The sequence below is a fragment of the Paenibacillus sp. FSL R5-0810 genome (assembly GCF_038002285.1).
GTDB lineage: Bacteria > Bacillota > Bacilli > Paenibacillales > Paenibacillaceae > Paenibacillus_AQ > Paenibacillus_AQ lactis.
The window spans coordinates 5,077,226-5,192,568 of sequence record NZ_JBBOCF010000001.1 but is presented as its reverse complement, the minus strand read 5'-3'; the positions used below and the strand labels follow the sequence as shown (position 1 = coordinate 5,192,568).

The window sequence follows — 115,343 nt, the reverse complement described above, 5'->3', positions numbered from 1 at the left end:
GGCCGTACAGGGTACGGTAGCCGTTGCCGTGGTCCACAATGACCACATTGCCGTACCCGCTCTGCTGGCCGGAGAAGACAACCCGACCGGAGGCCGCGGCCATAATGGTGCTGCCGCCGACAACGTCGATGCCCTCATGGCTCCGTCCCCAGCGATGTCCGAAGGAGCTCGTGATGCGAGCTCCGCTCACCGGCCAGGCGAACTGCTTGCTGCTCGACGTTTTTTTGCTCACCTTCGGTGCAGCCGCTTTGCGTTCCACCTTCGTGCCTTTATAAACAACCTCCGGCAGCGCCTCCTGAACCACCTCTTGCCCGGTCCACAGCTTGGAGACCACCCTGCCGTTCTCCTTCGTGACCACGTAACTCACGGTTTTGACACCGTCTCGCCCAGGGCGGACAACCTTACGCTTCCCGAGAGGAAGCTGGTCGCTCTTGCGAACGATCGTCTCCGGCTTGCTCGGCTGCTTCTCGGTAACCGTCTCGACCGTCCGCACCGTGAGCAGCGCTTCCGGCTGGGTAAGCTGCAGCTCGGCTCCAATCTGCATGTATTTTTCCTCAAGCCCCGGATTCAAGGCCATAACCTCCGACGATTTCATCCCGTACTGCTTGGCAATCGAGGAAATCGTATCCCCTTCTTTCACCGTGTAGGTCACCGGCTTGTCCTTCGCTCCGGTCAGCACCTTCACGGCGTCCTCCACATCCAAGACCTTGTTCGGATCGGCTTTCGTGCCGGCCACGGTAATCTCTTCCTTGATCTGGACGGACTCCAGCTCTGCGTCTTCTTTATTCTTGGTAGAAGCTTGAGCAGAGACCTTCTTAAAAGCAACCTGCTGCGTCTTGGTCTTCCCCGCATCCGCGTCCGGCGCAAATTTCAGCTTGGCAGCCTCAATCGCAGCCCTTGCCGTCTCCTGGTCCTTGACGATCGCAACAGTCTTGCCGTCCACCTTCAGCTCGACGCCCCGAGCGTATGCCTTCAGCATGCCGTCCAGCTTGTTCAGCGTTTCCTCGCTGTTAATTTCCGGCTTAAAGGAGCGATCCGCTTTCGTCGTAATCCCATCGGTATGCAAAACCATCAGCACATCCGGGTATTTCTTCTGAAATTCCTGTCGCTTCTCTTCAAACAGCCGGTCCAGCTCGGCGTCATCGGCAATCGCGCCGATCGCTTGACCGTTTACATATACATGATAGAACGGAATGGTATTGGCGTTCACATAAGCCTTGCTGCCGGTATATATCGATCCTGCTAGGAGTAGAGCCCCTGCCGACATCCAAATCCACTTGCGCGGAACGGCCCGTCCAGTAGATTCCGGATGAGAAGGCAGCTCGGACTCGTCTGTTGAATTGTTGTGTAGGGCGGAGCGATCCGCTTGCTGTCGACGAAGCAAACCTTCGACCCACCGTATCCCCTTGAAACCCTTCATGTCCCTCTCCTTCTAGCCTTGTTCATATGTAATCACTGCATATCATCTGAACATGTTGACTGCTCGTTTGAAAAATGTCATCACCTGTCAAAAGGTATCAAAATTTTAACCTTTTTGATCTTTGTATACTTTAACATAGCCGTTAAGCTCATTTCAAGTTTGCCAAAACATCAAAAAACCCGCATCACATGCGGGTTTTCACACGTCTTCCAATATTAAACGGCTTGCAATTTGTGACAAAATAGTGACCAGGCGCATCTCAGCTCTTGGCCTTGCTCTATTCCTGGAGCAGCGAGATTAGTTTGTCGTACTCAGCTTCACTCAAGTATTGGGTGATGCCCTCCTCGATCTCCGCGAGTTCGGCCTCCGTCAAGCCATCCTCCATAGCTTCCGATATTTTCTGCATTTCCGATTGGGGAAGCTTATTCATCAGCAATGTAAAGATTTCCTCCTTGTCCTCAAGCGGCAGACTGCCTTTGCGGTCTACAATATCGCCAGGAGTCATGACAATCTGGTCGTCCTCTGGCGCCGTTTCCGAATCGGCCGCGGAGCTGCCCATCACCGGCAGCGATCCATCCGGAGCCCCCTGCTCGGAGGACGTCCCTTCCGTTTCCCCCGTGCCTGCATCCGTTTCTTCAGCCTCCTGCGTCCCGTTAGTCTCCGCATCTGCCTCGTCTGCACCAGGCTCCTTGTCATCGCTTCGCACGGAGTCTGGTGAAGTTTGATTGGCATTCGTCACATTCACAGTTTCCGAAGTGGCTGGCGTCGTACCAGTTCCGGTGTCGGCACCCGCGCCAAAGCCAAGCATCGTCTTCATGATGCCTCCGACTCCTAGAGGCTGAGCCTCAAGCTGAATATTAAGGCTGGACAGGATCGACTGAATATAAGCGTTCACAACGATTCCCGTGGTCACAATCGTCAATGTGCTGACAAGGATTGCCGTCAGGCTGACCTTCAGCAGCCATTTCATCAGATTCATCCGCCTCTCCTCCTTCCTTCCGCATGCCATAAGACGGCGTAATGATGGCTGTCTTCTTTTTCCAGTATTGACGCTTATCGTTCCCTTCAACCTCAAAGCTTTCATATTTTCTATTGAGAATTGCTATATTGCAGGGATATCCACCCCGTGCATTCGCATAATTACGGCATGTTGATATGATCACCTATGCCCCCTATGCCGGACCTGCATACGATAAAGTACCAGTTGCATGAGATGCTAGAGCCGAACGATGTCCGTCTGCCAGTAAGCCGGAATGAGAGTGGTGCATTGTCATCTCAAAGTGAGAGGAGGCACATTAGACGCATGTTTATACATTCTCAAGAGAGCGAGCCGCTGGTATCCGTGGTTATCGCATGTTATAACTATGGGGTTTATCTCGAGGAAGCGATTGACTCATGCCTCGCCTCCACGATTCAAAATATCGAGATTATTGTTGTCGATGACGGTTCCACAGACCCTTATACCGTAGAGTTGTTCCGAACCATGAAGAAGCCAAAGACGAAAGTCATTCGACAAGAGAATAAAGGAATCCCGGCAGCGTTAAATCGGGGGATACGGGAGGCAAGGGGGAAGTATATTTTTCGCCTTGATGCCGATGACCGAATCCACCATACGCTGCTGGAGAAGGGGGCGCTCGTATTGGATACCCGCCCTCATGTCGGTTTCGTTACTTGTTATCTTCAGGCATTTGATCAGGAGAATTGGACTTGGATCCTCCCCCCCTTCTCCTTGGCCCAGCTGCTCAGAGATAATATAGTCGTGGGGAATTCAATGTTTCGGCGTGCCGCATGGGAGGGATCGGGCGGATTTGACGAACAAGGCAAAGGCTACGAGGATTGGGACTTCTGGATCCAGCTGACCAGTCTCGGTTGGGGAGGATTCTGTATTCCTGAATTGCTGTTCTTCTACCGCAGACATGGCGAAACCGAATCCGTCAGACAGTTTCCCCGCCAGAATGAGCTTCGCGAACATCTTCGGAGAAAACACCACCGGGCCTACAGCATGCTCGATGCCGGACAGCTAGAGTACAGCATGAGGCAATCGTCTGCGATATCGGCAAATTGGAACATTCAGTCAGATAACTATATGGTGACCAAACCGGCTGACGACAAAATTAAAATTATGATCATCATGCCTTGGCTCATTATCGGCGGGGCGGAGACCTTCTTTCTGGATCTGTTGGAGGCCATGCCCAGAGATCAGTATCACATTACACTGGTCACGACCATACGGGAGGAAAGCCCGCTTTACCAGAGATATGACCAATGTACCGATGAAATCTTTCTGCTCCCTTCGATTTGCGAGCTGCCGGAGCAAATGGAGGCCATCATCCATTACCTGATCGAAACTAGGGGCATACAGATTCTCCATAACAACAACAGCGAAGTCGGCTACAATATACTGCCTGGCTTGAAAGCGAGATTTCCTCATCTTAAAACCATTGCCCTGCTTCACGCCTATGTTCCTGAATTGCCCTGGGATCATGTAAGGCATTCCGTTCAGTTCGATCCTTGGATTGATTGCTATAACGTGTGCAGACAGTCAATGAAGGACACCTTGACGAGCCTGTTCCATATCAATCCCGAGAAAATCTGCCTGCTGCCAAACGGGATCAATACGAATTTATATCGCCCCGGTACTGCCGAGGAATATGCCATATTAAAACAAGGCTTTAACATCCCGCTGGATAAGAAGGTCGTCTCCTACATCGCCAGACTAAATATCGACAAGGACCCGTTAAAATTCATTTCCATCGCCAAACAAATGATCGCTGCCGATTCCGCGGATCGCTACCGGTTTCTAATCGTTGGGGAAGGTCCGTTGAAGCAGCAGGTAATCGAAGCCATCGGGTCCCTGTCGTCCAAAATCATTGTCCTTGGTGCGCGCGGAGACGTGCATCAGATTCTGAAGTTTACGGATGTCATGGCGTCCACCTCACCAAGTGAAGGACTTCCGATTAGCGGCTTGGAAGCGATGGCAGCCGGGGTGCCCGTCATAGCCTTCGCTGTCCGGGGATGGATGGATTTGATTCACCAGCACCATGACGGCATTCTCATCGGGCGTTCCGAAGCAGAGGAGCTGGATTACGCCCAGCAGCTTATGTACCTCCTGGACCATTCTGAATGGAGAGAGCGAATGAGCGCTGCCGCCCGTCAGAAAATAGAGACTTATTACGGACGCGAAGCGTTCCTTAATCGGTATCAGGCACTCTACCGTTTATTGGTATCAGGCATCATTCCTCATTGAGGTTAACTTTCGTTCCCCGATCTATATAATCTATGGAAGGGATTCAGCAATGGCTGCCATAATAGGGTACGCACGTTAAAAGACCGGAATCATCCGCATGTAACGCTTTCGGATGATTCCGGTCTTTATGCTGCCAGGAATAGCATTCCCGGCTCTCCCATAAGGCCGTACGCCTTGTTAAGAAGCGTATGGCTTCTTCCCCTCTGTGATCATAGCTATCCTGCCGTGCGGTTCGCTGTCTTAGCCCCAATTCCAAACCCAGCGTCATGCTCTTTATTTCTAACTCCATTATAGGGTTGAAATCTTTGCGGTCGAGGGATAATTTTTTCGGACGGAGGGGAATAATCTTATACTTCTTCCCCATCGCCCCCAAAATAAAAAGCCTGCCGGGTTCTCACACCCCGGAGCAGGCTTCACAGGTCTAACGGATGACGTTTTCCGTCTCTATATTTTGGAACAATTCCATCCTCTACAGCATTATTCGTAGATCGGCAGCACTTGATTCGTCTGCTCCCGGTTGCGGCCTACCGAGAAAATCGCAATCGGAATGCCGGTCAGCTCCGATACCCGCTCCACATAACGACGGGTATTCTCCGGAAGGTCCTCCAGCGTCTTCGCACCGGTGATATCCTCGCTCCAGCCTGGCAGCTCCTCATAGATCGCTTCACATTCGGCCAGCATTTTAAGGCTGGACGGATAGTGCTTGATCTCCTCGCCACGGTATTTGTAGGCTGTGCAGATCTTAACGGTCTCGAGTCCGCTCAGCACATCAAGCGAGTTCAGCGACAGGCCGGTGATTCCGCTGACGCGGCGGGCATGGCGGACCACGACGCTGTCGAACCAGCCGACGCGGCGGGCACGGCCCGTAACAGTACCGTATTCATGGCCTTTTTCCCGGATATAGTCGCCGATCTCATTGTTCAGCTCGGTTGGGAATGGTCCATCGCCGACACGGGTCGTGTACGATTTCGCTACTCCGATAACCTGCTGGATCTTGGATGGGCCTACACCCGAGCCGATGCATACGCCGCCGGCCGAAGGGTTGGACGAAGTAACGAACGGATAGGTGCCTTGGTCGATATCCAGCATAACGCCCTGTGCGCCTTCGAACAGCACCTTCTTATTTTCATCAATCGCATCATTCAGCACGACCGACGTATCGCGGACGTATGGACGAATGAATTCGGCATACTCCAGGTACTTCGTCAAAATCTCCTCGACATCAAGCTCCTCGCCGCCGTACACTTGCGTGATCACCTGATTCTTCTCCTTCACCATATGGCGAAGCTTCAGCTCGAACTCCTCGGGATCCATCAGATCCGAGATCCGGATTCCGTTGCGCGCTGCTTTATCCATGTAGCAAGGACCGATCCCTTTGCGGGTTGTACCGATCTTGTTCGGGCCCTTCCGGTCCTCTTCCAGAGCATCCAGCACCATATGGTACGGCATGATGACATGCGCCCGGTCGCTGATGACCAAATTGTCCGTGCTGAATCCATTATCGTGAATATAGTTAATCTCTTCAATCAGTGCAGCCGGATTTACGACCATGCCGTTTCCGATTACACAGGTTTTATCTTTATAAAATACTCCGGATGGAATCAAGCTGAGCTTGAACTTTTTACCGTCAATCAGAATGGTGTGACCGGCATTGTTGCCGCCTTGGTAACGGGCCACCACGTCGGCGCTTTCCGCCAAATAATCCGTGATTTTCCCTTTCCCTTCATCTCCCCATTGTGTTCCCACAACGACTACCGTTGACATATTCATTCCTCCGCCCGGGCATTAGCACCCTTATTATTTCGTCAAACCCTTTATGAAATACATCGTCTTGAAGCATGTTTCATATCCTCAACTGCACAAAAGGCAGCAATACCAGTGTAACAGTCCTTATTTTTAAAGTCAAATAAAAAACGAACAATCGTACACTATGCAGTACGATTGTTCGGAATTAGGACGAGAACTACAGATGATTCCCGAATATATTCGTATATAATTGGCTATCCCGCGGCAAAAGCATCGGCATGCGTACGCTCGTAATTGACGAATTTGTTGAAGTTCTTCAAGAACACCAGCTCGACCGTGCCGACCGGGCCGTTACGCTGCTTGGCAATAATGATCTCGATGATGTTCTTCTTCTCCGTCTCCTGATTGTAATAATCATCCCGGTACAAGAACGCAACGATATCGGCATCCTGCTCGATCGAACCGGATTCCCGAAGGTCACTCATCATCGGACGCTTGTCCTGACGCTGCTCGACGCCCCGGCTCAGCTGGGACAACGCGATTACCGGCACTTCCAGCTCCCGCGCAATCTGCTTGAGCGTACGGGAAATCTCGGATACTTCCTGCTGCCGGTTCTCGCCCGGCTTACCGCGCCCGTGAATGAGCTGCAGGTAGTCAATCAGAATCATCCCGAGCCCCTTCTCTTTCTTCAGGCGCCGGCACTTCGCCCGGATATCGGCAACCGTAACCCCAGGCGTATCATCGATATAAATTTCCGCTTCCGACAGCGCGGCGATCCCCATCGTCAGCTTGGACCAGTCCTCATCGCCTTTAAAATCACCGGTCCGCATGACGCCTGCGTCGAGGTTCGCCTCGGCGCAGATCATACGCTGAACCAGCTGCGGCGCGGACATCTCGAGACTAAAGATCGCGACCGTCTCCTTCGCCCGAATCGCTACATTCTGCGCGATATTCAGGGCGAACGCCGTTTTACCTACGGATGGGCGCGCCGCTACGATAATAAGGTCACTGCGCTGAAAGCCGCTCGTCATTTTATCGAGATCAACGAAGCCGGACGGTATTCCCGTCGTGCTCCCCCGGTTCTGATGTAGAACCTCCACCTTCTCGAACACTTCCATCAGCACATCCCGGATCGCAATGAACCCGCTGCCCGTGCGCCGGTTGGAAATTTCGAGAATGCGGCGCTCCGCCTCGCTCAGCATGCCGGCTACATCTTCCCCGCCGGTATAGCCTTCGCTCACGATCTGCGTCGCTGTTCGGATCAACCGCCGAAGCATCGATTTCTCTTCGATGATCTGCGCGTAGTAATCCACGTTCGCCGCCGTCGGAACCGCATGCGCCAGCTTCGCTAAATAACTGACGCCGCCGATTTCCTCCAGCTGTCCTTTATCCTGAAGACGGGAGGTGAGGGTCACCAGATCGATCGGCTGATTCTCTTCTCCGAGCTGCACCATCACTTCGTAGATCATCTGGTGCGTTTTGTCGTAGAAGTCCTCGGTCTGCACCCGCTCCATCGCCGTAATCAGCGCTTCGCTCTGCAGCAGAATGGCCCCCAGCACCGCCTGTTCGGCTTCGAGGTTCTGCGGGGGGACCCGATCGAAATAGAGTTCTCCTCCCATGTTATTCCTCCGTAATTTGAACCTTAAGCGTTACCTTCACATCCGGGTGCAGCTTCACCGGTACCTGCGTCACGCCCAGAGTTCGAATCGGTTCACCCAGCTCGATTTTTCGCTTGTCGATCTTAATCTTCTGTCCAGCCAGCGCTTCGGCAATCTGCTTGCTCGTAATCGCGCCGAAGAGGCGGCCGCCTTCGCCTGCCTTCGCTTTCAGCACAACCGTCATCTCTTCCAGCTTCTTGCCGAGCACTTGAGCCTCTTCCTTCTCTTGAGCCTTACGCTTCTGTTCGGAAGCCTGCTGCTGCTCCAGCGTCTTCATATTGCCCTCCGTTGCCGGACGAGCAACCCCGCGCGGGAACAAGAAGTTTGTTGCATAACCTTCCGATACTTCCTTCACTTCGCCTTTCTTGCCTTGGCCTTTCATATCCTTTATAAAAATTACTTTCATTCGAATAACCCCTCTTTCGCTTCAATGTCCTCCAACACTTCCATCAGCTGCTCCTCGGCTTCTTCCAGCGTCGAGTCCAGCTGTACGGCGGCGTTGGTTAAGTGTCCGCCTCCCCCGAGACGTTCCATAATCATTTGAACATTCATCTTGCCCATCGATCGGGCGCTGATGCCGATCTTGCCGTCTGTGCGCTCGCTGATGACAAACGATGCTTGCACATCGTTCATATTCAGCAGCATATCGGCAACCTGCGCGATCAGCATTTGCGGCATCGGCTCCCCGCTCTCCGCGACCGCAATGGCGATGTGATCATATACCATTCTAGCATGTTTTACGACTTCTGCCTTAGCGATAAATTCTGTCAGATCTTCCTTGAGCAGCCGTTGGATCAGCATCGTGTCCGCACCATGCCGCCGCAGGAAGCCTGCCGCCTCAAACGTCCTGGATCCGGTATGAAGGGCGAAGTGCTTCGTATCGACCGTTATACCCGCTAACAGCGCTGTCGCCTCCACAGGGGTAAGCGATACCCGGTCATGAATATACTGCAGCACCTCCGTAACGAGCTCGCAGGTGGAGGATGCATATGGCTCCAAGTAGATCAGCACCGCGTCGTTGATGAATTCCTCGCCCCGGCGATGGTGATCCATCACGACCACCCGGCTTGCCCGCTGCACGAGCCGCGGCTCCATCGTCATGGACGCTTTATGCGTATCCACGACAACGAGCAGGGTATGCTCGGTCATCATCTGCATCGCATGCTCCGTCGATATGAAGCGGCTGATCAAGGCCTCATCCTTGCGAACCTCATCCATAATCCGCTCAATCGACGGGTTGAGCCCCTCCAACACGATATATGCGTCCACTTTATACATCTGAGCGGCTTTTAGAATACCGACCGATGCCCCGATCACGTCCATGTCGGGCAGCTTGTGCCCCATCACGATGACGCGGTCGCTCTCCTGCATCAGATCGCGCAGCGCATGGGAAATGACGCGAGCGCGGACCCGTGTCCGCTTCTCCACGGCATTGGATTTGCCGCCGTAGAAGGACAGGCGCTGCCCCGCTTTCACCGCTGCCTGATCGCCGCCCCTTCCCAGAGCCATATCAAGGCTGGACTGGGCCAGCTGACCGAGCTCGGTAATATCATCGGAGCCGAAGGCAAGACCGATGCTGAGCGTAAGCGGCACCTTCAGATCGGCAGTCATCTCCCGCACTTCATCGAGGATGACGAACCGACTGTTCTCCAAGAGATCAAGTGATCGGTGATTCAGCATCATCAAATAACGATCCGACGATAGCCGCCGCAGATAGACGTTGAATTCCCGGGCCCAGTCGGTAATTTCGCTGGTCACCTTCGCGATGAGCGCCGTCCGCTGCTGGTCATCCATGCCCTGGGACGCCTCGTCGATGTTGTCCATCATAATGATGCCTAGCGCCAGACGCTCATCCTCATACCGCTGACGCAGAACGACCAGCTCGGTAATCTCATCAAGATAGATCAGCCGTTCTTCGGGAATGACGGTCGCCCCATAAAACTTGTCCTCATGTGATATTTCGAGCCGAATCTCCTTAGGCTGGTTCTCCTCCTTCTTCTCCCGCGTCTCCTTGATCGCCTTCACCAGCTGAGGAAGCAGATCCTCCAAGGATACGCCGACCAACGTCTGGTGAGGAAACATATTCACAACGAATTGATTATGCCACTCCACCGTCTTATCCTCGCTGTATAGTACGATTCCGAACGGCAATACGCTGACGGCCTCTCCCTCTACACGTCGAATGCGAAACGATAGATCGCCAATATACTCGACGAGCTCCCGCCGGAATTTCATCTCCGCTTTTAGCATCGCGTATCCGCCGATCACAGCCAGCAGCAGCCCGACCAGACCTAGAATCGTATTATAGAATGACAGGAATATGACAAGCAGAAGCACCAGCGCAAACGCCCAGACGGTGTGATAGCCGTGCCAGCGTTTCTGCAGAAATTTAGGCATGACTCATCACCCTATCTTTTGTTTTTACTAAACGCTTGACGAAGCGGGAACGCCAGATCCAGAATACCGATGATGATAGCCGGCGGGAACAGCACGATCGGAATGGCCGTGAGCAGCGGAAGAATCGGATGCCATTTCCGGATGTGGGCCAGGTAGTAGAAGAAGCCCAGCGCCTGAATCATAAAGCATATTTGCAGCAGCGGCGTCGCATTCGCCACGATCGTCTTCATGAACGCATTATCCGAGTTCACCGTTGCGATATTGATAAAGAAAATGATCAGGTAGTACCAAATCAGCGAACGCGGCAGCATCCACTCTCTGGCAGGCTTCAATTTCGGCACGGACAGTCCCATGCTGTTAAGCGTCGGACGAGCCAGCGAGTGCGTGATCACCGTCATCAGGAACGAGCTGATGATCATGGCGAACGGAACAAGCTGCAGCGTTCTGTCCTTGATCAGCTGCGTATCAAGTTCCGGTCCGACGAGTTGTCCGCCAAAATTGCCTTGAACCCCCATCTCGGTCAGCGGAGCAGTTGTCATCTTCACGATTTCATCCACATACGCCGATAGGTCCATCTGGAAGAAGGCCGTACTGATCATAAGCAGCAGCAGCAATTCCACCAGCATCGTGGCCACGCCGAATTTTAATACTTGCATGGCAGCCTTTCTTTTCCGGTATAGATATCCCATCACAACCCCCGGAATCGCAAAGTAAACCGCGAACAAGAGAAAAATCGGATGAATCAACAGCGCGATCAACCATACAGGCGCAATATGAAGAATAAACGATTGTGTATTTAATGCCGTAAACAGGACCGCAACCGGCAGAACCAGAAGGAATGCCGTCACAATGGAAAAGGGGGTTTGTAGAGAGAGCAGCAGAAGCAAATAAATGATGCTCCAGGCCGCTGTTGTCCAGCGTAATTTCAATATGTTCACCTCTTACGCAAATGTTCTTCGAGTGCGGATATATCCTGGTACCAATCCTCAAGCTGATGTCCTTCCTGCTTGTGCTTCCTCAATTTCTCAAGCAGGAGATCGTCCAAATCGCGATAGGTCATACCCAGCCTTCGGCCTAATATGTAGGAGCTCATCATCAGGCTTACCAAACTATCTCCAACTTTAGTAGTGCTGCCTTCCCATAGGGCTTTGAATAACCGAGATACATTGTCAATGACTTCGGTTTTCAGCCATTCAATCACTTTGGCGCGTTTAGCTACATCCAAGTCCTTTGGCATATTTGGCATATCCATCTCTCCCCGAAAACAGCTTTATTCTCCATTATAGCATAAATAAAATTCACCCACATAAAGTCCCCCGGCCCTTGGCTTGCCGGGATTCCGGCAGCTGCTTGTCATCTGCTCCCTTCTCTGTGTCTCCAATTATCCTTCTAATATTCCCGTGTATGAAAAATAGGGCGTGATACCTACGTATTCACCGCGGTTACACGCCCTGCCACTTATCCTAAATTATACCGAGGTTCGAGCCCCTTGGGACTCCAACGTCTCCTTTGAAACAAACCGCTCACAGTATTCGATAATAAGACTCCTGCGCACGATTCCGATAAAACGGTTCATGTCATCCACAACCGGCACAAAGTTCTGCACCTTTGCCAAATTGATTAAGTCTTCCATCCTGGCATCGATGGATACCGGCTTAATGTCCATTCGGAACGGTACGTCCTTCAGCAGAAATTTTGAAGCGTTCTCAAATGTGATTTTGCCATCGGAATTCTTCATGTGCCAGAGCAGATCGCCTTCCGTCACCGTGCCTGCGTACTGGCCGTTCTTATCCAGCACCGGTACCGCCGTATAACGGTGGTATTCCATGCGCTCCAGCGTTTGCCTTAGCGTGGAATCCAGGGTGAGGCAGACCACTTCCTGTTTCGGTAATAGAAAAAACGCGATATTCATAATGCCTTATCCTCCTTATGACCTTTCCCATCCCTCAGAATTAAGGCCATTTAAGTAACCTTGCCCATGTTGGTTGGACAAGCAGGTTACTCCTCTCTCCTATCCACTATCATACATACGCAGCCCACCCGTGTCCCGATTCATAAGCATCAGGACACAAAATCAGCAGCCAGACAATCCGGACTGCTGATTATGGTGAGAAACGCGTGTTAGGAACGTTCCGGACGATGCCGGTCTATAGTTTACTGCAATTTTTGCTTCTCAGCATCCTTCGGCTTCAGCAGCTGGTCGGATGGAGTATCCGGGTTCATCCAGTTGTCAATCATGTCTCTAGCTTCTTCAACATCCTCCATGTCAGGATCGTTGTAATAGACCCCTCCAATTCGCATGCCTTCTCCCATGATCGTAAAGCTGGTCATATCGACTTTAGGCCCGGTCAGCATTTGCTTCGCCAAATCAATAATGAACTTGGGCTGCATATCCGTCTGGAAGTTGTCACCCATGATCGCGATCAGTTCAGGTACCTTGCCAATCTGATCAGGCTGCTTCAGCCGCTTGGCGGCCATATCCAGAAATACCTGCTGGCGTTTAGCCCGGTTGAAGTCGCTGTCCTCCCGGTAACGGACGTAGTTCAGCGCTTCCTCACCGCTGTAAATCGGCTTGTTCGCCTTGACCGTAAACTTCTCGTGGTCCTTGCCCTTATTGACGATATCTTTGCCGATCGGCAGCTCCACGCCGCCCATGGCGTCCACGACATCCTTCAACCCTTGGAAGTTAATCGACGCATAGTAGTCGATATCTTCATCAAGAAATGCCTCCATCGTATCTTTGGCCATCTGGTGGCCGCCGAATGCAAAAGCATGGGTGATCTTGTCTTTCTTGCCCTTGCCGATAATATCGACATAGGTATCCCGCGGAATCGATACAAGGAGTACCTTGGATTCTTTCGGACGGACCACGGCGTAGATCATCGTGTCCGAACGCGCGGGTTCGTCCTCTCGCTGGTCACTGCCCAGCAGCATGACCGAGAAAGGCTTGCTTTGGAGCACGACAGGCTCCGGTTTTTTGTCGCCTTGCAGCGGCTTATATGACTTTTGCAGCGAGTCCTCAACGTCCTTCGCCATAAACAGATCGAAAGCAGCTACGATAAGCTGGGTACGGAATAAGTAGGCTGACGATCCGAGGAGGATGAGAACTGCCAGTGTGATATATATTGATTTCCTCTTCATGAGATTAGATTCCTTCTTTATTATAAAATAAATTGATGAATGAGTCAGTTCCAATCAGGGGCAGTATGCTCCCAAAGCAGCTAGGCTCACCCTCCCTTCCTTATATAAACGGGATTGAATCCCGTTGACGCATGGCAACATCATGCGTGTTCAGAATTGGCACACCATCTATTGTAAACCACATCCCTGTCGGATGTGAACCCTCTCACTCACTTTTACAAACTTGCCAATTGATGTGAATCCTTAGAATTGCCCGGTGTATACAAAAGAGCAGCCGTTGTTCCCGCATTGAGAAACCAATCATCCAGCCGCTCTTTCCATGTTAATGTTTTTTTGAATCCATAGTCAAACAGCTTGCGCGTCGCCTCGAACCGGGCTTCCTTCGAATCAGTTCCCATGACGACTGCAATAAGCCGGCTGCCCTGCTTTTCGGCCGTTCCGGTGAAGCAATAGCCCGCCTTAGGCGTATATCCGGCCTTTAGTCCGTCGGTTCCCTCATACGAGTAGGGTCCGCCGATTGAAGGCAGCATCCAGTTCGTATTGCTTAAATATAATCCTCGTCCACTGAGCTTCATCTGCGCCTTGCTTGAGGTGGTCAAAATGTCCGGATGATGCTCAATCAGATGGGCGGCAAGCTTCGCGGTGTCCACGGCGGTCATCATGGTCTCATCGTCTGGTGACAGCGCTTGTGAGAGATTCGAACCGCTCTCCGCACCGGAAGCATTGGCAAATCTCGTTTCGCTCGACAATCCGATCTCTTTCGCCTTGGTGTTCATTCGATCAACGAAGGCCTTCTCCGAGCCGGCCACATGCTCCGCAAGCGCAACGGCCGCGTCATCAGCGGAATAAACGGCCATGCTCTGAAAAAGCTCGCGCACCGTCAGGGTCTCACCAGGCTTCAAATCGATATTGATGCCCTGGACATTACCCGCATTGTCGCTGATCACGACTTCATCGTCCCACGCTCTTCTTCCGGATTTGATTTCATCCAGAATGACCAGCTCGGTCATCAGCTTGGACATGCTTGCAGGGGGCAGCGGCATATCCCCGTTTTTGCTCAGCAAAATATGGCCTGTCGTGATATCCATCAAGACGACCGCTCTGGCGTCAACTCTCGGTTTAAACGCTACCCGTTCTATATTTAATATAAATACGGCCACGAGGGGCACAATTATCAGCAACACGAACCCAATCCAAAGCCACCGTTTATTCATCGATTTCGCCCTCCATAATAATAGACGGTTCAAACGGTGTTTTGGTCTGCGTTTTTTTCAAAAAAATTTAAGGGAATTTATGTATATTCCGTGAACTTCCGTACTTCTCTCTATCCCAGTCTCTATTCTTCTAACCCTCTCCCAATTCTCCCTAACTCGGCGAAAGAGCTTAACCTAGGTAGCAAATCCTAGGAAATATGAGCTTGGTTTGTTATAACAGCATGGAACGTTTACCTTGCAGGCAGCATATAACGGAGGCAACTAAATCAGTAGTTGCATGCATGGATCCTACTAAAAAAGGACTTCCTGTCAGTCTTTAGACTGAAGAAGTCCTTTTTGGATTCTGATACCGTAATAAAACAAGAGGATTTTGTCAGAATCGGGTTAAAGCGCAAGTCTTATATAATGAGAACCTGTTAAGCCGATTTTCGTTTGCACCTTATGCGTAGTGGCAAGCCACAAAGTGATCATTGCCGACATTACGGTATTCCGGCACCTGCTGCTTGCACAGATCGGAAGCAAGCGGACAGCGGGTGTGGAACTTGCAGCCGGACGGCGGATTTGCCGGGCTCGGAATGTCACCCGTCAGCACGATGCGTTCACGCTTCAGCGTCGGATCCGGAATCGGAACGGCGGAGAGCAGTGCCTTCGTGTATGGATGCAGCGGGTTGCGGAACAGCTCTTCCTTGCTGGCCATCTCAACCATCGATCCGAGATACATAACCCCGATCCGGTTGCACAAATGCTCGACAACGCTAAGATCATGGGAAATGAACAGATACGTGAGCTGCTTCTCGCGCTGCAGGTCGCTGAGCAGGTTAATAATCTGCGCCTGGATGGACACATCCAGCGCGGAGACCGGCTCGTCTGCAACGATAAAGTCCGGATTCAGAATGAGCGCGCGGGCAATCCCGATCCGCTGCCGTTGTCCACCGGAGAATTCATGCGGATAACGCTCATAGTGATACGCGGCAAGCCCGCATATTTCCAGTGTCTCAATGACCTTATCCTTGAGCTGTCTGCGGTTTACAAGACCATGGTCGATGAGCGCTTCGCCAATGGCTTCCCCTACCTTGATTCTCGGGTTCAGCGAGCTGAACGGATCCTGGAATACGATCTGCATCTTCGGCCGCATCGCGCGCATTTTTTCCTTGGGCAATGCATGGATGTCCTCTCCGTTGAACAACACTTTGCCGTCCGTCTTCTCGAGCAAGCGGAGAATCGTACGTCCGATCGTGCTCTTGCCGCAGCCGGACTCGCCTACAAGTCCGAAGGATTCACCCTTATTAATGGTGAAGCTGACGCCGTCGACGGCTCTAACATCACCGATTCGGCGCTGGAGTATGCCGCCGGTAATGGGAAAGTATTTTTTTAGGTTATCAACTTCAAGTAGTGCCTGACTCATTATGCTTTCCCCTCCTCTTCATACAACCAGCAAGCGACCTTATGGCCGTTCGGATCGGTACCGAGCGGAGGCTGTTTCTCTTTGCAGATCTGCATGCAGAATTCGCAGCGATCATGGAAATGGCAGTTGTCGCCTAGATCAACCGGGTTCGGTACTTGACCCGGAATCGAATAAAGACGCTCCTGGGTCTGATTGATGACCGGCTTCGCCTTCAGCAGGCCCTTCGTGTACGGATGCTTCGGTTGCTTGAAGAGCTCGATAACCGGAGCCTCTTCAATCACTTTGCCGGCATACATTACAACGACATAGTCGGCCATTTCGGCTACAACGCCGAGATCATGCGTGATGAGCATGATGGACGTCTTGAATTTATCCTTAATGTCACGCATCAAGTCCAGAATCTGGGCTTGAATCGTCACATCGAGCGCCGTCGTCGGCTCGTCTGCGATGAGCAGCTTCGGATTACAGCTCAGCGCAATTGCGATCATAATCCGTTGACGCATGCCGCCGCTAAGCTCATGCGGATAAGACTCAAAGATTTTCTCTGCACGCGGAATGCCGACCAGGTTAATCAGCTCGATCGCACGCTTCTTCGCTTCTTTACGGTCCACAAGCTGATGAAGCAAAATCGGCTCAACGATCTGCTCGCCAATCGTCAGTACAGGGTTCAAGGAAGTCATTGGCTCCTGAAAGATCATTGCGATATCATTACCGCGGATCAGACTCATTTCCCGTTTGCTCATCTTGAGCAGGTCCTTGCCTTCATATAAAATCTCCCCGCCGACCGGGGGAACATCGATCAAACGCATCAGTGACATTGCCGTCACGCTCTTGCCGCAGCCCGACTCGCCGACGACGCACAGGGTTTCGCCTTCCCGGATTTTGAAGCTGACATCGTCGACGGCTTTCACGGTACCTGCGGAGGTTTGAAAATGCGTTTTTAAATTGCGGAATTCAACTAATTCTTTTGCCATATTCGCATCTCCTACTTCTTCATTTTCGGGTCAAGTGCGTCGCGAAGTCCATCACCGATCAGGTTGATTGCAACTACGGTAACCAGAATACACATACCTGGCGGTATCCACAGCCACGGCCGCTTTCGGAAATCGATCATATTGTTGGCGGCGGAGAGCATATTCCCCCACGACGGCGTTGGTGGAACAACACCAATTCCGAGGTAGCTCAGTGCAGATTCGTAAAGAATCGCTCCTGCTACACCCAGTGTTGCGGATACAATAATGATTGGAATCGTATTAGGAAGCAGATGGCGGAAGATTTTCCGGCGATCTTTCAGTCCCAAAGCTTCGGTAGCTTGCATAAACTCCTGCTCGCGAAGTCCTAAGATTTGACCGCGAACGAGACGGGATACACTACTCCATCCCAATACACCGATAATCAGCATCAAGAAATAAATACGATCCGAAGGCTCCACCTTCAGGTCCGACAAGATCGTACCCAAGATAATCAGGATCGGCAGTGTAGGTATTGCCATAAAGATATCAGCTATACGCATGGTCAGCGTGTCTACCCATTTACGATAAAAACCCGCTATAGCTCCCAAGGTTGCTCCGATAATTACCGAAATGCCTGTCGCAACAAGCCCAACCAAAAGAGATATTCGTCCAGCAAGCATCATGCGTAGCAGAATATCGCGCCCCAGTTTATCGGTGCCCAGCCAATATTTCGAGCTTGGAGGTAAGTTCTTATCAAGCTTATTGTAATCGTACAGGTCATAAGGTGAAAAAAATGGGCCAATAAAACAGAGCAAAAACATAAATACAACTATAAAAAGTCCGATGACAGCAAGACGGTTTCTGGCAAAACGGCGAATAGCAATTTGCCATGGGGAATCCGGCCGCTTCTTCGGAACTGGTAGATTCGTTTTTAATGGTGCAGTCTCTGCGGACAAGTGAATCTCCTCCTACTTTAAGCGAATTCTTGGATCTGCAGCTCCATATAGAACGTCAGACAATAGGTTGCCCACAAGTGTCAAAACGGATATGAATACTGTAAAACCAAGCATGAACGGATAATCCCGCATATTGATCGATTCCAGATAAACTTGACCGACCCCTGGCCAGATGAAAATCTTCTCCAGGATGATGGCTCCACCAAACAAGGATGGGAGCTCGAAACCAATGAGAGTAATGGCAGGTAGCATCGCATTACGCAGCGCATGCTTGAAAATAACCGTACGTTCCTTCAATCCCTTTGCACGGGCTGTACGGATATAATCCTGACGAATAACCTCCAGCATACTTGTACGGAAATACCGCGTCAAACTACCTGTGCTAAGCATCGTAAGTACCATAACCGGCAAGAACATATGCCATGCAATATCGATCAGTTGATCCCATGTGCTTCCGTTCAGTCCCGAAGTCTTCATTCCGCCTACAGGAAACCATCCTAAATCCAAGGCAAAAAACTTGATAAGCAGGAGTCCGATAAAGAAAGACGGCAGTGACATGCACAAGAAAATTAGTAATGTGACGATTTTATCAAACAATGAGTACTGAAACTTTGCTGAGAACACGCCAGCAAAAGTAGCTATAATCCAACTGAAAATTAAACTAAAAATTGCTACAAAAAAGGAATTCCATACGTAGTTATTCATTACGGTTGTAACTGGTTGCTTGTGCACAAGGGAATCTCCGAGATTACCCTTTATCATATTGCCGACCCATGTAAGATAACGTTCTACAGGCGGCTTATCCAAACCATAAATTTCCCGAAGCTGAGCTGCTTTTTCAGCAGTCATCGTCGGGTTGTTCACTGCAGTGATATAATCACCTGGTACCAAAGATGATATTGCAAATATGATAATCGAGATCCCGATCAATGTCGGGATAATCTGCAGCAGCCTCCGGATAATGTACTGCTTCATAATATTCCTCCCGGCTTATAAGTGCATATGCCCAGCTCTTGCGAGCTGAGCATATGTTTCTTGATGCTATTGTTCAATTTCTGCTTTGTACAGATCAATTGCAAAGTTTTTGTAAGGCGTGATGTCAATGCCTTTCAATCTAGAGTTAATTGCCCACATATCACGTCTTTGGTAGATCGGAAGATCTGGAACGTCTTGGTTCAGAATCCGATATGCTTCCGCATAAGCCGCTTTACGCTCTTCCAGGTCAAAGGCGTTCAGACCTTTCTTCATAGCTGCATCATATTCAGGATTAGAATATCCGAGGTCATTTTGCTGTCCATCTGTGATATAAACCGTGGAGTCTGGATCCGGAGTCAAGCCCCAAGCAGCAAAGAACATTTCGAACTCGCCTTTATCCTTCTTATCCATGATTGCGTTAAAGTCCAAAGTTTCAGCTGTTAATTTTATGCCCAGATCTTGGTAGTTCTTTGTCATAATCGGAATCAGTGCATCAATTACCGGGTTGTCAGCCGTTGCAGAGAAATGAATCTCGAATTTCTTGCCGTCTTTCTCGCGGATACCGTCAGCACCTGGAACCCAGCCTGCTTCATCAAGAAGCTGCTTTGCTTTCTCCATGTCAAACTCGTACGGCTCAATGCCTTCATTCGTGTAAGCCCATGATTCGCTCGATTGTGGAATATTGATTACATTCGCATATGGACCATAGATGATTTCAACAATTTCAGCACGATTCAAACCGTAGAGCAAAGCCTGACGAACTTTTTGATCTTGAAACTTAGGATCTTTATGGTTCAGCGCTACATAGCCGTAACCATTGTATGGGAACATATTATAATCCAAGAAGCCCATTAGCTTCACAGCTTCTACGTTATCCTCGCTAACGGATACCATATCCATATCGATTTCACCGGATTGGAACATAGCCAATTTGGTTTCATCAGTTGTAGTTTTGTAAATGACATTCTTGATTTTTGGTGCGCCCAAGAAATAGTTAGGATTAGCTTCTAAAACTACCTCTTGTCCAGGAGAGTAGCTTTTCAGTACATATTGACCACTGCCGATTGGTTTGGAATGCAGGTCTTTCATGTACTCCAGGTTGCCGTGCTTGTAATCTTTGCCGTAGTAGGATTCCGGAACAAAAAACACAGTACCCAGATTATCCTTAGTCATTGCATTTGCTTCTGTAACTTCGATTTCAACGGTATGGTCATCAATGACTTTAATACCGGAAATCTCGTCAGTTTTACCATCGTAATACTCTTTTCCACCTTTAACGTTAACGGAGAGAATATCGGATTGACCGTCGTAACTCTTGTCATGTAAAACTTTCATGGCGAAAGCATAGTCTTTTACAGTAACCGGTTCGCCATTAGAGTATGTCACACCCTGCTTCAATTTGAACGTGTATTTCAATTTGTCTTCGGATACTTCAACGCTCTCAGCCAGGCGATTATTGTAAGTGCCATCCCCGTTCAGAGAGAAGAAGCTGTCAAAAATGGCGTCTACAACGTAACGGTCATACGCAGTCTGCCAGTAGAATGGGTTGAACACCCCTTTAGGGGCTGTCATACCAACGATCAGCGTATCTTTGCGAGCCAGAGCATTTGCCGGGTTCGCGGAAGGATCCTCAGCCTCGAAATAACCTTGGCTCTCGTCCTGTCCTTCAGCTGGCGGTTCTGTTTCTTTGCCTTCGCCTTCGGCAGGTGGAGTCTGCTCAGTTTGCGTGTCCCCTTGGTTTGGTTGTTCTGCTGTCTGACCGCCGCCGCACGCTGCAAGAACCAAAATGGCCATGAGCATGATGGCAAGCAGTAACGACATTCTCTTCTTCATGCTAATCCTCCTCTTAAAATATAATGATGCTATAAATTATCAGGACGAATATTGAAATCATCCTTAAATAATTTCGGCCTCGGATCGGACTCGTGGATGTCAAAGCATGATGTGAAATCCGCTGAAAGATTTACAGAAAATATACCAATGGTCAATTAGTGCCAAAGTCTCTAGCAAAATCTTCTTGCCTATAAAATTAATGTTATGATACGTGTAAAATTAGGTAACGTCAATTACTTTTTTTCAAATTTCTCAAAAAACATGTTTTTAAGGTCATTTTCGGGGTTAATAAATACTTTTAATCGCTTACTTTACCCTTCGTTTACTGAAAATGTATGTAATTTCAAGTCCATTTTACATTTTATAGATAATGTTATATATACGCTTTCGACATTTGTGTCAACTTATATTACACAGGTATATAAAATTACCCAATATCCGATTCAACACCCTGTAACCATCTTCTTTTCTGTCAAAAATAAGTCAGAAAACATTCCATCATGATGCAATAATCCGTGATAATATAGTTGGACCTATTTCCGATGTTAAATATTGTTCTCCACTAACCAAGCAGGGCTAGGAACATAGGCCATCCGAAGTTGTTCCAGATCGCCCGCCTCAACAAAAAACAACCCGGGATCGGTTCCCGGATTGTTTCGATTGCTGCAGTTCATAGCGTCTGATCAAGTACATGAAAGACTTCATACTTACGAACTAAACGCTTTTCACCCATGCCCGCTTCAAATCCATCTCCTCGATGCACTGCTGGTGGTCATGAGAATCATCGGCGATCAACGGCGTGACCGGATATATCCGCATCGAACCCCGGTATGTTCCAAGCAGTGGTTGCAGTGCACGCACTCCCTTTAGCTCTGGATCCAACCACTTCTCCATGCTTTCCTCCGACAAAATCGCCGGCATACGCGCGTCGAACTCCCGGATCGCCTCGTTCGCTTCCGTCATAATCACCGTGCAGGTTCTCATTTCAACACCTCTTGCATCCCGCCATGTTTCATACAATCCGGCCATGCCAAAAATCTCGTTGTTTCCAACCACAGTCCGAACCGCGTAGCTTCGCTTCCCTACGGTTCTCCAGTAATACAAACCATTGCAGGGAATGATACACCGACGTGTATCAACGGCTCTGCGGTAAGTAGGATTCTGATCCACCGTGATCAGATCCGCATTCACCGCGTCCTTTCCCCAGTAAGGGACCAGTCCCCAACGATACTCGTCAAGTGCCCTTTCTCCTCCCTCCTGGACTACTACAGGCACAGACTGCATCGGGCTAATATTGTAGCGGCTCTTATAGTAATACATCACGCGGCTGATTCCAAAATAGCTGTTCACTTCTTCAAGACCGGCGGAAATGGAATACCTTCTGCACATAGACATACCTCCTTTTCCCTTTAGCATCTGGATAAATGAGGTTGAATATGCATCATTCGACGGTCGCTCCGTTTCTTCCATTTGATGTCCGATTGTATTCTAGGAGTGGACAGGTAATTTGAAGTCACCATTTGTAAATTTTATGGTAATTCTCATTTTACTTTCTTTTGAATAGAAGAATAACCAAAGGTACTTTTCATGTATACTCACAATAGACACCCTTATTCTTAAAACAGCCTTTGCAGGTTTGTGCTTCTTGTGCCTTCGATATAAGTTTCTCTAAATGAGGTGCCATTGTAATTGGCCATTTGGTTTTTCCATGCTCTATATTAGTACATATATAATAGAAGGAATTTTTTTAAAGACACAAAATAATCTCTGCATCTCACTACAAATCTTCAGCCATACGAAACCACCATTTGGGGAGGATGTATTTCACTCAATAGACACTGTCCTCTATCAATAGACACTATTTCATACTTTAAAACTGGAAAGCTTTAGTATACCCTCGCGTCACAAAAGCAATTCATGAAAATTATGTCTTCTCAGAGAAGACAAGATTCCTCCGAAAAGACATGCTGAACTTGTTCGGTATTCCTAATGCAGAATAAAATTATTTCATGATTGCGACGAATATTCCGGAAAAATGTCTAACTACTCAGAAGCATGATCGTGTTACAAGACGAACGAGTATCCGCAACGTCACTTGAATAGATGCAGGCCGTGATCGATCGGAGTCGAACATAACAAATACAAATACAAATAATAATACAGATAATACAAGTCTCTGTACGGTCATCCCTTCGTTCCAAGAATGCTGGCCCATTAAGCCTCGGCTTATCCCTGAGGACAAGGAGCCCAACTTAATCAACACAGAGGCATTATTTTGGGGGAGGTTCCGAGACAACAGCCGAATGGGTACCCGAACAAAAAAAGCGGCCCAGCCTATCAAGGCTGAACCGCTTCTGTAACCGAATTACTCGGTTGTGTATGGAAGCAATGCGATTTGACGGGAGCGTTTGATCGCAATCGTCAGAGCACGCTGATACTTCGCGCTGGTACCTGTTACACGACGAGGCAGAATTTTTCCGCGCTCGCTGATGAATTTCTTGAGCAGATCGGTATCTTTATAATCAATGTGAGTGATCTTGTTCACAGTGAAGAAACATACTTTACGACGCTTGTTGCGGCCGCCGCGGCGTGCCGGTCTTTTGTCGTTGTCTCCGCCTTCTCTTTGTTTAAAAGCCATGCGTTGTCAGTCCTTTCCGTATTAAAATGGCAAATCATCATCCGAAATATCGATCGGTTTTCCTTCATCGGAAAAAGGATCCTGATTGTTGCGCGAGAAGTTGTTGCCCCCGCGGTTTCCGCTGCCGCTTCCTCCGCCGAACGATGACTCCTCACGGTTTCCGCCGCCTCCGCCTTCACGGTTAGACTCCAAGAAACGAACATTATCGGCAATGACTTCGGTGACGTATACACGCTTACCTTCGTTATTCTCGTAATTCCGCACTTGAATGCGCCCTTCTACGGCCGTCAACCGGCCTTTACGCAGATAGTTGGCACAAGTCTCCGCAAGCTGTCTCCAGGTCACGATCGGAATGAAATCCGCCTCGCGCTCCCCGCCTTGTCCGGTAAACGGACGATCTACAGCAAGTGTAAATTGTGTGACAGCGACTCCTGAAGGCGTATATCTAAGCTCCGGGTCCCGAGTCAGTCGGCCAATCAAAATGACACGGTTCAACAATCCAATCCCCTCCTTTAGAACGAAATCAATTACAAAGACTTCTCGTATTAAGCAACGTCGTTCGTGATGAGATAACGAATAACTTCGTCAGAAATCTTCATGAGACGCTCAAGTTCTGCTACAACATCTGGTGTTGCGTTGAAGTTAACCAGAACGTAGACGCCATCACGGAATTTCTTGATCTCATACGCAAGGCGGCGCTTACCCATTACTTCGTGCTTCGTAATTTCTCCGCCGTTGGAGATGATGCCTTGGAATTTTTCGACTGCAGCTTGAACAGCTTCTTGTTCAATGTCAGGACGAATAATGTACATCACTTCATATTTGCGCATATATTTCCACCTCCTTATGGACTTCGGCCCCCAATCTAAGTTGAGAGCAAGGAGCGAGCCTAACTCGCACCATAATACTATACCAGAACGGATGATCGGATGCAAGTTTCTTTTCCCTTATCGCAGGCTGCTCCCTTTTCGGTTTTCTTGAGGTCTCTTCCCTATTTTTCCGTGCTTATCTCACTTTACCTGCCATGCATTCCGGCCTTCCGGCACATGCTAACAAATGCAGTCCATCCAATACGTTAAGGGAGGGTTCCATGATGGGAGAACAGACTGAATTCCGCGGAGGAGATAAGGCTCCGAACAACGGCATCTATATGGAAGTCGGTGTAAGAGACCACATAATGGGGATCGAGAATCCGCGTCAGATTAAAATGGAAAAAGGCGACACATTCCCGGAAACGCAAAATGATGACCGAGTATGGCTGAATAAGCGCCGGGTTCAACCTAAGTAAACAAGTACATCCTGCCCCAAGCCCGCAAACGACTAATTCCACCGCTTGCGGGCTTTGCCAGCTTTGTTGACGAAATTATGGTGCAGCAGCTTAGTACAACAGCCAACTGCATTGCGCGCCTAGCCAAGCATGGAATAGGATCCGCTCAAATGTTGTTGATCCACTTTTTTTGGTATATTTTCCCATCCATGCAGATTTGCATAGGAATCCGTCTTCATGCACATATTATCATCAGGCGGTGCATGAGAGAGGTGTGGTTCCGTTGGACGTTGCAGCTGAACGACGCAGAATGGTTTCTGATATTCACACGTATTGCAAGCGGAGGACATAAGCGAACTGGCTTGACCTGATGGACAAGTTTTAGCTGTTGTCGATGGTTTTGCAGCATGTGTTGATGAGATGAGGATTCCAAAATCACAAGCACCGCCTACCCAGAAGGAAGGACCCGTATGGGTCCTTCTTTTTTAATGCTGTTTGTGCCCATCCTGTCATGCTAAACATGGTTATAACCGTCCCTTCGTTCTGCCTGGTCTCTAAGCAAGGAACCTGAATCCGGAGTTATGGATCTCCAACTGGATTGGAATTAAACTCGGCATTGTACTCGGATCGCGGCATTCGGAATTCGGTCTATCATAGGAATGGCAAATGGGCGTGATTCAGGAAATGTCATAGCGTGCCCTTTATCAAAAAAACACCCTCATCACGATCGGGAGACAATCCCTGTTCATGGTGAAGGTGTTCTGTTATGCAGTGATTCTTAGATCGCCTGCCTTATGTACCACTAATTCCTCTATATTCATAACAGCGGAGCTTGAATATAGTTGGTGGCGGAAAGGGTGGGATTCGAACCCACGCACGCCTTGCGACGCCTAGCTGATTTCGAGTCAGCCCCCTTGGGCCTCTTGGGTACCTTTCCACAGCAGAATTGATTATATCATGAAAATAAGGCTTGGTCAATACCTGTTCTTATTCGATCCTGAAACACCGATCCAATAGCCATTTAACCTAAAGAGGCTGAAGGCGCGAAATGGTTACGCCTCCTCTGCCCCTTCCTGCTCCTGAGCTGACCTCAGCACCTTCTTCATATTTTTCTCGAATTTGGCTCTCGGTATCAGCACACTATGCTGGCACTTCGTACACTTGATCCGGATATCCATCCCCATGCGGATTATTTCCATCTCATTATTCCCGCAAGGATGCGGCTTCTTCATCTGTACGATATCCCCTAGTTGAAATACCTTACGCTCCATCGCTACCGCTCCTCCGTAATCAATCACATCTTATCTATTATATATCATCGGATGCCGACATGATCAAGCCTGGGCCCGTTCCTGACCTTTATCCCGCGCTTCAATGGCTTGCTTAATATCGGTTAAAATCCGCCGTTCGACCGTTTCCCGCGCGTTCGGATTACATTCGGCAGCAATGCGCACCACATACTCGGAGGTGCTCAGCGATTGGATTCCCAAAACATCCGGCGTTCCCTTAACATCCGGACACCGGTCCATAATATTGCTGAGCGCAGCCTGAATGAGTGTGATTGTGTCTTGTAGCTGCTGTTCGTTCTTGACCGGCAGATCGACCACGGCAAGGGAATTGGAGAGGGAAAAGTTCGTAACGCTCGTGATTAATCCGTTTGGAATAATATAAATTTCTCCGTTGAAGCCTCTTACGCGTGTCGTGCGCAAGCCAATAACCTCTACCGTCCCCCGGTATTCTCCGCTCTTAATGACGTCCCCTACGGCAAACTGATCCTCGAAAATAATGAAGAACCCGGTAATAACGTCCTTCACCAAGCTCTGAGCACCAAAACCGATTGCAAGGCCCAACACACCGGCACCGGCCAATAGCGGACCAAGCTTGAATTGGAACTCCGCCAGAATAATCAGGATCATGACAAAGTTACATACAAACGAGGTTACATTTTTCAGCAGCTCCCCTACCGTTACAAACCGCCTTGCATTGACTTGGATCCGGCTTTTTTCCTGTCTTAGCAGAAACCGATCGATCATTTTATAAACAATACGTATGACGATCCGAGTTAGGATGAAGATGATGATGACCCGGATAGCGGACGAAAGAATGTGCATCCACATCACTTCATTCGTTAACCATGCCCAAATCTGATCTTTCAACTGCAATGCCTCCTCTCCCATTTGCTCAAAATTTTCTGGATCAGCTGGATTCTCTGTCAGATAGCCCATTGCCTTCATTCGTTATTTCCTCCCTAATCTTCGATGTTCACATAAATCTGGTTGTCATTGAGAGCAAATATTCCTCTGATCTCCACTTGCTCCCGCCTGATGATATCTTGAACCTCATTTAACGCATCAGGCGGAAATTGAATCGACAATGCGCATCCTGCGGTAATTTCCTTCGGAGTCGGAAACAAATCAATTTCGATATCCGCATACTCCAGCAGCATCTCGGCACGCAGCGCCTGCTGGGTGGAATCAAAAGCAATCAGCATGGCTTCCTCCACGGCTTTATCCCTCCCTCCATCTATCAGGCCTTGTATTCAATCACCCAGCCGCTAATTCACTTCCTTACCTTTCTTCCTTCGCTTTCCACTCTATTACGTAAGCCTCTGCCCTCTATTATTGTATTGCCACTATCTAAGAGATTTATATACGATATTCACCTTTAACATGAAGCCAAGCATTGAGCCGTTGAACGGCCGAGCCTTTCCCCGTTCAGCCTGGTTTTGGGATTTTGAAAAGGACCCGTTCTTAATATTTCATGGCATCGCAAAGTATAAAAACAGTCTTTCATCCATATACTGATACTACCAAATGCAGACGAAAGGAAGATTCTATGAACAGGCTATCTAAAATAACGTCTCGTTCTGATACCCCGAGCTTGAAAATATCCCATACCGATCCTGATATTCACTCTGCCATTATTCATCGCTTGCTCTTCCATCTGTCGGATGTCCGCGTCCAACAAAGGCCGCTTGTCATTGTCTGCATCGGCACCGACCGTTCAACCGGCGATTGCCTTGGACCGCTAGTCGGCACCTCTCTGGCACGTTATAATAGTCCGTTGTTCCATCTATACGGTACATTGGACGAGCCTGTCCACGCCATGAATTTGAAGGAAACACTGACTGCAATCTATGAGAAATTCGACAACCCCTTCGTCATCGGCATCGATGCCTGCCTTGGCCAATCCTCCAGCGTCGGATCGATTCAGGTATCGGATGGACCGCTCAAACCTGGTGCCGGCGTGCATAAAGAATTGCCGCCGGTTGGCGATATCCATGTAACTGGCATCGTCAATGTCGGCGGCTTTATGGAGTACTTCGTATTGCAGAACACGCGTTTAAGCTTAGTCATGCGGCTGTCTGATATCATTGCAACCTGTCTATTTGCCGGGATCAAGGAATGGCATCGTTCTACCCTTCTTGCAGCGCAAGAGTAAGTGCCTCTTTCTCCTCCGGAGACAATGGATATTTGGATTGTCCATCTTTGAGCGGCTTGGCATACACATACGAGCTCTCCCGGTTATGAAGACCGGTCAGAACAATCCCTTCCTCTTGATCGCTAACAATAGCCAGGGAGAAGCTCATTTCGTTTCCACGTTCTCCGAATGCATTATAGCGAACAATGCCAACCCGTGATTTCATTCCTTTCAGCTTTCGGTTAATCGAATCGAGCATTTTCTGGTGATCGGCATGACCCTCTTCAATTTCATCCATTTGTACCTTCAATTGAACCAGCAAGCTTTCCAGATCCTCAACTCCGCTCCCTGCCATCATAGCATCATAACGGCGACGCATCCCCCGAAGCTTTGCCCCTTGAACGATGACCGTAATCCATAAGATCAAGATGATCATGATCATTAAGACGACAAACCAATGCAGCTGTTCCATGATCAATTCATTTAATTCAGTCATGCTTTCTTCCTTCCTCTTCTCCATCTTGATCTCTATACTCAGCCATGAATGTCTGCCATAGCCTGAAGCATAAGGCTAATTTCCTCCGGACGGGTCGTTATACCGACACTCGTCCTAACTGCACCCATCCGATCCGTGCCTGCTGCCATATGCGCAAGCGGTGTACAATGGTAGCCGGAACGAACGGCTATCCGGTATTCCCGATCTAATCGAAAAGCTATTTCCGAAGCGCTGTATGTATCCGATACGAATGCCACAATTCCGGTTCGCGCTTCCCCCTGCCCCGGTCCAAGTATCCGAATCGATGGCAGTGCAAGCAGCCCCTCCATCAACACCTGTGTAAGCTCCCATTCATGCTGGTATATCTGCTTTGGCGTCAGCTCCTGTACCTTATGCACTCCAGCCTGAAGGCCTGCGAAGCCGACGGTATTCGGAGTCCCCGCTTCGTACCGATCCGGACGAATCGTCGGATGTTCCAGCGCCTCCGATTGACTGCCCGTCCCTCCATGCAGAAGCGGCTCCAGATCAATATCAGGTGACAGATACAGTCCTCCTGTCCCCTGCGGACCGAGCAGCCCCTTATGTCCGGGGAAAGCGAGCATACCGATATTCATGTCCTCCACATGGATATCCAGCACACCTGCACTTTGAGCTGCATCTACGAGAAGGACAGCGCCTTTCTTCTTCGCGAGCGCCCCTAACTCTTCCAACGGAACAATAGAACCGAGCAGGTTGGAGCTGTGACTGCAGACGATAAGCTTCGTATTTGAGCGAAAAGCCGACTCCACCTCCTGCAGCCTCAACTCTCCTTTTTCATTAACCGCCACGTAGTCTACCTGCACTCCCCGCGTTCGCTTCAAATATTCCAGCGGGCGACGCACGGAATTATGTTCGATCATCGTTGCAATCACGTGATCTCCTTCTCGCAAGTATCCTTTAATCGCTAAATTCAGCGCCTCTGTCGTATTGGATGTGAGCACGATATCATTAGGATTTTTAACTCCGAACAAAGCTGCCAATGCCCTTCTAGTCCCATATAACACACGAGAAGCCTTCACCGCCATGGCATGACTCCCCCGTCCGGGATTGGCTGCAGCCTCCTCCATCGACACTCTCATTGCTTCCAACACTTCGGGAGGTTTCGGCCATGATGTTGCTGCATGATCCAGATAAACGATTGAGTCCACGTTCGCCGCTCCTTCTCAACCCGAAGTTACGTTTCTTTGAAACCCTTGTTCTCCCTCAAATCAAACACATTAGCCTTGACCATTCAACCACAATGTTCATAACTATACTCGTCACACTTTCCCATACGAGCCCAGCGATTCACCTAAGACCTTGTCCCACGAACAAATTCTCGCCTTTTCTTTTACCACAGAAAGACAATTCATATCATTTCATTCGTTCTAATAGGGTTAAACAAAGACATATCTATTTCCCGCTCCGGGAACATCGACATGTCTTTGGTTTTAAGCACGACAACGCAACGATTCTGTTGCACGTCCTCTCGATCTTACGGGCGCTCACCTATTATACAGGATCCTGCACCTGAATTATTTGCAATTTTGATAACTATTACCGAATTATTGGAGCATCTCCAGCAAGCGTTCCAAGTCCTGTTTGCTGTAATAATTCAGCTCGATTTTCCCCTTATCTTTGTTATGCTTGATTTTCACCGTCGTCTTGAACCTTTCTCTCAAGCTTTCCTCAAGATGGTCAATATACGGATCTTTCTTCTTCGTTTTAACCTTACTCTTGTCAACTGGTTTACGATCCAGGTTCTTAACGGCCTCCTCCAATTCGCGGACACTCCACTCCTGTTCCACGCATTGCTTAGCCAGCTGCTTCACAAGCACCGGATCTTTAATTCCGACGATCGCTCTTGCGTGTCCCATAGACAATGTTCCACGTGAAACATTTTCCTTCACTTCCTCCGGAAGAGACAGCAACCGAAGAAAGTTAGCGATATGCGAACGGGATTTCCCGACCTTTAGCGACAGCTCCTCTTGCGTTAAGGAAAATTGTTCCATCAACCCTTGATAAGCCACTGCGATTTCCATCGCGTTCAGATTCTCCCGCTGCAGGTTCTCGATCAATGCTATTTCCATTACCTGCTGATCACTGAATGAACGGACTACGGCAGGAATGGTCGCTTTGCCGCAATATTGAGATGCCCGGAACCGACGCTCTCCGGCGATGATTTCGTATCCCTTTAAAACACTGCGTACAATAATCGGCTGAATGACACCATGCTGCCGGATGGACTCTGCCAATTCCTGAATAGCTTCATCGTTGAACGTCTTGCGCGGCTGGTACGGATTCGCTCGCAACTGAGTCAGCGGAATTTCCACAACCTTGTCATCCTCATGAATAGACAAAGAAGGAATAAGCGCATCCAGCCCTTTTCCTAAACGTTTACTCATACGAGATCACTTCCTTTGCCAGCTCCAAGTATACTTCCGCTCCCTTTGAACGAGGATCATAGGTCATGATCGATTGTCCGTGGGATGGCGCTTCACTCAAACGAACATTTCTTGGAATAATCGTACTGTACACTTTCTCTTGAAAATACTTCTTCACTTCTTCAATAACCTGAATGCCGAGATTGGTCCGGGCATCCAGCATCGTCAACAGCACACCTTCGATCTTCAGCGATGTATTCAGGTGTTTCTGAACGAGACGAACCGTATTCAGCAGCTGGCTAAGCCCTTCCAATGCGTAATACTCACACTGAATCGGAATAATGACCGAATCGGCTGCCGTCAACGAATTAATCGTCAAAATCCCGAGCGATGGTGGGCAATCAATGAGAATATAATCGTATTGGGGTTTGATCAGCTGCAGCGATTTCTTAAGACGCACTTCACGGGAGATCGTGGGAACCAGCTCAATCTCCGCGCCAGCCAATTGAATGGTTGCCGGTATGATGTCGAGCCCCTCTACGTTCGTCCCACATATAGCGTCCTTCGGGTGTACTTCATTGATGATAATATCATAAATGCAATTTGCAACATCGGCTTTATTAATACCAACCCCGCTTGTCGTGTTGCCCTGGGGGTCTATATCCACCAAAAGCACCCGTTTGCCTAGCGTAGCCAATCCAGCTCCCAGATTGACGGAAGTCGTCGTTTTGCCGACACCGCCCTTTTGATTTGCTATGGCAATAATTTTAGACACTCATTTCACCTCAATGTAGGAAGACTCTTCTAAGTAGTCGCAATAGATGATACACAGCCCGAGAGCCGGATATAGATCATATGAACACCCCCAAATCAATAAGCAGATCCGGGTCATTCATCGATGAAAAAAAAGCAATACAGTTATACAAGCTTTTCATCTTTAAACGAAAGCTGTATTTCTGGCTGTGGATGATACCGGTCAATAACGACAAGATTCAGCCCTCCTGAATCGGAAGGTTGAATATTGCCGGCATCATTTTTTTATATTGGATATAACGCTGATAATTTCGAGAATTCATAAACGACCAATATGAGGGTGCCAGCGAAACGTAAAGGGCTTACTTTCGAACTTGAAGCGAAATCATCCCGGAATGCCCCAATTCCATTAACGCTTAAGTCAATGAAACAGGGAGCAACAAGCCTCGGATTCAAACACCTCGTTTATGCTCAATAGAAAAAGCGGCACGATGCATACCGCCTTTACACCCGATTAACGTTTAGGTATTTTGATCACGATTTCATAATGATCTTCATGATCGTTCTCTGTTGTCTTGATGGCCATGCCTGAGCCTGAAACCATATCAATCGATTGACGGATCGTATTCAGTGCTAGACGAACGTCCTTGCTATAGGAGATCCGTTTGGCCTTCTTCATCGTTGTTACCTCTTTATAGAAGGCAATGCGCGCCTCCGTCTGTTTCACATTCAGTTCCTTGGTGATGATCTCATCCAACACCTTCAGTTGGGTCTCCTCATTGTCCAAAGAAAGCAGTGCACGCGCATGGCGTTCCGTGACTTTACGTTCCATTAATGCTGCTTTGACCGGTTCCGGCAGCTGCAGCAGACGGATTTTGTTAGCAATCGTCGACTGGCTCTTGCCAAGTCTCTGCGCCAAGCTTTCCTGTGTTAATTGATGAAGGTCGATCAGCTTCTGATAAGCAACGGCCTCTTCAATTGAAGTAAGCCCTTCGCGCTGCAAATTCTCGATCAGGGCAATCGATGCTGCCTGAGAATCGTTGAACTCCCGAACAATAGCCGGAATCGTATCCAGACCCAGCTTCTTAACCGCACGCCAGCGGCGTTCCCCGGCAATGATTTCATACACGCCGTTACGGACCCGGACAACGATCGGTTGAATCACTCCATGGGTTCTAATCGTCTGGAGCAACTCATCAATTTTCTCATCATCAAATATCGTCCGCGGCTGGTATGGGCTGCTGACAACCTCGTTGACCGGGATTTGTTTCACTTCATCCCCTTGGTTACGCTCTGCCGCCAAGCCAAACAACTTCGAAAATTGTTCTTTCATTCCGTATATTACCACCTAATTTCATGATAGCATGGATGAGCCCCCGACAATCATCAGAGCCGGCAAATACCGGCAGGCAAACTACCGCCCTGCAGTTTACACTGCTAGCCTCGGCACCCCATATCCCCTATATGTGGAAGCCGCTTATGTAGTAATAGAGCCAGGCATTTCCCTGCAAAAACATACTTCATGCAAATTGAGAACCAACGCCATCATCATCTTCGCTGGGCGCACTTCTCTGAAAAGCCGCATTCAACACGACTAATTCTTGAAAGATACAACAGGAGGTAATATCATGATGTCATTACATTGAATATCTAACAAGAATAGATCTATACCTCTACTCGTGCAGCAAACCATCGTGAATAGGACCGCCTTCAACAAATGGACATCGCTGTCTCAACAGCTATTCTCCGTCGCTGTGTGGTAGCCGTTCGTCTGCACGAAGCAAGGATGGGCGAATCACCTTGATCGAACCTTTCGGTGCCCATCAAAGAACGGGCTAAGTCAGCCCGCCTGCTTGTATAATGCTACGATTCTATTCTACCACTTTTTGTTCTATAACTCTATTCTCCAAAATCACCTTTTTTCCTGCATTTCTCGTTTTGATTAGCACTCATTTATGTGAAATCTCACAAAACAATAACACTCATACCTTCCTATTTGAATAAAGGCATAGTCGGTTTTTATCCTAAGTGATTGGTAAGGTAGATTCATAGTTTTTGTGAATTCCTTCATAAGTAGAAGTTTCGTTCCTCTACAATGGGTTTTCCCAAAAATGTTCCATGCCGACTGCGTAATGCCCGCCATGCCATTTAAGGCTGGAAATGGGCGTCAACCATCACGCATGCAAATAGGTTTTGCTTTGGTAAAGCAATATGCTATCAGGCTTCAAATTTTATGCTTTATACTCCTATCCTTCATACTTCATTCTTCATACTTCATTCTTCATACTTCATTCTTCATACTTCCTGCACCATGTTAGTCACCTTATTTTTGCCTATGATCAACTCCACTCCCCCCCTATCAAATGTTTCACGTGAAACATTTGCATAATTTCTACCAACTAGCGGATCGTAGTCACTTTTATAAGCTCTTGGAGAGCACGCTAGTGCATGCAAACCAACAAAGTCTAGAATTTAAAAACAGAGTCTGCCCATGGCCTTTTATAACCGCAAATTCCATGAAAGCAATTAATGTATAGGGTTTAACTTGAACAGATTCTCGAGCTGATGGCCCAGCATGGCCGCTTCTCATTGAATGCGTTGGTTCCGGCCGTTCAACCGGCGATTGTCTTGGGCCGTTAGTCGGAACGTCTCAGGCACGTTAGAATAACTCGTTGTTTCATGGATTATGGATCTCTAACGAACTGATCTGTAACTGACTACTTTAATGATGATTTATAGCTGGTCTTATAATTGATCTTGCAGCTAAGCTAGCAACTGATTTTGCACTAGCTGTTCTTACAATTGAGGATACGGGGTGTGAAAATATGCTGTGTGAAATCGGTATATATAAAATAATGACTCTTGGTATGTGGCGGCACACCAGATTATAAAACGCCAAAAAATACATCCTTGGATCCTTAAATCCTTGATTTGTTCTAAATCATACCATAGCACAAAAAAGAAGGACCCGCCTTGGGTCCTTCTTTACATTTACCTTCACGGATGCCGTCTGAACGATGCTGCAAATTTCACGCCATCAATAATGTGACTATGCCCCTGCAACTTGACCAACCATCCAATCCAATAAGCAAACATCTCTGATCATCGCTTTGCGCATCCCCAGCATGCCACAAGACCTCTTAGAGCGGAGATTTGGCCGCTGTCCCCGCTTTGCGCGGGTATTTGGCCGGGGTAGCGCCCTTCTTGTCGATAATGACGATGTGGCGGTCCGATTCCTCAATCGGAAGCGAGAATGAGTAAACTTGGTTCAGGGAGCCTCTTAGCTCTTTCAGGCTGCGAGCGGCTTCCTGGATTTCCTCCGAGGGGTCGCTGCCTTTCATTGCCGCGAACCTCCCTCCCACCTTCGTAAACGGTAGACAGAATTCATTTAGTACCGCCATTCGGGCTACCGCTCGGGCAGTAACCAGGTCGAATCCGTCCCGGTATCCCTGCTTGCGGGCTACCTCTTCCGCCCGGCCGTGGATCAGTTCAACCTGCTCCAAGCCCAACGTCTCCACCACATGCTTCAAAAAGGTGATGCGCTTATTAAGTGAATCTACAATAGTCAGATTCAAATGGGGGAACGCGATTTTGAGCGGAATCCCCGGGAAGCCTGCACCGGACCCGATGTCGGCCATATTTCCGATGTCGGGCATCTTTACGTAGAACGCAAGCGTAAGCGAGTCGTAAAAATGCTTGGTATATACTTGATCCCGCTCAGTGATCCCGGTCAGGTTCATCTTCTCGTTCCATTCCACTAGCAGCTCATAATATTGCTCAAACTGATGAAGCTGCCGATCATCTATCGCGATGCCTTGCTGCTGCAGCCGTTCAACAAATGACTTCTGGATATCGTCCATACCTTATCCTTTCGCTGCGGTTACCCGGTTATAGTGCTCAAGATACACAAGCAGTATCGAAATATCCGCCGGTGTGACGCCACTGATCCGGGATGCTTGCCCAATGGAGATCGGGCGGATTTTGTTCAGCTTCTGACGAGCTTCGATGGCCAAACCGTGAATATCATCGTAGACGATGTCTTCCGGAATCCGTTTCTTCTCCATCTTCTGCAGGCGCTCCACATGACCCAGCTGCTTCTCGATATAACCGGCATATTTGACTTGAATTTCAACCTGCTCCTTCATTTCCTCATCCAATTCATAAGGAGACGGTGAAATCGACTCGATCATCGCAAACGTCACTTCCGGACGGCGAAGGATGGTGAGCAGATTGCTTCCGTCCTGGATAGAAGCCGAACCGGCTGCTTCCAGCATCGGATTTACCTCAACCGGCTTCACCTTTGCTTGACGGAGCCGCTCAATTTCCTGCTCGACCAGTTCTTTTTTGCGCAGGAAATTTGCATACCGCTCTTCCGAGATCAGGCCGATGTCATGACCGATTTCGGTCAAGCGCAGATCCGCATTGTCATGGCGGAGCAGCAAACGGTATTCGGCACGGGAAGTCAGCAAGCGATAAGGCTCATTGGTTCCCTTCGTCACCAAATCATCGATCATTACGCCGATGTAGCCTTGCGAACGGTCCAGAATGACCGGTTCTTTCCCTTGCACTTTGCGGGCGGCATTGATGCCGGCCATAATCCCTTGCCCTGCCGCCTCTTCGTAGCCGGATGTTCCGTTAATTTGACCTGCCGTAAACAGCCCCGGAAGCTTCTTCGTCTCCAGCGTTGGCCACAACTGGGTCGGAACGATCGCGTCATACTCAATAGCATAACCATTGCGCATCAATTCCACTTTCTCCATCCCTGGAATGGAACGGAGCATGGCCAGCTGTACATCTTCCGGCATGCTGGTGGATAGCCCTTGCACATAATATTCCTTCGTGTTTTTGCCTTCCGGCTCCAGGAAAATCTGATGCTTCGATTTGTCGGCAAACCGAACAACTTTATCCTCAATCGAAGGACAGTAGCGTGGTCCGGTGCCTTCGATAAGACCCGAATACATCGGCGCACGGTGCAGATTATCATTAATAATTTGGTGCGTATCCACCGACGTGTACGTCAGCCAGCATGGAAGCTGCTCGTTATCCGACGATTTCGTTTCGTACGAGAAAAACTTAGGATTTTCATCGCCCGGTTGAATTTCCGTTTTGGAAAAATCAATCGTGTCCTTGTGAACCCGCGGAGGAGTTCCTGTTTTAAAGCGGACGAGGTCAAAGCCGAGCTCGCGAAGGTTCTCCGCCAGCTTCACCGATGGCTGTTGATTATTCGGTCCGCTCTCGTACGTCAGCTCGCCCATAATCACTTTGCCGCGCAGGTACGTGCCTGTCGTCACGACGACAGCTTTGGCGCGGTATTCCGTACCGGTTTGTGTCACAACGCCGACACAGACGCCGTCTTCAACGATGAGGCGGTCTACCATGCCTTGACGAAGCGTGAGCTTCTCTTCCTTCTCGAGCGTTTCTTTCATCGTGTGCTGATAGGAGAATTTATCGGCTTGCGCACGCAATGCATGCACCGCCGGTCCTTTTCCTGTATTCAGCATCCGCATTTGAATAAAGGTTTTGTCAATATTGCGTCCCATTTCCCCGCCAAGCGCGTCAATCTCGCGAACGACATGTCCTTTGGCCGGACCGCCAATCGACGGGTTGCAGGGCATAAAAGCAACCATATCCAGGTTGATCGTGATCATCAACGTTTCGACACCCATTCGGGCAGACGCAAGCGCCGCTTCACAGCCGGCGTGTCCTGCACCGACGACAATAACGTCATACGTGCCTCCCATAAAACTCATGGCTAACCCTCCTATTCGAATATTGTTTTCATATATTAAAGCCTCCACCATGTCTGTGGATCAGCTTAGAACTTCTAAAAAAAACTACAACCTGCAGCTTATCGCTTATTATAGAAGAAAAACGATGGTAATGGAGACCAAGAATTCCGGAGGAATATCCGGTCACCCAAATCACCCCACAACCTCCGGCTCCGCATTTTCCTTCCATTTCAACAAATCATCCTCCAGCGATTACTTGCCCAGACAGAACTGCGAGAAAATCTGGTCAATCAGCGAATCGCCAACGGCTTCGCCCAGGATTTCGCCGAGCTGCTCCCAAGCGAGCCGCACATCGATCTGGATCATATCGATCGGGATGAGCTGATCGGCCGCTTCATAAGCATCCTGAAGCGACTGCTTCGCTTTTTTCAACAGGGCAATATGCCGCACATTGCTGACATACGTCAGATCCCCGCCTTCGATTCGGCCGCTGAAGAACAAATTCGAGATGGCCTCCTCCAGCCGATCGATGCCCTCCTGTGCCTTCACGGACATCGGAACGATCAATTCATCCGGAACATACCGGTTCAGCACATCCTTATCGAGCTGAGACGGTAAGTCCATTTTATTCATAATGACGATACATTGTCTACCGCGTATTTGTTCCATCAATTCCAGTTCATCCTGATGCAGCGGCTCGCTGGCATTCAGGACGAGCAAAATCAAATCGGCCTCGTTCACCGCATGCCGGGAACGCTCGACGCCGATCTGCTCGACCACGTCCATCGTTTCGCGGATTCCGGCCGTATCCAGCAGCTTCAGCGGAATATTGTTGATCGTCACATATTCCTCAATCACATCACGCGTCGTGCCCGGAATATCCGTCACAATCGCCTTATTGTCTTGCGCCAGCGTATTGAGCAGCGAGGATTTCCCTACGTTCGGACGCCCGACAATCGCTGTCGTGATGCCTTCGCGCAAAATTTTCCCTTCCTGGGCCGTTTTCAGCAGCTTGTCGATCTCGCCCATCACCTGACTGCTCTTCTCTTTAATGAACTCTGCCGTCAAAGATTCCACGTCATGCTCGGGATAATCGATGTTCACCTCGATGTGGGCCAAGGTTTCCACCAGCGTATGACGAAGCTCCTTGATTTTCCGGGACAAGGTCCCCTCCACCTGCTTCAACGCCACCGAGAAAGCACGATCCGATTTCGAACGGATCAGGTCAATGACTGCCTCTGCCTGGGACAAATCGATACGGCCATTCAGGAAGGCCCGCTTCGTAAATTCCCCCGGCTCGGCAAGACGGATGTTCAGCTGCAGCAGCAGATCCATTACCCTTTTTACCGAGATGACCCCGCCGTGGGCGCTGATCTCAACCACATCCTCGGTCGTGAACGACCGGGGCGCCCGCATGACCGTAACAAGCACCTCTTCAAGATTCTCCCTGGTCTGCGGATCTACAATATGGCCGTAGTGGACCGTATGGGATTCCACCTGGCTCAGCTTACGCTTAGTCTTAAATATACGCTCCACTTCCGTCACGGCGTCCGGTCCGCTGACGCGAATAATCGCGATCCCGCCTTCACCGACGGCCGTAGAAATGGCTGCAATTGTATCGCTATACATGCTGTATTCACCTCTTTCTATTTAGAACGGGTGCAGATTCATACCCTATGCATTCTGCAACTCGCTGTATCTCCTCTTAGATAACGCCCTCCTCGGGCGTATAACGGCTGCACCAAGCTGTAGCTCGAACAATCGCCCGGCTGATGCGCCCCAAAACTGTATCTTGGTAAAAAACAATGACTCCCTTTAACAAGCTTAAGGAGTCATTGATCAACATATACTCTTCTAATTAAGGCTTACGACGATTTCGGAGTGATGACCACTCTGCGATTCGGCTCTTCGCCTTTGCTGTACGTCTTCACGCCGCCGTGGGATTGCAGTCTGGCATGGATGACCTTCCGCTCTGCGGCCGGCATCGGCTCCAACACAATCTCCTTGCGGCTCTTCAGAACCCGTCCGGCAAGCCGGTCGGCCAGATCCTCCAGCGTCTTCTTGCGGCGTTCCCTGAAGTTCTCCGCATCCAGAACGATGCGAAGGTAACTGTCCGAATAACGATTCGCCACGATGTTCGCCAGATACTGAAGGGCGTCCAGCGTCTGGCCTCTGCGGCCGATCATCAGCCCGAGGCCCGCGCCGGAAATATGAAGCGTCGTGAAATCTTTCCCCTTTTCCTGCTCGACCGAGATATCCAGCCCCATGGCCTGTCCCGTCTCGCGAAGGAAGCTGATGGCTTCCTCATAAGGGTCCTTCTTCGCCTCAGCGGCTTCCGTGCGGCTCTCTTCCATCGTTGCCACGGCGGATGGTGCCGGCACGCTCGAGGCTTGGGATACCTTCACCTCTGCGGCAGGTGCCGACTGCTGGGACGAAGGAGTCATCGGATGGTGTGATTCGCCGCCGGCGCGTTCAGGCAGGAGCGTTAGTTCAACTTTCGCTTCCTTGACCCCGAACAGGCCCAGGAATCCTCTTGATGGCTGACTCAATATTTGAACCGATACACGATCCTGACTTACACCCAAGCGGGCCAGCCCTTGTGCGACAGCTTCTTCAATGGTTTTTCCTGTTGCGACGATTTTACTCATCTCGACTTTTTGGCTCCTTTCGAACCCTTTTTCCCGCCTTTATGACCGCTCTTGTTCCCGGATTTATTGCTCTTTTGACCTTGGGTCGCGCTGGCAACGCTTGCCGTTACAGCTGCCTTGTCATTGTTGCGGTACAAGAAGTAGTTCTGCACGATCGTGTACAGGTTACTGTAGAACCAGTACAGCGGAAGCGCAGCAGGAAACTGAAAGGACATGACAAAGATCAAAATCGGATACACGAACAGCATAAACTGCATCATCCCCATCTGTGGAGACGGGTTCATCTTCATCATCATCTTCGTTTGCAGATACGTCGTGGCTGCTGCCAATACCGGCAGGATGAACAGCTTGTCCGGCTCACCGAGCTGCATCCACAAGAACTCGTGCTCACGAAGAAGTCCATTATAGTAGATCGAATGATAGAGTGCGATAAAAATCGGCATTTGAACGAGCAGCGGCAAGCAGCCCGCCATCGGATTGACCTTGTTCTCCTGGAAAAGCTTCATCGTTTCCATCTGCATTTTCTCAGGATTGTCTTTATATTTCTCACGGATCTTCTGAACCTCAGGCTGGATCGCCTGCATGGCCTTAGAGCTTCTGACCTGCTTCAAGGTCAGCGGCAGGATCAATGTACGGACGATAAGCACCATTACAAGGACAGATAATCCGTATTCACCGTTAAACCATGTAGCAAACGTATCAAGTGCCAAGGTAAAGTAGTAAACAACGTTGCTCTGCCAAAAGCCGCCATTTTTCAAGTCTTCGATGGAACGCGTTTGGTCAGCTCCAGGCGCACAACCTGATATAACCGCCACTGCGAGTATTACAGCGGCGAGGAGGAACCATTTTCCTCGTCTTGTCTTCATGAACGACACTTCAAAACCCCTCTCTTCGCCATTGCCATTCCACGGTAAATCATAACATATTTATATGGACAAATAAACACAAGCGTTCAGCCCTTTTTCGGTTTCAAAAGCGAGGATTTCCGCAGAACATGCAGCACGCTTTTTTCAAGCTCCTGATACGACTTGCCCAGCGCTCCCTTTCGGACAATGAAGATCAAGTCGATATGCTCCACGATCTCATGCTGATGGTGCCGGACAATCTCCTTCACCACACGTCTCATCCGGTTGCGTACGACGGCATTTCCGATCTTCTTGCTGCACGATACGCCGACGCGAAACTGCTCTACCTCTTTTTTACGCGACCAATATAAGACAAACTGATGATTGGCAAAGGACTTTCCGTGCCGATATACCCGGCTGAAGTCCGCGCGGTTCCGTAAACGAAGTTTTCTATGCACAAGTCTCTCCCTGCCTGACCGATAATCAAATTCATTAAACGACATTCTCCGCCTCCGGGCATCGCTTCCTATATATATAGTATAGTCATGCCGGTACGACGGTAAACGCAAACAACATCACATACACGAAGGGCCTCCTAAGTGATCTAATACAGGTCGGCATTTACCCCACCCTTCATCAAACAGGAGATATTACGAAAAAAAGACCACCTCGGTGGTCTTCGGCACAGTATTAAGCGCTAAGTACTTTTCTTCCTTTTTGACGGCGGCTAGCCAATACTTTGCGTCCGTTCTTCGTGCTCATTCTTTTGCGGAAGCCGTGCACCTTCTTGCGCTTGCTCACATTCGGTTTGAATGTTGGTCTCATGATCTAATGCACCCCCTTACAGGAATCTCTCATACGTATTTTAAGATTAAACGTCTACCGACGCACTTTCACGGAAGACAGACCGCCAAGTCGTCGTCCATCGACGCATCTCTTGATAACAGACCGCAGTGATTGCGGATGATGTCCTTTATCTTCACAGAAAATGCCTTTTTACATTTAATCACGATCAGGACTAAAAGTCAAATCAAACTTTGCCTTTTTAGGAAGCTTAAGTTTTCCACATGTAGCGTTTATTGCTAGTTTTGATTTATCCACATGGGGATAACCTATTGAAACCGTCTGTGAATAGAACTATTGGCGTTTTTCGGACCTTGATCGGGCGACGCCTCGCCGGTTTACACCGGCGCCATAAAGGAGTAGTATAAATAATTGAATTTAAGTTGTATACAAGTATACATCTAAGAAGGAGCTGCATCATATTATGAAAATAGGCATGATCGGCCTTGGGAAAATGGGTCTCAATCTGGTCCAGAACCTGATTCATCATCAGCATGAGGTCGTCGCGTACGATTTGAATGCCGATCTGGTGAGCAAGGCTGCCGGTTATGGGGCCGAAGGCACCGCTTCGACTGAAGAACTGGTGGCGAAGCTGGATTCGCCCCGTATCATATGGATGATGGTTCCTGCCGGTAAGATTGTGGATTCGGTCATTGATTCGCTATCCCCTCTTCTTGCCCAGGGCGATATTCTGATTGACGGCGGCAACTCTCATTATAAGGATTCCATTGCCCGGGCAACCCGTTTGTCGGAGCAAGGAATTTATTATTTCGATGCCGGCACGTCCGGCGGCATGGAAGGTGCCCATAACGGAGGCTGCTTTATGATCGGCGGCAACCGCGAGGTATTCAGCCGCATCGAACCCCTGTTCAAGGACATGGCTGTCGAGAACGGCTATCTATACGCCGGCGAAAGCGGCAGCGGGCATTTCCTCAAGATGGTCCATAACGGGATCGAATACGGGATGATGCAGTCCATTGCCGAAGGTTTTGAAGTGTTGGAAAAGAGCGCTTTTGACTACAATTACGAGGATGTTGCCCGGGTATGGTCGAACGGTTCCGTCATCCGCAGCTGGCTCATGGAGCTCACGCAGAACGCTTTCTCCAAAGATCCGAAGCTGGAAGGCATCAAAGGTGTCATGCATTCCTCCGGCGAAGGCAAATGGACCGTCGAAACGGCGCTGGAAGTTCAGGCAAGCGCACCGGTAATCGCCCTCTCCCTGTTTATGCGTTACCGCTCGCTGGATCAAGATACGTTTCATGGAAAAGTCGTGGCAGCGCTTCGCAATGAATTCGGCGGCCATGCGGTCGAGAAGTCGGAATAATCCGCTTCTCCATCCGCGTTTTAGCAAGCGTCTTCATAGCCTGGATAACATCCGGGGAAAAACGGCATCATGAATGGAATCCGGAACTTTTCCTGTGGTATGATTACCACGAAAGAGGATGATTACTAGTTAACCGGATTGGAGAATCAGTCTATGAAATACCCATCGGCCTGGCTGCAGGGAGCTTCGCTTGGCGAGGCCATTGCGAGCGAGTTAAGGCTGCAGATCATTAGCGGCACGATCAAGCGCGGGGAAGTCATTTCAGAGAACCGGATCGCAGGCGAGTTCGGCACCAGCCGATCCCCTGTTCGCGAAGCGATGAAAACGCTGTCCAGCGAGGGCTTGATTCAGTTGGAGCGCATGGGCGCTGTTGTCATGGGCCTATCCCTTAAAGACGTCGAAGAGCTGTACGATGTGCGGTATCTTATTGAAAGCTTCGTGCAAGGAGAGGTTTTTGCGCGGCAGCAGCCGGAATTGATCCGCCAGCTTCGGCAAATTGTCGACAGGATGGAGCTTGCTGCCAAGCATGTGGATCCGATCGAGTATTCCTATCAGGATCTGAGCTTCCACGAGCGCATCATAACCGAGGCGAATCATAAGCGGATCATGCATTTATGGAAGAGCATCCGTCCGATTGTGATGACGGTCATGCTGATCACAACCCGGCAGGTGTTCAGCGGAGGTGCCTCCAAGCTCCGATACGTAACGGACAAGCATATCCGGCTTATTCAAGAGATGGAATCCTTGGATCCGGACCGGATTCAAACGGCGGTTCAGCAATATTTCGATGATTCCCGCCGGACGCTGCATCTGAGTTTCCCGGAGGATTAACTTATCGTAGTCCTCCCTTCCTCCGTTTCTTATTGCACGCTCTAAGTTGTCGACAAGTATACAATAGAAATTCATTCTGTTTTGGGCATACTACCGCAGAAAACCGCTCAGTTTACCAATAACCACCCGGACATAATGGGTAATCTATAGGAGGAAGACAGCTATGAACACACTTTTTGGTCTCAGCCATAACGCTACTTTAATGTTCTGGACCTTGCTGACGATCGTTTTTCTGATCGTGCTGATATCCAAATATAAGTGGAATCCCTTCGTTACACTACTGATCGCTGCGCTGCTGCTGGGGCTGTTGACCGGCATGCAGCCGATGGACGTGATCACATCCATAACCGGCGGTCTCGGCGGAACGCTCGGAACGATAGCCATCGTTATCGCGCTTGGCACCATGCTGGGCAAAATGATGGCCGAGTCCGGAGGCGCCGAGCAAATCGCAACGACGCTGGTCAATCGCTTCGGGGAGAAGCGGGTACACTGGGCCATGATGATTGTCGGCTTTATTGTCGGTATTCCCGTGTTTTTTGAGGTCGGTGTTATTTTGCTGATTCCGATCGTCTTTACCGTAGCCCGTAAAACGAAAATGTCGCTGCTGCAGATCGGCATTCCGATTCTGGCCGGCTTATCCACGGTTCACGGTCTGGTTCCGCCCCATCCCGCTCCGATGATCGCGATTGATGCGTACGGCGCGGACCTGGGCATTACCATTCTGTACTCGTTTGTCATCGGGATTCCTGCCGCCATTCTTGCAGGTCCCGTATTCGGCAAATATATCGGCAAGCGGATCACAACCGAGCCGCCTGAAGAGCTGGCCGAGCAGTTCTCCAGCAAAGCGGATCGCGGACTGCCCGGCTTCGGCATCACGATCTTCACCATCTTGCTTCCCGTCATTCTGATGCTGATCGGCTCGGCAGCTGAGATCATCGATCCTAACAACACGAGCGCCATATCTGTCATCTGCAAATTCGTGGGACACGAAGTCATCGCCCTTCTGATTGCGGCGGTGTTCTCGTTCTTCTCGCTCGGCTTTGCACGCGGCTTCAACAAGCATGAGCTGTCGAAGTTCACCAGCGAGTGTCTAGCGCCGATCGCCTCCATCATTCTGATTATCGGTGCAGGCGGCGCCTTCAAGCAGGTACTGATTAACAGCGGCGTCGGCAATGCGATTGCCGAGATTGCCACCGGCGCCAACATCAATATCATCCTGTTCGCATGGCTGGTCGCAGCCCTGATCCGGGTTGCAACCGGCTCGGCCACCGTAGCCATGACGACGGCTGCCGGCATTGTTGCACCTGTGCTCGCCATGACGCCGGACGCCAATGTCGCGCTTGTCGTCCTTGCTACCGGCGCCGGATCCATCGTCTTGTCCCACGTCAATGACGCTGGATTTTGGATGGTTAAGGAATTCTTCAATATGACCGTAGCCCAGACGCTGAAGACCTGGACCGTGCTGGAGACGATTCTCTCTGTAACCGGTCTTGTATTGGCCCTTGTCCTAAATCTAATTGTATAATTGAACATAAGCTCATGAGGTCCCCGGTGAAGATACGCGCATCAACGCAAGACTTCGCTTGGGGACCTCAAATAGAAAGAAGGTATGTCTCTTGAGTACACAGAACTACATGATCGGTGTCGATATCGGAACGACAAGCACCAAAGCGGTGCTGTTTAAGGAGAATGGAGAAGTCGTCGCCAAGGCCGGCGGTGAATACCCCCTTCACACCCCTACGCCTTCGACGGCCGAGCAGGATCCGGAACAGATTTTTCAAACGGTGCTCTCCTCGGTCCAAGGCGTGATGGCCGATACCGGAATTTCTCCGAAGCAGGTATTGTTCGTGTCCTTCAGTGCCGCAATGCACAGCGTCATTGCCGTGGATAAGGAAGGAGTCCCGTTAACCCGCTGCATTACGTGGGCGGATAACCGGAGTGCCGCCTGGTCCGCGAAACTCAAGAAGGAGCTTGGCGGCATGGAGCTGTATTTGAGAACCGGCACGCCGATTCACCCGATGTCGCCGGTGACAAAGCTGATGTGGCTCCGTCATGATCAGCCGTCCGTGTTCAAGCAAACCGCCAAATTCATTTCGATTAAGGAATATGTATACTATAAGCTGTTCGGCAAGTATGTGGTGGACCATTCCATCGCCTCCAGCACCGGCATGATGAATCTGGAAGCCCTCGCTTGGGATCAGGAAGCGCTGAAGCTGGCCGGGATTACCGAGGATCAATTGTCCACACTCGTGCCAACCACACATATCATGACAGGCCTGAAGGAAGAATACGCTGCTCGTATGGGTCTCCTTCCTTCCACTCCGTTCGTGCTTGGGGCTGCGGACGGCGTTCTGTCCAACCTTGGCGTCAACGCGATTCAGCCGGGCGTCGTTGCGGCGACCATCGGTACGAGCGGCGCCATCCGAACGGTCGTAGACCGGCCGATGACCGATCCGAAAGGACGGATCTTCTGCTATGCCCTGACCGAGAAGCACTGGGTCATCGGCGGTGCCGTCAATAACGGCGGCATGATTTTCCGCTGGGTACGGGACGAATTCGCGGCATCGGAGATTGAAACGGCCAAGCGGCTCGGGATCAATCCGTACGATGTGCTGACCAAAATTGCAGACCGCATTCCTCCGGGCTCGAACGGCCTTTTGTTCCATCCGTATTTAACGGGAGAACGTGCCCCGCTGTGGGATCCGAATGCGCGCGGCTCGTTCTTTGGCCTTACGCTGAACCATCAGAAGGAGCATATGATCCGTTCCGTATTGGAAGGTGTCATTTTCAATATGTATACCGTTCTGCTCGCCATGGAGGAGCAGATGGGCCATCCGGCGAAGATTCACGCCACCGGCGGGTTTGCCCGCTCACCGATCTGGCGGCAGATGATGGCCGATATCTTCGACCAGCAGGTGATCGTGCCGGAGAGCTATGAGAGCTCCTGTCTCGGCGCCGTCGTCCTGGGCTTATATGCTACGGGAAGAGTGGATTCGCTAGATATCGTCTCAACGATGGTCGGCGGCACGCATGAGCACCAGCCGGTGAAGGAGAACGCCGATGTGTATAAAGCGCTCCTTCCGATCTATATCCGGATCTCGCGCAAGCTGGAGGAAGACTATGAAGCCATATCGGAGTTCCAGCGCAGATTTGAGCAGAAATAACATGAGTGACCTAGTAAAATAAAGACAGCCTGTCTTTGGCGGAGGAATATCCCTCGCAAAGACAGGCTTTTTTTATGATGCAGGATGCATGCTCCCCGGCGCACCAACAATCTGGATGATCATGCAATCACCGAGGGCGGATTAAGAGCCTGGGGCGAATCGCCAACAGTCTCGATTAACGGGCCTAATGCCTTTTTAACAAAGCCGACAGCGTAAGCCTCCCCCTCCGCTCTCCTAGTCACAACGCATAAGAAAAAAATATCCCCAGCGAGACTATCATCCCGAAGACGCCGCCGACCTTGCACATGAAGAAATAAAAATCGCTCGGCTCCGGGTCACTCACCATCAGATTGGAAGGAGATATATGAAACATAAAGCGCTGAAAGGCTTCATAACGAAAACTGCACCAGTTGAAAATAAACAATGCGACCGCCAAAAGGAAGAACCCTACGCTGCCGTTAGGCTGATGGAACGCTTCGTCCGACGCAGCGGCAAGATCCGCTGGAAAATAACGAGGGCTATCCGGATCCCTTATTTTGTTTCCCAACCCAACCTGTATGACTGCCGGGGGAAGCACCCACTCTCCAGCCTGATCGAACACCTGGAATCCGTCTTGGCCAAACGGCTCCACCCGGAATTCGGTACCATCCGGATAAACGACCGCATACGGCTCCCATTCCCCGCTCATCCCTTCTTTTCCGTGAATCTGGTACCTTTCTTCCTCGGCTTCAATCACCCGATCTGACTCATACTTGTGAACATACACCGGACTTCCCCGGCCGAATAAAGCGCGATATTCGACCGTACCGCTGCCCGAATCCTCATACTTGAAGTATTTGACGTCGTCCAGATAAAAAAATGTCTTCGAATAATAGCTTTGCGCCCAGCCTGCGACCGCAGCAACGATCAAGACCAGCACGAGCAACCCTAGCCATCTCCTCCACTGAGCCCTAGGCTGCGTTTCTCCCATCCCGTTTCCTCCGTTCGAAGTTTCCTTATAGTACGGCGATGAATGACCACAGGTTGCGCTGCTCTCAACCCTCCTGAGCAGACAAAAATCCCCCATTCGACATGCCGTGCACGCCCTAGTGAGGGATATCCACAACCGTTTGTACCTTTGGTTGATTATAAAGGCCGCTAGAACATTCAACCAGAAGTTATGAACAGATGGAGATGGAAGCAAAAATTGTTTGCGATTTGGACAACCTGTGCATAATTTTTTTCGCATGAAGGCTAATGATGTCGAAAGCTGAACAATTTATAAACAATATCTAGTGGTGTGAATAAGAATTATGCACAACGTATTGAATTTGTGGATAAATTAGCGACATACATTGAAAATAAGGCCTTCTTTTGCTATGATGATATTACTTTTGGATGTGAATATGTGAATGAACACATGATATTATCAACAGGCTGTGGATAAAGTTGTGAACAATTTCAATTTATCCATATTTTTTTGTTTCCACAGGGGGTTAGCTTTGGGGATAATTTGACATCGTTCATTTTGGTTCGACATTTCCACTCATGGCTCTAGCCACATTTGGAAGATTTAAAGGAGTGACAGTTTTGGAAAGCCATACTTCCGAATTATGGCAGGAAATATTATCGATAATACAGACCAAGCTCAGCAAACCGAGCTTTGACACTTGGTTTAAAGCGACCAAGGCATTGACCATTAACGATCACTCCGTCGTCATTTCCGCGCCGACAACGTTTGCCGTGGAATGGCTGGAGAGCCGATATACGAAGCTGGTAAGCTCAACGGTCTATGAGGTGATCGGCAAACAGGTCGATGTGAGGTTTGTGATTGAAGAGGCAAAGTCACAGGAGCCGGCTCCTCAGCAGCCGTCCCCCCCGTTAGAAGTTAGCGGAGACGAAATTCAATCCCATATGCTGAACCCGAAATACACCTTTGACACGTTCGTCATCGGCTCGGGCAACCGGTTTGCGCATGCCGCCTCGCTCGCCGTCGCCGAAGCGCCGGCCAAAGCGTACAACCCGTTGTTCCTCTACGGAGGGGTAGGACTTGGCAAGACACACTTGATGCACGCCATCGGCCATTATATTTTGGAGCATAATCCGAGCAGCAAGGTCGTGTACATTTCCTCAGAGAAGTTCACCAACGAGTTTATCAACTCCATCCGTGACAACCGCGCCGAAAGCTTCCGCAACAAGTACCGCAACGTCGATATTCTGCTCATTGACGATATTCAGTTTTTGGCCGGGAAGGAATCGACGCAGGAGGAATTTTTCCATACGTTTAACGCGCTGCATGAGGAACGGAAGCAGATCATCATATCAAGTGACCGGCCGCCCAAGGAAATTCCGACGCTGGAGGAAAGACTCCGTTCACGGTTCGAATGGGGACTGATCACCGATATTCAGCCGCCGGACCTTGAGACCCGGATCGCGATCTTGCGCAAGAAGGCGAAGGCCGAGAATTTGGACATTCCGAACGAAGCGATGATGTATATTGCCAACCAGATCGATACCAACATCCGGGAGCTTGAAGGCGCCCTTATCCGTGTTGTTGCTTATTCCTCTCTGACGAACCAGGATGTGACCACGCATCTTGCAGCGGAAGCGCTGAAGGATATCATCCCGTCCAGCCGGCCGAGAATGATTACGATCCAGGATATTCAGCAGAAGGTGGGCGAGTACTACAATCTGCGGCTGGAGGACTTCAAAGCCCGCAAACGGACCAAAGCCGTCGCCTTTCCGCGGCAGATCGCCATGTACTTGTCCCGTGAATTGACCGATTATTCCCTTCCGAAGATCGGAGAAGCTTTCGGAGGACGGGACCATACCACCGTCATTCATGCGCATGAGAAGATCACCCAATCGCTGAAGACCGACCAGGAGCTCTTCAAAGTGGTTAACAATATTACGGAGAAAATCAAAAATCCAACCTGAACAAGTTCAAAGCCTATGCACAATCTATACACATGTGGATAGGCTTAATTTTATGCCTTTTCACGGGCTTATCCACATATTCAGTGCGCCTACTACTTGTACTATAAATAATTAATAAAATAATTATCCATAAAGAGGGGAATCATCGGCCTTCCGCCGAATGAAACAATACCCCTCTCATTTTTCCGCAAGGAGTGAAATTGATGAAAATCAGCATATTGAAAAATGTATTGAACGAATCCATCCAACACGTGTCCAAAGCGATCTCCAGCCGGACCACCATTCCGATCCTGAGCGGCATTAAACTTGATGTCACTTATTCCGGCGTGACGCTGACAGCCAGCGATACGGATATTTCCATCCAATCGTTTATTCCTTCGGAAGATGAAAAGCACACGATTGTTCAGGTTGAAAGACCGGGTAGTGTCGTGCTTCCGGCTAAATTTTTCGTTGAAATCATCAAGAAGCTGCCCTCCCAGGAAATCCATATGGAGGTTAAAGATCAATTCCAGACCTTTATTTCCGCAGGCGCAACCGAAATCCAAATGGTCGGCCTTGATCCGGATGAATTCCCGGTATTGCCGAACATCGAAGGCAGTCAGACGATCTCGCTTCCGGGAGATCTGCTGAAAAACATGATCAAGCAGACGGTATTCTCCATCTCGACGCACGAGACGACGCCGATTCTGACAGGGGTTCTGTGGAGCCTGAACAACAATGAGCTGAAATTTACCGCAACCGACCGTCATCGTCTGGCGACTCGGTCCGCGAATATTGAAGGTGTGGATGATATTTCGTTCAACAACGTAGTCATTGCCGGCAAAACCTTGAACGAGCTGAGCAAGATCATTCCGGATCAAAATACGCTGGTCGATATCGTTGTGGCCGATAATCAGGTATTATTTAAAATTGACCGTGTGCTGTTCTATTCGCGTATATTAGACGGCATTTATCCCGATACTTCTAGAATTATTCCGACGACGCATAAAACAGAACTCGTTTTGGATACAAAAAAATTAAGCGAGTCGATCGACCGTGCGTACCTGCTGTCGAGAGAGGAAAAAACGAATATCGTGCTGCTGCAAACGATGGAGAACGGGGGCATTGAAATCTCCTCGAGTTCCTCCGAGCTCGGTAAAGTGCGTGAAGAATTGGATCTGATTGAATTCAAGGGGGATCCGCTGCGCATTTCCTTCAACTCGAAATATATGCTGGACGTGCTGAAGGTCGTCGAGAGCGAGCAGCTGATGATTGCCTTCATGGGAGTCATGAGCCCGATCATTCTGAAGCCGCTCGATGACAGCAAGAGTCAGTATATTATTCTGCCGTACCGTACGGCGAACTAAAGAGGATGTTCAAAAAGTCGTCTATTGGTCACGGATCCGACTTATTTGAACCCGCTATAAAAGTTATCCCCATGTTGATAAGGAGGAAAGGACAGGCAAATGAAGCAAATCTTTATCCACAGCGAGTATATTAAGCTGGACCAATTTCTGAAGCTGGCGGATTGCGTATCCACAGGCGGCATGGCGAAGGAGCTGCTGGCGGAGGGGGCCGTGCTGGTCAACGATGAGAAGGAAGAGCGGCGCGGACGCAAGCTGGTTCCCGGCGACATCGTCAAGGTGGAGGACTGCGGAACCTTTCAGGTGGCGGCGCAATAGACAGCCTCCCGTTAGGCGCTAGGCGCGGATGACGAGGGAGAGGATCAACTTGTTTGTTAACAATATCAGTCTTCAGCATTACCGGAACTATGATCAGCTGCAGCTGAATGCGTTCGGTGATGTCAATCTGATTATCGGGCGCAACGCCCAGGGGAAGACCAACTTGATGGAGGCGCTCTTCGTGCTCGCTTTGACGAAGAGCCACCGCACCTCCAAGGATCGTGAGCTGATCGCCTTCGAGCAGCCGAGTGCGCATATTGCAGCTGAGGTTGAGAAGAAGTACGGGATGCTGAAGCTTGAGCTGAGCGTGTCCCAGCAGGGGAAGAAGGCGAAGGTCAACGGTTTGGAGCAGCGGAAGCTGAGTGATTTTATCGGCTCCCTGAACGTGGTTATGTTCGCACCCGAGGATTTGGAAATCGTCAAAGGCACGCCGGGGGTTCGCCGCCGGTTTCTTGACATGGAAATCGGGCAGGTCGCGCCGAGCTATCTCTACCATCTGCAGCAGTACCAGAAGGTGCTCGTTCAGCGGAACAATCTGCTCAAGCAGCTGTGGGGGAAGGAAGCGTCCCAGCAGGCGATGCTGGACATTTGGAACAGCCAGTTGGCAGAACATGGTGTTAAAATCGTCAAGAAGAGGAAACAATTTATAAAAAAGCTTCAAAAGTGGGCTGAGGGCATTCATCAGGGCATCACAAACGGCCTGGAAGAGCTGTCCCTGCACTATGTTCCGTCCTTTGCTGACGCGGAGGAAGAAGATGAAGCTGTCTTATTTGAGCGTTTTATGATAAAATTATCACAAATGAAAGAGCAAGAAATAAGGCGTGGTATGACATTGGCAGGTCCTCATCGAGATGATCTGGCTTTTTATATTAACGGTAAGGAAGTCCAAACGTACGGATCTCAAGGTCAGCAGCGAACGACGGCGCTCTCTTTGAAGCTGGCCGAAATCGAGCTGATTCAGGAAGAAATCGGTGAATATCCGGTATTGCTTCTGGATGATGTGCTTTCCGAACTGGATCCATACCGGCAGACGCAACTGATAGAGACATTCCAGAGCAAAGTGCAGACATTCATCACGGCGACGGGCATCGAGACATTGAATACCGACAAATTGAAGGGTGCCAGCATTTTTCATGTCCATGACGGACAGGTGGGCTCTTAAGGAGTGATTCCATTGTATATTCATTTAGGCGGAGAAAAGATTATCCGTTCGTCCGAGCTGGTTGGCATCTTCGATATCTCGATCGAGAAATCGTCAAAGATCTCCAAGCAGTTCGTCACGCATGCCCAGCAGCATAAGGTCGTGGAATTAATCGGTGAAGAGGATCCGAAATCCATCGTGGTGACGAAGTCCATCGTCTACTATTCCCCGATTTCCTCCGCAACGCTGAAGAAGCGGGCAAATCATTTTGTAGCTCAGGCATAACAGAATCTGTAGAAGTAGGTGAAGGCATGTCTATGAATCAACCGACATATGATGAGAATCAGATTCAGGTACTGGAAGGGCTCGAGGCTGTCCGCAAACGTCCAGGGATGTACATCGGCTCGACCAGCGTCAAGGGTCTGCATCATTTGGTATGGGAGGTAGTGGACAACAGTATTGACGAAGCGATGGCGGGAATATGCGACCATATCGAGATTATTGTCCATGAGGATAACAGCGTTACGGTTATCGATAACGGACGCGGAATTCCGGTCGGCGAGAACGCCAAGCTGAAGAAATCCACCCTCGAAGTCGTTATGACCGTCCTGCATGCCGGCGGTAAGTTCGGCGGCGGGGGATATAAGGTATCCGGCGGCCTGCACGGCGTGGGCGTATCGGTCGTTAACGCATTGTCCACCAAGGTTGTCGTCCAAGTGAAGCGGGATGGGCATATTTATCAGCAGGAATACCGGCGCGGCGTGCCTCAGTATGACATCAAAGTCATCGGGGATACCGAAGAGACCGGTACGACGGTTACCTTCCTGCCGGATCCGGAAATTTTCACGGAGACAACGGAGTTTGACTATAATACGCTCCTGACGCGGGTTCGCGAGCTGGCCTTCTTGAACAAAGGCATCGCGCTCACACTGACGGATGAGCGTACGGGAGCTTCCGATTATTTCAAATACGAAGGCGGTATTATCGAGTACGTTAAATTCTTGAATGAGAAGAAGGAGGCGCTCCACGAAGAACCGATCTACGTGGAAGGCTCCCGGGACAACATTCAAGTGGAGATCTCGCTCCAGTACAACGACAGCTATACCGAGAATATTTACTCGTTTGCGAACAATATCAATACGCATGAGGGCGGAACACATGAATCCGGCTTTAAAAGCGCATTGACGCGCATCATTAACGATTATGCCCGTAAAACCGGCATGATCAAGGACAACAGCAATAACTTGTCCGGAGACGACGTGCGGGAAGGCTTGACGGCGATCATTTCGGTCAAAGTGCCGGAGCCGCAGTTTGAAGGGCAGACGAAGACGAAGCTCGGCAACAGTGAAGTCCGCGGCATCGTGGAGTCCCTGTTTGCGGAGAAGCTGCAGGAATTCTTGCAGGAGAATCCTTCGGTGTCCCGCCGCATCCTGGAGAAGGCGCTGCAGGCTTCCCGTGCACGTGAAGCAGCGCGTAAGGCTCGGGAAATGACCCGCCGGAAGAGCGCGCTTGAAGTAAGCGCCCTGCCGGGCAAGCTCGCCGACTGCTCCTCCAAGGATGCGTCGATCAGTGAGCTGTATATCGTCGAAGGCGACTCCGCCGGCGGATCGGCTAAGCAAGGCCGTGACCGGCACTTCCAGGCGATTCTGCCGCTGCGGGGGAAAATCCTTAACGTCGAGAAGGCCCGTCTGGACCGCATTCTCTCTAATGCGGAGATCCGTGCGATCATTACGGCGCTCGGTACCGGGATTGCCGATGACTTCGATCTGTCAAAGGCCCGTTATCACAAAATCATCATCATGACCGATGCTGACGTCGACGGCGCGCATATCCGCACACTGCTGCTGACGTTCTTCTATCGCTATATGCGTAAGCTGGTAGAAGCGGGATATATTTATATCGCGCAGCCGCCGCTCTTTAAGATCGAGCGCAACAAGGTTGTCCGTTATGCGGGCAGCGAGAAGGAGCGCGACGAGATCATTAAGGAATTCGGCGAGAACGCCAAGTTTAACATCCAGCGGTATAAAGGTCTCGGCGAGATGAATGCAACCCAGCTGTGGGAGACGACGATGGATCCGGAGAGCCGCACGATGCTGCAGGTAACGATCGAGGATGCCATGCTGGCAGATACGCTGTTTGACACCCTCATGGGTGACAACGTTGAGCCGCGTCGTGATTTCATTCAAGAGCACGCGAAGAGCGTCCGCAATTTGGACATTTAGCATAGAGCACTAGCCAGGAGGGAGCATCCGGGCAGGTCAGGGACCTGCGGATGCTCCTTTTTGCTGTGAGCGGCTGGCTGATCACTTAGAAGGCTGCTATGCTCATACGCCCTACTATCTATTGTCTGCGATGATAGGAGCAAACAACCATCAAGGCAAGTCCGGAGCGCGTAACGAGCGCATAGAGTTACTGCGGGTTCAGTCTTAAAGCAGGGCTTAGCAATGCGACATGAATTTTACGCGCCAGTCATGTTGAAGTGACCCATCGAACCAAGGTAGGGTAAGATTCCGGACGTGCAGCGACATAGGTTAGGCTAGCGGACCTTCTTTGTACTGCTGGACAAATTCCGTCCGTAGGCGCTGGCGTACTTCTTGACCTTGTTATAGATGCTTGGATCCTTGAAGAACTTCTTAAACGGAAAGAGCGCAGGCTTTGTGTTGACCTCCAAAATCCAAATGTTCCATCGTCCATCAATTGCGATATCCAGCCCGATTTCCTTCAGATTCGGGTAGGACTTCTGCAGTTGGCCGGCGACATTCACACCGAGCTCATGCAGTTCCCGGCGGATGTTCTCCGCCTCTTCGGCCGTCATATGCTCAAGCATAAGCGGCTTGTAATGCTGGACGGTGCCGCCGCTATGATGATTTGTAATGATTTTGTTTTTGGCCGCTACCCGCCCGATAATGCCGGTGCTTACCCACTGTCCGGAAGGGCTTCTCTGTGTAAGAACACGCAGGTCAAAGGGACGGCCTTGGTACCGGAGCAGATGGATGCCCTGCTGAATCAAATATTCCTTGCCTTGGAGCAGTGAATTCAGCGTTTTATGAAGACTGTCCAGTGATTGGAACGTCTCGGTCTTTTGTTCATACCGGAGCTTGTAGGTCTTGGAGGCGGCCGATTCCTCCTCATTCTGCGATTCGATTTGCTCCACGGACATAACGCCGTTGCCGTACGTCCCCCGATCCGGCTTAATGTAAACCAGCGTGTGGGTATTCAGCAACTCTTCCAGCGCTTCGAACGAGTACTGGCGGGTTGCGGGAATGTAGGAGGCAAGACCTTTATTTTTCAACAAGATTTTTGTTTTCGCCCATTTGCTTGCAACGCGTTGTATAGCCAACCAACTTCATCCTTTCCGGCCGTTTTTTTGAGTGAAGAGCAGATGTACCTGTCACGGAAAAAAAAGAGCACGAGCGCAGGGATACGCCTATAGTTTGCCTTAGCCATAGCCCGTTAGGGGAAGGTCGAACGCTATTCATGATCGATCGAAGCACCGGGCGATACATCCGGCACATAAAGCTGCCAAACGGGAAAACATAGGACAAGTATGACAAACAGTGGTATAATATAAAGATGTGATCGATGCGAAATCTTTTTCAATGCATTGTATGTGAAAAGCGGCACGGAGGACAGGGCGTATGTCACGGTTTCCGGGCAAAAATCATACTTTCACGCTTTCTATCCCGTGTTTAATTGTGCATGGTTTGTGAAAGTAATATAATAAAGGTTGGTGCATTTATAGCTTCCTGATCATTATTCTGCTTTTTTCACATAGAGCAAGGCATGGTTGATAGAAAATGAAGGAGGTCCAGCATGGCGGAAGAAAATTTCTCCCAAATTAAAGATCGGGACATAGGTACCGAGATGCGCGAATCCTTTATGGATTACGCGATGAGCATCATTGTCAGCCGGGCCTTGCCAGATGTGCGGGACGGAATGAAGCCGGTTCACCGTCGCATACTATATGCGATGTCGGAGCTCGGCATGGCCCCGGACAAACCGTACAAAAAATCGGCAAGGATCGTTGGCGAGGTTATCGGTAAGTACCATCCGCATGGTGATTCCGCAGTGTATGAATCCATGGTCCGGATGGCGCAGGACTTCTCCATGCGATACATGCTCGTCGACGGGCATGGTAACTTCGGTTCCATTGACGGAGATATGGCAGCGGCAATGCGATATACGGAAGCCCGTTTATCCAAGATTGCCATGGAAATGCTGCGTGATATTAATAAAGAGACGATTGACTTTGCGCCCAACTACGATGGCGAGGAGCAGGAGCCGGTCGTTCTGCCGGCACGTTACCCGAACCTTCTCGTAAACGGGGTATCCGGGATTGCGGTCGGTATGGCGACGAATATACCGCCTCATAATCTTGGCGAAGTCATCGATGGCGTACAGGCGATGATTCGGAATCCCGACATCACTCCAATGGAGCTGATGGAGTATATACAGGGACCGGACTTCCCGACAGCGGGCTACATTTTGGGACGCGAAGGCATCCGCCAGGCATATCGTACGGGACGCGGCTCGGTAACGATGCGCGCGAAGGCGACGATTGAGGAAAACAATAATAAGGCGCGCATTGTCGTTCATGAGATCCCGTATCAGGTGAACAAAGCACGTCTCGTGGAGAAAATTGCCGAGCTCGTTCGCGATAAGCGAATTGACGGCATTACGGATCTCCGTGATGAGTCGGACCGTAACGGCATGCGGATCGTGATCGAGCTGCGCCGTGACGTCAACCCGAACGTCGTCTTGAATAACTTGTATAAGCATACGGCAATGCAGTCGAATTTCGGTATCAACATGCTGGCGATCGTCAACAATGAGCCGAAAATATTGAATCTGCGTGATGTGCTGCATTATTACCTGGAGCATCAGGTGACGGTGATTCGCCGTCGTACCGAATTCGAGCTGAAGAAGGCCGAGGCCCGGGCCCATATTCTGGAGGGCTTGCGGATTGCGCTGGATCATCTGGATGAGGTTATCGCGCTGATCCGCGCCTCGCAGACAACCGAGGCCGCGCGCGAAGGTCTGATGGAGCGCTTCGGGCTTAGCCAGGAGCAGGCTCAGGCGATCCTCGATATGCGTCTGCAGCGTCTGACCGGACTCGAACGCGAGAAGATCGAGAACGAGTACCAAGAGCTGTTGGCCCGGATTGCCGAGCTGCGCGAGATTTTGGCGAACGAACATCTTGTGCTGCAAATCATCAATGATGAGCTTCAGGATATTAAGGAGCGCTTTGCAGATGAGCGCCGTACCGAAATTACAGTAGGTGAAGACAGCATCCTGGACGAGGATCTCATTCCGCGTGAGGAAGTGGTTATCACCATTACCCATACCGGTTACATCAAGCGTCTGCCTGCCAATACGTACCGCAGTCAGAAGCGGGGCGGACGCGGCGTCGTTGGGATGGAAACGAAGAGCGAGGACTTTGTCGAGCACCTCTTCGTAACGAATTCCCATCACTACCTGATGTTCTTTACGGACAAAGGAAAGGCTTACCGTCTCAAAGCTTATGAAATACCGGAGCTTAGCCGTACCGCCCGCGGAACGCCAATCATCAATCTGATTCAGATTGAGCAAGGCGAAACGGTCAATGCGGTTATTCCGGTCGAGAGCTTCGATACCGATAAGTTCCTGTTCTTTGCTACCCGTCATGGGGTTGTGAAGAAGACGCCGCTTGAGGACTATGTCAATATCCGCAAGGGCGGCCTGATCGCCGTTAACCTGCGCGAGGACGACTCCCTGATCGATGTGAAGCTGACAGACGGTCAGCAAGAGATCATTATGGGAACGGCACAGGGCATGTCCATCCGGTTCGAGGAGAGCGATGTGCGTTCAATGGGAAGAAGCGCAACCGGGGTTAAGGGCATAACGCTCGATGAGGGTGACGAAGTCATCGGCATGGACGTTGTGGATCCGGAGCTTGATATTTTGATCGTAACGACCCGCGGATACGGCAAACGGACACCGGCCGGCGATTACCGTGTTCAGACCCGTGGCGGTAAAGGGATCAAAACGATCAATATTACCGAGAAGAACGGACCGGTTGTTGCGCTGAAGGTCGTGAAGTCGGAAGAGGATTTGATGATCATTACGGCCAGCGGCACCTTGATCCGCACAAGCATGGAGGGCATCTCAACGATGGGCCGCTATGCGCAGGGCGTGAAGCTGATTAACATCCGCGAGGATGATTCTGTCGGTACGGTATGCCGTGCAGACAAGAGTGATGAACCAGAGAACGATGGTGAAGAGGGCGAGTTCGAAGAAGGCATGGACCCTTCTGAACCAACCGAGGAATAAAGCAATGGGGAGCATGGATGCACATGAAGCATCCATGCTCTTTTTTTTCAGTGATCCAGATTACAAAATAAGGAAGTCAGTATTGTACAGGCTGAGTAAGTCGAACTATAATAATGTATAATATAAAGGTGAAGTTTCGCTGCGATGAGCGCAGTGGAATAGATGGAGAGGTTGATCATGACGATCAAAGCCGTGAATGAAGTGGTGGCCGGCGTAAAGCTGGCTAAGGATGTGCATACACCTTTAGGGGGGCTTTTACTTCATAAGGGGAAGGTACTGCTGCCACGCGATCTGGAAGTGCTGAAAGCATTTATGGTCGAGCAGGTGGATATTGAGTCCGTCGATGGAGAGAGCACTCGAATTCCAACGGTGAAATCTGCAGGGCAGAAGCCCGCGTTGATTTTTGCGGAGAGTTCGCAAGGAAGCGGGGACGAGGAGGCACCGAGTCGCAAAGACCTTCCATTGCATGAAGAGTATGACAAGACTCTGACTCTGGTCAAAAGCTGTTATCAGTCGGCGATTACCGGCGAGCTCCGCATGTACGAGATCCGGAATCAGATGGAGAACCTGCTTAAGCATCATAAGGATTATCAGATTCTTAAGTTTATTCCACGCATGACGAATCGCCATGATTACCGGTATCACAGCTCGGTCTTGTGTGCTCTTTCTTCCTATAAGCTGGCGCAGTGGCTCGATCTTCCTCAGAAAGACTGGATGCAGGTGGCCTTTGCGGGGCTGCTCCATGACATTGGAAATGCCAAGATTGATCCAATACTATTAAATAAGCCGTCCAAATTAACCGATGAGGAGAACGAGGAAGTACGTCGTCATACCACTTACGGTTATCAAATCCTTAAAAATGTTGCCGCAGTTAACGAAGGGGTTCGCCTAGCGGCACTGCAGCATCATGAAAAAGTGGACGGGTCCGGCTACCCTCTGGGTCTGGAGGGCAGCAAAATCCATATTTACGCCAAGATTGTGGCTGTTACGGATATCTTCCATGCCATGACATTGGACAAGTTTTATCGGAATGCACAGTCTCCTTACTTAGTGCTGGAACAAATTCAATTAGAGGCGTTCGGCAAGCTGGATCCGAAAATCGTCCAGACTTTTATCCGTAAAGTAACGGCTCTCCATTCCGGAACGAAAGTCCGGTTAAGCAATGGAAGCACAGGGGAAATCGTGTTTACCGATAGTCAGCATCCGACCAGGCCAATGGTAGCCGTCCAAGGCAACATCATGAATTTAATGCAGCAGAGGCAGATCTACATTGAGGAAGTTATTTCCTAGGCAATAAAGGTTGACCTAATGATAAAAGCTGTGATATATTATTCCTTGCCGCTTTTGAAGCGGATGTATATCACGGCTTTTTCGATAAAAAAGTTTTTCGAAAAAAAAGCTTTTCGAAAAAAAAAAGCTTGCTAACTTCTCGAAAACATGATATATTATAAGAGTTGCTGATGCGAACGAGATTCGCCGGTAACGAAAAGGTTGATCTTTGAAAACTGAACAACGAGTGAGTAAAAAACGAACCGCTTCGGCGGGGAGTTACAATAGAGAATTGAACAAATTCTCGTCAGTTTTTCTAATGAGCTTAATCGCTCTTTCAAGACTCACCAGATTTGACTCACTCATCCGAGTGGAACCCAAATCCGGCGAGGTCGATCGTCCTTCGGACGATCTTTATTGGAGAGTTTGATCCTGGCTCAGGACGAACGCTGGCGGCGTGCCTAATACATGCAAGTCGAGCGGAGCTGATGGAGTGCTTGCACTCCTGATGCTTAGCGGCGGACGGGTGAGTAACACGTAGGCAACCTGCCCTCAAGACTGGGATAACTACCGGAAACGGTAGCTAATACCGGATAATTAAATCTGCTGCATGGCAGAGTTATGAAAGGCGGAGCAATCTGTCACTTGAGGATGGGCCTGCGGCGCATTAGCTAGTTGGTGAGGTAACGGCTCACCAAGGCGACGATGCGTAGCCGACCTGAGAGGGTGAACGGCCACACTGGGACTGAGACACGGCCCAGACTCCTACGGGAGGCAGCAGTAGGGAATCTTCCGCAATGGGCGAAAGCCTGACGGAGCAACGCCGCGTGAGTGATGAAGGTTTTCGGATCGTAAAGCTCTGTTGCCAGGGAAGAACGTCTCATAGAGTAACTGCTATGAGAGTGACGGTACCTGAGAAGAAAGCCCCGGCTAACTACGTGCCAGCAGCCGCGGTAATACGTAGGGGGCAAGCGTTGTCCGGAATTATTGGGCGTAAAGCGCGCGCAGGCGGTTCTTTAAGTCTGGTGTTTAAACCCGAGGCTCAACTTCGGGACGCACTGGAAACTGGGGGACTTGAGTGCAGAAGAGGAGAGTGGAATTCCACGTGTAGCGGTGAAATGCGTAGATATGTGGAGGAACACCAGTGGCGAAGGCGACTCTCTGGGCTGTAACTGACGCTGAGGCGCGAAAGCGTGGGGAGCGAACAGGATTAGATACCCTGGTAGTCCACGCCGTAAACGATGAATGCTAGGTGTTAGGGGTTTCGATACCCTTGGTGCCGAAGTTAACACATTAAGCATTCCGCCTGGGGAGTACGGTCGCAAGACTGAAACTCAAAGGAATTGACGGGGACCCGCACAAGCAGTGGAGTATGTGGTTTAATTCGAAGCAACGCGAAGAACCTTACCAAGTCTTGACATCCCTCTGAATCCCCTAGAGATAGGGGCGGCCTTCGGGACAGAGGAGACAGGTGGTGCATGGTTGTCGTCAGCTCGTGTCGTGAGATGTTGGGTTAAGTCCCGCAACGAGCGCAACCCTTGATCTTAGTTGCCAGCACTTCGGGTGGGCACTCTAAGGTGACTGCCGGTGACAAACCGGAGGAAGGTGGGGATGACGTCAAATCATCATGCCCCTTATGACTTGGGCTACACACGTACTACAATGGCTGGTACAACGGGAAGCGAAGCCGCGAGGTGGAGCCAATCCTAAAAAGCCAGTCTCAGTTCGGATTGCAGGCTGCAACTCGCCTGCATGAAGTCGGAATTGCTAGTAATCGCGGATCAGCATGCCGCGGTGAATACGTTCCCGGGTCTTGTACACACCGCCCGTCACACCACGAGAGTTTACAACACCCGAAGTCGGTGGGGTAACCCTTACGGGAGCCAGCCGCCGAAGGTGGGGTAGATGATTGGGGTGAAGTCGTAACAAGGTAGCCGTATCGGAAGGTGCGGCTGGATCACCTCCTTTCTATGGAGTACCTCGCTTCCGTAGCGAAGCGGTACAAATACGGTCAGCGTAAGCTGCCGGATAAATAGGCTTTACGAAGTAAAGTCGACCTACTCACTCGTTGGTCAGTTTTGAGAGTTCAACCTCTCATTTGATCCTTGAAAACTAGATAACGAAACGAATTTGCGTTTTAGAAATATCCTTCTCTAACGACTTGTGTCAAGTGATTGACCAAGAAGTGAAAGAGTAGCGTTAGAGCGAAAGATTCGTGACAGGTGATCCTTTGGAAGCTTGTTTCACCATTGAGTGGTTTTATCCAATCAGGAAACAAGCGAACAACAGAGCACATGGCACGAAACTGGAGCGACATGGTTAAGCTACTAAGAGCACACGGAGGATGCCTAGGCGCTAGGAGCCGATGAAGGACGTGGCGAACAACGATACTGCCTCGGGGAGCTGTAAGCAAGCTTCGATCCGGGGATGTCCGAATGGGGAAACCCGGCTGGTGTAATAGCCAGTCACTTCTGCCTGAATACATAGGGCAGCTAGAGGCATACCCAGGGAACTGAAACATCTAAGTACCTGGAGGAAGAGAAAACAAGAGTGATTCCGTCAGTAGCGGCGAGCGAACGCGGAACAGCCTAAACCAGAGAGCTTGCTCTCTGGGGTTGTGGGACGTCTCACATGGAGTTACAAAGGTTTAGATTAGACGAACAGGTCTGGAAAGGCCGGCCATAGAAGGTAAAAGCCCTGTAATCGAAAATGTGAACCCTCCGAGACGGATCCCGAGTAGTGCGGGGCACGTGAAACCCCGTATGAATCCAGCAGGACCATCTGCTAAGGCTAAATACTCCCTAGCGACCGATAGTGAAGCAGTACCGTGAGGGAAAGGTGAAAAGCACCCCGGAAGGGGAGTGAAATAGAACCTGAAACCGTGTGCTTACAAGAAGTCAGAGCCCATTATAGGGGTGATGGCGTGCCTTTTGTAGAATGAACCGGCGAGTTACGTTCCCATGCAAGGTTAAGGCGAGAAGCCGTAGCCGCAGCGAAAGCGAGTCTGAATAGGGCGTTTTAGTATGTGGACGTAGACCCGAAACCGTGTGATCTACCCCTGTCCAGGGTGAAGGTGCGGTAACACGCACTGGAGGCCCGAACCCACGTACGTTGAAAAGTGCGGGGATGAGGTGGGGGTAGCGGAGAAATTCCAATCGAACTCGGAGATAGCTGGTTCTCCCCGAAATAGCTTTAGGGCTAGCCTCGGAATGAAGAGTCGTGGAGGTAGAGCACTGATTGGGTGCGGGGCCCGCAAGGGTTACCAAGCTCAGTCAAACTCCGAATGCCATAGACTTATATCCGGGAGTCAGACAGTGAGTGCTAAGATCCATTGTCAAAAGGGAAACAGCCCAGACCATCAGCTAAGGTCCCCAAGTGTGTGTTAAGTGGGAAAGGATGTGGAGTTGCACAGACAACCAGGATGTTGGCTTAGAAGCAGCCACCATTTAAAGAGTGCGTAATAGCTCACTGGTCGAGTGACTCTGCGCCGAAAATGTAACGGGGCTAAACACACCACCGAAGCTATGGCTTGAATCGACTTCACTGCTTCTTTGAGGTAGTGAGCCTGAGTTGAACATTTTTGTCAGACTTGAAATGAAATCAAGGATGACCAAATGCTCTCAGGGGTTAAACACACTTCGAAGGCGGAGTGAAGTCGATTCAGGGGTAGGGGAGCGTTGTATGCAGGTTGAAGGTGTACCGTAAGGAGCGCTGGACAGCATACAAGTGAGAATGCCGGTATGAGTAACGAAAAGATCAGTGAGAATCTGATCCGCCGAAAGCCCAAGGTTTCCTGAGGAAGGCTCGTCCGCTCAGGGTAAGTCGGGACCTAAGGCGAGGCCGAAAGGCGTAGTCGAAGGACAACAGGTTGAAATTCCTGTACCACCGTAAACCGTTATGAACGATGGGGTGACGCAGGAGGGTAGTGACGCGGACTGATGGATGTCCGTCCAAGCAGTGAGGCTGATGTGTAGGCAAATCCGCACATCGTAAGGCTGGGCTGTGATGGGGAGTGAAAATTACAGTAGCGAAGGTCATGATCTCACACTGCCAAGAAAAGCCTCTAGTCAGGTGAAGGTGCCCGTACCGCAAACCGACACAGGTAGGCGAGAAGAGAATTCTAAGGCGCGCGGAAGAACTCTCGTTAAGGAACTCGGCAAAATGACCCCGTAACTTCGGGAGAAGGGGTGCCTCGGTAGGGTGAATAGCCCGAGGGGGCCGCAGTGAAAAGGCCCAAGCGACTGTTTAGCAAAAACACAGGTCTGTGCGAAGCCGCAAGGCGAAGTATACGGGCTGACGCCTGCCCGGTGCTGGAAGGTTAAGGGGAGCGGTTAGGGATTAGTCCCGAAGCTGTGAACCGAAGCCCCAGTAAACGGCGGCCGTAACTATAACGGTCCTAAGGTAGCGAAATTCCTTGTCAGGTAAATTCTGACCCGCACGAATGGCGTAACGACTTGGGCGCTGTCTCAACGAGAGATCCGGTGAAATTTTAATACCTGTGAAGATGCAGGTTACCCGCGACAAGACGGAAAGACCCCATGGAGCTTTACTGCAGCTTGATATTGGATTTGGGTACGATCTGTACAGGATAGGTGGGAGCCTTTGAAGCATGAGCGCCAGCTTGTGTGGAGGCGACGTTGGGATACCACCCTGATCGTATCTAGGTTCTAACCTGGTACCGTGATCCGGTACGGGGACAGTGTCAGGCGGGCAGTTTGACTGGGGCGGTCGCCTCCTAAAGAGTAACGGAGGCGCCCCAAGGTTCCCTCAGAATGGTTGGAAATCATTCGAAGAGTGCAAAGGCATAAGGGAGCTTGACTGCGAGACCTACAAGTCGAGCAGGGACGAAAGTCGGGCTTAGTGATCCGGTGGTACCGCATGGAAGGGCCATCGCTCAACGGATAAAAGCTACCCTGGGGATAACAGGCTTATCTCCCCCAAGAGTCCACATCGACGGGGAGGTTTGGCACCTCGATGTCGGCTCATCGCATCCTGGGGCTGAAGTAGGTCCCAAGGGTTGGGCTGTTCGCCCATTAAAGCGGTACGCGAGCTGGGTTCAGAACGTCGTGAGACAGTTCGGTCCCTATCTGTCGTGGGCGTAGGAAATTTGAGAGGAGCTGTCCTTAGTACGAGAGGACCGGGATGGACGTACCGCTGGTGCACCAGTTGTTCCGCCAGGAGCATGGCTGGGTAGCTACGTACGGACGGGATAAGCGCTGAAAGCATCTAAGCGTGAAGCCCCCCTCAAGATGAGATTTCCCAGTATGTAAGACCCCTTGAAGACGACGAGGTAGATAGGTTGGAGGTGGAAGTGCAGCAATGCATGGAGCTGACCAATACTAATCGGTCGAGGGCTTATCCTACAAGCTTTACGAAGTAAAGCTCGCTACGGAAGCATGAACAAAAACCCACCAAAGTGAAGAAGAGCTTCGCAGCTGATTCCGATTACTTTGGCGGGGCCCGGAAAGATCTGAGGATCTGAAGGGACAATGCTACGGATTCTAAACAACGCAAAGACGTTTCGTATCTAGTTTTCAAGGTTCAAAAGATCTTGAAACGATTTTGAAGCTGCATGCCTTTTCTAAGGCTTGATATTTTGCTGATGAGCAATCATGAAGCAAAGGCAGCGCAAAAATCACGTTTGGTGGCGATGGCGGAAGGGTTCCACGCGTTCCCATACCGAACACGACCGTTAAGCCTTCCAGCGCCGATGGTACTTGGACCGAAGGGTCCCGGGAGAGTAGGACGTCGCCAAGCGAAAAACCACTGTCGATGTAATCGATGGTGGTTTTTATTTTTGTTACCGAACCTATTCCTGTATCCTGGCCAGCGTGTTAGTGATAACAGTACATTAGACTGCGTGCGGTTGTTCAGCCCCTTCCAGCTGTCAACGCCCTTAAAGCTGTTATATAACATGACGATTACTTTGACATAAACAGATGAAGATTTTGTTACCGTTACACTACAGAAAATCAGTATAATAGAATTAGTCATTCGTGGGTAGTTCATTACCGATTTATGCAGGCCATAGGTAGTAAGGCCTGATTGGGGAGGTTCTCCATTAACCAAGCAACCTTGAATACTCAACTGGAGACGGTTATTGTGGAGGAAAGGAGGACAATCATGTTGCGTAGAAAAGGCCTGCATGTTGCAGAAATCATATGCGCGGGTACGATTTTATTAATCGGATCGGGTTGCGGGGCATCCGCAGAACCAAGCTGGAAGTCCTTTGACGGTGCGGCCAATGTAAAGTCGTTCCCCGTCCCGAAAGAAGCCAATAAAACGGAACAAACAACGGGCAATAGCGACTTGGACTATGTACGCTATGCTCTTCCTGGTTTGAAAGAAGACGAAAATATTCCGGAGCCCTATTTGAAAGAAATCGAGTCCTGGGGCTGGACGCAGAAGGAAGTGGAGGAAAACGGCTCTTCCTTGGTTTTTGAAAAAGGAAAGAACATCGTCCATCTTACGGTTCATGACGGTTATTTGATCATTACGGTTCCCACTCAAATGAAGAAACAAGTGATTCAAGGCTTGGAAGGTAATAAAACGAATAAATAAAGACCTCATTCGGCTTTGGAATGAGGTCTTTATTTATGTATGCGCGATTTCTTAAATGCTTAGGGCTGAGAGCAGCTCTTATTTTTCTCGTAGAAGGCCTATTCAGACAATCACAGAATGGACGAGCGGATCCGATCCCTTCAAGATATACGGGTCCGTTCATTGCCTGTAGTAGGCGATGTCCTGATCATTCAGCTTGATCATGCCATCCTTCGGCAGGGAAGCGAACCGCATTAGAATGGTGAATCGGGGCAGAAGAAGCCACACATGCCAAAAAACAAGCGAGGCCGTAAACGGAATCGGCAACCACAGGGCCATGATGACACATAGGGAAAGTCCGACGAATCCCGTGTATATATGCACTTTGCTAAATATACGGCGGCTGATGTGCTGTTCCGGCGTGTATCCCAGCCAAGGAAGCTTAACCCGGAAACGCCATCGTTTTCGGTAATCAGGGCCGAGCAGCAGGAGCGTGGTATGCCCGATGACATACTGAATCCATAGGATGACAGGGAAGGCGATCAAGAAATACAACAGGATGTACGGGGACAACGTCCATATCCCGGCTGCTGCAGCGATTAAGGGCAGAATCAAGTAAGGAATGAGCAGTGGTTTGGATACTTGGATTTTTTTAATAAGCCGGTATTGATAAAAGGTGGCTTGACCGTGTGGTTCTGCCATGGCGCGATGCTGTCCCCCTTTTCATAGATCAACATTCGATAGATCGGCCGAAAATCGGCGTTTATGATATTTATCGGACAAATTCATATTTTTATTAAGCGAAAAAAATGCGGTACAGACACCGGGCATTCGTGGGACACATATCATAAAGCGTACAAAGATATCCTATGAAAAGGTTTAAAATAATAGAAACTGTGTCATACTAATAGTAAAAGGATCAAGGTGGGATGGCAATGGAAGAGCTGACCGAACGCGTCTGTATTATATGCAACCAGTCGAAGACGGAAGGCATTACGATTTTATCGCAATTCGTTTGCGAGGAATGCGAATCGGAAATCGTGCATACCAGTGCGGAGGATGCCAAATATCATTTTTTTATCCGGCAGTTAAAGCAGATTGCGATGCCTAAGAATGCATAGAAGGAACGCGTATAGGGCCTTAGCGATAGGCCTTTTTTTGTTGGGCAAGGGAATAAGGGAATAAGGGAATGTGGGCATTAACCGTAGGCGAAGGTTTCAATATACGTTAAAATAGGTTAGAGAATGGAATCTGAAGGGATATGTCGATGACTACACATAAAGATCGTGCTCCGCTCATGGAGGCATTAACACAATATCGGCTTCGTGGAGCCTCATCGTTTCATGTGCCCGGTCATAAGAACGGCAGAGCCTATGGTTTGGACTCGAAATATGCTGAGATGCTGCAGGCAGCGATGCAGATCGATGTGACGGAAATTACCGGGACAGACGATTTATTTCACCCGGATGGGGTGATTCGGGAAGCGCAGGAGCTGGCGGCAGACTGCTTTGGTGCGGAGGAGAGTTATTTTCTTGTCGGAGGCAGCACGAGCGGAAATATTGCGCTTATTCTGACGGTATGCCAGGAGCCCGGCGATATCATTCTGGTGCAGCGGAACGTACATAAATCGGTGCTCCATGGTCTGATGCTGGCCGGAGCGCGGGCGGTATTTCTTCAGCCGGGAATGGACGAGCCTAGCGGGCTTGCCGTCGCCCCTTCGCCAGAAACGCTGAGGAAGGCGCTGGCGGCTTATCCCGGGGCTAAGGCAGCCTTGATCACGATGCCGAATTACTACGGGATGGGAAGCGATATTACGCCGCTAGCGGACTTATGCCATGATCATGGGATTCCGCTGCTGGTGGACGAAGCGCATGGCGCTCACTATGGGCAGCATCCGCAGCTGCCAGCCAGTGCGCTCTCCTGTGGGGCGGACGGCGTAGTTCAATCCACGCACAAAATGCTGGCTGCCATGACGATGGGGGCGATGCTGCATGTGCAGGGTGAGCGGATCAACCGGCGTCTATTACGCCAGCGGCTGGCAATGGTGCAGAGCTCCAGCCCTTCTTACCCCATTATGGCATCGCTTGACCTGGCGCGGCGCCTGCTGCATACGCAGGGCGCAGGCGCCTTCACGGCGGGGCTCGCCGCCGTGGACGCCTTCCGGCGCGGCCTCGCGAAGCTGCCGCGCTTCGGGCTGCTGCAGCCGCCGCAGCCCGGGAGCCCCGCCGCCGGCACGGCCGCGGCCGGCGGACAAGCGCCGCCGCAGGCTGAAGCGGCGGCCTATACCCGCCAGGACCCGTTCAAGGCGGTCATTTATGACCGCACCGGGGCCCTGAGCGGCTACGCACTGCAGCGCGCGCTGGAGGAGCGCGGCTGTGTGCCGGAGATGAGCGACGAGCAGCGCGTCGTCTTACTGTTCACGCTCGGCTCGACGCTCGAAGATAGCAATCACGTCTTATGGGCACTTGTGCATATTGTAGAGCAAGAGGAGACGTCCTCGAAGAAACCGCACATAGCTGGGGAAGCCCCAAAAGGGAAGCCGGCGCAGTCCAAGGAAGAGCTGATTCGGATGCTGAAGGGGCGGGGAGATTTCATGAAGCATTATGAGCCGGGCGCCCGGACCGATGCCGCCCTCGGCACGAGTGACAACCTGTTGTTACAAGAAGTATGCTCCCAATCCAATGTTTCCACGTGGAACAATTGGGACATGGAAGCTCCGTATTCCCATCCGATCCGCTTCTCGTTGAAGCCTATGGATGAGGGGCGTATCGAGCCGATGCCAGTAGAGCTTTGCGCAGGGAGGACGGCGGCCGAGATGGTGATTCCGTATCCCCCAGGGATTCCGATCCTCTATCCCGGTGAGGTCATCACAGAGGGGATGGCGCGGAGATTGGCCGATTTAAGAGATGCGGGAGCGAAATGCCAAGGCATCGCAGATTCATCCCTGGCTACAATCGTCGTATTTAGACGGGAGGGGGCGGCTCTCCCAGTAGATTGAACCTCCGCCTCGCGAAAAGCAACCCATGTACCACTTAACATATTTTTATGAAAGCAGGATCATTATGAATAATCGCAGACCACTATTTATCACACTTGAAGGAGGGGATGGGTCCGGCAAAACAACGATGATGGGCAGGCTGGCCGCTTATATGCAGGGCCGCTCGATTCCCTATCTGATTACCAGGGAGCCCGGGGGGATCGAGATCGCGGAGAAGATCCGCTCCATTATTCTCGACCCGCAGCATACTTCCATGGATGCCCGGACGGAGGCACTGCTGTATGCGGCTGCCCGCCGACAGCATCTGGTGGAGAAGGTAGAACCGGCACTGAGGGAAGGAGTGACCGTACTGTGCGACCGGTTTGTCGACAGCAGCCTGGTTTACCAAGGGTATGCCCGCGGCCTCGGCATGGGGGAGGTATGGAGCATTAACCGATTTGCGGTTGAAGGCCGAATGCCTGACCTCACGCTGCTGTTCGATATCGAACCGGAGATCGGGATGTCCAGAATCGAGGCCAATGCCGAGCGGGAAAAGAACCGTCTTGACATGGAAAGCATGGCATTTCACGGCAAGGTTAGGGAAGGCTATATGCTTGTGGCGGAAAACAACAAGGAAAGAATCCGAATTGTAGATGCTTCCAAAACGCCGGATCAGGTGGAGCGCGAGATGATCAAATACGTAGAAGACGCGATATTAAAGGATTTTTGAGGTTGTTTGTCAAATAATAGTGTTAGGGCGAAAATGCCCAAAATTAATAAGGAGGGTTTACCATGAAATTGATTGTTGCGATTGTGCAGGATAAGGATAGCAACCGTCTTTCCGCCGCATTGGTCAAAGCCAATTTCCGGGCCACGAAGCTTGCGAGCACGGGCGGTTTCTTGAAGGCGGGGAATACCACCTTTATGATCGGGGTAGACGATTCACAGGTCGAAAGCGTGCTTAGCGTCATCCGCACAAGCTGCAAGGTTCGCGAGCAGCTGGTCACACCGGTAACCCCTATGAGTGGCACGACCGACTCGTATCTGCCGCTTCCGGTCGAGGTTCAGGTGGGCGGCGCTACCGTGTTTGTGCTTCCAGTAGAAAGATTCGAGCATTTCTAAGAATAGATCCACGACATTTTGCGGATTGCAAGTAACGGATGTTTTTATTGGGATATGGGAACGTCTCCGACAAAATGGAGAAGCACAGCCATGCTGCCAGTCTGAATTCCTTCTGTATCATAATAAAAATAGTTACCGTAAATCGCAGAATAATGGAATAGGGACGCCTGTTATAGGCGGGTTCATTGTGATAGAAGCGGTCAGCGTCTCGATACCTGTTAAATCAAGGTAAATGGCTTGACAAGTTGACCGATTCAAGGTACGTTCACGTCAGGTGCTGGCGCTGATCCTGCTTGAAATGAAGCAAGGCATGAAGCAAGCGGGGCTGCAGGGGGCAGGTTGGTTCTTATGGCGAAGCATGGGAATGGCCGACCCGAAGCGTCTCATTTACGATTAAAATGCATGCCGGGGCAAGCATGCATGAATAGAGTTTCCTACGGCGCCTCCGTTTGCAACGGGGGCTTCAAATCTAAAGGCGGTGTATTCGGATGAAGATCAATCCGGGCTTTCGGCCCTTGAATAGTGGAATTCCTGCCCCCGATAACAGCAGCAGACCGGTCCAGCAGCGATCGTTCTCGGATATGATGCAGCAGCAAGGGGAACGGGCTACGCATGAGGAGCTGAGCCGCCAAATGCGTGAGATTGCGCTCCAGGGTGACAGATTAGCCAAATCGATGACCGTTCGGGAGCTTAAAGCGTATAAATTGATGGTTCGGCGTTTCCTGGAGGAGACGGTCCGGCGCGGGGTGAAAATGAAGGAAACCCGAGGCTGGGACCGGCGGGGACGCGGCAAGCGATATAATGTGATCGATGAGATCGATTCGGCGCTGCTTGAGATGGCCGATGAACTGCTGGATACCGAGCAGGGAAGGATCGATCTGCTGAATAAGGTCGGGGAAATCCGCGGTATGCTGATTAATCTCGTATTTTAACAGCTTAAGGAGCATTTGTCCGCATGGGATTGGGAAGCCCCTGGGCCAACTTTTTAAGTTCGTAAGCTTGATGATCTTTTGGGTTCATAGGTTTAATGGTTATTTAGCATTATGGCATTATGGCTTTGTTATTAGATTTTATTTATGCAGCAGGTTCATAAGATGATAGAGAACGAAGTGAATGAAGCAGGAAAGAGAGGACTTATGTCTTTTAATCATATTATAGGCCAGGAGGCGGCCAAGCAGCTGCTGCAAAACGCTCTGCGCAAGCACGCGGTCAGCCATGCCTATCTGTTCAGCGGGCCGGCTGGCGCCGGACAGCTGCAGACGGCGCTTGTGTTTGCCAAGGCATTGTTTTGTACGGAGCTTGAGGATGATGCCTGCGGACAATGTCTGGAATGCCGGAAGGTCGAGCACGGCAACCACCCGGATTTGACGATGATTGAGCCGGATGGCGCCAGCATCAAGATCGATCAGATCCGCGAATTGCAGCGCATCTTCTCATACCGCTCCGAGAACCGCAATCCGAAGGTGTACATTATCGACCATGCGGAGAAAATGACGACCCAGGCGGCCAACAGCCTTCTCAAATTTCTGGAGGAGCCGCAATCGCCGGCGGTAGCCATCCTTATTGCGGAGAATGGACAAGCGCTGCTGCCGACCATTCAATCGAGGGTCCAGACGGTGCCGTTCCGCTCGCTTTCTCCGCAGATGATGGAGCAGGCGCTGGTAGGGGAAGGATATCCGGCAGCCCTCGTGCGCTGTGCCGTTCACCTGGCTTCAGGACTTGACGGATGCAGGAAAATATTGAATGAGAATTGGTTTGCAGAAATTAGAAACGTAGTGTTACAATTAGGGAAGGAGTCTTTGAACCGAACCGGCCCCGCGATGATTACCGCGAGCCAGAAAGTGTTCAAAACCGAACTCTCCGATCATCTGGACGTTCTGTTCAGTTTGTTTCATTTATGGTTTAAGGACATGATTCATGTTCTGTACGGAAGGAAAGAGTCTCTCGTTTTCATAGATCAGGCGGAGTATATCTCTGGTCATGCGTCAGCCCGCAGCACAGCACAGTGGGTGTCCTATATGGATTTGGCCGCAGAGTGTCAGAAGAAGTTACGCTATAATGTCAATGGACAGCTCTGTGTAGAGCAGCTATTGATGGGTTTGGGCGGTAACACTCCGGCGTGAGCACACCCCCAGGCCCGAAGGATGGCCAATATGTACAGGCACAAGGGGGTTTATTTTTGTACAGTGTAGTGGGTGTCCGCTTTAAGAAAGCGGGCAAAATATATTACTTCGATCCGCTGGATCTACCCGTAGAGAAGGAGCAATCCGTCATTGTGGAGACGGCCCGGGGGATTGAGTATGGTCAAGTTGTGATAGGAAAGAAGGAGGTAGGTGAAGCTGACGTTGTTCTTCCACTGAAGAAAGTCATTCGCATCGCCGGCGACTCGGATGCCCGTGTGGTTGAGGAGAACAAGCAGGCTGCGAAGGATGCATTCACCACCTGTTTAAATAAAATTCGGGACCACGGACTGAAAATGAAGCTGGTCGATGTAGAATTTACTTTCGACCGGAACAAAATCATTTTCTACTTCACGGCCGAAGGCCGCGTGGATTTCCGAGAGCTGGTGAAGGACCTGGCCAGCATCTTCCGGACCCGAATCGAGCTTCGTCAGATCGGAGTCCGGGACGAAGCCAAAATGCTGGGCGGCCTTGGACCTTGCGGTCGCGTACTGTGCTGTTCCTCATGGCTTGGTGATTTTGAGCCGGTATCCATTAAGATGGCGAAGGATCAGAGCTTATCGCTCAATCCGACCAAGATTTCCGGGCTATGCGGAAGATTGATGTGCTGCCTGAAATTTGAGCATGATAATTATGAAAGCGTGAAAGAGGAGCTTCCATCCGTTGGGAAGCTGGTCGTGACCTCGCTTGGAGAAGGCAAGGTTGTCGGTATCAATGCGGATAAGCGGACGGTGCATGTTCAGCTGTTTGAAATCGGGAAGGTCAAGGAACTGCCGATGGACGACGTGGTCATTAAATAGTCCAATAGAATGTTTATTTTCGGGGTGTAGACTTGGAGAAGAAAAACATTTTTGTGCTCATTCAAGAGTTGGAAACACAGATGGGACATATACACAGTGAACTGGGTGGACTCAAGCTGGTCATCAAGGAACTGCTGGAAGAGAACCATCGCCTCAGTCTTGAAAATGAACAGCTCCGGAAAATATTAAAAAGGGAAGTCAATCCGGCGGAATTGGAACACCCGGTAGCCTCGATGCCTCAGCCTCGTGCCGAGCAGGAGGATCAGGAGGAAGATGTGGTCGGGGAAGGATACGACAACCTGGCCCGTCTCTATCACGAAGGCTTTCACATCTGCAATGTGTACTATGGACATTTGCGTACGGAAGGGGATTGCCTGTTCTGCTTGTCATTTTTGAATAAATAAGAAGCCGTAGGGATATTGCCTACGGTTTTTTTCTAGCATTTGAAGGTTATACTGTAAGGGATCTTCAGGCTCCTTGCATTTGGTGAACACAGCGAAATAAAATTATGAGCACGAAGGGATCGGAGTCTCAATCCCGACACGTGCCCCTAACTATCAAGCCAAAGGGTTGAAACTATGAAATTGAAGGACGTACATTTACATCCATCCGAGCGGATTGATGATCTGCTGACGCATGAGCTCGGAATCATCCAAAGCGAGGAGGTGTTCAGCTTCTCTATGGATGCGGTGCTGCTCGCACGGTTTGCCAGCATCCCGCGGAGAGGGAAGATTCTTGATATGTGCACCGGGAATGGAGTGATTCCTATTCTCTTGTCCACACGGACAGGCGCACCGATCGAAGGGATCGAAATACAGCCGAGACTGGCCGATATGGCAAGACGAAGCGTCTATATGAATGATCTTGAGCACCAAATCACGATCCGGGAAGGCGACTTGAGAGAGCTATACAAGGAGACGGGATATGGCGCATACGACGTGATCACGGTGAATCCTCCATATATGCCGATGAACGGCAGCGACATCAAGCTGAATCCGCATCAAGCCATTGCCAGACATGAGATTCATTGTACGCTGGAGGAAGTGATTGCTTCCTGCTCCAGGCTGCTTCGTCAAGGCGGGAAAATGAGCATGGTGCACAAGCCGCTGCGACTGGCCGAGATTATAACGCTTATGAGTAAATACCGGATTGAGCCGAAGGTGATCCGTTTTGTCCACCCCCGTGCCCATCTGGAAGCCAATATGGTGCTGATCGAGGGCATACGGGACGGGAAGCCCGAGGTTCGCCTACGGCCGCCGCTCATCGTTTATGACGAGCAGGGGAAATACTGCGCCGAATTTATGGACATATATTATGGAACGAATGAGGATGATCAAGCATGAGGATATCATTGCAGCGAAGCTTTGAATCGCCAGGTGCAGGGAGCACCGGATCGTTATTTTTGGTTGCAACCCCGATCGGCAATTTGGAGGATATGACCTACCGGGCGGTACGCGTTCTTAAGGAATGCGATATCATTGCGGCGGAGGATACAAGACAGAGCAGGAAACTGCTTACGCATTTTGAAATTCCATCCAAGCCATTGTTTAGTTATCATGAGCATAATAAGGCGGCAAGCGGCCCTGAAATTATACGATATATAATAGAAGGAAAAAATGTAGCACTCGTGAGCGATGCCGGTCTGCCGGCGATTTCCGACCCTGGCGCCGACCTCGTGGCACTGGCGATTGAAGCCGGAATATCGGTCATTCCCGTTCCCGGAGCAAATGCCGCGTTATCGGCGTTAATCGCATCGGGCCTGCCAACCGAACGGTTTACGTTTATCGGATTTTTGCCCAGGGAACGCAAAGACATTGTGGCACAGTTAAACGCGCTGCAATCGGCCCAGGGAACGCTGATCTTCTATGAATCTCCGCATCGCATCAAGAAGACCTTAGAGCTAATGAAGGAGGTTCTGGGGGATCGAAAGATTACGCTGGCCCGGGAGCTCACCAAGCGCTATGAGGAATTTGCCCGTGGAACCGTGGAAGCATGCCTATCTTGGCTTGAGGAGCATCCGCCTCTTGGCGAGTACTGCGTTGTGGTGGAGGGCAGAAACCCCGAGGATGAGCGGATGGAGCTGAATGCCTGGTGGCAGGAGCTTTCCTTAGAGGAGCATGTCGGCAGATATGAGCAGGAGGGATTGAGCCGTAAGGAGGCCATGAAGAAAACAGCGGCAGACCGCGGCGTATCGAAGCGGGATATCTATAATGCGCTGCTGGGGGATTAATTATAGTAGCCTGCTGCGCAAGTGACGAAGAGGTGGTCCCCGCAGCCTGCCGAAGTCAACAACTGGCCCGGGGCACATTTAATCCGAACTAGGCCGTCTCTGACGAACAATATCATTTTCCTCATGATCGCGGTGAGGATTTACATAGCGTTATGCCGACCGCGGGAAATTGCGCATAAAAAAAGACCTTCCTGCGGCCGGGTTCATAGCCGAGGAAGGCACCAAGGAGATATGAAAAAGGTTAGAATTAACAAAATGTGATTGTGTACCTATTATATACTAATATCTTTAATTTGTCACAGGTGTAGGGATTTCCGAGATACATTCATGGCAAACGATTTTACCTTTGAAGTACGTAACGTTCTCAGCATTGCCGCAGAAGATGCACGCAGGCTCATACTTCTTCAGCATGATGCGTTCACCGTCCACATAAATTTCAAGAGCGTCCTTCTCGCCAATGCCGAGTGTACGGCGCAGTTCGATTGGAATAACGACCCGTCCAAGCTCATCGACTTTCCTTACAATTCCTGTTGATTTCATCATAACTTATTAATGCCCCTCTCGCCATAATTTAAAAAAGTCATAATTCGACATAGTTCTATTTTTTATGTTATTTATAGTACCAACGATTCCCAAAACAGTCAACCTATATTTTTGAGATTTCGGAACCTATTTACGAAAATATAGTGAAATAAACCGCTGTCCTACAACGAAGTTACCATTTTTGAACCAAAAAACGCTTCACTTTTCAATATGTCGATTTGGAAAGCGCCAAATTACCCAATTCGACATTGTTCGACATTAGATGTCAAAAGAAGTGAAAATAGTCCAAGTCCTAAATTTATGACTTAAGGAGTGATTTATGATGCGCCTGCCAATCTCAGAGGAAAAAGTGTTTAAAGATCCGGTTCATAATTATATTCATGTACAGGATGATATTATCTGGCGGTTAATCGACACGCCGGAATTTCAGCGGCTTCGCCGGGTCAGGCAACTGGGCACGTCCTATCTGACGTTTCATGGCGCAGAGCACAGCCGATTCTCCCATTCCTTGGGTGTCTATGAAATTACAAGAAGAATCATCTCGCAATTCGAGCGAAAAGGATACTCCGATTGGCCTGCGGAAGAGAGACAAGTGGCCCTATGTGCAGCGCTCTTGCATGATCTCGGGCACGGACCATTTTCCCATTCTATAGAAGAGGCGTTTCAGATGAACCACGAGGATTGGACATGCCGGATCTTGCTCGGCGATACGTGCGTGAACAAGGTGCTCCTGGAGCTGGGGGAAGACTTCCCGGAGCGGGTCGCTTCCGTCATCCGCAAGACGTATGACAAACCGATCGTGATGAATCTGGTGACGAGTCCGCTGGATGCGGACCGAATGGATTATTTGCTGCGCGATGCCTATTACACCGGCGTCAATTACGGGACGATCGACATCGACCGGATTCTGCGGATGCTGCGGCCGCACCGGGACCGGATCGTTGTGAAGGAATCGGGGATGCATGCCGTAGAGGATTATCTCATGTCCAGATATCAAATGTACTGGCAGGTGTATTTCCACCCGGTAACAAGAAGCTCGGAAATCATACTGCGCCAGATTTTCCGCCGGGCGAAGGAGCTCTATGAAGCAGGGTATGCGTTTCAGTTCATGATCGAACCGCTGCCGGCTCTGTTCGAAGGCCGCTTGACCGTTCAGCAGTATCTGCGGCTGGATGAGGCGCTCATTCAAACGGCGTTTCTGCAATGGACGGCCGAGCAAGACCAGCTCCTTAGCGAATTATGCGGCCGATTCATCCATCGGAAGCTCTATAAATATATAGAAATCGACACCGGCAACCCGGAGACAATCGACGCCATCCGCCAGGCGTTTCGGGAGGCGGGTCTTGATCCCGCATATGATGTGGAGATTGATTTTCCGACCGATCTTCCTTATGATAAGTTTCATTCGGGCATGCCGCTGAACGAGAAGCAAATTCTGCTGCTGGACCGGCATGACCAGCTTCGGGAAATTTCCGAGGTGTCCGATATCGTGCGCTCCATTAGCGGGATCCATAAGGGCCGGAATTATCTATATTACCCGGAGGAGAGGTTAGAGCCGCTGCTTGACCGGATGCCGGCCGAAGTTGCGGATTTATTTCGCAGGTAGGGATGAGTCCGTTATATTCGATGGACCATGGGCTTGGATCATGGATGGACCTGGTTCAAGGCCGGACGCACGAGGCATTGATAATGGACAACCATAGAACGGAATGATAAAGATTGTGCTGGATAAGATACGATCAAGGATCGACAAGAAAGGAGTGGGAGAGAACATGCTGTTCGACACACACACCCATCTGGATGCTCCCCAATTCGACGAGGACCGGGACGAGACGATTGCCCGGGCGCTTGAAGCCGGTGTTAGCCGGATGATCAATATCGGATTTAATCGCGAGACGATTCCGACCACGATGGAATTGGCGGAGACATATGATTTTATATATGCGGCGGTAGGCTGGCATCCCGTGGATGCGATCACGATGGAGGAGGGCGACCTGGAATGGATCGCTTCGCTCTGCAGTCATGAGAAAGTCGTTGCGATCGGAGAGATCGGCCTCGATTATCATTGGGATACGTCTCCGAAGGAGGTGCAGCACCGGGTGCTTCGCAGCCAAATCGGACTGGCCCGGGAGCTCCATATGCCGATTGTAATTCATAACCGTGATGCGCATGAGGATATCGTGAAGATTTTGAAGGAAGAGAAGGCTCATGAGGTTGGCGGCGTGATGCATTCGTTCTCGGGCAGCTGGGAAACGGCCAAGTTATGCCTGGATATGGGCTTTCATATTTCGTTCGGCGGGCCGATTACGTTCAAAAATGCCAAGCAGCCGAAGGAGGTTCTGGCCAAGGTTCCGCTCGATCGTCTGCTCATTGAAACGGACTCGCCTTACCTGACTCCACACCCCTTCCGAGGGAAGCGAAATGAGTCCGCTTATGTGAAATTGGTGGCCGAGACGGCAGCCGAAATTCGGGGCATGTCCTTCGATGAACTGGTCCAAATTACCACTAAAAATGCTCTGGAACGATTTGGTATTTCATGAAAACGGGAGCAAAAGCGATGAAATAGTGAGGAATTGCGATTAATTAAAGTTTTTTAACCTGAAAAGACGATTGTTTTACAATTTTTTAACCATTTACATCAAAAAATGTGCTTGATTGTTCCTTTACAACCTGCATGGAAACAGGATATCATCTTTTCAGTGATAAGAAGCTGCAAGTTTGCAAAGCTGAAACTTCAGCGATCATATTTCATGAACCGTCTCGCTTAATCTCCGAAGTTTGGGGAACGGGGGAACCGATACTGCCGTGCATGGTAAACTGTCGTGCACGAGCCGTATATGATTTCTTTATCGGGTCTTTGGGGTGAATGTGAAGGTCCTCGCCATGAGCGGGCGACCGAATCTAGGGCGTCTCTCTTACGTCCGAACCCGACAGCTAACTCCGTAAGCGAAGTAAGAGGGGAATTCTCGTGCATACCATTTCCATGATTTCAATCATCAGGAAGCCACGTTAGAGCCTCTAGTACTCTTTCACGCTGGCTTCTTTTATTTTTGAATATTGGAGAAGGTGTCGTCATACTGTTGGTAAACAGGAGGTGATTCCTAGTGGTGAACGGGAAGACGGGGATTGACGCAGGGCGTTAGATAGATAGCAGCACGCCTTGCGAGAATAACTGCTATAGTCACGTCAAAGGCATTCATGCGTTACCTAAGACGGCGGGACTATGAAGGAGGATGGAATAGTGGGCATTTTTCAACCTGAAGAAACCCATGAATCACAATCATCCAGCATGTCTTACGCATTGCGATGGAAGCATGAGAATTTGCGTCAATTGATGATGCTCGGCGCCATGGGGGCTGTTACGGTATCACTTCTCGTATCGCTGGTTATCCATGATCAATCGGGCAAGCAAGTTCAAATTGTGGTCGATGGCCGCGTAACCACGGTAGAAACCAGAGGATCGTTGCTTCAGGAATTGCTGGATGAGCAAGCGATCACGCTGAATCCGCAGGATCAGGTCTCGATGCCTTTAAACGGGACGATCCAGGATGGGGACCGGATTATCATTGACCGTGCAATCCCAGTTAAAGTAACAGTAGGGGGCACCACCAAAACCATATTCACGACCCAGGACACGGTCGATAGTGTACTCAAAGAAGCTGGCATTACGATCAAGGGTGAAGATATAGTAAAGCCGTCACAGGACACCAAGCTTACCAGTGATATGGACATTCAAATCGTTCGGGTTACGAAGCAGACCGTATCGGAGAAGGAGAATCGCGAGTTCCGCGTCATCAAGACTGCGGATCCGTCGCTGGAGCGCGGTGATAACCGTGTCATTCAGCGGGGCGAGCCGGGCGTTCTCGTCCATCACTACGAGAAGGTGTACCATAACGGCAAGCTCGTATCCAAGACGAAGGTCTCGCAAGAGGTCGAGCGTAAGACGAAGGACAAAATTATTGCCGTAGGAACGAAGAAGGTAGAGAAGCCTGTCGTGCTTCAAGCGGCAGCGACTCCGAATGTGAAGTCTGCCCCAGCGAAGCTTACGGGCACTAGAAAGGTGTCCACCGCCAAAGCGACGGAGAATAACGTCATCTCCAGAGCGGGTGTTGATTTCAAATACCAGAAAGTGCTGAATAATGTTTCAATGACCGCATATTCCGCTGAGCAGGCGGGAATCGGAACCCGCACGGCTTCCGGAACACGGGTAACCGAGGGCCGGACGATTGCAGTTGATCCGAGCATCATTCCGATCGGCTGGTGGGTGTACATCGAAGGCATTGGCTTCCGCCGTGCAGAGGATACCGGCGGAGCGATTAAGGGACATAAAATTGATGTGTATTACGATTCGCTGAAAGCGGCCATGAACTTTGGCCGGAAATCGGGGCGCACCGTTTATGTGATCGGTCCCGTAAAGCCTGATTTGAACTAATGAATCCCATTTTCTAATGACTTTGCCATTCTAATGCTAACGAATTTAGCTTATAATAGATCATAATGAAGAAGAGGAGAAACTCCTCTTCTTTTGTTTTGCGGCGTATTGGTCGCATTTTGGGGCCATCATGTAAAAAATACGCCGTATGGTTTCAGCCGATGCCGATTCAAGGAGAACGGTCGGACAGGCGGTATGTGTCCTTTTGGGAAGGAAGAGAGAACGTTATGATCCGAGAAGTAATTGTGGTTGAAGGCAGGGACGATACGGTAGCGATCAAGCGTGCGGTGGATGCCGACACGATCGAGACCGGCGGCTCTGCTATTAATAAGCATACGCTGCGCCGTATTGCCCTCGCGAAGGAGCGCAGGGGGGTTATTATCCTGACAGACCCCGATCATGCAGGGGAACGGATTCGCAAGATCATCGACCGTCATGTCCCCGGCTGCAAGCACGCCTTCATACCGGAGGCGGATGCGACGCGCAAGGGCGATATCGGAGTCGAGAACGCATCTCCGGAGGCTATACGGCATGCCCTGGATCGCGTCCACACCTCATTTGAGGGGGCGGAGAGTCAGATCAGCCTGGAGGACATGATCGATGCGGGGCTGACGGCTCATCCGGAGGCTGCAGCCCGGAGAATGTTCATGGGAAATGTCCTGGGTATCGGGTATTGCAACTCCAAGCAGTTCCATAAACGTATGGCGATGTTTCAAATATCGCGTGAAGAGTTTCTGGCGGCGCTTGCGCAGCTGGAAGAGGGAGGCCAAAGCTGATATGAACCGGATGGAAGATATATCGACACCTAGACGCACGAAGGAGATCATTGCCCGCCATGGCTTTTCCTTTAAGAAGAGCCTGGGACAGAATTTTCTGATCGACCAGAATATTTTGGGCAAGATTGTGGAGGCGGCCGGCCTTGATAAAGAGAAAGGTGCGCTTGAGATCGGTCCCGGCATCGGGGCGTTAACAGAGAAGCTGGCTCAGATGGCCGGAGCCGTTACCGCAGTAGAGATCGATCAGCGCCTGATTCCGATTCTTAAGGAAGTGCTGGAGCCTTACGATAACGTTAAAGTTCATCATGGAGATGTCCTTAAGGTGGATCTGCACGAGCTGTTCCGCCAGGATTTCGCGGAGGTGGGGAAGGTAAGCGTTGTCGCCAATCTGCCGTATTACGTGACGACCCCTATTCTGATGAAGCTGCTGGAAGAGAAGCTGCCGCTGGAGAATATTGTGGTCATGATTCAGAAAGAGGTCGCCGAGCGGATGGCCGCAGCGCCGGGAAGCAAGGATTACGGAAGCCTCAGCATTGCAGTTCAATATTACAGCGAGCCGAAGCTCGTCTGCATCGTTCCGCATACCGTGTTCATCCCGCAGCCCAATGTGGAATCGGCCGTCATTCGGCTCGCGGTAAGGGAGGAGCCTCCGGTTTCGGTTGAGGATGAGTCCTTTTTCTTCGAGGTGGTTCAAGCCTCATTCGCCCAGCGGCGAAAGACGATTGCCAACAACCTGAAGAGCCGGTTCTTCGCCGATGAAGGACGCGAGCGGCTGGAGCAGCTGCTGGAGGAAGCGGGGCTCGATCCGAAGCGCAGGGGAGAGACGCTGAGCATCGAGGAGTACGCACGGCTGAGCAATGTCCTGTATGAGGCGGGGATTCGTTAGAAACGGAACGAAGTGTGGTCTGGTCGTGGCTTTAGGATATTCAATCAGGTCAAGGCAAGCCGCCTGAGGGAAAATTGCCGCCATGACGAACCAATGGCTCCATTAGCCCATACCATAGGGTAGGGGTGATGTTGTGATGAACTTGGGAGACTTGGTCGTTCGTAAATCCTACGGCGGCGATGTAACGTTCCGGGTAGAAGGATTGCGGCATAATCTTATCGTCATCAAAGGCACGGAATTCCGGCTGCTGGCCGACGCTCCCGCCGATGACCTGATCCAGGTACCGCATCCCGCCGTAAGCGAGCGAACGAAGCAGGCACAGATTAAGGCGAATGAGACGCTGGAGAGCCTGCAGAAGCGCCGACAGGAAGAAAGTGAGCGGCAGCTGAAGAGCCTTAGGAATAACGGCGGCCCGCAGGCTGCTAAAGGATATTTCGACGTTCCGGGCAAGGTCCTGCATCTGGACGGGGATCCCCAGTATCTGAAGAAGAGCATGGCGCTTTATAACCAGCTTCGGGTCCCTGCGGAAGGCCATTATGTGAATGAATCGGCGATGGCCGATACGTTGTATCGGCTCCTTCCGCGGGTTCGACCCGATATCGTCGTGATTACAGGTCATGACGGGGTTCTTAAGCGAAGACAGCCGTATGATTTATACAGTCTGGACAGCTACAAAAATTCGCATAACTTCGTATCGGCGATCCAGGTGGCCCGGCAATATGAGCGGAACCTGGATACCTTGGTTATCGTGGCTGGAGCGTGCCAGTCGCATTTTGAAGCGCTGCTGCAGGCAGGAGCCAATTTTGCGAGCTCGCCGGGCAGAATTCTCATCCATGCCCTAGACCCGGTCTATGTGGCCGCCAAGACCGCCTATACGTCGGTTCGGGAAACGGTCAACCTCAACGATGTAATCCACCATACAATCAGCGGCAGTCAAGGCGTAGGCGGAATTGAGACCAGGGGCAGCTACAGGATCGGCCTGCCGAGCCTCCAGGATCTGTCGACATTGAAAGTAACGCCTTCCGTCAGCTAAGCGGTGCTTTGTTCGGCGAGGCATTCGAATGCGAAGACGCAAGGATGATGAAGAACCGAATATAGGCTGAGAAAACCCCGGGCACCGGGGTTTTCAGATTGTCGAGAAACCCTGTCCTTTTAAAGGATCAGGGTTTCTCTGTATTTCCAAAGTAACTAAGTTAAGAAAAATATGAGGGGGCTACCCCCGTTTTTCCAGGCGATCCAGGTGGATCGCCATCTTCTTCATGTTCTGCACGGCTGCCGTCATCAAGGCCTGTTCCCTGACGTTCTGCAAACCGCGCAAACGGCAATAGCGAAACCCATGGAGCTCTTTGGCATCCGCGAAGCTTCGCTCAATCGTTTCTTTTCGTTTTCGGTAGAGATATTTCCCGGATCGACTCAACCGGTTGCCTCGCACCCACTCTTTGCTGTCCTCCCAGACATGACGGGTTACCACCTTTCGGTGGTTGCGAGACCGTGTGCATTCGTTTAATAACGGGCAGTTCTTGCAATGCTGTGGATCCGAAGCGTACTGCCGGTATCCCTCGCGGTTGGTCGTCGTGTACGGTAATTCGTGCTTCGCTGGACAGACATAAACATTACGCTGTGCGTCATAAGTGAACTTCCATTTTGGGAATAAACCTTGGGTTGAGTGAAATCTTCGGTGAGCAATAACGGCAAAAATATTTCGGCTTTGCAGCCCTTTGCAAATGGGTGAAGTCAAATACCCGGAGTCCAGAGCAACGCCTTCGACTTTAAAACCAAATCGTTGTTGTTGACGATCCAAACGGGATAAATACGGTACAGAATCATGGACATTTCCAGCGGTGACATGTACATCCGTAATCATATTGTATTTCAGGTCCACAGTACGGTGATCTAAGTAGAAAAATCCTTCCGGTTTCCCATCACGGATCATATAACCGCTGTCGGGATCTGTCGTGCTCACTTTGACTTCCTTTTCCTCGATCACGTCCTCTCTAGGCTTTAGCGCTTTTTTCCATGTGCATTCCGGTCAGCCTCCACGGCAGCATTAAGTTCACTCACATAGTCACGGGTGTTTTGTAAAACCTGCTCCTTTGTGTATTTATGCTTGTTCGCACTCGCTTTGACGTGGGTTGAATCGGTAACTAAGACACGTCCGCCCACCATACGGTGCTGGATAGCTTGAAGCACAATCTCATCGAAGATCTCCTGAAAAATCTCGGTGTCTTTAAAGCGAGTGCGACGATTCCAGCTAATCGTAGAATGGTCAGGCACTTTGTCGGTTAGACCTAACCCCAAAAACCAGCGGTAAGCAAGATTGGTTTGAATCTCACGTTCGAGTTGGCGTTCGGAACGGATGCCATAAAAATAACCGAGGAAAATCATTTTAAATAACACGACAGGGTCGATAGCTGGCCGCCCATTATCAGCACAGTAAAGCGGACGAACCTTTTCGTCGATGAAAGAGAAATCGATATACTTGTCCACTTTACGGAGCAGATGATCTTGAGGAACCAATTCTTCAATCGAAACAAATTCGTAAGCCTGCTGTTTTTCTCGATTCGAACGCAACATATGTAACACCCTTCCGAACGGTTTATTTAATACCATTATACAACATTAACGCGGTGTCGTGTTGAATTAAATTCACAAGAAAATAGCTGTCGAGACTTTCTCGACAGCCTGAAAACCCCGGGCACCGGGGTTTTTTTACTTTGTTCTATACGGTGAAGAAAATTGTCAAATATCATACATAAAGCTTGTCGATTTAGCGCATATTAATGCAAATGGAAATGAGATTTGCCGGGCTAAAAAAAATACATTGACAACGTATTTTTGATGCTGATATAATTAATGTTTTTGATTTGACAAAATGCTGGAAGTTCGGTATAATGGACAAGGAAAGAGGTGGTCGTCGACAATGGCTAAAAATGCGCTGTTGGAAATCAAACGCAGTCTCGATGCCCATTTAGGGCAAAAAATTACGCTTCGGGCTAACGGTGGCCGCCGTAAGACCGTCGAGCGTACTGGTGTTTTGGAAGAAACGTACCCTTCTGTTTTCATTGTTAAGCTGGATCAAGACCAGCAGACCTTTAAACGCGTGTCTTACAGTTATGCCGATATTCTGACCGAAACCGTGGAAATCATGGTGACCGGCGATGACAACCAGATGCGAATCACCTATATCAAGTCATAACGACATGACGATATGTCACGAGAGAACAGCCTTCGTTAGCGGAGGCTGTTTTTGTTTTCCCTGGAGGGTTCCGGGTCATGCAGGGATCATGGGGCGTATATCTGCCTTATAGAGCAGGGGGGTCGAGACAGGCCCTTTTGCCTCCCGGCTTTCGCATAATCAGGAGAGGATGCCATCTACAGCCTGGAATGAGAGGAGATCCGGGTACGCATACTAACCGGGAGCGGATCTTCTGCAGCGAACAACTTCCGGTGCCTGGGCAGAGGGATGATGCGAGCTGATTCGATGATGTCCGGTGGACCGAGGCTTGCTCGCTGAGGATGCGCTCGTCACTGCCGTTATGATCACGAAATCATCCAAGGAGGCGTTTAGGATGGGCCGGAGAAGACGCAGTATCATGTCAGAGCAGCTCAAGACTGAATTGGCAAAAGAGCTTGGATTCTACGATACGGTGGAGAAGGAAGGCTGGGGCGGCATTCGCGCGAAGGACGCCGGCAATATGGTAAAACGCGCGATTGAGCTTGCGGAGCGGGCTGCCAAGAAATCCGATCTCTAATCTGTTCGTAAGTGAATGCGGCAAGCAGCCCTCCGGTGACGGAGGGCTCTCTGTTCAGATCGGAAGACGTAAAACCGGGTCCATGACTTCGAAGCCCGAGTTTGTTAAGATAGAGGCAATAGAAGTTTTTCTCTGGATATGGTAAGTTCATGCATAGGGAAAAGCTAAGGATAGGTGAACGTTCTTGAAAATATACGAAAAAGCACCGGCCAAAATCAACCTGATGCTGGATGTGCTCCATAAGCGCCCGGATGGGTTCCATGAGGTGGAAATGGTCATGACCATGATTGACCTTGCCGACCGGCTCGAAATGTCGGAGCAGAAGCGGGACACCATCATCATAACGTCCCAGGCGGGTTACATCCCTCTGGACGAGAAGAATTTGGCCTTTCAGGCAGCAAGACTCATTAAAGAGCGCTACGACGTGCGGAAAGGTGTACATATCCACCTCGACAAAAAAATTCCGGTAGCAGCGGGACTGGCAGGAGGCAGCAGCGATGCGGCGGCGACCTTGCGGGGACTAAACCGCCTCTGGGGGTTGAATATCCCGAAAGAGGAGCTGCTTAAGCTTGGAGCTGAGCTCGGCTCCGATGTGCCCTTCTGCGTGAGCGGCGGAACCGCCCTGGCTACCGGGCGAGGCGAGGTGCTGAAGCCGATCCCGAGTCCGCCTCAGTGCTGGGTAATCGTGGCGAAGCCGCCGATCAACGTATCGACGGCAGAGGTATACGGACGACTGCGCAGTGATCAAATCCAGGCGCACCCGTCGGCGGAGCGGATGATCGGGGCGCTCGAGCAGGGCAGCTTCCACCAGATGTGCAAAGAGCTCGGAAACGTGCTGGAGGAGGTTACCTTGAAGATGCATCCGGAGGTTCAGCAGCTGAAGGAAGGCATGCTGAAGCTGGGCGCGGATGGCGCGCTAATGTCCGGCAGCGGCCCGACGGTCTTCGGTCTGGTATCCAGGGAGTCTAAAGTCGCCCGCATTTATAACGGCCTTCGGGGATTCTGCAAAGAGGTTTATGCGGTCCGTCTGCTAACCGGAAATGCATAAAATGGACACGGCTTCGGGGAAGAATTTCAATCTGAGTTGTATAAATACGTACAAAGATGTTATATTTAACATATAATATTCGGATTTAGCGAGGAATCCCAGTGAAAAAATTAAAACGAAGCGAACGATTGGTCGATATGACCCAATATTTACTATCTAAACCGCATACGTTGATTCCCTTGACGACGTTCGCCGAGCGTTATAGTGCGGCCAAGTCGTCCATTAGCGAGGACTTGGCGATCATTAAGGACGTATTTGAGAACGAGGGGCTTGGAGAGCTCCAGACGCTCGCCGGCGCCGCAGGAGGCGTAAGATACATTCCGAAGCTGCGCAGAGACCACGCCCTCGCTTTTGCCGAGGAGCTGTGCAGGCAGCTGCAGCAGTCCGACCGGATTCTGCCGGGAGGCTATCTCTACATGTCCGATCTGCTCGGTCAGCCATCGCTTATGAACGAAGCGGGCAAAATTATTGCCACCGCGTTCTCCGACCGGGAGATCGACGTGGTGATGACCGTGGAAACGAAGGGCATTCCGCTCGCTTATGCGACCGCGGCACAGCTTAACCTGCCGGTCGTACTAGTCCGCCGGGACCATCAAGTAACGGAAGGATCGGCCGTAAGCATCAACTATGTTTCCGGCTCCCATAAAAGCATCCATACGATGTCGCTGTCCCGCCGGGCACTCAAGGAGCGCTCCCGCGTCCTTATCGTGGATGATTTCATGAAGGCCGGAGGCACCATTCAGGGAATGGTCGACTTGCTTGGCGAATTTAATGCCGAAGTCGCAGGTGTGGGCGTATTGGTGGAGTCAGGGGCAGTAGAGAACGAGGAGAGGCTTCTTCAGGACTATATATCGCTAGCCCGATTGAGCGACGTGGATGCCAAAACCAAAATGATTACCGTGAATCCTGGAAATTATTTCGAGAAATAACATTGCATTTTTTGTCGATATAATAGCGTTTCCATCCGAATGGGCACGAAGTCTGTCGAAAATATCACATTCTAAAAAAAATTCCTGATTTTAGGACATTTTATAGGACAAAAAAGAAGGATTTCGTGTTTGCTGTGTGGAATTATACTACCCAAGTCTCTGATGGAAAAAGGTGGTGAACACATATGCAAATTACGGATGTCAGACTCCGCCGTGTTAACTCTGAGGGGAGAATGAAGGCAATCGCATCCATTACCATCGATAATGAATTTGTCGTTCACGACATTCGCGTCATCGACGGAAACAATGGAATGTTTGTCGCAATGCCGAGCAAACGCACTCCGGACGGAGAATTCCGCGATATTGCCCATCCCATTTCTTCGGGTACCCGCGAGAAGATTCAATCGGCTGTCCTGGCCGAGTATGAGCGTGCGGCTACAGAAGAAGAAGTGATTGAAGAAGGCGCTTAAGATTTACAATTGGGGTTCAAGGAAAAGAGAGCCATATTTGTGGCTCTCTTTTCTTTTTTTGTAGAATGAGATATATTCAGTAGTGAGTTCAAGAGGAGGAGGCATGGCCCTTGAAAAGATTTGCTATTGTGCTCGCCGCTGGGCAGGGCAAACGTATGAAATCCAAACTATATAAAGTGCTGCATCCTGTTTGTGGCAAGCCGATGGTAGGACATGTACTGCAGACAGTACAGCAGGTGAACTGTGAGCGCAGCGTTGTGGTGGTTGGACATGGCGCTGAAGCCGTTCGCACGTACCTGCAGGACGCAGCGGAATATGTTTTACAGGAGCAGCAGCTCGGGACGGGCCACGCTGTGAAGCAAGCCAAGGATCTTCTTGGCGGGGAAGAAGGCTCGACGATCGTGATTTGCGGGGACACTCCGCTTGTGACGTCAAGCACCCTGGAAAATTTGCTGAAACTGCATGAAAATAATAATGCGGCAGCAACGGTATTGACGGCGCATATGGATAACCCGAAGGGCTACGGCCGGGTCATCCGCGGCGGAGATGACAGCGTGCAGCGGATCGTGGAGCAGAAGGACTGCAGCCCTGCAGAGGATGCGGTCACTGAGATTAATACCGGTACCTATTGTTTTGATAATAAAAAGCTATTTGCTGCACTGGAAAAAGTGACGAACCAGAACGCGCAGCAGGAATATTATCTGACCGATTGCATCGGCATCCTGAAGGAAGCCGGCGAAACCGTGCTTGCTTATCAGACCGATGATTACGCGGAGTCGATCGGCGTCAATGACCGGCTGGCCCTCTCCGAAGCCGAAGGCTTCATGCGGGAGCGCATTAACCGTATGCATATGCTGAACGGGGTTACGATCATCGATCCGGCGTCGACGTATATCGGTGCCGATGTGACCATCGGAGCGGATACGGTACTGTATCCGGGAACGGTGCTGAAGGGCAATACCGTCATTGGGGAGAACTGCGTAATCGGACCGAATTCGGATATTGAGGATTCTGTCATCGCGGACGGTGCCAGCGTCAAGCAATCGGTGCTGAGCAAGGCAGAAGTCGGAGCCCGCACATCGGTAGGCCCGTTTGCTTATCTTCGTCCGGGGGCCAAGCTCGGTGAGGACGTGAAGGTTGGCGACTTTGTCGAGGTGAAGAATGCAACGATCGACAATGGCTCGAAAGTGTCGCATCTTAGCTATGTCGGTGACGCCAAGGTCGGGAAAAACGTCAATATCGGCTGCGGTGCGATTACGGTCAACTATGATGGTTATAATAAGTCCGTTACCGAAATCGAGGACGACGCATTTATCGGCAGCAATGTGAATTTGATTGCGCCGGTCAAAGTCGGCAAAGGCGCATTTGTGGTTGCCGGCTCGACCATTACCCAGTCGGTTGATGAGAATGATCTGGCCATCGCAAGACAGCGTCAGGAGAACAAGCCGGGTTATGCGGAGAAGATCCGGGCGCGCGCTAAAGCCAAGAAGAACAGGGAATCGTAATACGCCGGCTTCCTGAATTGACGTGAAGCGGTGATCGGATAGCCTAATTCAACGAACCAGCACGGAGGGTTTTTATTCTATGACTTATCTTGATTCTAAATTAAAAATATTTACGTGTAATTCCAATCCAAAGCTCGCCCATCAAATTGCCGACTATATCGGCATTCCGATGGGAGAATCGCTTACGACCAGCTTTAGCGACGGCGAAATTCAAGTGAAGCTCTCCGAAAGCGTGCGGGGCTGCCATGTCTACGTTGTGCAGTCCACATGCCTTCCGGTGAATGATAACTTGATGGAGCTGCTGGTTATGGTGGATGCGCTCAAGCGGGCATCGGCAAAGAGCATCAACGTGGTCATCCCGTATTACGGATATGCCCGTCAAGACCGCAAGGCTCGTTCGCGTGATCCGATCACCGCCAAGTTGGTGGCGAACCTGATTGAGAAAGCCGGCGCTCACCGCGTCATTACGATGGACCTGCATGCGATGCAGATCCAGGGATTTTTCGATATTCCGGTGGATCATTTGCTCGGTGTTCCGATCCTTGCCCAATATTTCCGTTCGAAGCAAATCGAGAATCCTGTCGTCGTGTCCCCGGACCATGGCGGCGTCGTACGCGCAAGGAAGCTTGCTGATTTCCTGAATGCCCCGCTGGCTATTATCGATAAGCGGCGGCCGGAGCCGAACGTCAGCGAAGTGATGAACATCATCGGACATATCGAAGGCAAGACCGCGATTCTGATCGACGATATCATCGATACTGCCGGCACGATCGTACTCGGCGCCAATGCGCTGATGGAAGGCGGCGTGAAGGAAGTGTATGCTTGCTGTACGCATCCGGTGCTGTCCGGTCCTGCCCATGAACGCTTGGAAAACTCGCCGCTGAAGGAAGTTGTTGTGACGGACACCATTCCAATCACACATCCGAATCCGAGCAGCAAGCTGACCGTGCTGTCTGTTGCTCCGCTCATGGGAGAAGCGATTATCCGGGTACACGAGGAATTATCCATCAGTAAATTGTTTGAAATAGAATAACAAACCTGGCCGTAAGGGTTACATCTTCTGCTTGCAGGAAATGTAGCCCTTGCCTGCTATCCTGACCTCATGGATATTACGCATAGCGGGAAAGTAACCGTTTTCAAAATGCGATGTTCTAAAGAATTTACCCCAAGTTCATGGCAGGTGTAATCAATATCCAGGTCTTGAAATAAAGGTAAACGTATTGCGGTTATAGACCGTTCCCTCCAGCTCGACAAAATAAGCGTCGACGGCGGTGATCAGGCCTACGTCGACATGACACCCTAGCTCGTAGACTTGAACGGGGATGCCATGCTTCATATGGTATTGAAAATGGCTGTGATGCGTCAATTTCTGTTCATAATCTCTCAAAACCGATTCACCTTCTTATGAGGGCATAAATACCAATAGGTTTTGTTCATATTGTACTCGAAATACAGGCTAAGAAGAAAGTACTAATCGTGAAAGGAATTAACTGCGATGAAATGGATTGTCGGATTGGGAAATCCCGGTCCAGCTTATGAGAAAACACGCCATAACGTCGGGTTTATGGCACTGGATGCTCTGGCAGAGCGCCATGGCATGAAATTCAACCAGAGCAAATGCAAATCGGTCATTGCCGAGGGCATGATCGGCGGTACCAAAACGGTGCTGATCAAGCCGATGACCTTTATGAATCTGTCAGGCGAAGCGGTGCGGGCCTATATGGATTATTATAAGGCGCCGCTCGAAGATATGATTGTTGTCTACGATGATCTCGATACAGCCGTTGGGAAGATCCGTCTCCGGTATCAAGGCAGCGCGGGCGGGCATAACGGCATCAAGTCCATCATTCAGCATACCGGGACCCAAACCTTTAACCGCGTCCGGATGGGCATCTCGAGACCGGAGCCGGGCTATGCCATCGTGGATTATGTGCTTGGGGCATTTCCGAAGGGCGAACGGGAGCAGCTGCAGAGCATGGTGGACATGACCTGCGACGCGCTGGAGTTCAGCCTGGATCACACCTTTGAGCAGACCATGGCGAAATTCAATAACGCATAGCCACGCAGAATCATAGTCTGAAACGGAAGATTTCCGGGCATACTGAAGGGTATATACGACCTTCAGGAGGCATATGATGGCGATAACCTACGTTTGCAGACATTGTCGAGCCTTTCAGGGCCGGATCGATTCGTGCGTGATAACCGAAGAAAAGCTCGGATTCGATTCCTTGACCCCTGAGGAGCGCAAGGATATAATAGCGTATGATTTGAACGGCGACGTGATGGTTAAGGTCACCTGCGACCACTGCAGGGAGGCGCTTGAAGCCCATCCGGAGCTGAGTCTTTTGGCAAATCCCCTTCAATGAGCGTATAATGGGGTACAAGATAAAATATGGTAGAAGACATCAGGCGGCTTGCTTTGTTCGGCAGCCGCCGTGTGTTAGCCTTGGCAGCGTTGCCCAAGGCTTCTTTTCGGTTTTAATTTTACAACTGTCGTCTTAGCACGCAAGTGAGAACGAAATAGAATAATCCATTTCTTTTGCATAAGAGAGGTGCCCCCTTTGTTACAAGCACTTATTGATGTATTTTCGAAGGATTCGGATTTCAAATCCATTGCGGCCGGCGTAGGAACCGGAATGAGGGAGCAGCTGATATCCGGGCTATCCGGATCCTCCAGGCAAATCCTCATGGCCGCGCTGCATCAGGACCAGCAGCGCCCGCTGCTCGTTGTTACGCATAATATGTTCTCAGCCCAGAAAATCGCTGATGATTTACAGGAGGCGCTTTCACCGGATCAGGTGCTGCTCTATCCGGCAAATGAACTGGTTGCGGCGGAATCGGCCGTATCGAGCCCCGAGACTCTAGCACAGCGGATTGATGTCCTTGTCCGCTGCGCCAGAGGCTTCCGGGGTATTGTCGTTGCGCCGTTTTCCGGTGTGCGCCGTCTGCTTCCGGCGCCGGAAGTCATGGCGGATGCCCGGATTACGCTTCAGGACGGAGGAACACTCGAGCTGGATGCGTTCCTGAATCGGATGATCGAGATGGGCTATGAACGGGTGGAGCGCGTCGAAAGCCGCGGCGAGATGAGTGTTCGCGGCGGAATCATCGACTTCTATCCGATGACGGCGGCGATGGCGTACCGGGTTGAGCTGTTCGATGAGGACATCGATTCGATCCGAACCTTTGACCCGGCCGATCAGCGATCGATTGATATGGTTCGGGAGGTCGTCATTACACCGTGCAAGGAGATCATAGCCGATTCGGAGCGGCTGAATCGTACGGCCGAGACGGTGACCCGGATGCTGGAGGCTCAGCTTGAGCGAATGACCGACCGGCAGGCCAAGCTTCGGCTGCGTGAGGAAATTCATCGGGAAGTAGAGTTGCTGCGCGAGCGAATCTATTTCCCTGAAATCTATAAATATATTTCACTGCTCTATCCGGAGAAGACGCATCTCTATGACTACATGCCGAAGGATACGATTTTGGTGCTGGATGAGCCTGCAAGACTGCTGGAAACGGCCAAGCAGCTGGAACGGGACGAGGCGGAGTGGAACCTGCATCTGCTTCAGCACGGTAAATCGCTGCCGGATCTTCCATTATCGCTGGATACCGAGGAGCTGATCTATCAGCATCCGTACCAATGTCTGCTCATATCGATCTTCCTGCGCCAGGTTCCGAGAATGCAGCCGCAGAATATCGTTAACTTCATTACGCGCGGCATGCAGGATTTCCACGGGCAGATGAATGTATTGAAATCAGAGATGGACCGCTGGAAGAAATCCGGCGTCCAGGTCATGATGCTCGCCGGCGATGCAGAGCGCATGGAGCGTATGCGCCGGGTGCTGAATGACTATGGCATTGACGAGCCGCTGATGTTCGAGGGCCATCTTCAAAACGGCTTCGAAATGCCGTCCGTTCATGCGGCTGTCATTACGGAGAGCGAGATGTTCTCTTCGAAGCAGCGCAAAACCCGCAAAACGACGAAAAGCATGGACAACGCCGAACGCATCAAGAGTTATACGGAGCTTAAGGTCGGCGACTATGTCGTGCATCAAAACCACGGAATCGGGAAATATATGGGGATCGGCACGCTCGAGATCAACGGGATTCATAAGGATTACATGCATATCCTGTATGCGGGCGGGGATAAGCTGTCCGTTCCGATCGAGCAGATCGATCTCATTCAGAAATATGTCGGCTCCGAGGACAAGGAGCCGAAGATTTACAAGCTGGGCGGCAACGAATGGACCCGCGTAAAGAACAAGGTCCGTTCTTCCGTGCAGGATATCGCTGATGACTTGATCAAGCTGTACGCTGAGCGCCAGTCGGCTCCGGGATACGGGTTCGACAAAGATACGCCGGAGCAGCAGGAGTTTGAGGACATGTTCCCTTACGACGAAACGCCGGACCAGCTTCGCGCCATTGCGGAAATCAAGAAGGATATGGAGCAGAACCGTCCGATGGACCGGCTGCTGTGCGGAGACGTCGGCTACGGCAAAACCGAGGTGGCTGTTCGAGCGGCGTTTAAGGCGGCGATTGAAGGCAAACAGGTGGCCGTGCTGGTTCCGACGACCATTCTGGCCCAGCAGCACTATGAAACGTTCCGCGAACGGTTCGCGAACTACCCGATCAACATTCAGGTGCTGAGCCGCTTCCGGAGCCGCAAGGAACAGAATGAGACGATCAAGAAGGTAAAGCAGGGGGCCGTTGACATCCTGATCGGCACGCACCGGCTGCTGTCGCAGGACATCGTCTTCAAGGATCTCGGCCTCCTGATCGTGGATGAAGAGCAGCGGTTCGGCGTAACGCATAAGGAGAAGCTGAAGAAGCTGAAAACCAATGTCGATGTGCTGACCTTAACGGCAACGCCGATCCCGCGGACGCTGCATATGTCGATGCTTGGGGTAAGAGACCTGTCGGTTATTGAGACACCGCCGGAGAACCGCTTCCCCGTGCAGACGTATGTGGTGGAGCACAGCCAGACCCTGGTCCGTGAAGCGATAGAGCGCGAGCTGGCCAGAGGCGGGCAGGTCTACTACCTGTATAACCGGGTGCAGGGCATTCATGAGATGGCCGCGCAGATTTCGATGCTTGTTCCTGAAGCAAGGGTCGGAGTAGGCCATGGGCAGATGTCCGAAACGGAGCTGGAGAAGACGATCCTGGACTTCCTGGACGGGGAGTACGATGTGCTCGTCAGCACCAGCATCATTGAGACGGGCGTCGACATCCCGAACGTGAACACCCTGATCGTCCATGACGCGGACAAAATGGGATTATCTCAGCTTTATCAGCTGCGCGGGCGGGTAGGACGCTCGAATCGAATCGCCTACGCTTACTTCACATACCAGCGCGATAAGGTGCTTACCGAGGTTGCGGAGAAGCGGCTTCAGTCGATTAAAGAATTTACCGAACTGGGTTCGGGCTTCAAAATCGCAATGCGCGACTTGTCGATCCGGGGCGCGGGCAATCTGCTCGGCGCGGAGCAGCACGGCTTTATCGCTTCGGTCGGTTTCGATCTGTACTCCCAGATGCTGGCGGAGGAAATCCAGAAGCGGAAGGTCAGCATGCTTGGCGAGACGGCTGCGCCGACCAAGGACTGGAACACCTCCATCGACCTGGGGATCGACGCGTATCTGCCGTCGGATTACATTTACGACAGTATTCAGAAGATTGAAATTTACAAAAAAGTGGCTTCCGTCACCACCATCGATGAATCGGCAGAGCTTGAGGACGAGCTGCTTGACCGCTTCGGCGAGCTGCCGCAGGCGGTAAACAACTTGCTTGCGGTTTCCCGATTGAAAGTGTATGGTCGTACGTATGGCATCGACTCCATTACGCAGCGGGGGGACGATGTCCTGCTCCAGTTCTACGAAGGGCAGGATAAGGCAGTCAACACGGCAGCGCTTGCGCAAATTGGAAATCTGTTCGAAAGACGTGTACAATTTGAACAAGGGCCAGCCATGGTTATCCGGATCAAAGGCAAGGGTCTTGACGATCAACAATTGCTCGAATTGCTGGAGAAGTTTCTGGAGGCTGCCAAGGAGCCATTTAACCTGAAGGGAGAACTACACAATGCCGTCAAGAAATAAAAGGGCATGGAAAACCTTTATCGTATCATTAACAGCCGTGCTGTCCATGTCGATGATCGCCGCTTGCGGGAAGGATGACAGCAAGGGGAATGAAGTGGATGACAGCAAAGTTATTGTCAAATATAAAGGCGGAGAGTTGACCGCGAAAGAATTCGATCTCGAGCAGCGGATGATTCAGTTCATGTCGCCGGAGTACGCACAATTCCTGCAGATGGACGAATTCAAGGAGTATTTGGCGAAGCAGGGAGTCGCTTATGAGTACCTGTACGCCAAAGCGGATGACAAAGCCAAGGAAGCTGCCGGGAAGCAGGCGGATGAACTGCTGAAGAGCAACAAGAGCGCGATGGGAGAAGAGAATTACAAGAAAGCGCTGGAAGCCCAGAAGCTGACCGAGGAGGATGTGAAGAATTACATGCTTCGCATTATGACGGTCGTGGAATACGAGAAGAGCCAGGTAACCGAGGACGATATGAAGAAGGATTTCGAGGCGAACAAGCAGGATTATACCAAAGTCAGCGTTCGTCACGTCCTCGTCGGCTTCCAGGATCCGGAAGGCAAGGAAAGACCGGAGGGCGAGGCGCTCAAGATTGCGAAGGAAGTGCAGTCCAAGCTGAATAAAGGCGAGGATTTCGCTGCAATCGCCAAGGAATACTCCGAGGATCCGGGCTCCAAGGACAAGGGCGGCTTGTATGAGAATGAGCCGGCTGGCCGATGGGTTCCCGAATTCAAGGAGAAGGCCCTGTCCCTTGAGCTGAACAAAATCAGCGATCCTGTGGAGACCAGCTACGGCTACCACATCATGAAGGTCGAGAAGCGGGAAGAAGTAACGTATGACAAGCTAACCGCCGAGGAGAAGGAAGGCATTCAGAACAAGCTGGCTTCAGGCAAAATCGATAATTTTATGCAGAATGAGCTCAGTGGTTTGATCGAGAGCATGAACCTGCCGAAGAGCGAGAACGCCGGGGACAAGCCTGCTGAAGAGAAGCCTGCGGAGGGCGGCGATGCAACGAAGCCTGCCGAAGGCAGCGATGCGCCGGCTGGTGGCGAGAAGGCACCGGCTGCCGGTACTGGAGACAGCGGGAAGTAGTCTGAAGCTTTGGCCTGCGCCAGCGTCTTTATAATGCCAGCTCCGCTGCTGGTACGGGGGGCCTGGCTTTCCAAGGTCGATTTCCTCATGACCATGCAGGAAGGAGCGCGGGCTATCGCGTTCGCAAAGTGAAAACCGGGCTGAATTTGAATCCATAACGTGTGAAATGACACGTTATGGATTTTTTTCCCCGAAAAACGATAATCTTCACTTTATTTTTATTATGGATTTCGCAACCAATGCAGGGTTGATGATGTATAAGGATTTGGGAATGGATGAATACTATGGTCAGACAATTAACTCTTATACACCTGGGGACATCCTCTTCCCGTAAGGAAACAGTAGTTGAAAAATCTTCTTATGAAAGTGGGGCAACAAGTGACATGAAAGCTACTGGTATCGTCCGCCGTATCGATGACCTCGGGCGCGTGGTCATCCCGAAAGAAATTCGACGCACATTACGGATTCGCGAAGGTGATCCGCTGGAAATTTTCGTAGATCGGGATGGAGAAGTCATTCTGAAGAAATATTCGCCAATCGGCGAGCTTGGCGATTTTGCGAAGGAATACGCGGAATCCCTATACGAAAGCACGGGCCACATTACGATTATTTCGGATCGTGACTCCTTTATCGCCGTAGCCGGCGGCTCCAAGAAGGAATATTTGGACAAGCCGATCGGCAATTTGCTGGAAAATTGCATGGAAAACCGCAAGACCGTTCTCGAAAGCAACAGCGGAACGTATGAGATCAGCAAGGATAATCCGGAGACGCTGTCGGCTTTCGTAGCCGCGCCGATCATTGCAGGCGGTGACCCGATCGGGAGCGTCGTGCTGCTGAATAAGGACGAATCCGTCAACATGGGCGAGATGGAAGTGAAAATGGCTGAGACGGCCGCAGGCTTCCTCGGAAAGCAAATGGAGCAGTAAGACAACAGATGGACAGCCTTAGGGCTGGATTTGACTCCCGCTGAACTTGGATCCTTGCGGTCTATAGGGAAGCCGGGAGTTTTTTGATGTCAAGCCAGCGAGGCCTTACGAAGGATGTAACCCGTAAATTTTGTGCCCAGCCTGATTCCGCGGTTATAATGGGGGTACACGTTCAAACATCGGGCATGTCGCCACGGTGCGAAGAACCCTAAGATAAGCGTGGGATTGGAATACGGATATGAAACCAGAAGAGACAGGCTCCAGGCTGCTGAAGGGAGCCTTCATCCTTAGTGCCGCAGCGATGCTGTCGAAGCTGATCGGCACGTTGCAAAAAATACCGCTGCAGAATATGGGCGGGGATGCCGTGTTCGGCATCTATAACACGGTCTACCCCTTCTACATGATGATGATTACGCTGGCGGTTCTCGGTTTTCCGGCTGCCGTCTCCAAGTTTGTGGCTGAATACGAAGCCGAGGGCCGAAGCGGGGACAGCCGCCGGCTGCTGCGCATCTCTTCGGTGACGCTCGTGCTGTTCGGGCTGGTGCTCGGTCTTGTCATGTACGCCGCAGCTCCCTGGCTCGGACAAGCGATTGGCAGCGGGCAGGTGGTGCCGGCAATTCGGGCAGGCGCCTTGGCGCTGGCCTTCGTGCCTTGGATGTCGGTGCTGCGCGGATATTTTCAGGGCCTGCACAATATGGTGCCGACGGCCGTATCCCAGATCGTGGAACAGTCGGTCCGGGTAGCCGTCATGATCGTGCTGCTGCTGTATCTTATCGAAGCCGGAGCATCGCCGGATCGAATCGCGGCGGGAGCGCTTCTGGGATCGGCGGCCGGAGGGGCAGCAGGTCTCCTGGTCATGGGCTGGTATTGGCGGAGGCACCGAAGCAGCCGCGGCAGACGTATAGAAAAGCCGCTTATGCCCCCTGTCAAGCCGCAAGATGTGAAGGATTCCGGCTTGCATGCCGATGTAAACAAGGAGGGAGCGGGCGTTCTTCTCCGCCGTCTGCTCGCATACGGCATCCCGGTGTGCCTCAGCCTGCTGGCCGTCCCGCTAATCGGATTGGTCGATACGTTTACTGTGCCGCGGCTGCTTAGTATGACCGGGCTGCCGGATGAGGCAGCGATGGCCGAATTCGGGATTTACAACCGGGGGCTGCCGCTGGTGCAGCTGGTAACCATGCTGGCCACGTCCTTGTCCGTGCTGTTTATACCGGCGCTGGCCGAAGCCAAGTTCCGCGGCGAACGGGAACGGGTGGCCAGCCAGACCGGGATGGCGCTCCGCTGGTTCTGGCTGATCGGGATGAGCGCGTCCATCGGGCTCGCGGTGCTGGCCAAGCCGATTAACGTCATGCTGTACGAAGACGCCGCAGGCACCGTAACGATGCAGGTCATTGCGTTTACGGCAGCCGGCGGCACGATGAGCACGATCACGGCAGCTCTGCTGCAGGGCGTCGGCATCGTTAAGGCGCCGGCCCTGCACCTGCTTGCCGCTGCGGCGCTGAAGCTCCTGCTCAACCTGCTGCTGGTGCCGCAGCTTGGCATTACAGGCGCCGCCATCGCGGGCGTGGCGGCGCACTTGGCCGCAGCAGCGCTGAACCTCGCGCTGCTCTCGCGAAGCGCCCGCTTCACCGCGGGTGCGGGCGCGGCCATGGCGAGGACGCTTGCGGTCCTCGCCGCCGTGGCGCTGGCCGCCTGGTGCGCGCAAGCGGCGGCCGGCGCCATGCTCGGGGCGGCCGGCGTGGCTCCGGGCCGCCTCACCGACGCCGCCGCAGCGCTTGGCGGCGTGCTTGCGGGAGGCGGCGCGTTCCTTGCCGCCGCCGCTTGGACGAAGCTCCTCACAGCGTCGGAGCTTCGGATGCTGCCGAAGGTCGGCGGGCCGCTGGCAGCCCTCTTAAAGGCGCTGCGCCTGCTGCGCTAAACGAATGAATGCATGCAGGGGCCCCGCGTGAGATGTTTGATCTGGTGTGATATAGTAGTGTACGATATAACGAAGTCTGGGAACGCCCCGGGCGAAGAGCGAAAGGAAGTTACCCTATGAGTGCAGCTATTACGGTGGTCGGCCTCGGCTCCGGGAATCCGGACCGGTTAACCGTCGGCATCCTGAAAACCATGCAGCAGGCGTCCAAGGTTTATGTGCGCACGATGTCCCATCCCGTGATTCAGGCGCTGGGCGGGCTGGGCATCCAAGCGGAGTCGTTTGACCATGTCTATGAAGCCCATGACTCCTTCCCGGAGGTGTACGAGTCCATTGCATCCGCGCTGATGAATTTGGCGAAAGCCGCGGAGGATGACCGCGGGATCGTGTACGCCGTTCCCGGACACCCCATGGTGGCGGAGGCGACGGTCCGGCTGCTGCGGGAACGCTGCCCGGAGCAGCAGGTGAGCCTTTCCGTGCTCGGGGGGGAGAGCTTCCTGGACGAGGCGTTCGTGCGGCTCGGCTTCGATCCGATCGAAGGCTTTCAGCTGCTGGATGCGGCTGAGCTTCGAAGCGACGTCATTCAGCCCCAGCTTCACACCTTGATCGGCCAGGTGTATGATATGTTCACGGCTTCCGAGGTCAAGCTCGCGCTGATGGAGCTGTACCCTGATGATTACCCGGTCGTCGTGGGACACGCGCTCGGCGTCGAGGGAGAAGAGGAAATTCGTCACGTTCCGCTGTATGAGCTGGATCGGATCGACGGATACGGAAATCTGTCGCTGGTCTATGTTCCGCGAAGCGATGATCCGTCGCTTCGTCAGCGCACGTTCTCCCGCCTGCATGAAATTGTCGGCATCCTTCGGAGTCCCGAAGGCTGTCCGTGGGACAGGGAGCAGACCCACGAGTCCATACGCAAAAATCTGATCGAGGAAACCTACGAGGTGCTCGAGACGATTGACGAGGACGATCCGGAGCATATGCAGGAGGAGCTGGGCGATCTGCTGCTGCAGATTATGCTGCATTCCCAGATGGAGGAGGAGCTCGGCACCTTTACCGTGTACGATGTCATTCAAGGCTTGAACGACAAGCTCATTTTCCGCCATCCGCATGTGTTCGGCGAGAGCAGCGCCAACGATGCGGAATCCGCGCTTCGAAACTGGGAGCAGATGAAGGCGGAGGAGAAGCGCCGCAAGGGGCAGCGGCCGGATCAGGCTTTGGCGCTTGATGGAATTCCACGGGATCTGCCGGCGCTGATGAAGGCCTATAAGCTTCAGAAGAAGGCGTCCAAGGTTGGCTTTGATTGGGACAGCATCGAAGGCGTATTCGAGAAGATTGAGGAAGAGCTCCGGGAGCTGCGCCAGGCGGTAGCGGATGGCCAGAGCGCGGATGATGCGGCCTTGGAGCTGGGAGATCTGCTGTTCGCGGTCTCGAATGCGGCCAGATTTATCGGGGCGGACCCGGAAGAAGCGCTCTCGAGAACGAACCGCAAATTCTATCGTCGCTTCCGCTACATAGAAGAGCAGCTCGCCGCCCAGGGAAAAGCTCTTTCAGACAGCACGCTGGATGAGATGGAGACCCTTTGGCAGGAAGCGAAGACTCGGGCAGAAAGCACCGACGGCCGGTAATGCGGGCATTTTTTCCGCAAAAAAATAAAAAAATACGGTAGTCCGGCAGGAATTCCGCAAATCATCCAGAATAATCTTTTATGGTGAAATCTTGCTACTTTCGCAAGGCGGTTTAACCGACTACCGTAAATCTTATATTTTTCTGATAATTGGGAGGATTTAATTCATGAACAAAACAGATTTGATCAACAACATTTCCAACAAAAGCGGTTTGACTAAGAAGGACGTAGAGAACGTTCTTAACGGGTTCCTTGGCGAAATCACGGACGCCTTGGCTAATGGAGATAAAGTTCAATTGATCGGCTTCGGCACATTCGAAACCCGCAAGCGCGCAGGCCGTACGGGCCGTAACCCGCAAACAGGCAACACGATCGAAATTCCGGAATCGAACGTTCCTGCATTCAAAGCAGGCAACAAGCTTAAAGAAGCTGTAAAATAATGCGCGTCGATAAATTCCTGAAAGTATCGAGGTTAATCAAGCGGCGTACCGTAGCGAAGGATGTATCGGATCAAGGCCGGGTACTGATCAACGGCCGTGAGGCTAAGCCGAGCAGCTCGGTGAAGCTGGGCGACGAGATCACTGTCCAGTTTGGCCAGAAGCTCGTGACGGTCCGGGTCGAGCGTCTCGCGGAGTCTACCCGTAAAGATGAGGCGAACAGCCTCTATACCTTGGTCAAGGAAGAACCGATCGTTAAAGATAACGGACTGGACTGGTAGATGTCCCAGCCGTTGCAAGAAGCGTCCCTCTCCAATGGAGCAGGGGCGCTTTTTTAATCCCGATCCGCGTAAGTGGCGGCAGATTCATTGTTTTGAAGTGTCTTCCTTTACCTGTTCTAAAGGCAGCCGCCTCCCCATAAGCTATTGTTAAAAGGAGGGGTACATGCCATGATCGACCAAGGGAAGGGCAAATTTCACGACCTGCGCATGCAGAACCGGAAGCTGCTGGACATTACCGGCGTCCAGAATGTGGAGAGCTTCGACAGTGAAGAGTTTCTGCTTCAGACCGAGCTTGGGCATCTCACGATTCGGGGGCAAAATTTACATATTAAAAACCTCAGCCTGGAAGAGGGGCTTTTGTCGATTGAAGGTCTGGTGCATTCACTTATTTATTTGAATCCCGGGTCCCAGGCCAAGAACAAGAGTCTTCTGGGCAAGCTGTTTAAATGAACCCGAGCGTTCAATGGATCACGCTGCTCTGGATGCTCTTCTCCGGGGCAGCAATGGGTGTGGCCTTCGACAGCTACCGGGTGCTGGCTGGCCAGCTCCACTTCCCGAGGTGGTCCAAGCATGCCCTTGATTTTCTGTACTGGGTTGCGGCAGCCCTCTTCATCTTCCGCATGCTGTATGTGACGAATGACGGCCAGCTCCGCTTCTATGTCTTTGTGGGACTCTTTATAGGGGTTTGGATCTATTTTTTATTATGGAGTGTCATAACCCAGCGTTTTGTGGTAATGTTAATTCAGGCAGCGAAAGGGCTCTTGTCTATTTTGTACAAGTTATTCCGAATGTTGATATGGAATCCGGTAAGAGGGATTTTCATGATATTGCTGGGACTGCTTCGCTTCCTGTGGAAGTTTCTGTTGTCGCTTCTGCGTCTGGTGCTGAAATGCCTGATGCCTTTTTGGCGGCTCTTGAAATGGATGCTGAAGCCGATCACATCCCGGCTCAAGCTGCCGGCTTGGTGCAAGCAGGCGGCGAACAAGGTCATTAAGGCGTGGAAACGCTGGTTCTAGGAGGTATGGTCATGGGGCGATATGCTGAACCGCCGAATTCGAAGAAGCAGGCTTCCGGGCAGACCCAAGCCAACACGCAGGGCGCCCGCCGGCGTAAACGAATATTTTTTACGATCATGGCGCTGTTTTTGATCTGGGCCGGTTCTTCGCTCTGGTCCCAAAATGACCGCATCCGCAAACAGAATGAAGCGCTTGAGGAGAAGCAGCAGCAATACAAGGTGATCGAGCAGTCGATGAACCAGCTTCAACATGAGGTGGAGCGACTGAATGATCCTGAATATATCGGGCAGATCGCCCGCAAGAAATTCGGGCTCTACTTGCCGAACGAAACGCCGATTATTCAGCCCCAAAATTCGGGCGAATAGCCGTAATTAGGCATGACAGACGTCTGTTGACCTTGATCAGGTCATTATGTATAATCAAATCACCGTAGCTTGGATTCCAGAAGATCTGGGCCGTATATTTTTAAGGGAGGATCATTTTATTCTATGGCAATTGAAGTGGGCACCAAGTTAGAGGGCAAGGTGACAGGCATAACGCATTTTGGAGCATTTGTGGATCTGTCAGGAGGTGTCACGGGTCTCGTTCACATCTCAGAAATCGCCGATAATTACGTGAAGGACGTCAACGACCATTTAAAGATTAACGATGTCGTGACCGTCAAGGTAATTAATGTCGATAAGGACGGCAAGATCGGTCTTTCGATCAAGCAAGCTGTCGACAAACCGGCTTCTGAAAGTCGACCACCCCGGGGACCAAGACCGGAGCGCAGCAGCGGCGGAGAACGATTTGGTGGTGGCGGCGGCGGTGGTTTCAACCGTGAACGCGGCGGACGCCCGTTTAAGCCTGCAGCCAATAAGACTTCTTTTGAGGATAAAATGTCACGCTTCCTGAAAGATAGTGAAGAACGAATTTCTTCGCTCAAGAAGAATACCGAGGGCAAACGCGGCGGACGCGGAGCCAAACGTATGTAATTCGATAAAATATAAACTGACCGCAGAGGGATATAAGCCTTCTGCGGTTTTTTTGTCGCCGCAGACAAGCGTACGACAGGTTCCTACGCGATTTACGGTGGAATTGACCGGGATGGGGGGAGACGAGACGCCGCAATTCGGGAAATGAACCGCAGATCCGGCTTGAAGCGGACACCTGCTAATGCCGCTAGGGCACGGGGATGAACCGCGTTTGTCCGTTCGTTCGCGGAGGGCGGCTTTTTTGTCGGAAATTTCTTTTGGGCTTGTCCGGTGTTCTGACAAACTTTCCTGTACCGGGGTTTTATAATGGGACCAACAAATTCGTGAAGAATGGGGTGCCAGCGTAATGGATAAAAGAAATCTGGTGATGTTTCCGGGTACTGAGGCAGTCAAGGGAGGAGCGGGCTCGCTGCGTGCCCGTTTGACGGATCGATTAGGGCAGCTGTCCTTCCTGCAGCGTCCCATCCACTTCCTGGCCACGAAGAAGTGGATGATATTATTGACCTTTATGGGATTTTTGCTTGGACGAGCCATGATTTTGGGGGAGCTCTCGCCGTTTGCTGCGGCCTACTTCGCCGTTATCGCCTTTATGCGCCGCGACGTCCTGCTGCCGGTAGGGATTGCCATTGTGGCAGGAAGCCTGCTTACCCCCTTTCCGGTCGCTTGGATGGTGCCGGCAGAGATTCTCATCTTTTATTTTATGATGCGGGGACTGGAAACGTATGACCGGGCGGAATTGTCGTATGCCCCGATGATGGTCTTCGTCTCCACATTCTTCGTGAACCTGTTCGCCGTGCTGGTCGGACCGAGCATTACCTGGTATTCGATGATGATGCTGACCTTGAATGCGGTGCTCAGCTTTGTGCTGACCCTGGTGTTCATTCAAGCGATTCCGGTCATGACGCTCCGTAAAAAATCATATGTGCTTCGCAATGAGGAAATTCTATGCTTGATTATCCTGCTGGCGTCGGTAATGACAGGTGCCGTCGGCTGGACAATTCAATCCCTGTCGATCGAGCATGTCCTCTCCCGTTATTTGATCCTTCTCTTTGCACTGGTCGGGGGAGCTCCTCTCGGAGCTTCGGTAGGGGTGGTGACAGGACTCATCCTGAGCCTTGCGAACATATCGGCATTCTCTCAAATGAGTCTGCTCGCGTTCTCCGGCATGCTTGCCGGAATGCTGAAGGAAGGGAAGAAGCCCGGCGTATCGCTTGGCATGCTGCTCGGCGCAACCATTCTCTCCATTTATTTCAGCAACCCGAATGAGGTGCTTGTCTCAACATTGGAAACCTGTGCAGCCATCGTATTCTTCCTGCTGACGCCGAAGAGCGTAATGCAGGCGATTGGCAAATATGTTCCGGGCACGCAGGATCACACGCGTTCCCAGCATGAGTATGCGAAGCGTGTTCGGGATCTGACGGCAGATCGGGTGACCCAATTCTCCCGGGTGTTCCGCCAGCTGTCGCAAAGCTTCGGGCAGACGACGGGAACGGTGCAGCCGCCAGGCAAACAGACCGAAGAGATGAATCATTTTATGAATGCGGTTGCTGAGGGCAGCTGTGCGACATGCTATAAACGTAATCAATGCTGGGATATGAAATTCTATCAGACTTATAAATATATGACGGATATGATGACTTCGATTGAAGAAAATCCGGAGCTGGAGGTGAAGGATCTGCCAGCGGAGTGGAGCCGAATCTGCTCCAAGAAGGAGGAGGTGCTGGCGATCCTCAAGCAGCAATACCATCTATACCAACATGATATGCAGTGGAAACGCCAAATATACGATAGCCGTCACCTGGTGGCCGAGCAATTGTCCGGCGTCTCGCAGGTAATGGAGGATCTTGCCCGGGAGATCAAGCGGGAGAGCCAAACGATGCATATCCAGGAGGAGCAGATCCGGGAGGCCTTGCAGCATTTGGGGCTGTCGATCCAAGGCATAGATATCATCAGCCTGGACTCCGGCCATGTGGAGATTGAAATTATTCATGCGTATACGCGGGGATATGATGAATGCAGGAAGATTATCGCCCCGCTGCTGTCCGATATTCTCGGCGAGCATATCGCTGTGGTAGAGGAGACGCTTACCCATCCGCGGGACGGGCTGGCCACGGTGCGTTTCGGGTCGGCGAAGACCTTTGAAGTCATCACGGGTGTGGCCGGGGCTGCCAAGGGCGGAGATATTTTGTCCGGCGACAGCTTCAGCACGGTGGAGCTGGGAAACGGCACATTCGCCGTGGCTCTGAGCGACGGTATGGGCAACGGGGAGAGGGCGCGGCTGGAGAGCAGCTCCGCGCTGAGCATTCTCGAGCAGCTGCTTCAATCCGGCATGGATGAGAAGCTGGCGATCAAGTCGGTGAATTCGATATTAATGCTGCGATCGCCCGATGAGATTTACGCGACGGTCGATATGGCGTTAATCGATCAATATACGGCTCAAACGACGTTTATGAAGATCGGTTCGACGCCGAGCTTTATTAAGAGGGGGAATGAAGTGATACCCGTTACCGCCAGCAATCTGCCGATCGGCATCATTCAGGATATTGAAGTTGATCTGGTATCGATTCAGCTGCAGGCGGGAGATGTGCTCATTATGATGACGGACGGAATTTACGATGCGCCGGGTTATGCCGTGAACAAGGAGCTGTGGATGAAACGGATGATCCAAGAGGTGACGAGCTCCGATCCGCAGGAAATTGCCGATTGCCTGCTGGAAAAGGTGATACGCTACCAGCAGAATCAAATTCATGATGATATGACGGTCGTTGTCGGACGTGTGGACCACTATCAACCGGAATGGTCCAATGTGCATATCCCTGGATTCTCCAGAATGGAGCGGCCGCGTACAGTAAGCTAGGGGATCATCCGCGGTACTATCCATACGGACTGGCTGAACAGCACAGTTGAACGTGACCAGTTGAACAGAAAAATACTACGATCCTTCCGATTGCCCGGGAAATGGAGGTGCCTGGCTGCTAGAATCGGATTATCCCTGCAATTGGAGCGGTTTTGTTTGAACTCTCTCGAAAGTGGAAATGATAGAGATAGAACTCAAACAGACCGAAACCGATGGAACGGGAGGCGATTCTTCATATGAAACAAATCTTGCTGATAACCGACGGATGCTCGAATGTAGGCACGAGCCCGGTGCTCGCTGCGGCTCATGCGCTGCAGGACGGGATCGTTGTGAATGTGGTGGGCGTGCTTGATTATGGAACGATCGGCGAGCTCGGAGGATTGGAAATCCAAGAAATTGCCAAGGCCGGAGGGGGGATACACCGGATCGTGGGAACGCCGCAGCTGGCTCAGACGATACAGATGATGACGCGGAAAACCGTGGTTCAAACGATCCAGCAGGCGGTAAATAAGGAGATACAGCATATTCTGGGGGATGGGTCGCTGGAGGATCTGCCGCCTGCCAAGCGCTCACAGGTCGTTGAGGTGGTGGATGAGCTGGCGGAGACGTCGCCGCTTCAGGTAGCTCTGTTGATTGACGCGAGTGCCAGCATGAAGCCAAAGCTGGCTGCCGTCGAGGAAGCGATACGGGATCTGATGCTCAGCCTGAAAGCCCGGGCGGGCTCGAGCAAGTTATCCGTGTTTCACTTCCCCGGCAAGCACAGCGGCGAGGATGCGGTGATGGACGTAAACTGGACCTCGGATTTGGACGGAGTCAGGAGCATGTTCGGCCGGCTTCAGATGAGAGGAGCCACCCCGACGGGACCGGCACTGTTAAAGGTGATTGAATTTTACCGATATGGTACACTAGAGGGTAATCAATCATGGCAGGGACATTCCAGCCAAGAGGAAGGGATGCTCGGTGACTACGTCGTCTAGTCCGGCGTACCCGCCAGGGACCGTCATAACGGGAAAATGGGGGAGGAGCCGGTACATCGTTGAGCGGCTCCTTGGCAAAGGGGCCAACGGCAAGGTGTATCTTGTCCGCCCGTCTGGCGGGCGGGGCCGGTATGCCCTAAAGGTGGGATACGACGCCTTGGATTTGCAATCCGAAATTAACGTGCTGAACGCGCTGAAGGAGCAGATGCCGGATCCGTATTTGGTAGAGGCGGATGACCATCTGGAAGGCAGCCGGGAAGTGACATTCTACGTCATGCGCTATATCGAGGGCAGCCCCCTGCATCGCTTTATCCGCGCCCGCGGCACGGAGTGGCTCGCCTTGATCGGGCTGAAGCTGCTCGAGAAGCTCTCGGTCCTGCATGCTTCCGGCTATGCATTCGGTGATTTGAAGCCGGATAACGTGATGGTGTCGGCCTACGGAAGGGTAGAGCTGATCGATTACGGAGGCGTCAGTCGGTTTGGCCGGAGCGTGAAGCAGTTCACGGAATGGTATGACCGGGGATATTGGAATGCCGGAAGCCGGACCGGCGACGGCTCCTACGATCTGTTCTCGTTTGCCGTGATGTGTATAGGGCTGCTGGATGAAAAGGCTCTGCGTGAAGCGTCCTGCCAGCTTCCCCAGACACGGAGCGTTTCGGATCTGCAGCAGCTGATGCGAAGAAATCCTGTATTTAAGCCTTATGCCGCCTGGCTAAACAAGGCGCTCGCAGGTGATTTCGCGGATTCACGGGAAGCGCTGAACGAATGGAAGCGCCGGATCTATGAAGCCTCGGAGCGTCATGTCCGGCAAATCCCGGTCCGCACGCCGAGGTGGCTGAAGAATGCATTCGGCATATCGGCAGCTGTTTTGGCCTGCGCCATCTATCTCTTCCTCCGCTCTTAATGCCCGTTGCCGTGTCACGGATTCATAAAGGGGACTTAGAAGTGAAACAGGATTATCTGCACTGGATCGTTTCGGACGTGCGGCGCGCTGCCGCTGAATTTGGGCTGTGGTCGGAAGGGGACTGCATCGTGGTCGCCGTATCCGGCGGACCCGATTCCGTTGCTCTCCTGCATGTGCTGCACGAAATTTCGACCAAGCATACGCCGCTTAAGCTGGTATGTGCCCATGTCCATCATGGCTTTCGCGCAGAATCGGATGCGGAAGCGGAGTTCGTGCGCGAATTGGCGGAATCCCTCGGTCTTCCGCTGGAAATTGCGTTCGCTGATATTCCCTCATATATGGAAGAGAGCGGAAAGGGCGGGCAGGAGGCAGCCAGGGAGAAGCGCTATGAATTTCTCCTCCAAACGGCTCGGACATACGATGCCCGATCGGTGGCTCTTGCGCATCATGCCGACGATCAGGCCGAGACGGTCATGATGAAGCTTCTGCGCGGCAGCGGCTTGTCGGGCTTGTCCGGTATGCGATGGAAGCGCACCGAAAAAAATGTGGAACTCATCCGCCCCTTCCTTCGTATAAACAAGGCGGACATTTTGGAGCTGTGCCGCCGCTGCGGCTTTTCATATGCCATTGACTACACCAACCTGCAGACGAAATACCGCCGCAACGCGATTCGCCTGGAGGTATTGCCGTTTCTGGAACAATACAATGGGCAGCTTTCATCCTCCCTGAATCAATTAGCGGAAATTGTGCAGTATGAGGATGACTACATGGATCAGGAAGCGGAGCGGGCGTATCGTCAGTTGGTGCAGGAGAACAATGGGAGGCTCGCCATCGACGCGCCTTCCTTTTTGGCCTTACATGTCGCTTTACAACGGCGTTTGATTAAACTAATATTAACTTATCTGCCCTCTGAACAGGAAATCACCGATTTTGTCAAGATCGAATCGGTACGCCAAGGCATCTTGAACAATCAGCGGAGCAGTTGGCGTCTTTCACTGGGGGGCGGCATTACCTGTATCCGCGAGTACGGTCGAATAACATTTTGGCCGGAGCCTCCGTCCGAACAGGGACAGTACATATATACGCTCGATTCTCCCGAGGACCGGCGTGTGCCTATTCCGGAAATCGGAAAGCTGCTGACGCTGTCGATCAGGACAGACGGCAGTGCACGGTCTGGGGCAGCCCGCTCTGCCAGCGCGGTGGAGTTCGATGCCGACGAGCTTCGATTTCCTTTAACCGTGCGTAACAGACAGCCGGGAGACAAGATGAAGGTTATGGGATTAAACGGAAGCAAAAAGGTGAAAGATATTCTCATTGATGAGAAAATTCCACCGTCTGTCCGTTCCCGGATTCCGATCGTTTGCGACAGTGCCGGCAACATTGTATGGATTCCGGATGTACGACGTTCCTCTCATGCTGCTCCAGGGCGGCATACCGTGCGGATTCTCCGTATGGAGTTTACGGAGCTTTAAGGTTTCAGGCAAGCATAGACCCTAAGCATGGCCCGTTTCACGCTTTCATATGTATAAACTAGGAGGTCCATTGAAGTTGCAGAACGACATTCAGGAAATACTGATCACAGAAGAAGAAATCCATGCGAAAATTAAGGAACTCGGTTCAAAACTCAGCGCCGAATACGAAGGACGCAATCCGCTCGTTATTTGCGTTCTTAAAGGTGCGTTTATTTTTATGGCAGACTTGGTTAAATCCATTACAGTACCTCTGGAGCTGGATTTCATGGCCGTTTCCAGTTACGGGGCATCCACCAAGTCATCGGGTGTGGTCAAGATCATTAAAGATCTCGATGCATCCGTTGAAGGCAGGGATGTTCTGATCGTGGAGGATATTATTGACAGCGGTCTTACGCTGAGCCATTTGATCGAGCTGCTCAAGAGCCGCAAGGCCAACTCGGTTCGCGTCGTTACTTTGTTCGACAAGCCTGCCCGCCGAACGGTGGATTTGCAGGCCGATTACACCGGGTTCGTACTGCCTGACGCCTTCGTTGTCGGCTACGGGCTTGATTATGCCGAGCATTACCGGAACCTCCCCTACATCGGGATTCTGAAGCCGGAAATCTACAGCAGTTAAACCGCGCCATATGGGCTGCTGCCACGGATCTTGGCCCTTTGTTGAGAAGGCCAGACAGGCTGTGGTAAAATATCTTATGTGTCTTGAGAGGAGGTAGGGGATGAGTCGGTTCATCCGGAATTCTGGTTTTTATTTGATTCTATTTTTGGTCGTGGTGGGCATAGTACAATTCGTCACTAACGGTGGCGAACAGGCCGAAGCCCCTAGTTATAATCAGCTGCGGCAGGAAGTTAAAGATAACAAGATAAAGGAAATGACGGTTCAATTCGACGGCTACGCGTATCTGGTGACCGGTAAGTATAGGGAAGTCACCGACGAGAAGAAGTCGGAGAATTTCTCGACCTACATTCCGGCTACTGATGCGGCGATGCAGGAATTGACCGCAGCCAGCGAGAGCAACGATGTAAAGCTGACCGTGGTGCCGATGGAAGGCCAAAGCATTTGGCTGACACTGCTTTCATCCTTTATTCCGCTCGTGATCATGTTCGTTCTGTTCTTCTTCCTGTTCAATCAAGCTCAGGGCGGCGGCGGCAAAGTGATGAACTTTGGCAAGAGCAAAGCCCGCTTATATAATGAAGAGAAGAAACGCGTTACGTTTGAAGACGTAGCCGGTGCTGACGAGGAGAAGCAGGAGCTCGTTGAGGTTGTCGACTTCCTGAAGGATCCGCGCAAATTCAACACCGTCGGCGCCCGCATTCCGAAGGGTGTGCTGCTTGTCGGTCCTCCGGGAACCGGTAAGACGCTCCTGGCTCGTGCGGTTGCCGGTGAAGCAGGCGTTCCGTTCTTCAGTATTTCCGGTTCCGACTTCGTGGAAATGTTCGTCGGTGTCGGTGCTTCGCGTGTACGCGATTTGTTCGAGAACGCGAAGAAGAATGCGCCATGTATTATCTTCATTGACGAGATTGATGCTGTGGGCCGTCAACGCGGCGCCGGCCTTGGTGGCGGACATGACGAGCGAGAGCAAACGCTCAACCAATTGCTCGTAGAGATGGACGGTTTCGGAGCGAACGAAGGCATCATTATCGTCGCTGCAACGAACCGCCCGGATATTCTGGACCCGGCGCTGCTGCGTCCGGGACGTTTTGACCGTCAGATTACCGTGGATCGTCCGGATGTAAAGGGACGTGAAGCTGTACTGAAGGTGCATGCACGCAACAAACCGCTGACGAAGGATGTCAAACTCGACATTATCGCGAAGCGTACGACTGGTTTTACAGGCGCGGACCTGGAGAACCTTCTGAACGAGGCGGCTTTGCTTGCCGCACGTCGTAACCGTAAAGATATATCGATGACGGAAGTCGACGAGGCAATCGACCGCGTAATTGTCGGTACCGAGAAGCGCAGCCGCGTGATCAGCGACCGCGAGAAGCGAATCGTTGCTTATCACGAAGCCGGTCATACGATTGTCGGTTACTTCTTGGAGCATGCGGATACCGTGCATAAGGTAACGATTATTCCTCGCGGCCGTGCCGGCGGATACGTCATCATGATGCCGAAGGAAGACCGCATGCTCGTGACGAAGCAGGAATTGCTTGACCGCGTAACCGGGTTGCTCGGCGGACGCGTGGCGGAAGAGCTGTTCATCGGAGAAATCGGAACCGGGGCTTACAGCGACTTCCAGCAGGCAACCAGCATTATCCGCAGCATGATTGTGGAATACGGTATGAGCGAGAAGCTCGGTCCGATGCAGTTCGGCACATCCCAAGGACAAGTGTTCCTTGGCCGGGATATCGGGCACGAGCAGAACTACAGTGACCAAATCGCTTACGAGATCGATCAGGAAATGCAGCGGTTTATCACCGAATGCTACGAGAAGTGTAAAGAGCTTCTGTCCAAGCATGCCAAAGAGGTTCATTTGATTGCGAATACGCTCCTGGAGAAAGAAACGCTGGAGCTTGAGCAGATTAAGAATCTCATTGAGACTGGAACAGTCGAAGGCAACGGCGGTGGCGAAGGATCCGGCTCTTCCGAGAATGGCGAGCCAACGATCGACAACATCGGTGATGTCCGCGTCCGTATTCAAGGGAAGGAAGAAGGCCAGCAGCCGACTTCTACGGAAGAGATTCCGAACAACCCGATGGATTCGAATCTGGATCGTAAGGATTCAGAGCGTAAAGATCCTCCTGGCGGATCGGATAATGATAGCAGTCTAACGTAAATTCGCTGAAATACTCGTATTTGGAATAAAAATGAAGAACCGGAGAACGATCATTCGTTTTCCGGTTCTTTTTGTGCTTCTTATCACATTGACAGGGATTAGAGGTCCGTGTACATTAGTTGTTAAATAAGGATGCGCATCCTTTCACAAAGGTTGCGAATGTCCTTCAAACATGGTCATCAAGCGGCTAATGCCGGATAACATAAGGGGAGAGGGTCGATCATGGAAGCTTTGGCACTGGAGCGCAAGGCAGAGCAGAACCGCGTGCTGCGTGAACGGTTAATGGAGTTGAAGAAGGAACGCAACGCCATCATTTTGGCGCATTATTATCAACGGGATGAAATTCAGGAAGTCGCCGATTTCCGGGGAGATTCCTTTTTGCTGGCTCAGAAGGCGGCCCAGACGGATGCCGAGACGATCGTCTTTTGCGGCGTGCATTTTATGGGAGAAAGCGCAAAGATATTGGCGCCGAACAAAACGGTGCTTATTCCTGACGAGCGTGCAGGCTGTCCGATGGCCGATATGGTAAACGTTGACGGGCTGCGCAAGCTGAAGGCCCAGCATCCGAATGCCAAAGTGGTCACTTATATCAATTCATCGGCCGAGATCAAGGCGGAGACCGATATTTGCTGTACATCCTCGAATGCGGTCAAGGTCATTCAGTCGGTCGATTCCGATGAAATCATTTGGGTCCCTGACAAAAACCTGGGGCATTACGTCCAGCAGCACACCGACAAGAAGCTGATCATTTGGGAAGGGTACTGCAATACGCATGATATGTTAACCGTGAAAGATGTGGTGGAGATGAAGGCGAAATATCCGAACGCCGAGTTCGTCGTGCATCCGGAATGCCGTCCGGAGGTTGTCGCTATGGGCGACTTCGTAGGCAGCACCACCGCCATTCTGGAATACTGCAAAAACTCGCCGGCCCAGGAATTTATCGTAGGAACCGAAGATGGAACCGGCTATCAGCTCCGTTTGGACAGTCCGAATAAATCCTTCCATTTTGCGACCAAATTCCTCGTATGTCCGAATATGAAAGTGAATAATCTCAAAAAGCTGGTAAAAGCTCTGGAGACGATGAAGCCGCAGATTTACGTGCCTCCTGTCGTTGCAGAGAAAGCCAGAACTTCCCTAGAGCGCATGTTACAAGTTAAGTAGCATGCGCTACTCTTTCGCGAGAAGACAGGTGAGACGAGCGTGATACCGCAGTATT

Annotated in this window: 102 protein-coding genes, 1 tRNA gene, 3 rRNA genes and 1 riboswitch (2 of these 107 running past the window's edge); of the genes, 64 read left to right on the top strand and 42 right to left on the bottom strand. The window is 51.1% G+C overall.

Features of this window, described 5'->3' with window-relative positions; all coding sequences use genetic code 11:
- Positions 1 to 1,420: the 5' portion of a peptidoglycan DD-metalloendopeptidase family protein gene (locus MKX76_RS23075; protein ID WP_210094164.1), read on the bottom strand. It extends 152 nt beyond the left edge of the window; the window shows 1,420 of its 1,572 coding nt (coding positions 1–1,420); it begins with the start codon at positions 1,418 to 1,420; its stop codon lies beyond the left edge, outside the window.
- 277 nt (positions 1,421 to 1,697) lie between these two features.
- Positions 1,698 to 2,399, bottom strand: a complete 702-nt coding sequence (locus MKX76_RS23070) for a hypothetical protein (protein WP_210094165.1) — start codon at positions 2,397 to 2,399, stop codon at positions 1,698 to 1,700.
- A 324-nt stretch (positions 2,400 to 2,723) separates the two neighbouring features.
- Between MKX76_RS23070 and MKX76_RS23065 the strand changes: the two genes are divergently transcribed.
- Positions 2,724 to 4,667, top strand: coding sequence for a glycosyltransferase (locus MKX76_RS23065; RefSeq protein ID WP_341034659.1), 1,944 nt, complete (start codon positions 2,724 to 2,726; stop codon positions 4,665 to 4,667).
- A gap of 477 nt (positions 4,668 to 5,144) precedes the next feature.
- Here MKX76_RS23065 and MKX76_RS23060 read toward each other — a convergent pair whose 3' ends face one another.
- The 18 genes from MKX76_RS23060 to rpsF all read right to left on the bottom strand — a co-directional run bounded on the left by MKX76_RS23060 (position 5,145) and on the right by rpsF (position 24,413).
- On the bottom strand, positions 5,145 to 6,431 hold the full coding sequence (locus MKX76_RS23060) for an adenylosuccinate synthase (protein WP_144870886.1): 1,287 nt from the start codon (positions 6,429 to 6,431) through the stop codon (positions 5,145 to 5,147).
- Between the two features lie 236 nt (positions 6,432 to 6,667).
- Positions 6,668 to 8,032, bottom strand: coding sequence for a replicative DNA helicase (gene dnaB, locus MKX76_RS23055; protein WP_007129199.1), 1,365 nt, complete (start codon positions 8,030 to 8,032; stop codon positions 6,668 to 6,670).
- A gap of 1 nt (position 8,033) precedes the next feature.
- Complete coding sequence (gene rplI / locus MKX76_RS23050) at positions 8,034 to 8,477, bottom strand: 50S ribosomal protein L9 (RefSeq protein WP_007129200.1); 444 nt, start codon at positions 8,475 to 8,477, stop codon at positions 8,034 to 8,036.
- Positions 8,474 to 10,468 (bottom strand): DHH family phosphoesterase, encoded by a 1,995-nt coding sequence (locus tag MKX76_RS23045; protein ID WP_341034658.1) that lies wholly within the window; start codon positions 10,466 to 10,468, stop codon positions 8,474 to 8,476. Before MKX76_RS23045 ends, rplI begins: the two co-directional genes overlap by 4 nt.
- Before the next feature lie 11 nt (positions 10,469 to 10,479).
- Positions 10,480 to 11,406 (bottom strand): YybS family protein, encoded by a 927-nt coding sequence (locus MKX76_RS23040; RefSeq protein WP_260842986.1) that lies wholly within the window; start codon positions 11,404 to 11,406, stop codon positions 10,480 to 10,482.
- Positions 11,403 to 11,705, bottom strand: coding sequence for a MazG-like family protein (locus tag MKX76_RS23035; RefSeq protein ID WP_028406241.1), 303 nt, complete (start codon positions 11,703 to 11,705; stop codon positions 11,403 to 11,405). The genes MKX76_RS23040 and MKX76_RS23035 overlap by 4 nt, the downstream gene beginning before the upstream one ends.
- A gap of 231 nt (positions 11,706 to 11,936) precedes the next feature.
- Entirely contained in the window at positions 11,937 to 12,380 is a 444-nt protein-coding gene (locus tag MKX76_RS23030) for a CBS domain-containing protein (protein ID WP_007129204.1), read from the bottom strand.
- Positions 12,381 to 12,622: 242 nt separating this feature from the next.
- Positions 12,623 to 13,609 carry an LCP family protein gene (locus tag MKX76_RS23025; protein ID WP_007129205.1) on the bottom strand — a complete coding sequence of 329 codons (987 nt, stop codon included), beginning with the start codon at positions 13,607 to 13,609 and terminating at the stop codon, positions 12,623 to 12,625.
- A 215-nt stretch (positions 13,610 to 13,824) separates the two neighbouring features.
- Positions 13,825 to 14,823, bottom strand: a complete 999-nt coding sequence (locus MKX76_RS23020; protein ID WP_007129206.1) for a D-alanyl-D-alanine carboxypeptidase family protein — start codon at positions 14,821 to 14,823, stop codon at positions 13,825 to 13,827.
- A 439-nt stretch (positions 14,824 to 15,262) separates the two neighbouring features.
- Positions 15,263 to 16,228, bottom strand: coding sequence for an ABC transporter ATP-binding protein (locus MKX76_RS23015; protein ID WP_007129207.1), 966 nt, complete (start codon positions 16,226 to 16,228; stop codon positions 15,263 to 15,265).
- Complete coding sequence (locus tag MKX76_RS23010) at positions 16,228 to 17,202, bottom strand: ABC transporter ATP-binding protein (RefSeq protein ID WP_007129208.1); 975 nt, start codon at positions 17,200 to 17,202, stop codon at positions 16,228 to 16,230. Before MKX76_RS23010 ends, MKX76_RS23015 begins: the two co-directional genes overlap by 1 nt.
- A gap of 11 nt (positions 17,203 to 17,213) precedes the next feature.
- Positions 17,214 to 18,137: an oligopeptide ABC transporter permease gene (opp4C, locus tag MKX76_RS23005; RefSeq protein ID WP_007129209.1), complete on the bottom strand. Its 924-nt coding sequence runs from the start codon at positions 18,135 to 18,137 to the stop codon at positions 17,214 to 17,216.
- 12 nt (positions 18,138 to 18,149) lie between these two features.
- On the bottom strand, positions 18,150 to 19,112 hold the full coding sequence (locus MKX76_RS23000; protein WP_007129210.1) for an ABC transporter permease: 963 nt from the start codon (positions 19,110 to 19,112) through the stop codon (positions 18,150 to 18,152).
- 66 nt (positions 19,113 to 19,178) lie between these two features.
- A complete protein-coding gene (locus MKX76_RS22995; RefSeq protein ID WP_007129211.1) occupies positions 19,179 to 20,945 on the bottom strand; it encodes an ABC transporter substrate-binding protein in 1,767 nt (588 codons plus the stop codon).
- A 714-nt stretch (positions 20,946 to 21,659) separates the two neighbouring features.
- The gene (locus tag MKX76_RS22990) at positions 21,660 to 22,334 is read right to left on the bottom strand and encodes an SOS response-associated peptidase (protein ID WP_007129212.1); all 675 of its coding nucleotides are present in this window, start codon (positions 22,332 to 22,334) and stop codon (positions 21,660 to 21,662) included.
- Positions 22,335 to 23,310: 976 nt separating this feature from the next.
- Complete coding sequence (gene rpsR / locus MKX76_RS22985) at positions 23,311 to 23,583, bottom strand: 30S ribosomal protein S18 (protein ID WP_006207333.1); 273 nt, start codon at positions 23,581 to 23,583, stop codon at positions 23,311 to 23,313.
- Positions 23,584 to 23,604: 21 nt separating this feature from the next.
- Positions 23,605 to 24,081: a single-stranded DNA-binding protein gene (ssb, locus tag MKX76_RS22980; RefSeq protein ID WP_028406518.1), complete on the bottom strand. Its 477-nt coding sequence runs from the start codon at positions 24,079 to 24,081 to the stop codon at positions 23,605 to 23,607.
- Between the two features lie 47 nt (positions 24,082 to 24,128).
- On the bottom strand, positions 24,129 to 24,413 hold the full coding sequence (gene rpsF / locus MKX76_RS22975) for a 30S ribosomal protein S6 (protein ID WP_007129214.1): 285 nt from the start codon (positions 24,411 to 24,413) through the stop codon (positions 24,129 to 24,131).
- Positions 24,414 to 24,676: 263 nt separating this feature from the next.
- On the opposite strand from rpsF, the gene MKX76_RS22970 reads away from it, so the two are divergent.
- On the top strand, positions 24,677 to 24,871 hold the full coding sequence (locus tag MKX76_RS22970; RefSeq protein ID WP_028406519.1) for a YjzC family protein: 195 nt from the start codon (positions 24,677 to 24,679) through the stop codon (positions 24,869 to 24,871).
- Between the two features lie 825 nt (positions 24,872 to 25,696).
- Here MKX76_RS22970 and MKX76_RS22965 read toward each other — a convergent pair.
- The 4 genes from MKX76_RS22965 to MKX76_RS22950 form a co-directional block, all read right to left on the bottom strand.
- Positions 25,697 to 25,787: transfer RNA gene (locus tag MKX76_RS22965), tRNA-Ser, on the bottom strand.
- Positions 25,788 to 25,902: 115 nt separating this feature from the next.
- Positions 25,903 to 26,121 carry a DUF951 domain-containing protein gene (locus MKX76_RS22960; RefSeq protein ID WP_007129216.1) on the bottom strand — a complete coding sequence of 73 codons (219 nt, stop codon included), beginning with the start codon at positions 26,119 to 26,121 and terminating at the stop codon, positions 25,903 to 25,905.
- 63 nt (positions 26,122 to 26,184) lie between these two features.
- The gene (locus tag MKX76_RS22955; RefSeq protein WP_007129217.1) at positions 26,185 to 27,084 is read right to left on the bottom strand and encodes a mechanosensitive ion channel family protein; all 900 of its coding nucleotides are present in this window, start codon (positions 27,082 to 27,084) and stop codon (positions 26,185 to 26,187) included.
- Between the two features lie 14 nt (positions 27,085 to 27,098).
- Positions 27,099 to 27,353: a DUF3343 domain-containing protein gene (locus MKX76_RS22950; protein WP_040738345.1), complete on the bottom strand. Its 255-nt coding sequence runs from the start codon at positions 27,351 to 27,353 to the stop codon at positions 27,099 to 27,101.
- Positions 27,354 to 27,685: 332 nt separating this feature from the next.
- Between MKX76_RS22950 and yyaC the strand changes: the two genes are divergently transcribed.
- Positions 27,686 to 28,291 (top strand): spore protease YyaC, encoded by a 606-nt coding sequence (gene yyaC, locus MKX76_RS22945; protein ID WP_007129219.1) that lies wholly within the window; start codon positions 27,686 to 27,688, stop codon positions 28,289 to 28,291.
- Here yyaC and MKX76_RS22940 read toward each other — a convergent pair.
- The 12 genes from MKX76_RS22940 to rpmH form a co-directional block, all read right to left on the bottom strand.
- A complete protein-coding gene (locus MKX76_RS22940) occupies positions 28,266 to 28,766 on the bottom strand; it encodes a DUF4446 family protein (RefSeq protein WP_007129220.1) in 501 nt (166 codons plus the stop codon). The two genes, yyaC and MKX76_RS22940, sit on opposite strands and share 26 nt — an antisense overlap.
- A 38-nt stretch (positions 28,767 to 28,804) precedes the next feature.
- Positions 28,805 to 29,953 carry an aminotransferase class V-fold PLP-dependent enzyme gene (locus tag MKX76_RS22935; RefSeq protein WP_341034657.1) on the bottom strand — a complete coding sequence of 383 codons (1,149 nt, stop codon included), beginning with the start codon at positions 29,951 to 29,953 and terminating at the stop codon, positions 28,805 to 28,807.
- A 396-nt stretch (positions 29,954 to 30,349) separates the two neighbouring features.
- The gene (locus MKX76_RS22930) at positions 30,350 to 31,189 is read right to left on the bottom strand and encodes a ParB/RepB/Spo0J family partition protein (protein ID WP_007129222.1); all 840 of its coding nucleotides are present in this window, start codon (positions 31,187 to 31,189) and stop codon (positions 30,350 to 30,352) included.
- On the bottom strand, positions 31,182 to 31,943 hold the full coding sequence (locus MKX76_RS22925; RefSeq protein ID WP_007129223.1) for a ParA family protein: 762 nt from the start codon (positions 31,941 to 31,943) through the stop codon (positions 31,182 to 31,184). The genes MKX76_RS22930 and MKX76_RS22925 overlap by 8 nt, the downstream gene beginning before the upstream one ends.
- Before the next feature lie 492 nt (positions 31,944 to 32,435).
- Positions 32,436 to 33,254, bottom strand: a complete 819-nt coding sequence (gene noc, locus MKX76_RS22920; protein ID WP_007129224.1) for a nucleoid occlusion protein — start codon at positions 33,252 to 33,254, stop codon at positions 32,436 to 32,438.
- Between the two features lie 1,807 nt (positions 33,255 to 35,061).
- Positions 35,062 to 35,781: a 16S rRNA (guanine(527)-N(7))-methyltransferase RsmG gene (gene rsmG / locus MKX76_RS22915; RefSeq protein ID WP_007129225.1), complete on the bottom strand. Its 720-nt coding sequence runs from the start codon at positions 35,779 to 35,781 to the stop codon at positions 35,062 to 35,064.
- A gap of 3 nt (positions 35,782 to 35,784) precedes the next feature.
- A complete protein-coding gene (gene mnmG, locus MKX76_RS22910; protein WP_007129226.1) occupies positions 35,785 to 37,671 on the bottom strand; it encodes a tRNA uridine-5-carboxymethylaminomethyl(34) synthesis enzyme MnmG in 1,887 nt (628 codons plus the stop codon).
- A gap of 231 nt (positions 37,672 to 37,902) precedes the next feature.
- Positions 37,903 to 39,279 (bottom strand): tRNA uridine-5-carboxymethylaminomethyl(34) synthesis GTPase MnmE, encoded by a 1,377-nt coding sequence (mnmE, locus tag MKX76_RS22905; RefSeq protein WP_341034656.1) that lies wholly within the window; start codon positions 39,277 to 39,279, stop codon positions 37,903 to 37,905.
- A gap of 236 nt (positions 39,280 to 39,515) precedes the next feature.
- On the bottom strand, positions 39,516 to 40,298 hold the full coding sequence (jag, locus tag MKX76_RS22900; RefSeq protein ID WP_341034655.1) for an RNA-binding cell elongation regulator Jag/EloR: 783 nt from the start codon (positions 40,296 to 40,298) through the stop codon (positions 39,516 to 39,518).
- On the bottom strand, positions 40,295 to 41,173 hold the full coding sequence (locus MKX76_RS22895; protein WP_007129229.1) for a YidC/Oxa1 family membrane protein insertase: 879 nt from the start codon (positions 41,171 to 41,173) through the stop codon (positions 40,295 to 40,297). Before MKX76_RS22895 ends, jag begins: the two co-directional genes overlap by 4 nt.
- A 77-nt stretch (positions 41,174 to 41,250) precedes the next feature.
- Positions 41,251 to 41,601, bottom strand: a complete 351-nt coding sequence (gene rnpA, locus MKX76_RS22890) for a ribonuclease P protein component (protein WP_028406528.1) — start codon at positions 41,599 to 41,601, stop codon at positions 41,251 to 41,253.
- Between the two features lie 232 nt (positions 41,602 to 41,833).
- Positions 41,834 to 41,968, bottom strand: coding sequence for a 50S ribosomal protein L34 (gene rpmH / locus MKX76_RS22885; RefSeq protein ID WP_007129231.1), 135 nt, complete (start codon positions 41,966 to 41,968; stop codon positions 41,834 to 41,836).
- A gap of 442 nt (positions 41,969 to 42,410) precedes the next feature.
- Between rpmH and gnd the strand changes: the two genes are divergently transcribed.
- The 4 genes from gnd (at position 42,411) to gntK (ending at position 47,305) form a co-directional block, all read left to right on the top strand.
- Entirely contained in the window at positions 42,411 to 43,310 is a 900-nt protein-coding gene (gene gnd / locus MKX76_RS22880; RefSeq protein ID WP_007129232.1) for a phosphogluconate dehydrogenase (NAD(+)-dependent, decarboxylating), read from the top strand.
- Between the two features lie 153 nt (positions 43,311 to 43,463).
- Positions 43,464 to 44,141, top strand: a complete 678-nt coding sequence (locus MKX76_RS22875) for an FCD domain-containing protein (protein ID WP_028406529.1) — start codon at positions 43,464 to 43,466, stop codon at positions 44,139 to 44,141.
- 163 nt (positions 44,142 to 44,304) lie between these two features.
- Positions 44,305 to 45,666 (top strand): GntP family permease, encoded by a 1,362-nt coding sequence (locus MKX76_RS22870; protein WP_007129234.1) that lies wholly within the window; start codon positions 44,305 to 44,307, stop codon positions 45,664 to 45,666.
- 91 nt (positions 45,667 to 45,757) lie between these two features.
- Positions 45,758 to 47,305 carry a gluconokinase gene (gene gntK, locus MKX76_RS22865; RefSeq protein ID WP_341034654.1) on the top strand — a complete coding sequence of 516 codons (1,548 nt, stop codon included), beginning with the start codon at positions 45,758 to 45,760 and terminating at the stop codon, positions 47,303 to 47,305.
- Between the two features lie 238 nt (positions 47,306 to 47,543).
- On the opposite strand, the gene MKX76_RS22860 is transcribed toward gntK, so the two are convergent.
- The gene (locus tag MKX76_RS22860; protein ID WP_341034653.1) at positions 47,544 to 48,275 is read right to left on the bottom strand and encodes a hypothetical protein; all 732 of its coding nucleotides are present in this window, start codon (positions 48,273 to 48,275) and stop codon (positions 47,544 to 47,546) included.
- Positions 48,276 to 48,874: 599 nt separating this feature from the next.
- Between MKX76_RS22860 and dnaA the strand changes: the two genes are divergently transcribed.
- From dnaA to gyrB, 6 genes are all read left to right on the top strand, one after another.
- Entirely contained in the window at positions 48,875 to 50,221 is a 1,347-nt protein-coding gene (gene dnaA / locus MKX76_RS22855; protein WP_007129237.1) for a chromosomal replication initiator protein DnaA, read from the top strand.
- Between the two features lie 203 nt (positions 50,222 to 50,424).
- Positions 50,425 to 51,567 (top strand): DNA polymerase III subunit beta, encoded by a 1,143-nt coding sequence (dnaN, locus tag MKX76_RS22850; protein ID WP_007129238.1) that lies wholly within the window; start codon positions 50,425 to 50,427, stop codon positions 51,565 to 51,567.
- A 99-nt stretch (positions 51,568 to 51,666) separates the two neighbouring features.
- Positions 51,667 to 51,882 carry a S4 domain-containing protein YaaA gene (gene yaaA / locus MKX76_RS22845; RefSeq protein ID WP_007129239.1) on the top strand — a complete coding sequence of 72 codons (216 nt, stop codon included), beginning with the start codon at positions 51,667 to 51,669 and terminating at the stop codon, positions 51,880 to 51,882.
- Positions 51,883 to 51,931: 49 nt separating this feature from the next.
- Positions 51,932 to 53,044, top strand: a complete 1,113-nt coding sequence (gene recF, locus MKX76_RS22840) for a DNA replication/repair protein RecF (protein WP_040738348.1) — start codon at positions 51,932 to 51,934, stop codon at positions 53,042 to 53,044.
- 12 nt (positions 53,045 to 53,056) lie between these two features.
- Positions 53,057 to 53,308 carry an extracellular matrix regulator RemB gene (remB, locus tag MKX76_RS22835; RefSeq protein WP_007129241.1) on the top strand — a complete coding sequence of 84 codons (252 nt, stop codon included), beginning with the start codon at positions 53,057 to 53,059 and terminating at the stop codon, positions 53,306 to 53,308.
- Between the two features lie 26 nt (positions 53,309 to 53,334).
- Positions 53,335 to 55,245, top strand: a complete 1,911-nt coding sequence (gene gyrB / locus MKX76_RS22830; protein WP_007129242.1) for a DNA topoisomerase (ATP-hydrolyzing) subunit B — start codon at positions 53,335 to 53,337, stop codon at positions 55,243 to 55,245.
- 314 nt (positions 55,246 to 55,559) lie between these two features.
- Here the strand turns inward: gyrB and MKX76_RS22825 are convergent, their stop codons facing one another.
- Positions 55,560 to 56,363, bottom strand: a complete 804-nt coding sequence (locus tag MKX76_RS22825; protein WP_213616576.1) for a YheC/YheD family protein — start codon at positions 56,361 to 56,363, stop codon at positions 55,560 to 55,562.
- 473 nt (positions 56,364 to 56,836) lie between these two features.
- On the opposite strand from MKX76_RS22825, the gene gyrA reads away from it, so the two are divergent.
- The 6 genes from gyrA (at position 56,837) to MKX76_RS22795 (ending at position 67,162) form a co-directional block, all read left to right on the top strand.
- Positions 56,837 to 59,332, top strand: coding sequence for a DNA gyrase subunit A (gyrA, locus tag MKX76_RS22820; RefSeq protein WP_007129244.1), 2,496 nt, complete (start codon positions 56,837 to 56,839; stop codon positions 59,330 to 59,332).
- Between the two features lie 177 nt (positions 59,333 to 59,509).
- On the top strand, positions 59,510 to 60,622 hold the full coding sequence (locus MKX76_RS22815; protein ID WP_007129245.1) for an HD-GYP domain-containing protein: 1,113 nt from the start codon (positions 59,510 to 59,512) through the stop codon (positions 60,620 to 60,622).
- 393 nt (positions 60,623 to 61,015) lie between these two features.
- Positions 61,016 to 62,569 (top strand): 16S ribosomal RNA (locus MKX76_RS22810).
- A 349-nt stretch (positions 62,570 to 62,918) separates the two neighbouring features.
- Positions 62,919 to 65,964, top strand: a 23S ribosomal RNA gene (locus tag MKX76_RS22805).
- 277 nt (positions 65,965 to 66,241) lie between these two features.
- Positions 66,242 to 66,358, top strand: a 5S ribosomal RNA gene (gene rrf, locus MKX76_RS22800).
- The 16S, 23S and 5S rRNA genes sit together here, the layout of an rRNA operon.
- A 366-nt stretch (positions 66,359 to 66,724) precedes the next feature.
- The gene (locus MKX76_RS22795) at positions 66,725 to 67,162 is read left to right on the top strand and encodes a hypothetical protein (RefSeq protein ID WP_007132848.1); all 438 of its coding nucleotides are present in this window, start codon (positions 66,725 to 66,727) and stop codon (positions 67,160 to 67,162) included.
- Positions 67,163 to 67,321: 159 nt separating this feature from the next.
- Here MKX76_RS22795 and MKX76_RS22790 read toward each other — a convergent pair whose 3' ends face one another.
- Positions 67,322 to 67,843 (bottom strand): hypothetical protein, encoded by a 522-nt coding sequence (locus MKX76_RS22790; protein ID WP_007132849.1) that lies wholly within the window; start codon positions 67,841 to 67,843, stop codon positions 67,322 to 67,324.
- A gap of 233 nt (positions 67,844 to 68,076) precedes the next feature.
- Here MKX76_RS22790 and MKX76_RS22785 point away from each other — a divergent pair, with 233 nt between their 5' ends.
- The 11 genes from MKX76_RS22785 to rsmI all read left to right on the top strand — a co-directional run bounded on the left by MKX76_RS22785 (position 68,077) and on the right by rsmI (position 76,450).
- Entirely contained in the window at positions 68,077 to 68,262 is a 186-nt protein-coding gene (locus MKX76_RS22785) for a sigma factor G inhibitor Gin (protein WP_007132850.1), read from the top strand.
- Positions 68,263 to 68,408: 146 nt separating this feature from the next.
- Complete coding sequence (locus MKX76_RS22780; protein WP_341034652.1) at positions 68,409 to 70,139, top strand: aminotransferase class I/II-fold pyridoxal phosphate-dependent enzyme; 1,731 nt, start codon at positions 68,409 to 68,411, stop codon at positions 70,137 to 70,139.
- Between the two features lie 64 nt (positions 70,140 to 70,203).
- Positions 70,204 to 70,848: a dTMP kinase gene (gene tmk, locus MKX76_RS22775; RefSeq protein WP_341034651.1), complete on the top strand. Its 645-nt coding sequence runs from the start codon at positions 70,204 to 70,206 to the stop codon at positions 70,846 to 70,848.
- A 62-nt stretch (positions 70,849 to 70,910) separates the two neighbouring features.
- Entirely contained in the window at positions 70,911 to 71,240 is a 330-nt protein-coding gene (locus MKX76_RS22770) for a cyclic-di-AMP receptor (RefSeq protein ID WP_006207400.1), read from the top strand.
- A 274-nt stretch (positions 71,241 to 71,514) separates the two neighbouring features.
- Complete coding sequence (locus MKX76_RS22765; RefSeq protein ID WP_285852664.1) at positions 71,515 to 71,637, top strand: hypothetical protein; 123 nt, start codon at positions 71,515 to 71,517, stop codon at positions 71,635 to 71,637.
- A 91-nt stretch (positions 71,638 to 71,728) separates the two neighbouring features.
- Positions 71,729 to 72,172, top strand: coding sequence for a YaaR family protein (locus tag MKX76_RS22760; RefSeq protein ID WP_007132853.1), 444 nt, complete (start codon positions 71,729 to 71,731; stop codon positions 72,170 to 72,172).
- A 204-nt stretch (positions 72,173 to 72,376) separates the two neighbouring features.
- Positions 72,377 to 73,363, top strand: a complete 987-nt coding sequence (holB, locus tag MKX76_RS22755) for a DNA polymerase III subunit delta' (RefSeq protein WP_040740326.1) — start codon at positions 72,377 to 72,379, stop codon at positions 73,361 to 73,363.
- Positions 73,364 to 73,419: 56 nt separating this feature from the next.
- Positions 73,420 to 74,220, top strand: coding sequence for a PSP1 domain-containing protein (locus MKX76_RS22750; protein ID WP_007132855.1), 801 nt, complete (start codon positions 73,420 to 73,422; stop codon positions 74,218 to 74,220).
- A gap of 32 nt (positions 74,221 to 74,252) precedes the next feature.
- Positions 74,253 to 74,624 carry a DNA replication initiation control protein YabA gene (gene yabA, locus MKX76_RS22745; protein ID WP_040740328.1) on the top strand — a complete coding sequence of 124 codons (372 nt, stop codon included), beginning with the start codon at positions 74,253 to 74,255 and terminating at the stop codon, positions 74,622 to 74,624.
- 174 nt (positions 74,625 to 74,798) lie between these two features.
- Positions 74,799 to 75,563 carry a tRNA1(Val) (adenine(37)-N6)-methyltransferase gene (locus tag MKX76_RS22740; RefSeq protein WP_007132857.1) on the top strand — a complete coding sequence of 255 codons (765 nt, stop codon included), beginning with the start codon at positions 74,799 to 74,801 and terminating at the stop codon, positions 75,561 to 75,563.
- Entirely contained in the window at positions 75,560 to 76,450 is an 891-nt protein-coding gene (gene rsmI / locus MKX76_RS22735; protein WP_007132858.1) for a 16S rRNA (cytidine(1402)-2'-O)-methyltransferase, read from the top strand. The genes MKX76_RS22740 and rsmI overlap by 4 nt, the downstream gene beginning before the upstream one ends.
- A gap of 288 nt (positions 76,451 to 76,738) precedes the next feature.
- On the opposite strand, the gene MKX76_RS22730 is transcribed toward rsmI, so the two are convergent.
- Positions 76,739 to 76,993 carry an AbrB/MazE/SpoVT family DNA-binding domain-containing protein gene (locus MKX76_RS22730; protein WP_006207408.1) on the bottom strand — a complete coding sequence of 85 codons (255 nt, stop codon included), beginning with the start codon at positions 76,991 to 76,993 and terminating at the stop codon, positions 76,739 to 76,741.
- 322 nt (positions 76,994 to 77,315) lie between these two features.
- Here MKX76_RS22730 and MKX76_RS22725 point away from each other — a divergent pair, with 322 nt between their 5' ends.
- The 6 genes from MKX76_RS22725 to yabG all read left to right on the top strand — a co-directional run bounded on the left by MKX76_RS22725 (position 77,316) and on the right by yabG (position 84,120).
- Positions 77,316 to 78,599, top strand: coding sequence for an HD domain-containing protein (locus MKX76_RS22725; RefSeq protein WP_341035071.1), 1,284 nt, complete (start codon positions 77,316 to 77,318; stop codon positions 78,597 to 78,599).
- Positions 78,600 to 78,765: 166 nt separating this feature from the next.
- Positions 78,766 to 79,533: a TatD family hydrolase gene (locus tag MKX76_RS22720; protein ID WP_028406025.1), complete on the top strand. Its 768-nt coding sequence runs from the start codon at positions 78,766 to 78,768 to the stop codon at positions 79,531 to 79,533.
- Between the two features lie 211 nt (positions 79,534 to 79,744).
- Positions 79,745 to 79,958: riboswitch (cyclic di-AMP (ydaO/yuaA leader) on the top strand.
- Positions 79,959 to 80,234: 276 nt separating this feature from the next.
- Positions 80,235 to 81,425: a ubiquitin-like domain-containing protein gene (locus MKX76_RS22715; protein WP_144871837.1), complete on the top strand. Its 1,191-nt coding sequence runs from the start codon at positions 80,235 to 80,237 to the stop codon at positions 81,423 to 81,425.
- 227 nt (positions 81,426 to 81,652) lie between these two features.
- On the top strand, positions 81,653 to 82,201 hold the full coding sequence (rnmV, locus tag MKX76_RS22710) for a ribonuclease M5 (RefSeq protein WP_028406023.1): 549 nt from the start codon (positions 81,653 to 81,655) through the stop codon (positions 82,199 to 82,201).
- Position 82,202: 1 nt separating this feature from the next.
- Positions 82,203 to 83,087, top strand: coding sequence for a 16S rRNA (adenine(1518)-N(6)/adenine(1519)-N(6))-dimethyltransferase RsmA (gene rsmA, locus MKX76_RS22705; protein WP_028406022.1), 885 nt, complete (start codon positions 82,203 to 82,205; stop codon positions 83,085 to 83,087).
- A gap of 136 nt (positions 83,088 to 83,223) precedes the next feature.
- On the top strand, positions 83,224 to 84,120 hold the full coding sequence (yabG, locus tag MKX76_RS22700; RefSeq protein ID WP_251537916.1) for a sporulation peptidase YabG: 897 nt from the start codon (positions 83,224 to 83,226) through the stop codon (positions 84,118 to 84,120).
- Between the two features lie 180 nt (positions 84,121 to 84,300).
- On the opposite strand, the gene MKX76_RS22695 is transcribed toward yabG, so the two are convergent.
- Positions 84,301 to 85,661 (bottom strand): IS1182 family transposase gene (locus MKX76_RS22695; protein WP_341033727.1). Its coding sequence is split into 2 segments (ribosomal slippage): positions 84,301 to 85,094 and positions 85,094 to 85,661, totalling 1,362 coding nucleotides; the frame shifts between segments, so codons are not numbered across the junction.
- Positions 85,662 to 86,007: 346 nt separating this feature from the next.
- On the opposite strand from MKX76_RS22695, the gene veg reads away from it, so the two are divergent.
- The 7 genes from veg to MKX76_RS22660 all read left to right on the top strand — a co-directional run bounded on the left by veg (position 86,008) and on the right by MKX76_RS22660 (position 91,824).
- Positions 86,008 to 86,283 (top strand): biofilm formation stimulator Veg, encoded by a 276-nt coding sequence (veg, locus tag MKX76_RS22690; RefSeq protein ID WP_007132865.1) that lies wholly within the window; start codon positions 86,008 to 86,010, stop codon positions 86,281 to 86,283.
- A gap of 373 nt (positions 86,284 to 86,656) precedes the next feature.
- Positions 86,657 to 86,839, top strand: coding sequence for a small, acid-soluble spore protein, alpha/beta type (locus MKX76_RS22685; RefSeq protein ID WP_028406020.1), 183 nt, complete (start codon positions 86,657 to 86,659; stop codon positions 86,837 to 86,839).
- A gap of 184 nt (positions 86,840 to 87,023) precedes the next feature.
- Positions 87,024 to 87,887, top strand: coding sequence for a 4-(cytidine 5'-diphospho)-2-C-methyl-D-erythritol kinase (ispE, locus tag MKX76_RS22680; protein ID WP_007132867.1), 864 nt, complete (start codon positions 87,024 to 87,026; stop codon positions 87,885 to 87,887).
- Positions 87,888 to 87,988: 101 nt separating this feature from the next.
- Positions 87,989 to 88,816 (top strand): pur operon repressor, encoded by an 828-nt coding sequence (purR, locus tag MKX76_RS22675; RefSeq protein WP_341034650.1) that lies wholly within the window; start codon positions 87,989 to 87,991, stop codon positions 88,814 to 88,816.
- A 185-nt stretch (positions 88,817 to 89,001) separates the two neighbouring features.
- The gene (spoVG, locus tag MKX76_RS22670; protein ID WP_006207419.1) at positions 89,002 to 89,286 is read left to right on the top strand and encodes a septation regulator SpoVG; all 285 of its coding nucleotides are present in this window, start codon (positions 89,002 to 89,004) and stop codon (positions 89,284 to 89,286) included.
- 110 nt (positions 89,287 to 89,396) lie between these two features.
- On the top strand, positions 89,397 to 90,791 hold the full coding sequence (gene glmU, locus MKX76_RS22665; RefSeq protein WP_341034649.1) for a bifunctional UDP-N-acetylglucosamine diphosphorylase/glucosamine-1-phosphate N-acetyltransferase GlmU: 1,395 nt from the start codon (positions 89,397 to 89,399) through the stop codon (positions 90,789 to 90,791).
- Between the two features lie 79 nt (positions 90,792 to 90,870).
- The gene (locus tag MKX76_RS22660; RefSeq protein ID WP_007132870.1) at positions 90,871 to 91,824 is read left to right on the top strand and encodes a ribose-phosphate diphosphokinase; all 954 of its coding nucleotides are present in this window, start codon (positions 90,871 to 90,873) and stop codon (positions 91,822 to 91,824) included.
- A gap of 153 nt (positions 91,825 to 91,977) precedes the next feature.
- Here the strand turns inward: MKX76_RS22660 and MKX76_RS22655 are convergent, their stop codons facing one another.
- The gene (locus MKX76_RS22655; RefSeq protein ID WP_007132871.1) at positions 91,978 to 92,178 is read right to left on the bottom strand and encodes a hypothetical protein; all 201 of its coding nucleotides are present in this window, start codon (positions 92,176 to 92,178) and stop codon (positions 91,978 to 91,980) included.
- A gap of 108 nt (positions 92,179 to 92,286) precedes the next feature.
- On the opposite strand from MKX76_RS22655, the gene pth reads away from it, so the two are divergent.
- The 21 genes from pth to nadB all read left to right on the top strand — a co-directional run.
- Positions 92,287 to 92,850, top strand: coding sequence for an aminoacyl-tRNA hydrolase (gene pth, locus MKX76_RS22650; protein WP_007132872.1), 564 nt, complete (start codon positions 92,287 to 92,289; stop codon positions 92,848 to 92,850).
- Between the two features lie 76 nt (positions 92,851 to 92,926).
- The gene (locus MKX76_RS22645; protein WP_341034648.1) at positions 92,927 to 93,157 is read left to right on the top strand and encodes an anti-sigma-F factor Fin family protein; all 231 of its coding nucleotides are present in this window, start codon (positions 92,927 to 92,929) and stop codon (positions 93,155 to 93,157) included.
- 195 nt (positions 93,158 to 93,352) lie between these two features.
- A complete protein-coding gene (gene mfd / locus MKX76_RS22640) occupies positions 93,353 to 96,880 on the top strand; it encodes a transcription-repair coupling factor (RefSeq protein ID WP_341034647.1) in 3,528 nt (1,175 codons plus the stop codon).
- Complete coding sequence (locus tag MKX76_RS22635; RefSeq protein ID WP_007132875.1) at positions 96,864 to 97,967, top strand: peptidylprolyl isomerase; 1,104 nt, start codon at positions 96,864 to 96,866, stop codon at positions 97,965 to 97,967. The genes mfd and MKX76_RS22635 overlap by 17 nt, the downstream gene beginning before the upstream one ends.
- A gap of 383 nt (positions 97,968 to 98,350) precedes the next feature.
- Positions 98,351 to 98,893, top strand: coding sequence for a stage V sporulation protein T (gene spoVT, locus MKX76_RS22630; RefSeq protein WP_028406014.1), 543 nt, complete (start codon positions 98,351 to 98,353; stop codon positions 98,891 to 98,893).
- Between the two features lie 238 nt (positions 98,894 to 99,131).
- Positions 99,132 to 100,811: a putative polysaccharide biosynthesis protein gene (locus tag MKX76_RS22625; RefSeq protein WP_341034646.1), complete on the top strand. Its 1,680-nt coding sequence runs from the start codon at positions 99,132 to 99,134 to the stop codon at positions 100,809 to 100,811.
- Positions 100,812 to 100,927: 116 nt separating this feature from the next.
- Positions 100,928 to 102,436 carry a nucleoside triphosphate pyrophosphohydrolase gene (mazG, locus tag MKX76_RS22620; protein ID WP_341034645.1) on the top strand — a complete coding sequence of 503 codons (1,509 nt, stop codon included), beginning with the start codon at positions 100,928 to 100,930 and terminating at the stop codon, positions 102,434 to 102,436.
- 166 nt (positions 102,437 to 102,602) lie between these two features.
- On the top strand, positions 102,603 to 102,875 hold the full coding sequence (locus MKX76_RS22615; protein ID WP_007132879.1) for an HU family DNA-binding protein: 273 nt from the start codon (positions 102,603 to 102,605) through the stop codon (positions 102,873 to 102,875).
- Positions 102,875 to 103,153, top strand: coding sequence for an RNA-binding S4 domain-containing protein (locus tag MKX76_RS22610; protein ID WP_007132880.1), 279 nt, complete (start codon positions 102,875 to 102,877; stop codon positions 103,151 to 103,153). The genes MKX76_RS22615 and MKX76_RS22610 overlap by 1 nt, the downstream gene beginning before the upstream one ends.
- Positions 103,154 to 103,321: 168 nt before the next feature.
- Positions 103,322 to 103,603 carry a sporulation protein YabP gene (yabP, locus tag MKX76_RS22605; protein ID WP_007132881.1) on the top strand — a complete coding sequence of 94 codons (282 nt, stop codon included), beginning with the start codon at positions 103,322 to 103,324 and terminating at the stop codon, positions 103,601 to 103,603.
- Positions 103,600 to 104,169, top strand: a complete 570-nt coding sequence (gene yabQ / locus MKX76_RS22600) for a spore cortex biosynthesis protein YabQ (RefSeq protein ID WP_028406011.1) — start codon at positions 103,600 to 103,602, stop codon at positions 104,167 to 104,169. Before yabP ends, yabQ begins: the two co-directional genes overlap by 4 nt.
- Positions 104,170 to 104,180: 11 nt before the next feature.
- Positions 104,181 to 104,534, top strand: coding sequence for an FtsB family cell division protein (locus MKX76_RS22595; RefSeq protein ID WP_007132883.1), 354 nt, complete (start codon positions 104,181 to 104,183; stop codon positions 104,532 to 104,534).
- 123 nt (positions 104,535 to 104,657) lie between these two features.
- Positions 104,658 to 105,143 (top strand): S1 domain-containing RNA-binding protein, encoded by a 486-nt coding sequence (locus tag MKX76_RS22590; protein ID WP_007132884.1) that lies wholly within the window; start codon positions 104,658 to 104,660, stop codon positions 105,141 to 105,143.
- 346 nt (positions 105,144 to 105,489) lie between these two features.
- Positions 105,490 to 108,000: a stage II sporulation protein E gene (spoIIE, locus tag MKX76_RS22585; RefSeq protein ID WP_251537914.1), complete on the top strand. Its 2,511-nt coding sequence runs from the start codon at positions 105,490 to 105,492 to the stop codon at positions 107,998 to 108,000.
- Between the two features lie 236 nt (positions 108,001 to 108,236).
- Positions 108,237 to 108,977 carry a vWA domain-containing protein gene (locus MKX76_RS22580; RefSeq protein ID WP_007132886.1) on the top strand — a complete coding sequence of 247 codons (741 nt, stop codon included), beginning with the start codon at positions 108,237 to 108,239 and terminating at the stop codon, positions 108,975 to 108,977.
- Complete coding sequence (locus tag MKX76_RS22575) at positions 108,961 to 109,881, top strand: protein kinase domain-containing protein (protein ID WP_007132887.1); 921 nt, start codon at positions 108,961 to 108,963, stop codon at positions 109,879 to 109,881. Before MKX76_RS22580 ends, MKX76_RS22575 begins: the two co-directional genes overlap by 17 nt.
- Positions 109,882 to 109,922: 41 nt before the next feature.
- Positions 109,923 to 111,353: a tRNA lysidine(34) synthetase TilS gene (gene tilS, locus MKX76_RS22570; RefSeq protein WP_007132888.1), complete on the top strand. Its 1,431-nt coding sequence runs from the start codon at positions 109,923 to 109,925 to the stop codon at positions 111,351 to 111,353.
- 76 nt (positions 111,354 to 111,429) lie between these two features.
- Complete coding sequence (gene hpt / locus MKX76_RS22565) at positions 111,430 to 111,969, top strand: hypoxanthine phosphoribosyltransferase (protein WP_007132889.1); 540 nt, start codon at positions 111,430 to 111,432, stop codon at positions 111,967 to 111,969.
- Between the two features lie 100 nt (positions 111,970 to 112,069).
- A complete protein-coding gene (ftsH, locus tag MKX76_RS22560; RefSeq protein ID WP_007132890.1) occupies positions 112,070 to 114,127 on the top strand; it encodes an ATP-dependent zinc metalloprotease FtsH in 2,058 nt (685 codons plus the stop codon).
- Positions 114,128 to 114,349: 222 nt separating this feature from the next.
- Entirely contained in the window at positions 114,350 to 115,288 is a 939-nt protein-coding gene (gene nadA, locus MKX76_RS22555) for a quinolinate synthase NadA (RefSeq protein WP_028406008.1), read from the top strand.
- 39 nt (positions 115,289 to 115,327) lie between these two features.
- Positions 115,328 to 115,343: the 5' end (the start) of an L-aspartate oxidase gene (nadB, locus tag MKX76_RS22550; protein ID WP_007132892.1), read on the top strand. Its footprint extends 1,601 nt past the window's final position; the window shows 16 of its 1,617 coding nt (coding positions 1–16); it begins with the start codon at positions 115,328 to 115,330; its stop codon lies off the right edge, out of view.

Coding starts and splice junctions, on each gene's coding strand:
- MKX76_RS23070 (WP_210094165.1), bottom strand. CDS start 2,399: ATGAATCTGATGAAATGGCTGCTGAAGGTCAGCCTGACGGCAATCCTT.
- MKX76_RS23065 (WP_341034659.1), top strand. CDS start 2,724: ATGTTTATACATTCTCAAGAGAGCGAGCCGCTGGTATCCGTGGTTATC.
- MKX76_RS23060 (WP_144870886.1), bottom strand. CDS start 6,431: ATGTCAACGGTAGTCGTTGTGGGAACACAATGGGGAGATGAAGGGAAA.
- dnaB (WP_007129199.1), bottom strand. CDS start 8,032: ATGGGAGGAGAACTCTATTTCGATCGGGTCCCCCCGCAGAACCTCGAA.
- rplI (WP_007129200.1), bottom strand. CDS start 8,477: ATGAAAGTAATTTTTATAAAGGATATGAAAGGCCAAGGCAAGAAAGGC.
- MKX76_RS23045 (WP_341034658.1), bottom strand. CDS start 10,468: ATGCCTAAATTTCTGCAGAAACGCTGGCACGGCTATCACACCGTCTGG.
- MKX76_RS23035 (WP_028406241.1), bottom strand. CDS start 11,705: ATGCCAAAGGACTTGGATGTAGCTAAACGCGCCAAAGTGATTGAATGG.
- MKX76_RS23030 (WP_007129204.1), bottom strand. CDS start 12,380: ATGAATATCGCGTTTTTTCTATTACCGAAACAGGAAGTGGTCTGCCTC.
- MKX76_RS23025 (WP_007129205.1), bottom strand. CDS start 13,609: ATGAAGAGGAAATCAATATATATCACACTGGCAGTTCTCATCCTCCTC.
- MKX76_RS23020 (WP_007129206.1), bottom strand. CDS start 14,823: ATGAATAAACGGTGGCTTTGGATTGGGTTCGTGTTGCTGATAATTGTG.
- MKX76_RS23015 (WP_007129207.1), bottom strand. CDS start 16,228: ATGAGTCAGGCACTACTTGAAGTTGATAACCTAAAAAAATACTTTCCC.
- MKX76_RS23010 (WP_007129208.1), bottom strand. CDS start 17,202: ATGGCAAAAGAATTAGTTGAATTCCGCAATTTAAAAACGCATTTTCAA.
- MKX76_RS23000 (WP_007129210.1), bottom strand. CDS start 19,112: ATGAAGCAGTACATTATCCGGAGGCTGCTGCAGATTATCCCGACATTG.
- MKX76_RS22995 (WP_007129211.1), bottom strand. CDS start 20,945: ATGAAGAAGAGAATGTCGTTACTGCTTGCCATCATGCTCATGGCCATT.
- MKX76_RS22990 (WP_007129212.1), bottom strand. CDS start 22,334: ATGTGCAGAAGGTATTCCATTTCCGCCGGTCTTGAAGAAGTGAACAGC.
- rpsR (WP_006207333.1), bottom strand. CDS start 23,583: ATGGCTTTTAAACAAAGAGAAGGCGGAGACAACGACAAAAGACCGGCA.
- rpsF (WP_007129214.1), bottom strand. CDS start 24,413: ATGCGCAAATATGAAGTGATGTACATTATTCGTCCTGACATTGAACAA.
- MKX76_RS22970 (WP_028406519.1), top strand. CDS start 24,677: ATGGGAGAACAGACTGAATTCCGCGGAGGAGATAAGGCTCCGAACAAC.
- MKX76_RS22960 (WP_007129216.1), bottom strand. CDS start 26,121: ATGGAGCGTAAGGTATTTCAACTAGGGGATATCGTACAGATGAAGAAG.
- MKX76_RS22955 (WP_007129217.1), bottom strand. CDS start 27,084: ATGAAGGCAATGGGCTATCTGACAGAGAATCCAGCTGATCCAGAAAAT.
- yyaC (WP_007129219.1), top strand. CDS start 27,686: ATGAACAGGCTATCTAAAATAACGTCTCGTTCTGATACCCCGAGCTTG.
- MKX76_RS22940 (WP_007129220.1), bottom strand. CDS start 28,766: ATGACTGAATTAAATGAATTGATCATGGAACAGCTGCATTGGTTTGTC.
- MKX76_RS22930 (WP_007129222.1), bottom strand. CDS start 31,189: ATGAGTAAACGTTTAGGAAAAGGGCTGGATGCGCTTATTCCTTCTTTG.
- noc (WP_007129224.1), bottom strand. CDS start 33,254: ATGAAAGAACAATTTTCGAAGTTGTTTGGCTTGGCGGCAGAGCGTAAC.
- rsmG (WP_007129225.1), bottom strand. CDS start 35,781: ATGGACGATATCCAGAAGTCATTTGTTGAACGGCTGCAGCAGCAAGGC.
- mnmG (WP_007129226.1), bottom strand. CDS start 37,671: ATGAGTTTTATGGGAGGCACGTATGACGTTATTGTCGTCGGTGCAGGA.
- mnmE (WP_341034656.1), bottom strand. CDS start 39,279: ATGTATAGCGATACAATTGCAGCCATTTCTACGGCCGTCGGTGAAGGC.
- jag (WP_341034655.1), bottom strand. CDS start 40,298: ATGAGTAAAATCGTCGCAACAGGAAAAACCATTGAAGAAGCTGTCGCA.
- rpmH (WP_007129231.1), bottom strand. CDS start 41,968: ATGAGACCAACATTCAAACCGAATGTGAGCAAGCGCAAGAAGGTGCAC.
- gnd (WP_007129232.1), top strand. CDS start 42,411: ATGAAAATAGGCATGATCGGCCTTGGGAAAATGGGTCTCAATCTGGTC.
- MKX76_RS22875 (WP_028406529.1), top strand. CDS start 43,464: ATGAAATACCCATCGGCCTGGCTGCAGGGAGCTTCGCTTGGCGAGGCC.
- MKX76_RS22870 (WP_007129234.1), top strand. CDS start 44,305: ATGAACACACTTTTTGGTCTCAGCCATAACGCTACTTTAATGTTCTGG.
- MKX76_RS22860 (WP_341034653.1), bottom strand. CDS start 48,275: ATGGGAGAAACGCAGCCTAGGGCTCAGTGGAGGAGATGGCTAGGGTTG.
- dnaN (WP_007129238.1), top strand. CDS start 50,425: ATGAAAATCAGCATATTGAAAAATGTATTGAACGAATCCATCCAACAC.
- yaaA (WP_007129239.1), top strand. CDS start 51,667: ATGAAGCAAATCTTTATCCACAGCGAGTATATTAAGCTGGACCAATTT.
- gyrB (WP_007129242.1), top strand. CDS start 53,335: ATGTCTATGAATCAACCGACATATGATGAGAATCAGATTCAGGTACTG.
- gyrA (WP_007129244.1), top strand. CDS start 56,837: ATGGCGGAAGAAAATTTCTCCCAAATTAAAGATCGGGACATAGGTACC.
- MKX76_RS22815 (WP_007129245.1), top strand. CDS start 59,510: ATGACGATCAAAGCCGTGAATGAAGTGGTGGCCGGCGTAAAGCTGGCT.
- MKX76_RS22795 (WP_007132848.1), top strand. CDS start 66,725: ATGTTGCGTAGAAAAGGCCTGCATGTTGCAGAAATCATATGCGCGGGT.
- MKX76_RS22790 (WP_007132849.1), bottom strand. CDS start 67,843: ATGGCAGAACCACACGGTCAAGCCACCTTTTATCAATACCGGCTTATT.
- MKX76_RS22785 (WP_007132850.1), top strand. CDS start 68,077: ATGGAAGAGCTGACCGAACGCGTCTGTATTATATGCAACCAGTCGAAG.
- MKX76_RS22780 (WP_341034652.1), top strand. CDS start 68,409: ATGACTACACATAAAGATCGTGCTCCGCTCATGGAGGCATTAACACAA.
- tmk (WP_341034651.1), top strand. CDS start 70,204: ATGAATAATCGCAGACCACTATTTATCACACTTGAAGGAGGGGATGGG.
- MKX76_RS22770 (WP_006207400.1), top strand. CDS start 70,911: ATGAAATTGATTGTTGCGATTGTGCAGGATAAGGATAGCAACCGTCTT.
- MKX76_RS22760 (WP_007132853.1), top strand. CDS start 71,729: ATGAAGATCAATCCGGGCTTTCGGCCCTTGAATAGTGGAATTCCTGCC.
- holB (WP_040740326.1), top strand. CDS start 72,377: ATGTCTTTTAATCATATTATAGGCCAGGAGGCGGCCAAGCAGCTGCTG.
- MKX76_RS22740 (WP_007132857.1), top strand. CDS start 74,799: ATGAAATTGAAGGACGTACATTTACATCCATCCGAGCGGATTGATGAT.
- rsmI (WP_007132858.1), top strand. CDS start 75,560: ATGAGGATATCATTGCAGCGAAGCTTTGAATCGCCAGGTGCAGGGAGC.
- MKX76_RS22730 (WP_006207408.1), bottom strand. CDS start 76,993: ATGATGAAATCAACAGGAATTGTAAGGAAAGTCGATGAGCTTGGACGG.
- MKX76_RS22725 (WP_341035071.1), top strand. CDS start 77,316: ATGCGCCTGCCAATCTCAGAGGAAAAAGTGTTTAAAGATCCGGTTCAT.
- MKX76_RS22720 (WP_028406025.1), top strand. CDS start 78,766: ATGCTGTTCGACACACACACCCATCTGGATGCTCCCCAATTCGACGAG.
- rnmV (WP_028406023.1), top strand. CDS start 81,653: ATGATCCGAGAAGTAATTGTGGTTGAAGGCAGGGACGATACGGTAGCG.
- rsmA (WP_028406022.1), top strand. CDS start 82,203: ATGAACCGGATGGAAGATATATCGACACCTAGACGCACGAAGGAGATC.
- yabG (WP_251537916.1), top strand. CDS start 83,224: ATGAACTTGGGAGACTTGGTCGTTCGTAAATCCTACGGCGGCGATGTA.
- veg (WP_007132865.1), top strand. CDS start 86,008: ATGGCTAAAAATGCGCTGTTGGAAATCAAACGCAGTCTCGATGCCCAT.
- MKX76_RS22685 (WP_028406020.1), top strand. CDS start 86,657: ATGGGCCGGAGAAGACGCAGTATCATGTCAGAGCAGCTCAAGACTGAA.
- spoVG (WP_006207419.1), top strand. CDS start 89,002: ATGCAAATTACGGATGTCAGACTCCGCCGTGTTAACTCTGAGGGGAGA.
- MKX76_RS22660 (WP_007132870.1), top strand. CDS start 90,871: ATGACTTATCTTGATTCTAAATTAAAAATATTTACGTGTAATTCCAAT.
- pth (WP_007132872.1), top strand. CDS start 92,287: ATGAAATGGATTGTCGGATTGGGAAATCCCGGTCCAGCTTATGAGAAA.
- MKX76_RS22645 (WP_341034648.1), top strand. CDS start 92,927: ATGGCGATAACCTACGTTTGCAGACATTGTCGAGCCTTTCAGGGCCGG.
- MKX76_RS22635 (WP_007132875.1), top strand. CDS start 96,864: ATGCCGTCAAGAAATAAAAGGGCATGGAAAACCTTTATCGTATCATTA.
- spoVT (WP_028406014.1), top strand. CDS start 98,351: ATGAAAGCTACTGGTATCGTCCGCCGTATCGATGACCTCGGGCGCGTG.
- MKX76_RS22625 (WP_341034646.1), top strand. CDS start 99,132: ATGAAACCAGAAGAGACAGGCTCCAGGCTGCTGAAGGGAGCCTTCATC.
- mazG (WP_341034645.1), top strand. CDS start 100,928: ATGAGTGCAGCTATTACGGTGGTCGGCCTCGGCTCCGGGAATCCGGAC.
- MKX76_RS22615 (WP_007132879.1), top strand. CDS start 102,603: ATGAACAAAACAGATTTGATCAACAACATTTCCAACAAAAGCGGTTTG.
- MKX76_RS22610 (WP_007132880.1), top strand. CDS start 102,875: ATGCGCGTCGATAAATTCCTGAAAGTATCGAGGTTAATCAAGCGGCGT.
- yabP (WP_007132881.1), top strand. CDS start 103,322: ATGATCGACCAAGGGAAGGGCAAATTTCACGACCTGCGCATGCAGAAC.
- yabQ (WP_028406011.1), top strand. CDS start 103,600: ATGAACCCGAGCGTTCAATGGATCACGCTGCTCTGGATGCTCTTCTCC.
- MKX76_RS22595 (WP_007132883.1), top strand. CDS start 104,181: ATGGGGCGATATGCTGAACCGCCGAATTCGAAGAAGCAGGCTTCCGGG.
- MKX76_RS22590 (WP_007132884.1), top strand. CDS start 104,658: ATGGCAATTGAAGTGGGCACCAAGTTAGAGGGCAAGGTGACAGGCATA.
- spoIIE (WP_251537914.1), top strand. CDS start 105,490: ATGGATAAAAGAAATCTGGTGATGTTTCCGGGTACTGAGGCAGTCAAG.
- MKX76_RS22580 (WP_007132886.1), top strand. CDS start 108,237: ATGAAACAAATCTTGCTGATAACCGACGGATGCTCGAATGTAGGCACG.
- ftsH (WP_007132890.1), top strand. CDS start 112,070: ATGAGTCGGTTCATCCGGAATTCTGGTTTTTATTTGATTCTATTTTTG.
- nadA (WP_028406008.1), top strand. CDS start 114,350: ATGGAAGCTTTGGCACTGGAGCGCAAGGCAGAGCAGAACCGCGTGCTG.